The sequence below is a fragment of the Rhizobium mulingense genome (assembly GCF_029194105.1).
GTDB classification, from domain to species: Bacteria; Pseudomonadota; Alphaproteobacteria; order Rhizobiales; family Rhizobiaceae; genus Rhizobium; species Rhizobium mulingense.
The window spans coordinates 901,349-990,880 of record NZ_JARFVE010000002.1; the positions used below are offsets into that span (position 1 = coordinate 901,349).

81 protein-coding genes, 1 tRNA gene and 1 other RNA gene (1 of these 83 running past the window's edge) are annotated in these 89,532 nt (G+C 61.8%); 42 read left to right on the forward strand and 41 right to left on the reverse strand.

From position 1 onward, the window contains the following. The 4 genes from PYR71_RS04580 to PYR71_RS04595 all read left to right on the forward strand — a co-directional run. Positions 1-1,519, forward strand: the 3' portion of a protein-coding gene (locus PYR71_RS04580; RefSeq protein WP_275618391.1) for a transglycosylase domain-containing protein. It extends 809 nt beyond the left edge of the window; 1,519 of the gene's 2,328 nt are visible here — the last part of the coding sequence; the start codon falls outside the window, past its left edge; it ends in the stop codon at positions 1,517-1,519. A 338-nt stretch (positions 1,520-1,857) separates the two neighbouring features. Then, the gene (gene dnaK, locus PYR71_RS04585; protein WP_097581291.1) at positions 1,858-3,774 is read left to right on the forward strand and encodes a molecular chaperone DnaK; all 1,917 of its coding nucleotides are present in this window, start codon (positions 1,858-1,860) and stop codon (positions 3,772-3,774) included. Between the two features lie 85 nt (positions 3,775-3,859). Continuing rightward, complete coding sequence (dnaJ, locus tag PYR71_RS04590) at positions 3,860-4,987, forward strand: molecular chaperone DnaJ (RefSeq protein ID WP_004672627.1); 1,128 nt, start codon at positions 3,860-3,862, stop codon at positions 4,985-4,987. Positions 4,988-5,317: 330 nt separating this feature from the next. Beyond that, positions 5,318-5,518 carry a hypothetical protein gene (locus PYR71_RS04595; protein WP_183919172.1) on the forward strand — a complete coding sequence of 67 codons (201 nt, stop codon included), beginning with the start codon at positions 5,318-5,320 and terminating at the stop codon, positions 5,516-5,518. A gap of 117 nt (positions 5,519-5,635) precedes the next feature. On the opposite strand, the gene PYR71_RS04600 is transcribed toward PYR71_RS04595, so the two are convergent. Beyond that, positions 5,636-6,004 (reverse strand): helix-turn-helix domain-containing protein, encoded by a 369-nt coding sequence (locus tag PYR71_RS04600; protein ID WP_097608092.1) that lies wholly within the window; start codon positions 6,002-6,004, stop codon positions 5,636-5,638. Positions 6,005-6,403: 399 nt separating this feature from the next. Between PYR71_RS04600 and recF the strand changes: the two genes are divergently transcribed. From recF to PYR71_RS04615, 3 genes are read left to right on the forward strand one after another with little or no spacing between them, the layout of a single operon-like run. Beyond that, on the forward strand, positions 6,404-7,528 hold the full coding sequence (gene recF, locus PYR71_RS04605; protein ID WP_183919171.1) for a DNA replication/repair protein RecF: 1,125 nt from the start codon (positions 6,404-6,406) through the stop codon (positions 7,526-7,528). After that, positions 7,525-8,343, forward strand: coding sequence for a molybdopterin-synthase adenylyltransferase MoeB (locus PYR71_RS04610; RefSeq protein ID WP_183919170.1), 819 nt, complete (start codon positions 7,525-7,527; stop codon positions 8,341-8,343). The genes recF and PYR71_RS04610 overlap by 4 nt, the downstream gene beginning before the upstream one ends. Further along, positions 8,340-8,828, forward strand: a complete 489-nt coding sequence (locus PYR71_RS04615) for a GNAT family N-acetyltransferase (RefSeq protein WP_275618392.1) — start codon at positions 8,340-8,342, stop codon at positions 8,826-8,828. The genes PYR71_RS04610 and PYR71_RS04615 overlap by 4 nt, the downstream gene beginning before the upstream one ends. Positions 8,829-8,849: 21 nt before the next feature. Here PYR71_RS04615 and PYR71_RS04620 read toward each other — a convergent pair whose 3' ends face one another. Further along, positions 8,850-9,851 (reverse strand): 2-hydroxyacid dehydrogenase, encoded by a 1,002-nt coding sequence (locus tag PYR71_RS04620; protein WP_275618393.1) that lies wholly within the window; start codon positions 9,849-9,851, stop codon positions 8,850-8,852. Positions 9,852-10,035: 184 nt separating this feature from the next. On the opposite strand from PYR71_RS04620, the gene PYR71_RS04625 reads away from it, so the two are divergent. Continuing rightward, positions 10,036-10,575 carry an SH3 domain-containing protein gene (locus PYR71_RS04625; protein ID WP_183919167.1) on the forward strand — a complete coding sequence of 180 codons (540 nt, stop codon included), beginning with the start codon at positions 10,036-10,038 and terminating at the stop codon, positions 10,573-10,575. Here the strand turns inward: PYR71_RS04625 and PYR71_RS04630 are convergent. After that, the gene (locus PYR71_RS04630; RefSeq protein WP_183919166.1) at positions 10,568-11,560 is read right to left on the reverse strand and encodes an adenosine kinase; all 993 of its coding nucleotides are present in this window, start codon (positions 11,558-11,560) and stop codon (positions 10,568-10,570) included. The two genes, PYR71_RS04625 and PYR71_RS04630, sit on opposite strands and share 8 nt — an antisense overlap. A 418-nt stretch (positions 11,561-11,978) precedes the next feature. Here PYR71_RS04630 and PYR71_RS04635 point away from each other — a divergent pair, with 418 nt between their 5' ends. Beyond that, complete coding sequence (locus PYR71_RS04635) at positions 11,979-12,926, forward strand: AEC family transporter (protein ID WP_183919165.1); 948 nt, start codon at positions 11,979-11,981, stop codon at positions 12,924-12,926. A 69-nt stretch (positions 12,927-12,995) separates the two neighbouring features. On the opposite strand, the gene PYR71_RS04640 is transcribed toward PYR71_RS04635, so the two are convergent. Beyond that, positions 12,996-13,559 (reverse strand): c-type cytochrome, encoded by a 564-nt coding sequence (locus PYR71_RS04640; RefSeq protein ID WP_183919164.1) that lies wholly within the window; start codon positions 13,557-13,559, stop codon positions 12,996-12,998. 153 nt (positions 13,560-13,712) lie between these two features. On the opposite strand from PYR71_RS04640, the gene PYR71_RS04645 reads away from it, so the two are divergent. Beyond that, positions 13,713-14,468, forward strand: a complete 756-nt coding sequence (locus PYR71_RS04645) for a 3-deoxy-manno-octulosonate cytidylyltransferase (protein ID WP_275618394.1) — start codon at positions 13,713-13,715, stop codon at positions 14,466-14,468. Between the two features lie 10 nt (positions 14,469-14,478). After that, positions 14,479-15,333 carry a prephenate dehydratase gene (locus PYR71_RS04650; protein WP_183919162.1) on the forward strand — a complete coding sequence of 285 codons (855 nt, stop codon included), beginning with the start codon at positions 14,479-14,481 and terminating at the stop codon, positions 15,331-15,333. 67 nt (positions 15,334-15,400) lie between these two features. Here PYR71_RS04650 and PYR71_RS04655 read toward each other — a convergent pair whose 3' ends face one another. The 5 genes from PYR71_RS04655 to PYR71_RS04675 form a co-directional block, all read right to left on the reverse strand. Then, on the reverse strand, positions 15,401-15,769 hold the full coding sequence (locus PYR71_RS04655; protein WP_183919161.1) for a VOC family protein: 369 nt from the start codon (positions 15,767-15,769) through the stop codon (positions 15,401-15,403). A gap of 124 nt (positions 15,770-15,893) precedes the next feature. Further along, a complete protein-coding gene (locus PYR71_RS04660) occupies positions 15,894-16,154 on the reverse strand; it encodes a hypothetical protein (protein ID WP_275618395.1) in 261 nt (86 codons plus the stop codon). Positions 16,155-16,226: 72 nt separating this feature from the next. Continuing rightward, complete coding sequence (locus tag PYR71_RS04665; RefSeq protein WP_183919159.1) at positions 16,227-16,922, reverse strand: helix-turn-helix transcriptional regulator; 696 nt, start codon at positions 16,920-16,922, stop codon at positions 16,227-16,229. A 4-nt stretch (positions 16,923-16,926) separates the two neighbouring features. Continuing rightward, entirely contained in the window at positions 16,927-17,886 is a 960-nt protein-coding gene (gene nudC / locus PYR71_RS04670; RefSeq protein ID WP_275618396.1) for an NAD(+) diphosphatase, read from the reverse strand. Continuing rightward, positions 17,883-18,293, reverse strand: coding sequence for an HIT domain-containing protein (locus PYR71_RS04675; protein WP_183919157.1), 411 nt, complete (start codon positions 18,291-18,293; stop codon positions 17,883-17,885). The genes nudC and PYR71_RS04675 overlap by 4 nt, the downstream gene beginning before the upstream one ends. Before the next feature lie 88 nt (positions 18,294-18,381). Here PYR71_RS04675 and ffs point away from each other — a divergent pair. The 3 genes from ffs (at position 18,382) to PYR71_RS04690 (ending at position 20,740) form a co-directional block, all read left to right on the forward strand. After that, positions 18,382-18,478: signal recognition particle sRNA small type (ffs, locus tag PYR71_RS04680), an RNA gene on the forward strand. Between the two features lie 44 nt (positions 18,479-18,522). Further along, positions 18,523-20,394, forward strand: a complete 1,872-nt coding sequence (locus PYR71_RS04685) for a DNA polymerase III subunit gamma/tau (protein WP_275618397.1) — start codon at positions 18,523-18,525, stop codon at positions 20,392-20,394. A 22-nt stretch (positions 20,395-20,416) separates the two neighbouring features. Further along, positions 20,417-20,740 (forward strand): YbaB/EbfC family nucleoid-associated protein, encoded by a 324-nt coding sequence (locus tag PYR71_RS04690; protein WP_183919155.1) that lies wholly within the window; start codon positions 20,417-20,419, stop codon positions 20,738-20,740. Positions 20,741-20,824: 84 nt separating this feature from the next. Here PYR71_RS04690 and PYR71_RS04695 read toward each other — a convergent pair whose 3' ends face one another. After that, on the reverse strand, positions 20,825-21,442 hold the full coding sequence (locus PYR71_RS04695) for an MOSC domain-containing protein (protein ID WP_183919154.1): 618 nt from the start codon (positions 21,440-21,442) through the stop codon (positions 20,825-20,827). 57 nt (positions 21,443-21,499) lie between these two features. Between PYR71_RS04695 and recR the strand changes: the two genes are divergently transcribed. Both recR and PYR71_RS04705 read left to right on the forward strand, forming a co-directional pair. Next, positions 21,500-22,105, forward strand: coding sequence for a recombination mediator RecR (gene recR, locus PYR71_RS04700; RefSeq protein WP_183919153.1), 606 nt, complete (start codon positions 21,500-21,502; stop codon positions 22,103-22,105). A 185-nt stretch (positions 22,106-22,290) separates the two neighbouring features. Next, positions 22,291-23,562, forward strand: a complete 1,272-nt coding sequence (locus PYR71_RS04705; protein ID WP_275618398.1) for a lytic murein transglycosylase — start codon at positions 22,291-22,293, stop codon at positions 23,560-23,562. 4 nt (positions 23,563-23,566) lie between these two features. On the opposite strand, the gene PYR71_RS04710 is transcribed toward PYR71_RS04705, so the two are convergent. Together PYR71_RS04710 and PYR71_RS04715 are read right to left on the reverse strand one after the other, a co-directional pair. Continuing rightward, positions 23,567-24,022: a GNAT family N-acetyltransferase gene (locus PYR71_RS04710; protein WP_275618399.1), complete on the reverse strand. Its 456-nt coding sequence runs from the start codon at positions 24,020-24,022 to the stop codon at positions 23,567-23,569. Between the two features lie 8 nt (positions 24,023-24,030). Further along, entirely contained in the window at positions 24,031-25,662 is a 1,632-nt protein-coding gene (locus PYR71_RS04715) for an MFS transporter (RefSeq protein WP_275618400.1), read from the reverse strand. Positions 25,663-25,906: 244 nt separating this feature from the next. On the opposite strand from PYR71_RS04715, the gene rimP reads away from it, so the two are divergent. The 10 genes from rimP to PYR71_RS04765 all read left to right on the forward strand — a co-directional run bounded on the left by rimP (position 25,907) and on the right by PYR71_RS04765 (position 38,209). After that, the gene (rimP, locus tag PYR71_RS04720; protein ID WP_275618401.1) at positions 25,907-26,512 is read left to right on the forward strand and encodes a ribosome maturation factor RimP; all 606 of its coding nucleotides are present in this window, start codon (positions 25,907-25,909) and stop codon (positions 26,510-26,512) included. Between the two features lie 60 nt (positions 26,513-26,572). Next, entirely contained in the window at positions 26,573-28,174 is a 1,602-nt protein-coding gene (nusA, locus tag PYR71_RS04725; RefSeq protein WP_183919148.1) for a transcription termination factor NusA, read from the forward strand. Beyond that, positions 28,171-28,863 (forward strand): RNA-binding protein, encoded by a 693-nt coding sequence (locus tag PYR71_RS04730; RefSeq protein ID WP_275618402.1) that lies wholly within the window; start codon positions 28,171-28,173, stop codon positions 28,861-28,863. The genes nusA and PYR71_RS04730 overlap by 4 nt, the downstream gene beginning before the upstream one ends. A gap of 102 nt (positions 28,864-28,965) precedes the next feature. Continuing rightward, positions 28,966-31,719 (forward strand): translation initiation factor IF-2, encoded by a 2,754-nt coding sequence (infB, locus tag PYR71_RS04735; protein ID WP_275618403.1) that lies wholly within the window; start codon positions 28,966-28,968, stop codon positions 31,717-31,719. Positions 31,720-31,877: 158 nt separating this feature from the next. After that, a complete protein-coding gene (gene rbfA / locus PYR71_RS04740) occupies positions 31,878-32,282 on the forward strand; it encodes a 30S ribosome-binding factor RbfA (protein WP_183919144.1) in 405 nt (134 codons plus the stop codon). A 12-nt stretch (positions 32,283-32,294) separates the two neighbouring features. Beyond that, positions 32,295-33,227 carry a tRNA pseudouridine(55) synthase TruB gene (gene truB / locus PYR71_RS04745; protein ID WP_275618404.1) on the forward strand — a complete coding sequence of 311 codons (933 nt, stop codon included), beginning with the start codon at positions 32,295-32,297 and terminating at the stop codon, positions 33,225-33,227. A gap of 78 nt (positions 33,228-33,305) precedes the next feature. Then, positions 33,306-34,157, forward strand: a complete 852-nt coding sequence (locus PYR71_RS04750) for an alpha/beta fold hydrolase (protein WP_275618405.1) — start codon at positions 33,306-33,308, stop codon at positions 34,155-34,157. A gap of 150 nt (positions 34,158-34,307) precedes the next feature. Beyond that, positions 34,308-34,577, forward strand: coding sequence for a 30S ribosomal protein S15 (gene rpsO, locus PYR71_RS04755; protein ID WP_009997779.1), 270 nt, complete (start codon positions 34,308-34,310; stop codon positions 34,575-34,577). A 348-nt stretch (positions 34,578-34,925) separates the two neighbouring features. After that, complete coding sequence (gene pnp, locus PYR71_RS04760; protein WP_064681602.1) at positions 34,926-37,064, forward strand: polyribonucleotide nucleotidyltransferase; 2,139 nt, start codon at positions 34,926-34,928, stop codon at positions 37,062-37,064. Positions 37,065-37,192: 128 nt separating this feature from the next. After that, the gene (locus tag PYR71_RS04765) at positions 37,193-38,209 is read left to right on the forward strand and encodes a class I SAM-dependent methyltransferase (protein WP_275618406.1); all 1,017 of its coding nucleotides are present in this window, start codon (positions 37,193-37,195) and stop codon (positions 38,207-38,209) included. 95 nt (positions 38,210-38,304) lie between these two features. Here the strand turns inward: PYR71_RS04765 and fabI are convergent, their stop codons facing one another. From fabI to fabA, 3 genes are read right to left on the reverse strand one after another with little or no spacing between them, the layout of a single operon-like run. Further along, positions 38,305-39,111 carry an enoyl-ACP reductase FabI gene (gene fabI / locus PYR71_RS04770; RefSeq protein ID WP_183919140.1) on the reverse strand — a complete coding sequence of 269 codons (807 nt, stop codon included), beginning with the start codon at positions 39,109-39,111 and terminating at the stop codon, positions 38,305-38,307. A 4-nt stretch (positions 39,112-39,115) separates the two neighbouring features. Next, positions 39,116-40,348 carry a beta-ketoacyl-ACP synthase I gene (fabB, locus tag PYR71_RS04775; RefSeq protein ID WP_275618407.1) on the reverse strand — a complete coding sequence of 411 codons (1,233 nt, stop codon included), beginning with the start codon at positions 40,346-40,348 and terminating at the stop codon, positions 39,116-39,118. 45 nt (positions 40,349-40,393) lie between these two features. Beyond that, complete coding sequence (gene fabA / locus PYR71_RS04780) at positions 40,394-40,909, reverse strand: 3-hydroxyacyl-[acyl-carrier-protein] dehydratase FabA (protein WP_183919138.1); 516 nt, start codon at positions 40,907-40,909, stop codon at positions 40,394-40,396. A 300-nt stretch (positions 40,910-41,209) separates the two neighbouring features. On the opposite strand from fabA, the gene irrA reads away from it, so the two are divergent. Continuing rightward, entirely contained in the window at positions 41,210-41,629 is a 420-nt protein-coding gene (gene irrA / locus PYR71_RS04785; RefSeq protein WP_275618408.1) for an iron response transcriptional regulator IrrA, read from the forward strand. A 121-nt stretch (positions 41,630-41,750) separates the two neighbouring features. Here irrA and PYR71_RS04790 read toward each other — a convergent pair whose 3' ends face one another. Next, positions 41,751-42,386 (reverse strand): trimeric intracellular cation channel family protein, encoded by a 636-nt coding sequence (locus PYR71_RS04790; RefSeq protein WP_275618409.1) that lies wholly within the window; start codon positions 42,384-42,386, stop codon positions 41,751-41,753. A gap of 114 nt (positions 42,387-42,500) precedes the next feature. Here PYR71_RS04790 and PYR71_RS04795 point away from each other — a divergent pair, with 114 nt between their 5' ends. Continuing rightward, complete coding sequence (locus PYR71_RS04795) at positions 42,501-42,974, forward strand: hypothetical protein (RefSeq protein WP_275618410.1); 474 nt, start codon at positions 42,501-42,503, stop codon at positions 42,972-42,974. Between the two features lies 1 nt (position 42,975). On the opposite strand, the gene PYR71_RS04800 is transcribed toward PYR71_RS04795, so the two are convergent. The 5 genes from PYR71_RS04800 to PYR71_RS04820 form a co-directional block, all read right to left on the reverse strand. Beyond that, positions 42,976-43,764 (reverse strand): YdcF family protein, encoded by a 789-nt coding sequence (locus PYR71_RS04800; RefSeq protein ID WP_275618411.1) that lies wholly within the window; start codon positions 43,762-43,764, stop codon positions 42,976-42,978. A gap of 68 nt (positions 43,765-43,832) precedes the next feature. Next, the gene (locus PYR71_RS04805) at positions 43,833-44,555 is read right to left on the reverse strand and encodes a YoaK family protein (RefSeq protein ID WP_275618412.1); all 723 of its coding nucleotides are present in this window, start codon (positions 44,553-44,555) and stop codon (positions 43,833-43,835) included. A 203-nt stretch (positions 44,556-44,758) separates the two neighbouring features. Continuing rightward, positions 44,759-45,028: a GIY-YIG nuclease family protein gene (locus PYR71_RS04810; RefSeq protein WP_275618413.1), complete on the reverse strand. Its 270-nt coding sequence runs from the start codon at positions 45,026-45,028 to the stop codon at positions 44,759-44,761. 101 nt (positions 45,029-45,129) lie between these two features. After that, positions 45,130-45,205: transfer RNA gene (locus tag PYR71_RS04815), tRNA-Ala, on the reverse strand. A 149-nt stretch (positions 45,206-45,354) separates the two neighbouring features. After that, positions 45,355-45,738, reverse strand: coding sequence for a TIGR02300 family protein (locus tag PYR71_RS04820; protein ID WP_085776500.1), 384 nt, complete (start codon positions 45,736-45,738; stop codon positions 45,355-45,357). A gap of 329 nt (positions 45,739-46,067) precedes the next feature. On the opposite strand from PYR71_RS04820, the gene cmk reads away from it, so the two are divergent. Together cmk and rpsA are read left to right on the forward strand one after the other, a co-directional pair. Continuing rightward, on the forward strand, positions 46,068-46,715 hold the full coding sequence (gene cmk, locus PYR71_RS04825; RefSeq protein WP_275618414.1) for a (d)CMP kinase: 648 nt from the start codon (positions 46,068-46,070) through the stop codon (positions 46,713-46,715). A 172-nt stretch (positions 46,716-46,887) separates the two neighbouring features. Continuing rightward, the gene (gene rpsA / locus PYR71_RS04830) at positions 46,888-48,591 is read left to right on the forward strand and encodes a 30S ribosomal protein S1 (protein WP_183919122.1); all 1,704 of its coding nucleotides are present in this window, start codon (positions 46,888-46,890) and stop codon (positions 48,589-48,591) included. A 79-nt stretch (positions 48,592-48,670) separates the two neighbouring features. On the opposite strand, the gene PYR71_RS04835 is transcribed toward rpsA, so the two are convergent. From PYR71_RS04835 to PYR71_RS04845, 3 genes are all read right to left on the reverse strand, one after another. Further along, positions 48,671-50,209 (reverse strand): hypothetical protein, encoded by a 1,539-nt coding sequence (locus PYR71_RS04835; protein WP_275618415.1) that lies wholly within the window; start codon positions 50,207-50,209, stop codon positions 48,671-48,673. A 351-nt stretch (positions 50,210-50,560) separates the two neighbouring features. Continuing rightward, on the reverse strand, positions 50,561-51,187 hold the full coding sequence (locus PYR71_RS04840; protein WP_010027227.1) for a ribonuclease D: 627 nt from the start codon (positions 51,185-51,187) through the stop codon (positions 50,561-50,563). Positions 51,188-51,355: 168 nt separating this feature from the next. Further along, a complete protein-coding gene (locus tag PYR71_RS04845) occupies positions 51,356-52,162 on the reverse strand; it encodes a MerR family transcriptional regulator (protein ID WP_183919120.1) in 807 nt (268 codons plus the stop codon). 166 nt (positions 52,163-52,328) lie between these two features. Between PYR71_RS04845 and PYR71_RS04850 the strand changes: the two genes are divergently transcribed. Beyond that, positions 52,329-53,609, forward strand: a complete 1,281-nt coding sequence (locus PYR71_RS04850) for a 4-aminobutyrate--2-oxoglutarate transaminase (RefSeq protein WP_275618416.1) — start codon at positions 52,329-52,331, stop codon at positions 53,607-53,609. 58 nt (positions 53,610-53,667) lie between these two features. Continuing rightward, complete coding sequence (locus tag PYR71_RS04855) at positions 53,668-55,149, forward strand: NAD-dependent succinate-semialdehyde dehydrogenase (RefSeq protein ID WP_275618417.1); 1,482 nt, start codon at positions 53,668-53,670, stop codon at positions 55,147-55,149. A 46-nt stretch (positions 55,150-55,195) separates the two neighbouring features. On the opposite strand, the gene PYR71_RS04860 is transcribed toward PYR71_RS04855, so the two are convergent. Continuing rightward, positions 55,196-55,405: a SlyX family protein gene (locus tag PYR71_RS04860; protein WP_275618418.1), complete on the reverse strand. Its 210-nt coding sequence runs from the start codon at positions 55,403-55,405 to the stop codon at positions 55,196-55,198. Between the two features lie 179 nt (positions 55,406-55,584). Between PYR71_RS04860 and uxaC the strand changes: the two genes are divergently transcribed. Then, entirely contained in the window at positions 55,585-57,000 is a 1,416-nt protein-coding gene (gene uxaC / locus PYR71_RS04865) for a glucuronate isomerase (RefSeq protein WP_275618419.1), read from the forward strand. After that, positions 56,997-58,454, forward strand: a complete 1,458-nt coding sequence (locus tag PYR71_RS04870) for a mannitol dehydrogenase family protein (RefSeq protein ID WP_275618420.1) — start codon at positions 56,997-56,999, stop codon at positions 58,452-58,454. The genes uxaC and PYR71_RS04870 overlap by 4 nt, the downstream gene beginning before the upstream one ends. A 277-nt stretch (positions 58,455-58,731) precedes the next feature. Here PYR71_RS04870 and PYR71_RS04875 read toward each other — a convergent pair whose 3' ends face one another. The 7 genes from PYR71_RS04875 to PYR71_RS04905 form a co-directional block, all read right to left on the reverse strand. Next, positions 58,732-61,182 (reverse strand): GcvT family protein, encoded by a 2,451-nt coding sequence (locus PYR71_RS04875; RefSeq protein ID WP_275618421.1) that lies wholly within the window; start codon positions 61,180-61,182, stop codon positions 58,732-58,734. Beyond that, positions 61,183-62,058 carry a phosphotransferase gene (locus PYR71_RS04880; protein ID WP_275618422.1) on the reverse strand — a complete coding sequence of 292 codons (876 nt, stop codon included), beginning with the start codon at positions 62,056-62,058 and terminating at the stop codon, positions 61,183-61,185. It abuts the gene before it with no gap. A gap of 99 nt (positions 62,059-62,157) precedes the next feature. Continuing rightward, positions 62,158-63,234: an ABC transporter ATP-binding protein gene (locus tag PYR71_RS04885; protein WP_275618423.1), complete on the reverse strand. Its 1,077-nt coding sequence runs from the start codon at positions 63,232-63,234 to the stop codon at positions 62,158-62,160. Between the two features lie 30 nt (positions 63,235-63,264). Beyond that, positions 63,265-64,362 (reverse strand): Gfo/Idh/MocA family protein, encoded by a 1,098-nt coding sequence (locus PYR71_RS04890; protein ID WP_275618424.1) that lies wholly within the window; start codon positions 64,360-64,362, stop codon positions 63,265-63,267. Beyond that, on the reverse strand, positions 64,362-65,249 hold the full coding sequence (locus PYR71_RS04895; protein WP_275618425.1) for a carbohydrate ABC transporter permease: 888 nt from the start codon (positions 65,247-65,249) through the stop codon (positions 64,362-64,364). The genes PYR71_RS04890 and PYR71_RS04895 overlap by 1 nt, the downstream gene beginning before the upstream one ends. Further along, the gene (locus PYR71_RS04900; RefSeq protein ID WP_275618426.1) at positions 65,242-66,201 is read right to left on the reverse strand and encodes a carbohydrate ABC transporter permease; all 960 of its coding nucleotides are present in this window, start codon (positions 66,199-66,201) and stop codon (positions 65,242-65,244) included. Before PYR71_RS04900 ends, PYR71_RS04895 begins: the two co-directional genes overlap by 8 nt. Before the next feature lie 6 nt (positions 66,202-66,207). Then, on the reverse strand, positions 66,208-67,494 hold the full coding sequence (locus PYR71_RS04905; RefSeq protein ID WP_275618427.1) for an ABC transporter substrate-binding protein: 1,287 nt from the start codon (positions 67,492-67,494) through the stop codon (positions 66,208-66,210). Positions 67,495-67,759: 265 nt separating this feature from the next. On the opposite strand from PYR71_RS04905, the gene PYR71_RS04910 reads away from it, so the two are divergent. The 5 genes from PYR71_RS04910 to PYR71_RS04930 all read left to right on the forward strand — a co-directional run bounded on the left by PYR71_RS04910 (position 67,760) and on the right by PYR71_RS04930 (position 73,061). After that, positions 67,760-68,437: a TetR/AcrR family transcriptional regulator gene (locus PYR71_RS04910; RefSeq protein ID WP_275618463.1), complete on the forward strand. Its 678-nt coding sequence runs from the start codon at positions 67,760-67,762 to the stop codon at positions 68,435-68,437. A 131-nt stretch (positions 68,438-68,568) separates the two neighbouring features. Further along, positions 68,569-69,717 (forward strand): Gfo/Idh/MocA family protein, encoded by a 1,149-nt coding sequence (locus PYR71_RS04915; RefSeq protein WP_183919095.1) that lies wholly within the window; start codon positions 68,569-68,571, stop codon positions 69,715-69,717. Positions 69,718-69,720: 3 nt separating this feature from the next. Further along, the gene (locus PYR71_RS04920) at positions 69,721-70,884 is read left to right on the forward strand and encodes a dihydrodipicolinate synthase family protein (RefSeq protein ID WP_183919094.1); all 1,164 of its coding nucleotides are present in this window, start codon (positions 69,721-69,723) and stop codon (positions 70,882-70,884) included. 27 nt (positions 70,885-70,911) lie between these two features. Further along, a complete protein-coding gene (locus tag PYR71_RS04925; RefSeq protein ID WP_275618428.1) occupies positions 70,912-71,742 on the forward strand; it encodes a sugar phosphate isomerase/epimerase family protein in 831 nt (276 codons plus the stop codon). Positions 71,743-71,783: 41 nt separating this feature from the next. After that, on the forward strand, positions 71,784-73,061 hold the full coding sequence (locus PYR71_RS04930) for a Gfo/Idh/MocA family protein (RefSeq protein WP_275618429.1): 1,278 nt from the start codon (positions 71,784-71,786) through the stop codon (positions 73,059-73,061). Positions 73,062-73,071: 10 nt separating this feature from the next. Here PYR71_RS04930 and PYR71_RS04935 read toward each other — a convergent pair whose 3' ends face one another. Genes PYR71_RS04935 through PYR71_RS04945 form a run of 3 tightly spaced genes read right to left on the reverse strand, consistent with a single transcriptional unit; the run spans position 73,072 to position 76,971 of the window. Next, entirely contained in the window at positions 73,072-74,082 is a 1,011-nt protein-coding gene (locus tag PYR71_RS04935; protein WP_275618430.1) for a hydroxyacid dehydrogenase, read from the reverse strand. Continuing rightward, positions 74,079-75,935 carry a DUF2264 domain-containing protein gene (locus PYR71_RS04940; protein WP_275618431.1) on the reverse strand — a complete coding sequence of 619 codons (1,857 nt, stop codon included), beginning with the start codon at positions 75,933-75,935 and terminating at the stop codon, positions 74,079-74,081. The genes PYR71_RS04935 and PYR71_RS04940 overlap by 4 nt, the downstream gene beginning before the upstream one ends. After that, a complete protein-coding gene (locus PYR71_RS04945; protein ID WP_275618432.1) occupies positions 75,925-76,971 on the reverse strand; it encodes a LacI family DNA-binding transcriptional regulator in 1,047 nt (348 codons plus the stop codon). The genes PYR71_RS04940 and PYR71_RS04945 overlap by 11 nt, the downstream gene beginning before the upstream one ends. A 143-nt stretch (positions 76,972-77,114) precedes the next feature. Between PYR71_RS04945 and PYR71_RS04950 the strand changes: the two genes are divergently transcribed. Beyond that, complete coding sequence (locus tag PYR71_RS04950) at positions 77,115-78,401, forward strand: ABC transporter substrate-binding protein (protein WP_275618433.1); 1,287 nt, start codon at positions 77,115-77,117, stop codon at positions 78,399-78,401. Positions 78,402-78,507: 106 nt separating this feature from the next. Here PYR71_RS04950 and PYR71_RS04955 read toward each other — a convergent pair whose 3' ends face one another. Genes PYR71_RS04955 through PYR71_RS04975 form a run of 5 tightly spaced genes read right to left on the reverse strand, consistent with a single transcriptional unit; the run spans position 78,508 to position 83,911 of the window. Beyond that, positions 78,508-79,479: a glycoside hydrolase family 26 protein gene (locus tag PYR71_RS04955; RefSeq protein WP_275618434.1), complete on the reverse strand. Its 972-nt coding sequence runs from the start codon at positions 79,477-79,479 to the stop codon at positions 78,508-78,510. A gap of 3 nt (positions 79,480-79,482) precedes the next feature. Continuing rightward, positions 79,483-80,004, reverse strand: a complete 522-nt coding sequence (locus tag PYR71_RS04960) for a DUF995 domain-containing protein (protein ID WP_275618435.1) — start codon at positions 80,002-80,004, stop codon at positions 79,483-79,485. Between the two features lie 37 nt (positions 80,005-80,041). Then, positions 80,042-81,907, reverse strand: coding sequence for a glycosyltransferase family 2 protein (locus PYR71_RS04965; protein WP_275618436.1), 1,866 nt, complete (start codon positions 81,905-81,907; stop codon positions 80,042-80,044). Beyond that, a complete protein-coding gene (gene galE, locus PYR71_RS04970; protein WP_275618437.1) occupies positions 81,904-82,887 on the reverse strand; it encodes a UDP-glucose 4-epimerase GalE in 984 nt (327 codons plus the stop codon). The genes PYR71_RS04965 and galE overlap by 4 nt, the downstream gene beginning before the upstream one ends. A 1-nt stretch (position 82,888) precedes the next feature. Then, a complete protein-coding gene (locus PYR71_RS04975; RefSeq protein WP_275618438.1) occupies positions 82,889-83,911 on the reverse strand; it encodes a UDP-glucuronic acid decarboxylase family protein in 1,023 nt (340 codons plus the stop codon). Positions 83,912-84,297: 386 nt separating this feature from the next. Between PYR71_RS04975 and PYR71_RS04980 the strand changes: the two genes are divergently transcribed. Next, positions 84,298-84,621 (forward strand): hypothetical protein, encoded by a 324-nt coding sequence (locus PYR71_RS04980; protein ID WP_275618439.1) that lies wholly within the window; start codon positions 84,298-84,300, stop codon positions 84,619-84,621. 99 nt (positions 84,622-84,720) lie between these two features. Here the strand turns inward: PYR71_RS04980 and PYR71_RS04985 are convergent, their stop codons facing one another. After that, entirely contained in the window at positions 84,721-85,503 is a 783-nt protein-coding gene (locus PYR71_RS04985) for a helix-turn-helix transcriptional regulator (protein ID WP_183919079.1), read from the reverse strand. A 514-nt stretch (positions 85,504-86,017) separates the two neighbouring features. Here PYR71_RS04985 and PYR71_RS04990 point away from each other — a divergent pair. Continuing rightward, positions 86,018-89,428: a DEAD/DEAH box helicase gene (locus PYR71_RS04990; RefSeq protein WP_275618440.1), complete on the forward strand. Its 3,411-nt coding sequence runs from the start codon at positions 86,018-86,020 to the stop codon at positions 89,426-89,428. The last annotated feature ends 104 nt before the right edge of the window (positions 89,429-89,532 follow it).

Below are 89,532 nucleotides of genomic sequence, written 5' to 3' on the forward strand. Positions count from 1 at the left end.
GCTCAAGGCGCCGTCGCGGCTTTCGCCGGCCCGCGACGCCGAAGCCGCGAACGCACGCGCCCAGCTCGTGCTCGCGGCGATGCGCGAACAGGGTTTCATCACCGATTCCGAGGTCAAGACCGCGATGTCGCAGACCCCGGCTTCGGCCAAGAGTTACTGGTCGGGCGCCGGACATTATGTTGCCGACATGGTGATGGATGAACTGCCGGGCCTGATCGGCTACGTCAAGGAAGACGTCATCGTCGATACGACCATCGACAAGTCATTGGAAAAAAAGGCCGAGCAATCGCTGGTCGATGTGCTCGACAAGGAAGGCGGCAAGCTCGACGCCTCGCAGGCAGCACTCGTCTCGATCGACGGCACCGGCGCAATCCGGGCGCTGGTCGGCGGCCGGGACTATGCAACGAGCCAGTTCAACCGCGCCGTCAAGGCCAAACGCCAGCCTGGATCCTCGTTCAAGCCTTTCGTCTATGCTGCAGCGCTGGAAAAGGGGCTGACGCCCTTTTCGGTGTTCAACGACGCGCCGATCCGCATCGGCGACTGGACGCCGGAGAATTACGAGAAGAAATACAATGGCGAAGTGACGCTTGCCACCGCGCTTTCCAAGTCGCTGAACACGGTTGCCGCGCAGCTGGTGATGTATGATGGACCCGACCAGGTGATCAAGCTTGCCCATCGGCTCGGCATCGAAAGCGAGCTGCAGCCGAACGCCTCGATTGCGCTCGGCACGTCGGAAGTTTCGCTGATGGAGCTCACCGCCTCCTATGCCGCCTTCATGAACGGCGGCTACAAGGCGACGCCGCACGTCATCCGCCGGGTGACGACCGCAGACGGCAAGGTTCTCTACGAAAATACCTATGACAGCCCGCCGCGTGTGCTGTCCGAGCAGATCGCCGCCGAGATGGACGCGATGATGATGGGCGTCATCGACAACGGCACCGGCAAGAGCGCCAAGATCCCCGGCTGGCAGGCGGCGGGGAAGACAGGCACGACGCAGAATTCACGCGACGCGCTCTTCGTCGGCTTCACCAGCAACCTCACGACAGGCGTCTGGTTCGGCAATGACGACGGCAAGCCGATGAAGAAGGTGACCGGCGGCGGCCTGCCGGCCAAGGCCTGGAAGGAATTCATGATCGCCGCCCACAAGGGTCTTTCGCCGGCGCCGCTCTTCGGCAACGGCCAGCTGATTGGCGATCAGAACGGCGGCCAGCCGATGGCGCAGACGGCACCGGACGGCGGGCAGCCGGTCACGGCCGAAGCGCCGCCATCCACCACGATCGGCGGCATCATTTCCGGTGTCTTCGGTGGTAACGAGAATGCCAACCGCTATCCGCAGGCGCCCGTCCGGCAGCAAACCGCGCGGTCAGGAAACGGTCCGGTTCCGCCTGCCGACATTGCCGAAGGCGACGGAGGCGGGTACGGAAACGTTGTGCCGCCCGGCGATGTCGGGGCGCCGCAGACGACCTCTTCCGTGCAGCCGCGAGGCACCACCCTGCTCGATCTGATCATGGGCCAGTGAGAACCTTGCGGTATACCCGGCGCAAGCCTGATCCCTTAAAATGGAGCGCGTTCTTCCAGTCGCAAAACCGCTGTACATTCTGCGGGACGTACTCAGAAATCAGCCGCTTTCCTGATATGGACGGACCTCTTTCCCGGCGACCGGCAAAATTGGAGACAACACATTCGTTTTGCTGGATTCCTGGCGATTTCCCGCCTTGCAGTCCAGAAAACCGCTCCTTATATACGCCGCATCACCGCAATCACGATTGCGTAATCTTAAGTAGACCCATCCCGTAAGGGGCTGTCAGGGAAATGCCTTCTGGGGGTTCCGACAGCTTGCTTCAAGGAGAGAATGACATGGCAAAAGTAATTGGTATCGACCTCGGAACGACGAATTCCTGCGTCGCAGTCATGGACGGCAAGGACGCAAAGGTCATCGAGAATGCGGAAGGTGCGCGCACGACCCCTTCCATGGTGGCTTTTTCCGATGATGGCGAACGCCTCGTCGGCCAGCCGGCCAAGCGCCAGGCGGTCACCAACCCGACGAACACGCTCTTTGCAGTGAAGCGCCTGATCGGCCGCCGCTACGAAGATCCGACCGTCGAGAAGGACAAGCATCTCGTTCCTTTCAGCATCGTCAAGGGCGACAATGGTGACGCCTGGGTCGAAGCCAATGGCAAGGGCTACTCGCCCGCACAGATTTCCGCGATGATCCTTCAGAAGATGAAGGAAACCGCCGAATCCTATCTCGGCGAAAAGGTCGAGAAGGCGGTCATCACCGTTCCGGCCTATTTCAACGACGCGCAGCGCCAGGCAACCAAGGATGCCGGCAAGATCGCCGGCCTTGAAGTGCTGCGCATCATCAACGAGCCGACCGCTGCCGCTCTCGCCTACGGCCTCGACAAAAAAGAAGGCAAGACGATAGCCGTCTACGACCTTGGCGGCGGCACCTTCGATATTTCGATCCTCGAGATCGGCGACGGCGTCTTCGAAGTGAAGTCCACCAACGGCGATACCTTCCTCGGCGGTGAAGACTTCGACATGCGTCTCGTCGAATATCTCGTTGCCGAGTTCAAGAAGGACAACGGCATTGACCTGAAGAACGACAAGCTTGCCCTGCAGCGCCTCAAGGAAGCCGCGGAAAAGGCAAAGATCGAGCTGTCGTCCTCGCAGCAGACCGAAATCAATCTGCCGTTCATCACCGCTGACGCCTCCGGCCCGAAACACCTGACGCTGAAGCTGACCCGCGCCAAGCTCGAAAGCCTGGTCGACGATCTCGTCCAGCGCACGATCGCGCCGTGCAAGGCCGCTCTCAAGGATGCCGGCGTCACCGCTGCCGAAATCGACGAAGTCGTTCTCGTCGGCGGCATGAGCCGCATGCCGAAGGTGCAGGAAGTCGTCAAGCAGCTGTTCGGCAAGGAGCCGCACAAGGGCGTCAACCCGGATGAAGTCGTCGCTCTCGGCGCCGCCATCCAGGCCGGCGTTCTCCAGGGAGACGTCAAGGACGTTCTGCTCCTCGACGTGACGCCGCTGTCGCTCGGCATCGAAACGCTCGGCGGCGTCTTCACCCGCCTGATCGAGCGCAACACGACGATCCCGACGAAGAAGAGCCAGACCTTCTCGACCGCCGAAGACAACCAGCAGGCCGTCACCATCCGCGTCTCGCAGGGCGAGCGCGAAATGGCTGCCGACAACAAGCTGCTCGGCCAGTTCGACCTTGTCGGCCTGCCGCCGTCGCCGCGCGGCGTGCCGCAGATCGAAGTGACCTTCGACATCGACGCCAACGGCATCGTCCAGGTTTCGGCCAAGGACAAGGGCACGGGCAAGGAACAGCAGATCCGCATCCAGGCCTCCGGCGGCCTCTCCGACGCCGACATCGAGAAGATGGTCAAGGATGCCGAGTCGCACGCGGCCGAAGACAAGAAGCGCCGCGAGGCCGTGGAAGCCAAGAACCAGGCCGAAAGCCTGATCCACTCGACGGAAAAGTCGCTGAAGGATTACGGCGACAAGGTCTCGGAAACCGACCGCACCGCGATTTCGGATGCGATCGCCGCGCTGAAGACGGCATCGGAAGCATCCGAACCGGATGCCGACGACATCAAGGCCAAGACCCAGACGCTGATGGAAGTGTCGATGAAGCTCGGCCAGGCGATTTATGAAGCACAGCAGGCCGAAGGCGGCGCTGCTGCCGATGCCTCCGCGGAAGGCGGCGACAATGTCGTCGACGCCGACTACGAGGAAATCAAGGACGACGACCGCAAGAAGTCCGCGTAATTCGCGGCGGCGTGGTAATGCTTCAACACTTGATCCGGCTGCTCACCATGGCAGCCGGAAATCCATTTCCGGGGTTTAATCCTTAATGGCAAAAGCGGACTTTTACGAAACTCTGGGTGTAGCCAAGTCGGCGGACGAGAAAGAGCTGAAGAGCGCCTTCCGAAAGCTGGCGATGAAATACCATCCGGACAAGAACCCGGATGACAAGGACGCCGAGCGGAAGTTCAAGGAAATCAACGAAGCCTACGAGATGCTCAAGGACCCGCAGAAGCGGGCAGCCTATGATCGCTACGGCCATGCGGCCTTCGAGCACGGCGGCATGGGCGGCGGTGGCGGCGGTTTTGCTGGCGGCGGCTTCTCCGACATTTTCGAGGATATTTTCGGCGAGATGATGGGTGGCGGACGGGCGCGCCAGCGCTCATCGGGCGGGCGCGAGCGCGGCGCCGATCTTCGCTACAATATGGAAATAACGCTGGAAGAGGCCTTTTCTGGAAAGACGGCGCAGATCCGCGTTCCCACCTCGATCACCTGCGATGTCTGTTCGGGATCGGGCGCCAAGCCCGGCACGCAGCCGAAGAATTGCGGCACCTGCCAGGGGTCGGGTCGCGTGCGCGCCGCTCAGGGCTTCTTCTCGATCGAGCGGACCTGCCCGACCTGCCACGGCCGCGGTCAGATCATTCCCGATCCCTGCCCGAAGTGCCATGGCCAGGGCCGGGTGACGGAGGAGCGTTCGCTTTCGGTCAACATTCCCGCCGGCATCGAAGATGGTACGCGCATCCGCCTGCAGGGCGAGGGCGAAGCCGGCGCTCGCGGCGGACCAGCGGGCGATCTCTATATTTTCCTGTCGGTAAAGCCGCATGAATTCTACCAGCGCGACGGAGCCGATCTCTATTGCGCCGTCCCCATCTCGATGACGACGGCGGCTCTCGGCGGGACCTTCGACGTGGCGACGCTTGACGGCACCAAATCGCGGGTGACCGTGCCTGAGGGCACGCAGGCGGGCAAACAATTTCGCCTCAAGAGCAAGGGCATGCCGGTGCTGCGTTCGGCGCAGACGGGCGACCTCTACATCCAGATCCAGATCGAGACACCGCAAAAGCTGACCAAACGCCAGCGCGAGCTGCTGCAGGAATTCGAGCAGATTTCCTCCAAGGAGAACAATCCGGAATCGACGGGCTTCTTTGCCCGGATGAAGGAATTCTTCGAAGGCTAAGCCGCGATCCGGATTGCCGTTTCAAAAGCCGGGGCACGCGTCCCCGGCTTTTCTCGTCACAGCGACGACCCGTTTTGGCACATTCACCGGATATGTCGGGCGAATTGTGCCGCATTGAGACGGCGACGAAACGTAAGTCGACTTGCGTTAACGCAGCCGGATAATGGCGCTTGCAAGTTTTCCAAATGAATTCAGTCTCTGTCGCCAGCGAATAATCCGAGGACCGGAATCGGCCTATGGATCAGGCGCAGATAGATTGATGGAGCGTCCTTAGCCCTCCTGCGGGCGGCGGCGTTCCGTCGGGGAATAACCAGAGCAAGAGTAACTACCATGGCGCCAGCCTTCTCCTCTCAGCACGACGATGTCGACGTTCTCGCCGGCGCCATTTACACATGGTGCGCCGAGCGCAACATCAAGCTTCGCAGCCAGCAGGGCCTTTCGATCGCCAGTATCGCGATCGACCTGTATCACGCCGGCCACCAGACGCAGGACGAGCTGCTGACGGCATTGCACGAGCGTGAATTTCACTGAAAAGTCTAACGAACGCGAACGGCTGTGCGGCGCCCCCAGTGTTCATGCAGTGGCTTGCCCAAGCGCGAAGCTTAAGCAGATCGTATTGGTTGCGATAAAGGTGATTTCCTGGCGGAATCACGCGGCGGTTTCGGCAGCCTGCCCACTGCTTATGAGCGTGAGAATGGTTTTGACTGCTTCCTTGCCTGCCGGTGAATTCAGCTTGTCGTAACTCAGGGCAAGCGCATAGGCGTCAGGGCTGAGCTCAATGCGGCTGCCGAATTGCGGCATGTCGGCGCCCTCGAAAAGAACCGAGATTTCGACATCGAGAAAAACCGCGATCTGGTGCAATTTGCTGGCGGAAACGCGGTTCGTCCCCTTTTCGTATTTCTGAATCTGCTGGAAGGTCAGTCCAAGGGCTTCACCAAGTTCGAGCTGGGAAACCCGGCGAAGGGCGCGAAGCTGTCTTATGTTGCGACCAACGATAATATCAACCGGATCTGGCACTTCGTCATTCTCTCATACGCAAACGGTTTGTTTACCATAACGTTTCGGCCGCATAACTCAACCGTCTAGTTGCAAAATTCAACCGTCTTTTTTCTGGGCATTACGTTACGTCAGCGGCCTCGAAACAATGAGGCAAAGCCCTTAGTATCCAGGCGGTGTGAGCAATATCGATGGCTGTCGGCGGCTGAGGACGCGATGGCGGGTCGCTTCGACGCGGTTGTATTTTTGGGGAAATGTCAGAAAAAGTACCGCACGGTTCCGGAATCAGAGCCTCATTGACGCGACCATGCGGAAATACCGCCCAGGTATTTTACGCGTGATCCGTGGCAGCCGAGCCGCAAGACTTGCTATCGACGCCGCTTCGGCATAGCTGTCAGGCTTCACAAGCCCGGACATGCGATGCCGCACAAGGTTTCTCTTTCCCGTCTAAAGCTGACAGACTTCCGTAACTATGCTGCGGTGAGCCTCATCCTCGACGGCCGGCATGCGGTACTGACGGGAAACAACGGTGCGGGCAAGACCAATCTCATGGAGGCGGTCTCGCTGCTTTCGCCGGGCCGGGGGCTTCGCCGCGCCGCCTATAGCGATATTACCCGCGTCGGCGCGGCCGGCGGTTTTTCGATCTTTGCCGCGCTTGACGGCATGGAGGGCGAAGTCGAGATCGGCACCGGCATTGACGCGGGGGAGGAGACCACCACCCGCAGGCTGCGGATAAACGGTACCGCGGCAAAAACTGCCGACGAACTGACAGACCATCTGCGCCTTCTCTGGCTGACACCGGCGATGGACGGGCTCTTTACCGGCGCCTCCTCTGACCGCCGACGCTTTCTCGACCGGCTGGTGCTGTCGCTCGATCCCGCCCATGGCCGCCGCGCCAGCGATTTCGAGCGCGCCATGCGCAGCCGCAACAAATTGCTTGATGAAGGCCGTTTCGACCCTTCCTGGCTTGCCGGCATCGAGGAGCAAATGGCAAGCCTCGGCATTGCCATGGCGCTCGCCCGACAGGAAATGCTCGGCCTGCTCACCCGGCTGATCGAGGAAAGGCCGGAGAACTCGCCCTTCCCTTCGGCATCGCTGCAGCTTTCAGGCTTCATGGACGGCCAGTTCTCTCGCCCCTCGGTCGATCTCGAGGACGAATATGCGGCGATGCTGGCGGAGAGCCGGTATCGGGATGCCGGCGCGGGGCGCACGCTGGACGGGCCGCACCGGGCCGATCTCATCGTCCACCACCGCGAAAAGGCGATGGAGGCGGAGCGTTGCTCGACCGGTGAGCAGAAAGCGCTGCTCGTCGGCCTGGTGCTTGCCCATGCCCGGCTGGTCGGCAATCTCACCGGCCACGCGCCGATCCTGCTGCTCGACGAGATTGCGGCGCATCTCGACGAGGGTCGCCGCGCCGCACTGTTTGACCTCATCGACGGCCTGGGCGGCCAGGCTTTCATGACGGGCACGGATCGCGCGATGTTCTCGGCGCTGGGCGACAGGGCGCAGGTCTTCACCGTGGCCGATGGCCGGGTGTTCGAATGACGGAGGCGGCTTTTCCCGGCGTCGGGCGCTATGATAAGGTCACCACCATGGAACCGCTCAGCCCTGATGAAATCGCACGCTATCACCGCCACATCCTGCTCCCTGAAATCGGCGGCGCGGGCCAGCAGAAGCTGAAGGCCGCCCGCGTGCTGGTAATCGGCGCCGGCGGCCTCGGTGCGCCGATCCTGCAATATCTGGCCGCGGCCGGCGTCGGCACGCTCGGCATCGTCGACGACGACCGGGTTTCCCTCTCGAACCTGCAGCGCCAAGTGATCCATGATTCCGGCACGATCGGCGAGCTGAAGACGGAGAGCGCCGCCTTGGCGATCGCGAGACTCAACCCGCATATCCGGCTCGTCCGCTTCGAGGAGCGCTTCTCTCAGGACACCGCCCGCCGTCAATTGTCCGGCTTCGACCTCCTGATCGACGGCTCCGACAATTTCGATACACGTTATGCTGCCGCCGACGCGGCGGAAGAGGCGCGTATCCCGCTCGTCACCGGCGCCGTCGGTCGTTTCGACGGTTCGCTGACGGTAATGAAACCCTATGAGACGGCCGAGGACGGGATGCTCAACCCGGGCTACCGCGACCTGTTTCCCGAGGCCCCTCCGGCTGGACTGATCCCTTCCTGCGCCGAAGCCGGCATTATCGGCGCGCTCACCGGCGTCATCGGCACGATGATGGCAATGGAGGCAATCAAGCTCGTCACCGGAGCCGGCGAACCGCTGGTCGGGCGGCTTCTGCTTTACGACGCTCTGTCGGCGCGCTTCGAAACGGTGCGTTATAAGCGCCGCCGCGCGAGGCAGGCGGGATGACGATCATCCGCCTCGACGCGAGCTTCACGCGCTGGGACGAGCTGCTCACTCTCATCCTGACCGCCTTCGCCTCGATGAATGGCAAGATCGACCCGCCATCGTCGGCACTCAATCTGACAGCGCGAGCGCTGGCAGCAAAGGCCGAAGCCGAGATCGGCCATGTCGCGATCGACGATGGCCGCCTGATCGGTTGCATTTTCCTGCGACCGGAGGCCGATTGCCTCTATGTCGGCAAGCTTGCCGTTCTGCCGGCGGCGCAAGGCCAGGGCCTCGGCCGGCGGTTGTTAGCGATCGCGGAGGACACGGCTTCAGCGCTCGGCCTTGCCGCCTTGCGGCTGGAGACACGGATCGAGCTTACCGACAATCACGCCGTCTTTGCCGCCTGGGGATTTTCGAAAACCGCCGATAAGGCCCATCCCGGTTTTGCCAGGACGACCTTTATCGAGATGCGGAAGGTCCTTGCGCCAGCGATTCGCGCCGTCTGAAGCGGCCCGACGCGGCGGCCTTCAACGCCCGGGCAGCACCCGGTTCGGCGGCCTGTGGCCGTCGATGAAGGTGCGGATATTGATGATCACCTTATCGCCCATATCGATGCGGCCTTCGATCGTCGCCGAGCTCATATGCGGCAGCAGCACGACCTTGCCCTCATTGGCGAGCTTGACGAGCTTCGGGTTGACGGCCGGTTCGTTTTCGAAGACGTCGAGGCCGGCGCCGGCGATCTTGCCCTCCCTCAGGCTTTTGATCAGCGCGCTTTCGTCGACCACGTCGCCGCGGGCGGTGTTGACGAGATAGGCGGTCGGCTGCAGCAGCGCGAGGCGACGTGCCGAGATCAGATGAAAGGTTGCCGGCGTCGACGGGCAATTGACCGAGACGATGTCGACGCGGGCGAGCATCTGGTCGAGGCTTTCCCAATAGGTCGCCTCCAACTCGTCCTCGACGGCCGGATTAACACGCTTTCGGTTGTGGTAATGGATCGAAAGGCCGAAAGACTTGGCGCGGCGTGCGACCGCCGTGCCGATGCGACCCATGCCGACGATGCCGATGCGCTTGCCGTGAATGCGCCGGCCGAGCATCCAGGTTGGAGACCAGCCGGCCCACTCGCCCGGCTTGTCGGTCAGCACCCGCGCCCCTTCGCCGAGCCGTCTCGGCACCGCGAGAATGAGCGCCATCGTCATGTCGGCGGTGTCCTCGGTCAGGACGTTCGGCGTGTTGGTGACGGTGATGCCCTTGCGCGCCGCCGCCTCGACATCGATATGGTCGGTGCCGTTGGAGAAGCTCGCAATCAGCTTCATCTGCGGGCCGGCCGCATCGATCAACGCCGCGTCGATGCGATCGGTGACCGTCGGCACCAGCACGTCGGCGGTGCGGACCGCGGCGACAAGTTCGGGCACGGAGCGCGGCGCGTCATCGATGTTCAGCTCGGCGTCGAAGAGCTCGCGCATGCGGGTTTCGACGGCATCGGGCAGCTTGCGGGTGATGTAGACCTTCGGTTTTTTCTTCGCTGTCATGGCTGCCTGCGGTGCCTTGTTCAGAGGTCTTTAACCAAGAGGGGTGATAATTTTCTCATTCCGGGCAATTTCTACCAGACCCGCACGCGAAGACAAACAAAACTCGTGGTGCAGCCGGCGAATATCACAACCCGGACAGCGTGCAGGCGAGCCTGCCCGTGAATTCGAGCAAACGGAAGCTTCCATGCGCAGCAAAGTCCTGAAGTCCTGTCTCGCCTTCGCGATCGCTCTGGCCGCATCGCTCGGCCCCGTCGAATTTGCCCATGCTCAGGCGGCCAAGGGACCGAGCGGCCTGCCATTACCGCGCTTCGTCACGCTGAAATCCAAGCGCGTCAACCTGCGCATCGGCCCGGGAACGGATTACGCGGTTTCATGGATGTATCTGAAATCCGGCCTGCCGGTGGAAATCATCCAGGAATACGACAACTGGCGCCGCATCCGTGATGCCGACGGCACCGAAGGCTGGGTCAACCAGTCGCTGCTCTCCGGCCAGCGCGCGGCGATCGCCGCGCCCTGGATGAAGACGAAGGGCAAGGGCGTCTTCGTCAACCTGCGTCGCGAGGCGCAGCCCTCCGCCTCGATCATCGCCAAGCTGGAACCCGGCGTGATGCTGACGATCGGCGAATGCAACGGCGACTGGTGCCGCGCCGAAACCGACGGCGCCACCGGTTGGGTGGCACAATCAGAAATCTGGGGCGCCTATCCCGGCGAAGCCTTCAAATAAGCCCTGCCTGCTTGGCGGCTTCGTTGAGCGAGGTCATCGGACGCGGGCCGATCTGCTGGATGACAATGCCGGCAGCGAGGCAGCCGAGCTTGCCGCAATCTTCCAGGGACCGTCCCTGCGTATAGCCGTAGAGGAAGCCGGAGGCAAAAAGGTCGCCGGCGCCGGTGGTGTCCACAACTTCCCTGATCCGGATCGCATCGACGTAATAACGCTCGCGGCCCTTCAGGATGACGGCGCCATGCTCGCTCATCGTCACGGCGGCGATCTTGCAGTCGGCGGCAATCCTGTTCAGCGCCTCTTCGAAGTCTTCGGTCTCGTAAAGCGACAGCGCTTCCTGGCGATTGGCGAAGACGATATCGACCGTGCCGGAGCGCATCAGATCGAGGAACTCGCCGCGATAACGGTCGACGCAGAAACTGTCGGACAGCGTCATCGACATTTCGCGGCCGTTTTCATGGGCGATGCGGGCGCAGTCGCGAATAGCCTCCTTGGCCCGCGGCGGATCCCAGAGATAACCTTCGAAATAGGTGACCTTGGCGTCGGCAACGACATCGGCCTCGACGTCCTCAGGGCCGAGTTCGACGCAGGCGCCGAGATAGGTATTCATCGAACGTTCGCCGTCTTCGGTGACGAAGATCATCGAACGCGCCGTCGGCGGGAAGGCGCCCTTGGGACGGGTCTGATAGTGGACGCCCTGGGCGCGAATGTCGTGGGTGAAAATGTCGCCGAGCTGATCTGCGGCGACATTACCGAAATAGGCAGCCTTGCCGCCGAGATTCGCGACGCCGGCCGCCGTATTGCCGGCGCTGCCGCCGGAGGCTTCGAGTGCCGGCCCCATGCGCGAATACAGAAGTTCGGCGCGCTCGGCATCGATGAGGTTCATCGCCGCCTTGGTGATCTTGTTATCAATGAGGAACTGGTCGTCGCAGCGGGCAATGATATCCACGATCGCGTTGCCGACTGTCAGAACATCGAATCTAGTCATGAAATGGGGAGTCCCGGATTTGTGATATCAGGGGTTCGGTCTTAGCGAAATTTCCGCCGTTTGGAAGGATAAATGGTGAAAGGCGTCTCTATTCTTCGCAAAAGTGCCGCTTATTCGTCATGCCCCTGTCATTTTCGAAACCTACAAATGCTCGCCAGAAGACCGGTATGAGCAGCTTTCGGTTGTAGCCGGGCGACGAGGGATGATCCCTTCGATCTTACCGGCGCGGTGCTGACCACGGATGAACTGGCAGCTTCGCGATCCGGATATCCGGCAAGGCCGGAGCGGAAAAGCGGGCCATGCCCGCTTTTTTTGCGTGTGGATACACTCCATCCGCGGCTTGATACTGATTGCGTTTTCAACGCCACCTTTTGCTGCTAGACCTCGGATACTCCCTCCCCGCAGAGCATCCTCCCTCATGTCAGCCATCATTCTCGACGTCCTTCCCATCTTCATCCTGATCCTCATCGGCTGGGTAATCGTTCGCAGCGGCTTGATGGCATCAAATGTCGGCGATGCGCTCAGCGAATTCGTCTTCAAGATTGCCGTGCCGCTATTGCTCTTCCGCACCATCGCCGAGGCGGATTTCCATGGCGCTTCACCCTTCCGGCTCTGGATCGTCTATTTCTCCGGCGTCGCCATCACCTGGACGGCCGGCCATGTCGCCGCCACCCGCCTGTTTAACCGCGACGAACGGATCGGCGTGCTGGCCGGCGTTTCCTCGGCCTTCGCCAACAATGTTTTCATCGGACTGCCGCTCGTCCAGCGGACCATTGGTGACGAAGGGCTGGTGGCGTTGTCGATCCTGCTTGCCGTGCATTTGCCCGTGATGATGGTCGCCGGCACGGTTTTGATGGAGCACGCCGAACGAAAGATCGCCGGCAAAAGCGACCGCAGCATGGTCTTCGTGCTGCGCCAGATCGCCATCAATCTCATTCGCAATCCGCTGGTGATCGGCCTTGCGGCCGGCATGGCCATGCATCTTTCCGGCCTCACCATGCCGACTGCGGTGGCATCGGTCGTCGGCCAGATCGCGGGCATAGCCGGTCCGGCGGCGCTGATTTCGCTCGGCATGGCGCTGGAGAGATACGGCGTCTCCGGCAATCTCGGCATCGCCAGCGTCACCTCAAGTCTCAAGCTGCTGCTGCTGCCCGGCTGCGTCTGGACGGCGAGTCGTCTCCTCGGTCTCAGCCCAGAATGGACGGCGGCGATCGTGCTGACCTCCTCCGTGCCGACAGGCGTCAATGCCTGGCTGATCGCCAATCGTTTCGGCGTCGGGCACAGCCTCGCCGCCTCGACGATCTCAGTGACGACGGCGCTCGGCGCCATCACCGTTTCGCTCTGGGCTTATTTCCTCGGCGCCTGAACCTGCGCCATCAACAACAAAAGCCCGGCTTTTGGCCGGGCTTCGATGGTCATGCAATGGCGCTTCGCTTTACTGCGTCGCGGTTTTCGGATCCGGCAGCGGCACCGGCGAATCGGAAAGCGTGTGCAGGTAGAGGATGACGTTGGCGCGGTCCTGATCCTTCGCCAGGCCTGCGAAGCCCATCGCAGTGCCCGGCACATCCTTCTTCGGCGCCAGCAGGAACTTGTTGAGGTTCTCGAAGGTCCACTTCTCGCTGCTGCCCTTGGAAAAATCCTTCATGGCAGCGGAATAGGCGAAGCCTTCATGCGAGGCGATCGGGCGATCTACGACACCAAAGAGGTTAGGACCGACCTTGTTCGGCCCCCCTTTGGTGCCGTCATGACAGGCCTGACACTTCTTGAAGACCGCTTCACCGGCCTTGGCATCTGCAGAAGCGAGCAATTGCGCGATCGGAACGGCAGCGGCAGGCGCAGCTTCGCCGCCGGCGGCGGGCGCCTCTTCGGCAACGATCGCGAAACCTTCCTTTTCCGGCGCTTCGGAATGGAAGATCCCCTCGGACGCGATGGAGACCGACATCAGAACGAAAATCGTTCCGAGCAGCGCTCCCACGGCCGTATTGACGTATGAATTCATCTGCAATGCTCCCCTTGCAGCCGGCAGACCAGAACCGGACCATCTTGAAATCGCGCGGAACCTATGTCTTTTGACTGATCGTTGCAACTGTCTAAATGGTCTTATGCGTGAGACTTTTTGACACTTTTCAGCCCGGAATAGAAGGCCCGAACCATGAGTGATTCAAATTTAGACGAGGTGCTGGTATTGATCCCGGCACGCATGGCCTCCACCCGGCTTCCGGGCAAGCCGCTCGCCGATATTTGCGGACTGCCGATGATCGTGCAGGTGGCGATGCGCGCCAAAGAGGCAGCCATCGGCCGCGTGGTCGTCGCCGTCGACGATCAACAGGTGTTCGATGCCGTTTCTGCCGCCGGCTTCGACGTCGTCATGACCAGCAGTGACCATCAATCGGGTTCCGACCGCATCTTCGAAGCGCTGACCAACGTCGATCCGGACGGGAAAGCGAAAATCATCGTCAACGTCCAGGGCGACCTGCCGACGATCGATGCGGAAACCGTGCGCGCGGCTCTTCGCCCGCTCGAGAACGAGGCGGTCGATATCGGCACGCTGACGACCGAAATCGACGATGAGGACGACAAGACCGCGTCGCATATCGTCAAGATCGTCGGTTCGCCCGTCTCCGACACCCGTCTGCACGCCCTCTACTTCACGCGCGCGACAGCACCTTACGGCAAGGGGCCGCTCTATCACCATATCGGCCTATATGCCTATCGGCGTGCGGCGCTGGAGCGATTTGTCTCGCTCGGCCCATCGACGCTCGAGAGGCGCGAATCGCTGGAGCAGCTGCGGGCGCTGGAGGCCGGTATGCGCATCGACGTGGAGATCGTTGACACGGTTCCGCTCGGTGTCGATACTCCCGCCGACCTTGAAAAGGCGCGGCGCATCCTCTCCGCAAAGTCGAACTGACGGAACCATCATGAACATCAAGACCAACAGGATCGCCTTCCAAGGCGAGTTCGGCGCGAATTCCGACATGGCCAGCCGCGACATGTTTCCGACCATGGAACCGCTGCCGTGCCAGACGTTCGAGGATGCGTTCACCGCCGTCGACAACGGCGACGCCGATATCGCCATGATCCCGATCGAAAACACCATTGCCGGCCGCGTTGCCGATATCCATCACTTGCTGCCGGAATCGCGGCTGCACATCATCGGCGAATATTTTATGCCGATCCGCTTCCAGCTGATGGTGCTGCCCGGAGTGACCAAGGACGAAATCCGCACAGTGCACAGTCATATCCATGCGCTCGGCCAGTGCCGCAAGATCGTGCGCGCCCATGGCTGGAAGCCCGTCATCGCCGGCGATACGGCCGGGGCGGCCAAGCTCGTGAAGGAAACCGGCGACCGGACGATGGCCGCGCTCGCGCCGCGCCTTGCCGCCGATCTCTACGGGCTCGAGATCGTCGCCGAAAATGTCGAGGATACGGAAAACAACGTCACCCGCTTCGTCGTGCTCTCGCGTGACGAGGAATGGGCGCAGCGCAATTCGGCGGAAGAAAAGGTCGTCACCACCTTCGTGTTCAACGTCCGCAATATTCCGGCCGCGCTCTACAAGGCGCTCGGCGGCTTTGCCACCAACAACATCAACATGACGAAACTGGAAAGCTACCAGCTCGGCGGAAAATTCGTGGCGACGCAGTTCTACGCCGATATCGAAGGCCATCCGAACGATCCGAACGTTCGCCGAGCCTTGGAGGAACTGCGATTCTTCTCCGAGAAGGTCCGGATCCTCGGCGTCTACAAGGGGCATGCGATGCGAGGCCTGCTTTAGCTCTTTGTTGTGCACGTCGCCGGGAGCTGATACTTCCGGCGACGTGCATGAACAGACCTCGCACGTATTATTTATCCGGCTCACAAACCCGCAACCGATGGCCATCGGGATCAAGCACGACGAAGGTCGGGCCAAAATCCAGCTCGGTCAGCTCCTGGGCGATCGGCAGGCCCCGCTGGCGCCAGTCCTCGTATTGCTTGGCGACGGCATTTTCCCCCGCCACCATGAAGGCCACTTCGCCGCGATTGCCGATGGCGGAGGGTTGCGGCTCGACCTTGCTGCGCCGCCAAAGGCCGAGGGTGAAACCGCCATCCAGCGGAAAGGCGACGAAATTCGGCGCCTCCACAGCCGGTTCGCGGTTCAGGAGGTTTCGGTAAAAGCCGGCGCTCTCGCCGGGATCCTTGACGTAAAGGATAATCAGATTGGGGCTGGTCATTTCGGCTCTCCCTTGGTGTGACATGCTGATGAGCCCCTGCTGCCAATATAAGACAGGAGGATGCGGCGGGCGTTGCCGAGGCAACGCCCGGTTTTGTCGGGCGGAATGTCGATGATGAAGCGGCTTAGAGCGGGAAACGGTCTTCATGGCGCGGGTTGCGCCCGTCCATGAAGCCGAGGTCGCGCTTCATGTAGTCAGGTGTCGCCTGAACGTCGAGTTTGGGGCGGCTTCCCCCGCAGATCTGGAAAAGGCCGATGGCGAACTGCAGCAGGCCGAAGCGGACCGACTGCCGGCCATCAGCGAAAGTTTCGGCCGAAATAATGTCGGCAAAGCTATTGGTGGCGAAGCGGTCGCCGGCCTGCTGAATGATTGGAGGCGTTACCATGATCAGTACTCCTTCCGTAATGGATTGAGACTGATCATAACGCCAACTGCTGACAGTTTATGGCAGCAGCGATCACCTTTCGATCGGCACGTCCTGCGTCTCGCGCCACTCCTTGAGAAGCACCGTGCGGCGGCGCGGATAACGCACCTCATGCAGTGCCATGTCGATGATGCGATCGGTGCGGAAATGGCGAAAATCCTGGCGCAACTCGCACCAGGCCATGAGGACGCGCACGTGCTCGAAATAGCCGAGCGCGAAAGGCCAGACGCGGCGGCGCGAGATCCGGCCCTGCTCGTCGCCGTAATGCAGTTCGAGAATACGCTCCAGCCGGATCGCCCTGCGGATAGCCGAAACATCTGCGCTATCCTCATCGCGGCGTTTGGGGCCGACGAAAAGAGCGGCCGAATCGATCATCTCACGCAAATCGGCCGGCAGTACGGCAGCGATCTTGGCCAGTGCATCGGCACCGGCGCCGGCAAGGCGCGGCTCGGCGGCGCGGGCGACCCAGCGCGAGCCGAGCACCAGAGCTTCCAGTTCTTCCTCGGAAAACATCATCGGCGGCAGCATGAAACCGGGCTTCAGCACATAGCCAAGGCCGGCTTCGCCTTCGATCATCGCGCCCTGGGCCTGCAGGCTGGCGATATCGCGATAGAGGGTCCGCAGGCTGACGCCGGTCTCCTGAGCGAGCACAGTGCCGGTCACCGGCCTGCGATAACGCCGAAGCGTTTGGAGCAGCGTCAGGAGCCGTTCCGAACGGGCGACCGGCATGGCACTAGCGCTTCCACTCCACCCAGTCGCGCATCAGGCGGTGGGCGATCGCGCCTTTCGGCGGCGAGGCCTTGCCGTTGGCGCCTGGGCGCTCCAGCATCTCGAGCGTTTCCTCGCGGGTGAACCAGCGGCAATCCTCGAGCTCCGTCTCATCGCGCTTGATCTCGGTGGATTTCGCCTCCGCGTAACAGCCGATCATCAGCGAATGCGGCATCGGCCAGGGCTGCGAGGCGTGATAGCGGATACGGCCGGTGCGGATGCCTGACTCTTCCAGCGTTTCGCGGCGCACAGCGTTCTCGATGGTCTCTCCGGGTTCGACAAAGCCAGCAAGACAGGAATACATGCCCGGCGCAAAATGCGGACTGCGGCCGAGCAGGCAGAGGTCGCGGCTCTCATCAACCGTCAGCATGATGACGACGGGATCGGTGCGGGGAAAGATCATGTGCTCGCAGGCGGCACAGACACGCTTGTAACCGCCGATATGAATTTCCATCGCCGCGCCGCAGCGGCCGCAGAAGCGATTATCGCCGTTCCAGCGAATGAGGCTTGCAGCCTGGGCGAATTCGCCGAGCAACACCTCATCGATCAGCATCTCGCGAAACAGCGTGCGGCCGTCGGCGGGCTTGTACTGGCTGGCGAGATCCTCGACGTCGATGCCGACGGGAACGGCGAGGCGGGGCTCGCCGGTCTTTCGATAGCCGAGAAGCACCGTCTCGTCCCAATTCGGCCGAAGCTCCTGCAGCTCGTAGCGGGCAAAAAGCGGATCGAGCACCTGGCCGTCATGCTTCAGCACCAGCTTGTCGTTGGCGAAGGCGAAAATATGCGTACCTTCCCTCGCCAGCGCCTTTTCGACGGAGTGTTCGTCGCGATGTTCGGAATCGCGATTGAGGTCGTTGCCGGCAAAGGCCGTGAGATTGCTGGGTTCCGGATGCGGCACATCCGAATCAAAAAGCGAATGGCTCATGATGAAAGGGTTTCCCGCAGCTTCGCTGTCAATTCGTCTCTCCTTCCGTCCTCGTAGGGCTCTGCCCGCCCGAAACCCCAGACGGGACCCGGCCAGTTGGCATCGCCTTCGAAGCGGGCAATGACATGAACATGAAGCTGGCGGACGATGTTGCCAAGAGCCCCGATATTGATTTTTGTCGCGCCGGTGATCTCTTTGAGCGCCTTGGCGGTGAGCTCCGTCTCGAAAGCGAGCAGCACCTGGTCGAGCGGCGTCAGCTCGAAGATTTCGGTGATATCGGCTCGGCGCGGCACGAGAATGAGCCAGGGCCAGCGGGCATCTCTCGACAATCTCAGATCACAGAGGCCCGTGACCATGACGCTGGTGCTGTCGTTTTCCAGCCGGGGGTCGAGCATAAAGCCGTTCAAGGGCATTCCTCCTGTCTTTTCCAAGGACTAGCAGTTTTTTATCATGTTGGCTTGCTTTTGATGACGATATTGCCGATATGTGCATCTGGGAGGTTGGTGGTGGACGAGCCACTCGCCAACCGGGTCAGGTCCGGAAGGAAGCAGCCCTAACGAGCCCGGCACGGGTCATCGTGCCAGCCTCCCACCTTCTCTTTACGAAGTGCCCGGCATCCGGGCGACAAGCAGGGCGATGAGCGACACCGAGCGACAATCAAAAGATGCCGCCTCGACGGGCACCGGATACCGGGTGCTGGCTCGCAAATACCGCCCCAAGGATTTCACGGACCTGATGGTCGGCCAGGAGCCGATGGTCCGCACGCTGACCAACGCCTTCGAGACTGGCCGCATCGCGCAGGCCTATATGCTGACCGGCGTACGCGGTGTCGGCAAGACGACGACGGCGCGCATCCTGGCGCGGGCGCTGAATTACAAGACGGCAGAGATCGACAAGCCGACGATCGACCTGCACGTACCCGGCGAACATTGCCAGGCGATCATGGAAGGCCGCCATGTCGACGTGATCGAAATGGATGCCGCCTCCCATACCGGCATCGACGATATAAGAGAGATCATCGAGCAGGTGCGCTACCGGCCGGTTTCGGCGCGCTACAAGGTCTATATCATCGACGAAGTGCACATGCTGTCGACGCAGGCCTTCAACGGTTTGTTGAAGACGTTGGAAGAGCCGCCGGAACATGTGAAATTCATCTTCGCCACCACCGAAATCCGCAAGGTGCCGATCACCGTGCTGTCGCGCTGCCAGCGCTTCGACCTGCGCCGCATCAGCGCCTCGGACCTCGTCGGGCTGTTTACGACGATTGCTGCCAAGGAAGGTATCGAGGCGGAAGCGGACGCGCTGGCGATGATCGCACGCGCTGCCGAAGGCTCGGCGCGCGATGGCCTGTCGCTGCTCGATCAGGCGATCGCCCATGGCGCCGGCGCCGTTCAGGCCGAAGCCGTGCGCGGCATGCTCGGCCTTGCCGATCGCGCCCGGATCGTCGATCTCTTCCAGCATATCGTCAAAGGCGATGTCGCCGGCGCCCTCGGAGAATTCCAGAGCCAGTACGAGGCCGGCGCCAATCCGGTGGTCGTGCTAACCGATCTTGCCGATTTCACCCATCTGGTGACGCGGCTGAAATATGTGCCGGATGCGGCAAACGACCCCTCCCTCAGCGAAATTGAACGCACCAAGGCGGCGGAGTTCGCCAAGGGTGTGGCGGTGACGACGCTGTCGCGCATCTGGCAGATGCTGCTGAAGGGGATTCCGGAAACGGAAGGCTCGTCGCGCACGGCAGGGGCGGCCGAAATGGTGCTGATCCGGCTGGCGCATGCCGCGCATCTGCCGGCGCCCGAGGATGCGGCGCGGCGGCTTGCCGAATTTTCCGGCGACGGTGCCGGCGCGCGCCCCTCCTCCCCGCCTTCCGGCGGCGGTAGCGGCAACGGAACACGGGTTCCCTATCAGAGCAGCGGCGCGGCGCGGGCGCCGGAGCCGACACCGCGGTTGCCGCCCTCAGGGCCGACCGCGATGCTGCGCGCCGTCCCCAATCCGGAACCGCAGACAATCGGCCGCGTCGAGACGAAGCCGGTTGAAGCGCCGAAACCGCTGGTCCCAGTCAATTCGATCGGCGATATCGTCGACCTCGCGGCCGAAAAGCGGGACGTCAAGCTGAAGGCGCTGGTGCGCAACTTCGTGCGGCCCGTGCGCATCGAGCCCGGGCGGCTGGACGTGAACCTCACCGAGGGCGCGCCAGGCACGCTGCTGAACGAGCTTGCCGTCAAACTGAAGGAATGGACAGGCATCCACTGGATCGTCAGCACCAGCCGCGAAGAAGGCGGGCCGACGATGGTGGAGGCGGAAGCCAAGGCGCAGCAACAGCGGGTCAGCGATGCGCGCCAGGACCCCGATGTCGCGGCTATTCTTGCGCAGTTTCCGGGCGCCAAGATTATCGACGTGCGCATCAGGGCGCCGACGCCGGAGGAGGAAGCGGAAGAGGCGACACCGCCTGCCGCCGCCGAATCCGAAGAAGGCGACATCCTGCCGGGCGACGACATAGAATTCTAGAGTTTCAAGAAGGAGCGAGACGATGCGCGACATCATGGGCATGATGGGCAAAGTCAAGGAAATGCAGGCCAAGATGGAGCAGATGCAGGCGGAGATCGCCGAGCTCTCGGCCGAAGGCAAGGCCGGCGGCGGCCTCGTCACCGTCGTCATCTCAGGCAAGGGCGACCTGAAGAGCCTGAAGATCGATCCGTCGCTGTTCAAGGAAGACGATGTTGAGATCCTCGAGGACCTGATCGTCGCCGCCCACAAGGACGCCAAGGACAAGGCCGAAGCGCTCGCCGCCGAAAAGACCAAGGCGCTGACCGCCGGCCTGCCGATCCCGCCCGGCTTCAAGCTGCCGTTTTAATCCAGGCAATCGCTCTTCCATTTCACCGCTGTTGCGATGGGCGATGTGACAATCGCGTTCGCGATGCACAGGTGAAACTGGCGCCTAACGCTGCGCTTCCAACATCGCTCGCAGCTTGTAGTGAATAGGGGCAGCGAGATATCGCGCCCGGTCGGCCTCCGAAAGCCTTCGACCGAAATTTTCCATCAGCTCCGGCATTGTGACTTTGTCGCCGCCAAAAGACTGATGCTCCACCGGCATTCCGGCTTCGGCGATGCCGCTGCGGATGACGCGACAATAGATGCCGGGGCGGGCGGCATCGGTATAGCGCTTGACGAATTTCGGATCGGCCATCCTGGCTGCGAAGGTGGCGCAGGGGATGCGGCATGCTGTGACTTCGAGGACGAGATCGCCTGATATGAAGCGGTCACCGACGGCAACATCGCGGTTGTCCAGATCCGAAATCAGCATGTTTTCGCCGAAGGCGCCGGGCTCATAGGGCCGGCCGATCTCGTTTGCCCACCAGTCAAGCGTCAGCGAGCCCTCGATATAGACAGCCTGATCGACGCCGCCATGGTGTTTGCGGTTGCAGATCGCGTCGCCGACCAGTCCCTCGGCATCGATCATCACGGCGCCGTTGACGGCGTGTTTGAAGATGCCGGTCTTGTAGCTCTTGCCGGGCAGCCGCTCCGGAGTGGCGGTGCAGAGCGCCAGTATTTTCATGGGACGGCCGATCCTTCCGCGATTCCGTTTTCGTTGCATATCAGCTAAGAACGGCGCATGGCAAAACGAGTCACCGGCCCCGAAATCGAAAAACTCATCCAGCTTCTGGCGAAGGTGCCGGGCCTCGGGCCGCGCTCGGCCCGCCGGGCGGCGCTGCATCTGATCAAGAAGAAGGACCAGTTGCTCGGGCCGCTCTCGAACGCGATGGGCGAAGCCTATGACAAGGTGAAGATCTGCTCGCGCTGCGGCAATGTCGATACGGTCGACCCCTGCACCGTCTGCACCGACACGCAGCGTGATCAATCCGTCATCATCGTCGTCGAAGACGTGTCGGACCTCTGGGCGTTGGAGCGGGCGGGCGCGATGAACGCCGCCTACCACGTGCTCGGCGGCACGCTGTCGCCACTCGACGGGATCGGACCTGATGACCTCAACATTCGCGGGCTAATCGATCGGATCGGCGACGGCGGCATCCGCGAACTGATCATCGCCGTCAACGCCACCGTCGAGGGGCAGACAACGGCGCATTACATCACCGATCAGTTGCAGGGGCTCGATGTGAAGATCACGCGGCTGGCGCATGGCGTACCGGTCGGCGGTGAGCTCGACTATCTCGATGAGGGCACGCTGGCGGCGGCCCTTCGGGCGCGGACGGTAATATGAGGGGTTTGTATATGCGGCGCCACACCCCCCTCTGCCTTGCCGGGCATCTCCGCCAAAAGGGGGGAGATCGGCAAGATGCACCGGCCCTGCGAAATCTTGATCGTGAGCCAAGCAGCTCCGGTCCCCTGCCGCGTTTGATTGGGGTAACAGCGTGCCCCCAGCCGATCTCCTCCCCTGTGGGGGAGATGTCCGGCAGGACAGAGGGGGGAGTTCCACGAGGGCTGCGGATACTCGCACTCGCGATGATGACTGCCCTACTTCCTCTCCCCTCCCACGCAGCCCCATCGAAAGCCGATGTCGAGGCCCAGTTCGAAAGCTGGGTGCAGAAGGACCTCTGGCCGCAGGCCAAGGCGGGCGGCATTTCCGAGAAGACTTTCAAGGCCGCCTTCTCAGGCGTCACGCTGAACTGGAACCTGCCGGATCTCGCTCCGCCGGGATTCCCGCCGCCCAAGGAGCAGAAACAGACACAGGCGGAGTTTTCCTCGCCTGGCCCCTATTTCAACGAGGACCGGCTGAAGAAGCTCGCCGCAACCGGGCGCGGCTTTGCCGCGCAATATGGCTCGACGCTGAAGCGGATCGAGAAGACTTACGGCGTGCCGGGGTCGATCGTGCTTGCCATTTGGGGCCGGGAGACGGGTTTCGGCGCGGCGAAGATACCGAATTCGGCGGTCGAGGTGCTGGCAACCAAGGCCTTCATGTCGACGCGCAAGGAAATGTTCCGCACCGAGCTGGTGGCGGCGCTGCATATTCTCGACGGCGGCGACGTGACGCCCGCCGAATTCAAGAGCTCGTGGGCCGGGGCGCTCGGCCAGCCACAATTCATGCCGACGAGCTATCTGAAATATGCGGTGGATTTCGATGGCGACGGTCACCGCAATATCTGGACCTCCGTGCCGGATACGCTTGCCTCGATCGCCAATTACCTAGTCAAGAAAGGCTGGCAGCGCGATCGCGACTGGGGCTTCGAGGTCTCGATACCGGAGGCGGTTTCCTGCGCGCAAGAGGGTCCAGACCTCGCGAAGCCGCTATCGCATTGGGCCTCGCTCGGCATCGACCGCATCTCCGGCAAGAACTTCCCTTCGGGCGAGATGAACGCGCAAAGCATGATGCTGGTTCCGGCCGGACGCGACGGGCCGGAATTCATCGTCACGCCGAATTTCTACATCATCAAGGAATATAATAATTCCGATCTCTACGCGCTCTATATCGGCAATCTCGCCGACCGGATCGGCTATAACGGCGGCGCCTTTGAGGGCCGATGGGGCGATGTCGGCAAGATGCTGCGTTCGGATGTCGCCGCCATGCAGAAGGCGCTCGAACGGCAGGGTTACGATGTCGGCGGTTCCGACGGTCTGCCGGGCTACAAGACACGCCGATCGATCGGCCAATGGCAGGCAAAGAACGGCATGAAGCCGACATGCTTTCCCGAAGCCACGATGAAGGGCAGCCTGAAGTAAGGCTTCAGAGACTGCGCTTCAGCCCTTCATGACTCGCGACGAAGCCGAGCTTTTCATAGAAGCGGATCGAATCCCCTCGCGTCTTGTCCGTTGTCAGCTGCACGAGGCCGCAGCCCCGCTCGGCGCACTGGGCGATCGCCCATTCGATGAATTCGGAGCCGAGGCCGGAGCCACGCAAACCCCGGGCGATTCGCACGCTTTCGATCTGGCCGCGCCACATGCCCGTTCTCGACAGGCCGGGAATGAAGCTCAGCTGCAGACAGCCGACAACCTGATTGTCCGCATCGCTTGCCACGGCGAGCATCTGGTTGGCATCCGCCTCGATCGCGGCGAAAGCCGAGAGATAACGCGCATCGATAGGGTCGGAAACGATCTCCCTGGCGCTGCCGAGATCATCATCGGCCAAAAGCCGGACGATGGCGGCAAGATCGGATTGGCGGGCGAGCCTGAAATTATACATGCCTGTCCTCAATGATGCAGATCGATCGGCGCCTTATGGAAGACGTCATCGCCGGGCGGGATGGCCTGACGCTCGATCATCCGGTGAACATGCGGCGGACCTTCGCCGCGGTGAAGGGCGCGTAGCCTGTCGATATTTTCGGCATCGGCCTGCGTGCGCCGCTGGTTGTGCCTGATATATTCGACCCAGGTCGGCGTATGGTAGGTTTCGGTCCAAAGCCCGGGATTTTCGAGATTGCGCATCAGCGCCCAGTGCCGCGCGCCATCGCGGATGCGGATACGCCGCCGCTCGCCCATCAACGTCATGAATTCCGCAAGATCGTCGTCGCCGATCTCGTAGTCGACCTGGATGACGATCGGACCGCTGCGCGGCGTGATGTCGAGGCTGAGCGCCGGCGCGGTGAAGCGGTTCAGCGGATCGAGATTGAGCGAGGCGAAGGCCGGCATCGAAAAGCGCAGGCCGATCGCAATGCCGAGCAGCATGACGACGGATGACGTCAGCAGCGCGTTGGCGACGCCGTAGCGATCGGCAGCAACGCCCCACAGCCAGCTGCCGCCGGCAATGCCGCCGAAGGTGACGGTCTGGTAGAGCGACAGCGCGCGGCCCACCACCCAGCGCGGAGTCGAGAGCTGGACGATGGTATTGAAAAGCGACAACGCCGAAACCCAGCAGGCGCCGGCGACGAGCAGTCCGGCTGAGGTGAGGACGGCGCTCGGGCTGACGGCCGCAATGACGGCGCTGAGCGCAAAGCCGGCAAAGGCCAGGCGGATGATCGTCTCGCCGGAAAACGCCTGACGAATTCTCGCACTCAGCACGGCGCCGCCGATCGCGCCAATGCCGAAAGCGCCGAGCATGAAGCCATAGGTCAGCGGTCCGCCGGCCACCAGATCAAGCGCGACAACCGGCAGAAGCGCCAGGATCGAGCTGGCGCCGATGCCGAAGATAAGCCCCCTGACGAGAACCTTTTCGAGATTGGGCGACATGGAGACATATCGCAGGCCGGCGAAGATGGCGCTGGCGAGCGCCTCCCGCGGCAGGGTCGAAACCGGCGCGCTCGGCCGCCAACGCGACAAAGCGTAGATCAGTGGCAGATAACTCAGCGTGTTGACGGCAAAGGCCGCGGCGGCGCCGGCGGCCGCCACGATGGCGCCGCCGATCGCCGGGCCGACGCTGCGGGTTATGTTGAAGCCCATGCTGTTCAGGGTGACGGCGCCCGGCAGATCGGCGCGCGGCACCATGTCGCCGACCGAGGCCTGCCAGGAGGGATTGTTGAGCGCCGTGCCGCACCCGATGAGGAAGGTGAAGAAGAGCAGCAGCCAAGGCGTGATCCAGCCGAGAAGCGCCGCGGCCGTCAGCAGGCCTGAGACCGTCAGCATCATGCATTGCGCCGTCAGCATCACCCGGCGGCGGTCGTAATTGTCGGCGAGCGCGCCCGATATCAGGGAAAACAGCATGATCGGCAGTGCCGTCGAGGTCTGCACCAGCGCGACCATATCCTCCGAAGCGGTGATCGTCGTCATCATCCAGGCAGCACCCACCGCCTGGATCAGGCCGCCGAAATTCGAGGAAAGGCTCGCAAACCATATGGCGCGATAAGTCTCGTGCCGTAAAGGCGCCAATGTCGACGGAGTGTACGCCACGATTTCTCCCGCTTTTGTCATTGCCCCGCCGGGCAATATATGCGCATGACCGGCGCTGGCCATAGGCGCGTTCGCCTTGTCGGAGGCGAATTGGCGGAATCGGTCGTAGACCTTGCAATTTCGTAAAAACCCGACTATATGGCTCTCAAATTCTTGATCGCTTGATGAAGAGTGGGCCGCAAGGACCCGCTCTTTTTTATTAGCTCGATCGCCTGAACAGCAGAAATTGCGAGGAGCGCACCGCTTGTCGGACATGACGAACGCAGACAACGAACTTGAGCCGCGGCTGATTACCGAAACCGGGCTTGACCAGCGTCTTGCCGATATCATCGAACCCGTTCTCATCGGGATGGGCTTCCGGCTGATCCGCGTGCGCATGCTGAACCAGAACGGCATGACGATGCAGGTGATGGCCGAGCGCAACGACGGCACGATGACGGTCCAGGACTGCGAAGAAGTCTCGATGGCGATTTCTCCCGTCCTCGATGTGGAAGAGCCGATCGATAAAGAGTATCATCTCGAAGTGTCTTCGCCCGGCATCGACCGTCCGATGGTGCGGAAATCCGATTTCGTTCGCTGGCAAGGTCACCTGGTGAAATGCGAGACGTCGATCATGATCGGCAACCGCAAGCGCTTCCGCGGCAAGATCGTCGAAGCCGACGCAGATGGTTTCACGCTCGAGCGTGACCAGGTTGCCTACGGAGAAGAGCTGAACGTCACCATTCCTTTCACCGCGCTCAGCGATGCGAAACTCATCCTGACCGACGACCTGATCCGCGATGCATTGCGCGCCGACAAGCTGGCGAAAGCGCAGGCCGCCAACCAGAACGAAGCGGACGAGCAGGAATAACCGATTAACAGACCGCTCCCAGGGACGGGAACCCCGGAGTAAAGACGGAGAAACAAGACAATGGCAGTCAGTGCGAACCGGCTCGAACTTCTGCAGATCGCAGATGCAGTGGCGCGCGAAAAGGTCATCGACCGCGAGATCGTGCTTGCCGCAATGGCCGATGCCATTCAGAAGGCGGCACGCTCGCGTTACGGCACCGAATCCAACATCCGTGCCGACATCAATCCGAAGACCGGCGAAATCCGGCTGCAGCGTCTGCTCGAAGTCGTCGACAAGGCCGAGGATTATTCGACGCAAATCCCGCTGGAGCTCGCCCGCGACCGCAACCCGGACGCCGCACTCGGCGATTTCATTGCCGATCCGCTGCCGCCGATGGATTTCGGCCGTATCGCCGCTCAGTCCGCCAAGCAGGTGATCGTCCAGAAGGTGCGTGAAGCCGAGCGCGACCGCCAGTTCGATGAATTCAAGGACCGCGTCGGCGAAATCGTCAACGGCACCGTCAAGCGGGTCGAATACGGCAACGTCATCGTCGATCTCGGCCGTGGCGAAGGCATCATCCGCCGCGACGAAATGATCCCGCGCGAAAACGTGCGCTATGGCGATCGCGTCCGTGCCTATGTCTATGACGTCCGCCGCGAACAGCGCGGCCCACAGATCTTCCTGTCGCGCACGCATCCGCAGTTCATGGTGAAGCTCTTCACCATGGAAGTGCCTGAAATCTATGACGGCATCATTCAGGTGAAGTCGGTTGCCCGCGATCCGGGCTCGCGCGCCAAGATCGCCGTGATCTCGAACGACAGTTCGATCGATCCGGTCGGCGCCTGCGTCGGTATGCGCGGCTCGCGCGTCCAGGCCGTCGTCGGCGAGCTCCAGGGTGAGAAGATCGATATCATCCCGTGGTCGCAGGATCCGGCAACCTTCGTCGTCAACGCCCTGCAGCCGGCCGAAGTCGCCAAGGTCGTTCTCGACGAGGATGCCGAGCGCATCGAAGTGGTGGTTCCCGACGAGCAGCTGTCGCTTGCGATCGGCCGCCGCGGCCAGAACGTCCGCTTGGCGTCGCAGCTGACCGGCTGGGATATCGACATCATGACGGAGGCCGAGGAATCGGAGCGCCGTCAGAAGGAATTCAACGAGCGCACCAACCTGTTCATGGATTCGCTCGACGTCGACGAAATGGTCGGCCAGGTCCTGGCATCGGAAGGTTTTGCCGCCGTCGAGGAACTTGCCTATGTCGATCTCGACGAAATCGCCTCGATCGATGGTTTCGATGAAGATACCGCGCAGGAAATCCAGACCCGCGCCCGTGAATATCTGGAGAAGCTCGAAGCCGAGATGGATGAGAAGCGTAAGGCGCTCGGCGTTGAGGACGAGTTGCGCCAGATCGACGGCATGACCGCCCAGATGATGGTGGCGCTCGGCGAAGACGGCATCAAGACGATCGAGGATTTTGCCGGCTGCGCCGCCGACGATCTCGTCGGCTGGACGGAGCGAAAGAACGGCGAAACGAAGAAGTTCGAGGGCCTGTTCTCGAAGTTCGACGTCTCGCGCGTCGAGGCCGAACAAATGATCGTCCAGGCTCGGCTTGCGGCCGGCTGGATTACCGAAGAGGACCTGGCGAAGGGGACCGAAGAAGAGGTCACCGAAGCCGAACAGGAAGCATGATGACCGCGCATGAGCCGGACGCTCTCCCTCAGGACGACGATCTTGCAGGTTATGACGTGAACGGACGCATGTGCATCGTGACGCGCGAAAGCGGATCGCCGGATGAGCTGATCCGCTTCGTCGCGGCTCCCGACGGAACCGTCGTCGCCGACCTGAAGCGCGAGCTTCCGGGACGCGGTTGTTGGGTGAAAGCCGACCGGTCGCTGGTCGACAGAGCGGTGGCGAAGAAGCTCTTCGCCCGCGCGCTGAAAAGCGACGTGAAGGCAGCAGACGATCTCGGCGCGAGTGTCGACCGGCTGCTCGCGGCGCAATTGATGCAGATGATGAACATGGCCCGCAAAGCCGGCCAGTTCATCAGCGGCTCCTCGAAAGTGGACGCCGCGGTTAGAAGCGGAGCAGCCATTGCGGTGTTCCACGCAACTGACGCGGCGGACGACGGTGTGAGGAAAATCGACCAGGCCCGCAAGGCCTGGCACCTCGGAATGGAGACCGAGGAGGAGATACCTTCCTACCGCTTCTTCTCGGAGAGCGAAATGGAAGGCCTGATGGGCCAGAATGCTTTTATCCATGCCGCAGTGCTTGCAGGGCAGGCGGGTGAGGGTGTAGTGAAGCGCGCAAAGATGCTCGAACAGTACCGTATTGGCGGTCAGTCCCGGGCAGCGGGCGGCGCTGGCCGGCAAAAACAATGAGACGGTCACCGGCATCGGCCGGTCTCATTCTCATTGATCGACAGTATTTGAACGACAGGGTCTGATCTAGTCATCGCTCCCTGTCCGAAGGAACGGGAACGAATGACCGATAGTAACGACGACAAGACACTCAGCGTAACGGGCAAGAAGACGCTTACCCTCAAACCATCGGGGATAAGCCAGGGCACCGTTCGCCAAGATATGGGTCGGGGTCGCACCAAGGCGGTCGTGGTCGAGACCCGCAAGCGGCGCCCGATGCGCCCGGAAGACGAAAAGCCAATCACGCCCGCTGCCCCGGCAGCCCCGGTCCGCGCCGCCGAACCTGCGCCGGCGCCCGTTCAGGCGCGTCCGCAGCAGCCGACGCCGGCACCGCGGGTTCACCAGCCGGGCAACAACCAGACCAATCAGCGTCCGCAGCAGTCCTATCAGCCGCAGCGCTCGAACGACCGTCCGCGCCCTGTCGTGCTGAACCATCTGTCGCCTGAGGAGATGGATGCCCGCCGCCGCGCGCTGGCCGAATCCCAGGCGCGTGACGCCCAGGACGCGATCCGCCGCGCCGAGGAAGAAAAGCGCCGTGCCGCCGAAGAGGCGATCCGCAAGGTCGCCGAAGCCGAAGAGGCCGCCCGCAGGGCCGCCGAAGAGGCTGCCCGCCAAGCCGAAGCGCCCGCTGCCGCCGAACCCGCCGCTGTTGCGGCGCCGGCTCCGGTTGTGGCCGAAGCGCGCCCGAGCGCTCCGCGGCCGGCATCGCCGGCACCGGCTGCGCGCCGTCCCGATGGCGCCGGAGCACCTGCTGCCGCCCGGCTCGCGCCGGGTGCTGCCGCACCGGCAGGAGTCCGTGGCCGTCGTGATGACGAGGGCGACGATGATCGGGGTGCTGCACGCGGCGGCCCGGCTCGTGGCCGCGTTGTCCGCCCGGAACCGGCGAAGCCGGTCACCACGCGTCCGAAAACGGATGAGGAGCGCCGCCGCGGCAAGCTGACGATCACCACGGCCGACGTCGACGGCGACGACAATGCCCGCGGGCGCTCACTTTCGGCGATGCGCCGCCGGCAGGAAAAGTTCCGCCGCAGCCAGATGCAGGAAACCCGCGAGAAGATCTCCCGCGAAGTGGTTCTGCCCGAGACCATCACCATTCAGGAACTGTCGCAGCGCATGTCCGAACGCGCCGTCGACGTCATCAAGTACCTGATGAAGGAAGGCCAGATGATGAAGCCTGGCGACGTCATCGACGCCGACCTTGCCGAACTCATCGCCAGTGAATTCGGCCACACGGTTCGTCGCGTGTCGGAATCCGATGTCGAGCTCGGCATCTTCAACGTCTCCGACGAAGAAGGCGAACTGGTTTCGCGCCCGCCCGTCGTCACCATCATGGGCCACGTCGACCACGGCAAGACCTCGCTGCTCGACGCCATCCGCCATGCCAACGTGGTCGCCGGCGAAGCCGGTGGCATCACCCAGCATATCGGCGCCTATCAGGTGGAACAGAACGGCCAGAAGATCACCTTCATCGACACCCCCGGCCACGCCGCCTTCACGGCGATGCGTGCCCGCGGCGCGCAGGCGACCGACATCGCGATCCTGGTGGTCGCGGCCGATGACAGCGTCATGCCGCAGACGATCGAATCGATCAACCACGCCAAGGCGGCCAATGTGCCGATCATCGTGGCGATCAACAAGGTCGACAAGCACGAGGCCGACCCGCAGAAGGTTCGCAACCAGCTGCTGCAGCACGAAGTCTTCGTGGAATCCATGGGCGGTGAAGTGCTCGATGTCGAAGTCTCGGCCAAGACAGGCAAGAATCTCGACAAGCTGCTCGAGGCGATCCTGCTGCAGGCCGAAATTCTCGATCTGAAGGCCAATCCTAACCGGACGGCGGAAGGCACTGTCATCGAAGCCCAGCTCGACCGCGGCCGCGGTTCGGTCGCCACCGTGCTCGTCCAGAAGGGCACACTGCGTCCGGGCCAGATCATCGTCGCCGGCGACGTCTGGGGCCGCGTGCGCGCCCTCGTCACCGACAAGGGCGACCATGTGAAGGAAGCCGGTCCCGCGACCCCGGTCGAGGTGCTCGGTCTTTCCGGCACGCCGCAGGCAGGCGACAAGTTCGCCGTGGTCGAAAGCGAAAGCCGCGCCCGCGAGATCTCTGAATATCGTCAGCGTCTTGCCCGCGACAAGGCGGCTGCCCGCCAGTCGGGCCAGCGCGGTTCGCTGGAACAGATGATGACGCAGCTCCAGAGCACCGGCGTCAAGGAGTTCCCGCTCGTCATCAAGGGCGACGTGCAGGGCTCGATCGAAGCGATTGCCGGCGCGCTGGAAAAGCTCGGCACCGACGAAGTCCGTGCCCGCATCGTCCATTCAGGCGCAGGCGGCATCACCGAGTCGGATATTTCGCTCGCCGAAGCTTCGAACGCCGCCATCATCGGCTTCAACGTTCGCGCCAATGCGCAGGCACGCCAGTTCGCCGAACGCCAGGGTATCGAAATCCGCTACTACAACATCATCTACGATCTGGTGGATGACGTGAAGGCAGCGATGTCGGGCCTGCTGTCGCCGGAACGGCGCGAAACCTTCATCGGCAATGCCGAGATCCTTGAGGTGTTCAACATCACCAAGGTCGGCAAGGTCGCAGGCTGCCGCGTCGTCGAAGGCAAGGTCGAGCGCGGGGCGGGCGTCCGCCTCATCCGCAACGACGTCGTCGTTCACGAAGGCAAGCTCAAGACTCTCAAGCGCTTCAAGGACGAGGTCTCCGAAGTGCCGATGGGCCAGGAGTGCGGCATGGCCTTCGAAAACTACGAGGACATGCGCGTCGGCGATGTCATCGAGTGCTTCCGCGTCGAGCACATTACGCGCACGCTCTAACCGTCAGGCGCCTTGCGCAAGAAGCTTTCCAGAAGCCATCCGCCAGCCGGCGGATGGCTTCTGGTATCTGGCGGCCTTGACCTTTGCAGCCAAAAGAGTCATGGACGCTCTCCTTTGACGGGTTCGATTCCCAGCCGCATCGGCAAACAGAGATAACAATGACCAGACCAACATCCTCCGCGCCTTCGCAGCGCATGCTGCGCGTTGGCGAACAGGTCCGCGCCGCGATCACCCAGGTGCTGCAGCGCGGCGAAGTGCGTGACGACGTCATCGAGGCGACCGTGATCTCGATTTCGGAAGTGCGCATGTCGCCGGACCTGAAGATCGCCACGGCTTACGTGACGCCGCTCGGCGTCTCCGACCACAGCGTCGTCATCGAGGCGCTGAACCGCCATGCGAAGTTCATCCGCGGCCGGCTCGGGCCGCAGCTTCGGCAGATGAAATACATGCCGGAAGTGCGCTTCCGCGACGATACCAGCTTCGACAATTACAAGAAGATCGACGAGCTCTTGCGTTCGCCCGAGGTGAGCCGCGATCTCGACGGCGACAACGACGAAAAATAGCAGAAGAGACGCATGTCCAAACCACGCAAACCCAAGGGCCGGCCGATTTCCGGCTGGCTGATCCTCGACAAGCCGGTGGATTTCGGCTCGACGGAAGCCGTTTCCAAGCTTAAATGGCTCTACAAGGCGCAGAAGGCCGGCCATGCCGGCACGCTCGATCCGCTCGCCTCCGGCATGCTGCCGATCGCGCTGGGCGATGCGACCAAAACCGTTCCTTATGTGATGGACGGCCGGAAAATCTATGAGTTCACCGTCAGCTGGGGCGAGGAGCGGGCCACCGACGATCTCGAAGGCGATGTGACGCAGAGCTCGGAAAGGCGCCCGACCGAGCAGGAGATCCGCGAGATCCTGCCCCGCTATATCGGCACGATCAGCCAGGTGCCGCCGCAGTTTTCCGCCATCAAGATCGCGGGTGAACGCGCCTATGATTTGGCGCGCGACGGCGAAGCAGTCGAGATTCCCTCGCGCGAAGTCGAGATCTTCCGGCTGACGCTGCTTGCCTGCCCAGATGCGAATACCGCGCATTTCGAAGTGGAATGCGGCAAGGGCACGTATGTCAGGGCGCTTGCCCGCGATTTCGGCCGCGAGCTCGGCTGCTACGGCCATATATCAGGGCTGCGACGCACCTTCGTCGCGCCTTTCCAGGAAGATGCCATGGTGCCGCTTGCCAGCCTCGTGGCGCTCGAGGCGATCGAAGACATGGACGAGCGGCTCGCCGCCCTCGATGCATTGCTGATCGACACGTGCGAGGCGCTTTCCGCCCTGCCTCATCTCGTCATCAACGACGACCAGGCGCACCGACTGAAGATGGGCAATCCGATCCTGGTGCGCGGCCGCGATGCGCCGATTGCCGAAAGCGAAGCCTATGCGACGGCTCGCGGCAGGCTGATCGCGATCGGCGAGATCGGCCAGGGTGAGTTTCGCCCAAAGCGGGTTTTCGCCTGAGTCGCTACAGCTGGCGATTGTCTTGCGGTGGCGATGCGATATCTTCCTTTCGGGCCATGGCGGCCCGAGGGGAAAATTATGCGCGCAATCGCAGTTGGAATGCTGACGTTCTTTTCGCTGTTCCTGACCGCCGCCGGCGCTCAATCCGCCGAGCGCTGGGCCGAGCTTCCGGCCTTTCCTGCCATGCCGGCGCCGAAGACAAGCGGCATGGCCGATGTGAACGACATTAAGATGTATTATGCCGAATATGGTGAAGGCGATCCGATCCTCTTCATCCACGGCGGCCTTGGCAATACCGGCGTCTGGGGTCACCAGATCGCCGAATTCGCCAGAGATCATCTGGTCATCGTCGCCGACAGCCGCGGTCACGGCCGCTCAACGCGCAGCCAGCAGCCTTTCGGCTACGATCTGATGACATCGGACTATGTCGCCCTTCTCGATTATCTGAAGGTCGACAAGGTGACGCTCGTCGGGTGGTCGGACGGCGGCATCATCGGCATCGACATGGCGATGAGATATCCGGAAAAGCTGACGCGGGTCATTGCCCAGGCGGCCAATGTCACCACGGACGGCGTCAAGCCCGACGTCTTGAGCAACAAGACCTTCAACGACTACATCACCGTCGCCGGCGAACAATACCGGAAGCTGTCGCCGACACCGAACGAATACAAGGCCTTCGTTGACCAGATTTCGCGGATGTGGAAGACGCAACCGAACTGGACGGCGACGGAGCTTGGCAAAATCATGCTGCCGGTCACGCTTGCCATCGGTGATCATGATGAGGCCGTAAAGCTCGACCATACCGAGATGATGGCGAAAGAAATTCCCGGCGCAAAGCTCGTCATCCTGAAAAACGCCAGCCATTTCGCCATGCTGCAGGATCCTGCAGGCTATAATGCGATGATTCGGGACGCCATGACGGGCCGCTGAAAGCTGCTGCGGGGCTCCCTCTTTCCATCGCTGCTTATTTGGTTTATAGGCAGCGCCAGCATCGGGTCCGCTCGATTGCATTCGCGGCCAAAGCTGGACGGCATCCCGGCTTTTGGCGACTTCTTCTCCTCTCATAGAAAGGACCATCCGATGTCGATCACTGCTGAGCGCAAGGCTGCGCTGATCAAGGAATACGCAACCGCCGAAGGCGATACCGGTTCGCCGGAAGTTCAGGTCGCGATCCTGACCGAGCGCATCAACAACCTGACCGAACACTTCAAGGACCACAAGAAGGATAACCATTCCCGCCGTGGCCTGCTGACGATGGTTTCGAGCCGCCGCTCGCTTCTTGATTATCTCAAGAAGAAGGATGAAGGCCGCTATTCCAAGCTGATCAACAGCCTGGGTATCCGCCGCTAAGATTGTCCGGCGGGCGCTTACGAGCGTCCGCCGGATCTGTTTCGGGACGGTGTTCCGATGAAATGTTCCGGCCGCGCCCTATCTCAAGCGGAGGAACGACCGGCGGACCCGGATGGGCCGGTTCTGCCAAACCAACCGCTGACCTGTCATGGGGCAGGATTGCCGGATGCTTTCGGCCAGAGCTTCTCGAAGCTTTGGCCCGATTTCCCGGGGACAAGGGTTCCTGAGGAAGCTGAGACGAAAAGCCTCCCGTTGTCTTGCCCGTGATACGTCGCATTGATTGCGGTCGACTGTGCGCTGCGCCCTGATATCGGCGATGGCGCGTGCTCCCGCATTGAAGGACAAGATATGTTTGATACACACACCGTGGAAATCGAGTGGGCCGGCCGCCCGCTGAAGCTTGAAACCGGCAAGATCGCCCGTCAGGCCGATGGCGCCGTTCTCGCCACCTACGGCGAAACCGTCGTTCTCGCCACCGTCGTTTCGGCCAAGGCGCCGAAGCCCGGCCAGGACTTCTTCCCGCTGACCGTCAACTACCAGGAAAAGACCTACGCAGCCGGCAAGATCCCCGGCGGCTATTTCAAGCGCGAGGGACGCCCGAGCGAAAACGAGACCCTCGTTTCCCGCCTGATCGACCGTCCGATCCGCCCGCTCTTCCCGGAAGGCTACAAGAACGACACGCAGGTCGTCGTAACCGTCATCCAGCACGACCTTGAAAACAACCCCGACATCCTGTCGATGGTCGCGACTTCGGCAGCGCTGACGCTCTCCGGCGTTCCCTTCATGGGCCCGGTCGGCGGTGCGCGCGTCGGCTACATCAACGGGGAATATGTTCTCAACCCGCATCTCGACGAGATGGACGAGTCGAGCCTCGACCTCGTCGTCGCCGGCACCTATGACGCCGTGCTGATGGTCGAATCCGAAGCCAAGGAACTGCCCGAGGACGTCATGCTCGGCGCCGTCATGTTCGGCCACAGGGGTTTCCAACCGGTTCTCGACGCGATCATCAAGCTCGCCGAAGTTGCCGCCAAGGAGCCGCGCGACTTCCAACCGGAGGACTATTCCGCGCTCGAAAGCGAAATGCTCGGCCTTGCCGAAGCCGAACTGCGTGAAGCCTACAAGATCACCCAGAAGGCCGACCGCTACGCCGCCGTCGACGCCGTCAAGGCGAAGGTGAAGGCGCACTTCCTTCCCGAGGAAGGCGAAGCCAGGTACACGGCCGAGGAAGTCGGCGCGATCTTCAAGCACCTGCAGGCCAAGATCGTCCGCTGGAACATCCTCGACACCAAGAGCCGTATCGACGGCCGCGATCTCGAAACCGTCCGTCCGATCGTTTCGGAAGTCGGGCTTCTGCCGCGCACCCATGGTTCGGCGCTGTTCACCCGCGGCGAAACCCAGGCGATCGTCGTTGCCACGCTCGGCACCGGCGAAGACGAACAATATGTCGACAGCCTGACGGGCATGTACAAGGAGCGCTTCCTGCTCCATTACAACTTCCCGCCCTACTCCGTCGGCGAGACCGGCCGCATGGGCTCCCCGGGCCGCCGCGAAATCGGCCACGGCAAGCTCGCATGGCGCGCGATCCGTCCGATGCTGCCGTCGGCCGAGCAGTTCCCCTACACGCTGCGCGTCGTCTCCGAGATCACCGAGTCGAACGGCTCGTCCTCGATGGCGACCGTCTGCGGCACCTCGCTCGCCCTGATGGATGCCGGCGTTCCGCTTGCCAAGCCGGTTGCCGGTATCGCCATGGGCCTGATCCTCGAAGGCGATCGCTTCGCTGTTCTCTCCGATATCCTCGGTGACGAAGACCACCTCGGCGATATGGACTTCAAGGTTGCAGGTACAGCCGACGGCATCACCTCGCTGCAGATGGACATCAAGATCGCCGGCATCACCGAAGAGATCATGAAGGTCGCGCTCAGCCAGGCCCAGGGCGGTCGCACCCACATTCTCGGTGAAATGTCCAAAGCGATCACCGAAAGCCGCGGCCAGCTCGGCGAATTCGCTCCGCGCATCGAAGTCATGAACATTCCGGTCGACAAGATCCGCGAAGTCATCGGCTCCGGCGGCAAGGTCATCCGCGAAATCGTCGAAAAAACCGGTGCGAAGATCAACATCGAGGACGACGGCACCGTCAAGATCGCCTCCTCTTCCGGCAAGGAAATTGAAGCGGCCCGCAAGTGGATCCACTCGATCGTTGCCGAGCCTGAAATCGGCCAGATCTATGAAGGCACCGTTGTCAAGACCGCCGACTTCGGCGCCTTCGTCAACTTCTTCGGCGCCCGCGACGGCCTCGTCCATATCTCGCAGCTCGCTTCCGAACGCGTTGCCAAGACGCAGGACGTCGTCAAGGAAGGCGACAAGGTCTGGGTCAAGCTGCTCGGCTTCGACGAACGCGGCAAGGTTCGCCTGTCGATGAAGGTCGTCGACCAGGCCACCGGCCAGGAGATCGCGAACGAGAAGAAGAAGGAAGAAGCGGCCGAGTAAGCCGCGTCTCCAGATTGAATTCCGGGCGCGGGAATCTTCCGCGCCCTTTTTGTATCCCGGATTGCGCATGTCGTGGTCGCAAAACCGCTGCACATTTTTGCGCGACACGCTTAAACGAGACGAGACCCATGAGCCGCGAGACGCTGAAGACCCTGTTCCATCCCTTTGCCAGCGGCACAATCGAGCCGCCCGGCGAGGGCGAGCGCGTGCTCTTTCTCGGCGCCGAGGCAGGCTTTCAGCTGCCCGAAGGCTTTGCCGCCTCGCTCAGCGCCGTCCAGGGCTTCCGGCCGCTCTACCGGCAGCTTCTGGCGCAGCGGATCGACGTGAAGCCGGAGATCGACGGCGAGGATTATGACGCCGCACTCGTGCTGTGCACCAAGCACAAGGGCGAGAACGAGGCCAATCTGGCCGCCGCGATCACCCGCACGCGGCCAGGCGGCCTGATCGTCGTTGCCGGGGCCAAGGAAGACGGCATCCAGCCGCTGCGCAAGCGCCTGGAAGGGTTCGGCCTCGCCATCGATCATATGCCGAAATATCACGGCGTCGCCTTCTGGTTCGGCCGCCCGGCCGATGCCGGCGAGATTGTCACCAAACTGGCGAAAGCGCCGGTGCGCGTCGACGACCGCTTTCATGCGACAGCCGGCATGTTCTCGCATGACCGCGTCGATGCCGGATCGGAGCTGCTCGCCTCACGACTGCCGCAGGATTTTACCGGCGACGTTGCCGATTTCGGCGCCGGATGGGGTTATCTCTCTATCGAGATGGCGCAGAGATCGCGTGGACTGGCGCGCCTTGACCTCTACGAGGCCAATCACGCGGCCCTGGAGGCTGCGCGGGGCAATATGGCAGAGAACTGCCCGAACGCGCCTGCGCGCTTCTTCTGGCACGATCTGGCGGGTGAGCCGGTCAAGGATAAGTACGATCTCGTCATCATGAACCCGCCCTTCCATGAAGGCCACGCCGCCGAGCCCTCCCTCGGCCAGGCGATGATCAAGACTGCCGCATCCTCGCTTCGCGGCGGCGGCCGACTGATGCTCGTCGCCAATCGCGGTCTACCCTACGAGCCGGTTCTTGCCGCGGAATTCAGGGAAAGCGGTGAAACCTGCCGCAATGCCCGCTTCAAGGTGTTGTGGGCGAAGAAGTAAGGCTCAGGCCTCGAACCGTTCTTTCATCGATCGCAAGAAAAAAGGCCGTGCGCATCATCTGCGCACGGCCTTTGAGCTTCCTATCGGGGTGCCGTTTACTCGACATCTGCCCTGCGCAGCGTATCCAGCGTCGGCATCGAGGTGATGTTGAAGCCGGCGTCGACGAAGTGAATTTCGCCGGTGACGCCGGCTGAAAGGTCCGAGAGCAGGTAGAGCGCCGAGCTGCCGACCTGATCGATGGTCACGGTCTTGCGCAGCGGCGCATTGCGCTGGTTCCACGAGAGGATCGCGCGCGCATCGGAGATACCGGCGCCGGCGAGCGTGCGGATCGGCCCGGCGGAGATGGCGTTGACGCGGATGCCGCGCGGGCCGTAGTCGGCGGCGAGATAGCGCACCGAAGCCTCGAGCGCAGCCTTGGCGACGCCCATGACGTTGTAGTTCGGGATGACGCGTGTCGAGCCATTATAGGTCAAGGTCAGCATCGCGCCGCCGTCTTCCATCAACGGCGCGCAGCGCTTGGCGATCTCGGTGAAGGAGAAGCAGGAAATGACCATGGTGCGGCTGAAATTCTCGCGCGTCGTATCGGCGTAGAGACCCTTCAGCTCGTTCTTGTCGGAAAAGCCGATGGCATGAACGATGAAATCGAGCTTACCCCAGCGCTGTTCGATCGCATCGACCAGGCTATCGACCGAGGCGATGTCCTCGACGTCGCAGGGCAGCACGAAATCCGAGCCGACCTCGGCGGCAAGCGGCTTGACACGCTTGCCGAGCGCATCGCCCTGATAGGTGAAGGCGAGGTCCGCGCCCTCAGCGGCCAGAGCCTTCGAAATTCCCCAGGCGATCGAGTGGTTGTTGGCGACGCCCATGACGAGGCCGCGCTTACCCTGCATGATTCCAGTCATATTATTATCCGTTATGGCGCTGGAAGACGAGCGTGGCGTTCGTCCCGCCGAAGCCGAAGGAGTTGGAGAGGGCGATATCGATTTTCGCATTGTCGATGCGCTTGCGCACGATCGGCACGCCTTCGAATTCGGGATCGAGCTCGCTGATATGGGCGCTCTCGCCGATGAAGCCCTGCTGCATCATCAGCAGGGAATAGATCGATTCCTGCACGCCGGCCGCACCCAGCGAATGGCCCGTCAGCGACTTGGTCGATTGGATATGCGGGATCTTGGCGCCGAAGACCTCGCGGATGGCCCCGATTTCCTTGCTGTCACCGACCGGCGTCGAGGTGCCGTGGGTGTTGATATAGTCGACGTCACCTTTGACGGTGGAAAGAGCTTGGCGCATGCAGCGGATTGCGCCCTCGCCCGAAGGCGCGACCATGTCGTAACCATCAGAGGTGGCGCCGTATCCGACGATTTCGGCGTAGATTTTGGCGCCGCGGGCCTTGGCGCGCTCAAGTTCCTCGAGCACCAGCACGCCGGCGCCGCCGGCGATGACGAAGCCGTCGCGATTGACGTCATAGGCGCGCGAGGCAGTGTCGGGCGTGTCGTTATATTTGGAGGACATGGCGCCCATGGCGTCGAACAGATTGGACATCGTCCAATCGAGATCCTCATGGCCGCCGGCAAACATCACGTCCTGTTTGCCCCACTGGATCATCTCGGCGGCATTGCCGATGCAGTGCGCCGAGGTCGAGCAGGCCGACGAGATCGAGTAATTGACGCCGTGAATCTTGAACCAGGTGGCAAGCGTGGCGGAGGCGGTCGAAGACATCGCCTTCGGCACGGCGAAGGGGCCGATGCGCTTCGGGCTGTTGTTCTTGACGGTGATGTCGGCCGCTTCGATCAGCGTGCGGGTGGACGGGCCGCCGGATCCCATGATGATGCCGGCGCGTTCGTTCTGCGCGTAGTCCGTCTCTTCAAGACCGGAATCGGCGATCGCCTGCTTCATGGCGACATGGTTCCAGGCGCCGCCCTGCGACAGGAAGCGCATGGCGCGGCGATCGACCAGCTCGGCAAGTTCCGCCGGGCCGAGCTTCGGGCTGCCCCAGACCTGGCACTTGAAGCCGTGTTCGGCGAAATCGTTGGAAAAGGAAATGCCCGACTTTGCCTGGCGCAAGGATTCGGTGACTTCGGCCGCGTCGCTTCCGATCGAGGAAACGATACCCAGACCCGTGACAACTACCCGTCTCATCTGATCAAACCTTTGTTGTTTTCGTCAGCCGCTCGAGAAGCGGTTTCAGGCGGTCTTGTCTTTCGATAGACCGACGCGAAGATCGGCTGCCTGGTATATGGTCTCGCCGTCTGCCTTCAGCCAGCCGTCGGCAGTGCCGAGCACAAGGCGGCCGCGCATGACGCGCTTGAAATCGATGCCGTATTCGATCAGTTTCGTGTGCGGCCGCACCATGCCCTTGAATTTCACTTCGCCTGTCGAAAGGGCCATGCCGCGGCCTTCCTCGCCGAGCCAGCCGAGGAAGAAGCCGGTCAGCTGCCACATGCCGTCGAGGCCGAGGCAGCCAGGCATGATAGGATTGCCTTCGAAATGGCAGGGAAAATACCAGTCGTCGGGGCGTACGTCGTATTCGGCCCTGAGATAGCCCTTATCGAAGGCACCGCCGGTTTCGGAAATGTCCGTGATGCGGTGAACCATCAACATCGGGGGCAGCGGCAGCTGCGCATTGCCGGGGCCGAACAGCTTGCCATGAGCGCAAGCGATGAGTTCTTCATACGAGAAGCTGGACTGTCTGGTTGTCATAAATTTTCTTTTCCCCCCGCGTGAAGCCGATGGATGTGAACGTGTAGTCCAAGTTCTTCAGAAAATGAAGCACAAGCAAGGCAGCTTCATTCATCGCCCCGGACCAGGCCTACGCCATTATTTGGTGGTCGCATACAGGAAGGCCAGGGCCGCGACCAGACCTATTTGCGTCAAAAGCCCGTTTTTGCCGCCTTTATCAGGCCCTTGTCCCCATTGAACTATTGAAAGGCTCCAATGCAAAAGTTATACCGCTTTAAGAAACATGATTGCTTTATGCAGGAATAACCGGAGTTGGTATTGATGACGGGTGCACTCCCGATCGCAATAGAGGTAAGGCTGCGCGGCGCTGGCCTGCGCCCCACCCGCCAGCGCGTCGCGCTCGGCGACCTCCTGTTTGCCAAGGGCGACCGGCATCTGACCGTCGAGGAACTGCATGAGGAGGCGGTTGCCGCCGGCGTACCGGTTTCGCTGGCAACCGTGTACAACACGCTGCACCAGTTCACCGAGGCCGGTCTCATCCGCGTTCTCGCCGTCGAGAGCGCCAAAACCTATTTCGACACCAATGTGTCCGACCACCATCATTTCTTCGTCGAAGGCGAAAACGAGGTGCTCGACATTCCTGTCAGCATCCTGACGATAGCCAATCTGCCTGAGCCGCCAGAGGGCATGGAGATCGCCCATGTCGACGTGGTGATCCGCCTGCGGGCCAAGCGGGGCTGACGGCGCCTTAGAACAGGATGATTTTAGGTCGGTCGACCTAAAATCATCCTGTTCAAGTTTAATAGCTAGAGCATGATGTCGTCCGAAAACCGCTTATACTTTTCGGCATCATGCTCGGTCTCTACATGACATCGTCGGGATGCCGGCCGGGCTTGTGCTTGTAAATCGGGAAGGTCCAGCCGAACCACAGCGCTCCGCCGCGAACGGCAAAGGCGGCTGCGACGCCGCAGCCTGAGGCAAGATAAAGCGGCATCCCAAGCGCATTGGCAAGCGTGAACACGCCGGCGCCGACAAGGGCTGCCGTCACATAGATTTCCGGCCTGAGCAGCACCGAAGGCTCGTTTGCCAGCAGATCGCGCAGGATGCCGCCGAAGGTTGCCGTCAACGTGCCGGTGACGATGGCGATGGTCGGCGAGCCGGTGGCGGCAAGTCCCTTGGCGGCGCCGAGCACGCAATAGGCGGCCAGACCGATCGCATCCAGCCAGATCAGCAGGCGATAGCGCGATTCCAGCAGATGAGCGGTGAAGAAAACGATGACGCCCATGATGCAGCAGACGAGAATATAGCCGGGGTTCAGCACCCAGAAAACCGGCACGCGGCCGAGGACGATATCGCGCACGGTGCCGCCGCCGGTTCCCGTCACCATGGCGAAAAACAGAAAGCCGATCAGATCGAGCTGCTTGCGCGAGGCAGCGAGCGCGCCTGTCGCCGCAAACAGGGCAATGCCGGCATAATCGAGATAGACGAGCAAGGACATACGGACCCCGGAGCCGGCGAACAGTTTCCGGAAAGAACCACGGCGGCAAGGGCGGCGCAAGGCGGGACGGCCATAAAGCGAGCTGATAGAGCTTTATCCAAAAGAGGAAAGCCCGTGAAACCGCTGGTGCTCGCCGTTCTGAATATCGTCCTGCTGCTCGCCATGCCGGCTGCGGCCCTCGGCCAGCAATCGCTGATCTCCGACCCGGAGATCTACGAGAAGAAGCATTTCCAGGAGCAGTGCAAGGCGGTCGAATTCGCCGACGGCTTCGTCACCCGGCAGGACATCAACAATGACGGGCTGATCGACGCGGTGGTCAACGAAGGCCTGCTCACCTGCGACGGGCAGAAGGGGCCGCGATGCAATGACGACGGCTGCACCTATAATTTCTATCTGCAGGTCGCCGAAGGCGGTTATTTCATGATCGCGACGGCGCAGATCTACGGCTACGATTTCGTCCAGCGCTTCGGCAACATGGTGCTGGCAATGAAGATGCATCCGCGGTTCTGCGACCGCACCGAAGGTGACCCCTGCATCGTGACGGCGCGCGTGCGCGGCACGAAATTCGTCACCATCTCGAAGAAGTGACTCAGCGGGGATAGAGCTCCGATGTCCGGCCGGCGAGATAATAGCCGACTAGTCCGTACCATTCGCGGATCGCCGTCGCCATATTCTGGGCATTAAGGTTCGGCTGGGTGAAATCCAGGCCCGGCCTCACCTGCCCGTCGGTGCGATAATCGGTCGGCCAGGGCACAATATCGATGCCGAGCTTGCGGAAGATGCCGACGGAACGCGGCATATGAAAACCCGAGGTGATCAGCAGGCAATTGGAAAGGCCCTGGCTTGCCAGGAATGCCTTGGTATTGACGGCGTTTTCGAAGGTGGTGCGCGATTGCCGCTCCTCGATCAGCCGCTCCCTGCCGATGCCGAAGAGCGGGAAGAAACGCTCGGATGCCGCCGCATCGCCTTCATAGATGCCCGAGAGCGAGCCGTCGCCGCCCGAAACCAGAATGCGCGACTGCGGAAATTTCTGCGCCAGCCGCAGGGCTTCGACGAAGCGGTCGGCGCCGCCGTTGAATTCGATGCCGTGGCGCGCCGTGTTCACCTCGTTTTCGAAGGCACCGCCGAGCACGATCATGCATTGCAGGTTCTCCGGATCGGCGGCAGGCTTGGCGAAACGCTGCTCGAGACCCTGCATCATGAGGTTGCCGGTCGTGGTGTAGAGCGTGACGCAGAGGATGAGGGCGCCAGCGGCTGTCGCAAAAAGACTTAAGGCACGCCAGCGCAGAAGCCCGGCGAGGAGGGCGAAGAAGACAAGAAGGAATGCCAGCGACAGCGGCTGACCCAAAATCCAGACAAGCTTCGAAATCAGAAACAAGATCTACTCCTCGAGGGCGGACGGCGATCCTTCCTATCCGATTCGACGGTAACAGGAATGCGACGCTTCTATTTGCCGCGGGCAACGCCCGAGTGGTGCGGCGCGAGCTTCTGGTTGAAGCGCCGCTGAAGCGGCCGGGGAATGTACATGGCGGCAAGCGCCAGCGCCATGGCAAAGATCGAGACCAGCCACAAGGCATGCGCGCCGGTCAGCCGCGTCAGGACGGCACCGGCGATCGCGCCAGCCACCATGCCGCCCCAGGGTACGATCTGGATGGTCCATTCGACACGGTGATCGCCGATGATCCAGCGGCCGATGCCGCGGCCGAAACGCGACAAGGCGCCGGTGACATAAGTCAGCCCGATCGGCAGGCCTTCGATGTGTTCGACGGCGGCATTCACCATGCCCATGGAAAAGACGATCAGGTAGAATCTCGGAAGCAACATGCTTTGCGTGCTTATTATCGATGCAAGCGCCAGAACGAGGCCGACGCAGCCGAGCACCACGAAAATCCGGCGCTCGGAGACATGGGCGATGACGATGCCGGCCGCGTTGCCGAGCACGAAGACGAGAATGGCCGAGATCAGCACCGCCGCGTGAAAAAGGTTGCCGTCACTTAGGGCGAGGGCCGCCCGTGTCGTGTTGCCGGTCATGAAGGAAACGAAATCGCCGGTCAGCAGCAGGCCGGTCGCATCGGTCATGCCGGCCAGAAACGAAATCAAGCCGACGAGCGCAAGTCCGGTCAGGGTGCGTCGGGTGCGGATGATACGGCGGCGTCTTGCTCTGGTCATTGCTCAAGGGTCCTGAAGTGGAATCACTGAGTTCCGGCAGCAGGATAAATCCTCTTCATTGAGGAATTGGCAAAGAGGATTGGCAAGGATGGGGCGGAGCCAAGCTTTGCCGATCAAAGGGATCGTCAGACGTTGGAGGGTGCGCCGGTCTCCACAGACGCCGCTGGAGGCCTTTTCTGGCTATTCGGAATCGGTCTGCTGTTTCATGAGATGATCCGTAGTCTGATTCGGCTGGACCAATCTCTTGCGGCAAAAGCTCTACCGGAATGCGATTTCAGGTAGGTTTTGAATTCAAGCGCTTTGTACTTGTCGGGAAAGGCGCAATACCAGAGCAAATTCCAAGGCGCGAATTTGGCGGTGTGGGTGGATTTGCCGGCATTGTGCGCCGCAAGGCGCTGCTTCAGATCTGCGGTGGAGCCGGTATATTCCTGATCGGAAAAATCGACACTGCGGAGAATATGGACGTACCACATCAGCGTTTCAGCCCGTCGTCTCCCTTCGGGCTATGCCGGGCACTGCCTCGGCCTAACGGTTTCTCGCGGCTGCGCCACGCGAAGCCCGTAAGGGCGAAGCGTGGTGGAGCTAAGCGGGATCGAACCGCTGACCTCTTGCATGCCATGCAAGCGCTCTCCCAGCTGAGCTATAGCCCCATCAAAGGTGGTCCGGCGTGGCCGGTCCTGGGATACTCCAGAGGGCGTTCCCTCTGGGGTGGCGGCTTCTTACTTGCGGTTTTCGCAGATGGCAAGCCTAAAAAATCCGACCCGAAATTTTTTTGCAATCCGGGTCGGTATTTGTCCGATCAGACTTCGTCTTCGTCGCCGGTCACGCCGATGATGTCGCTCATGTCGTCATCGTCATCGTCTTCGTCGGGTGTGAGGAAGGTATCGTCGTCGTCGTCGCCTTCAATTTCGACATCGTCGTCGCCGATATCGGGAATGTCGTCGCCGCCGGCGGCGTCATCGGCATCCTCGAGCGAAACCAGTTCGACTTCGGTGTTTTCGGTATCGACTTCCGCAACCTCGTCTTCCTCGGCAACGTCTGCTATCGCCGAGGTTTCCTCGAAGAAGGACAGGGGATAGGACTTGCCGGTATAAGGGGAAACGATCGGATCCCGGTTCAGATCGTAGAACTTCTTGCCGGTTTCCGGATCAGTGCGCTTGGTTCCAAGTTCCGCTTTCGCCACTATAAGCCTCGTGAGAATGGCCGAATCCGCGATTCGGCAAAATGCCGTTCAAGCCGGCGTTCCATCGGAAATTATAAGCCGGTCCCCTTAATCGCTGCGGCTTCGCATGTCAAAGCCAAACTTTATGATCGCAGTGCCGGTTATTTCCGGCGCCGGCGGATGCCCGGCCGGCGCCTCTGTCGCAACGAGACGCGGGGGCTGCGGAAGCGGGCGGAGACGGCCGCCGGAAAGGGCGGACTTGCGAAGGAAATGCTGCGCCTTTACAAAGCATTATGCCGCGTGTGGCGCCGCGTCGAGGCCGGTAAGCGCCCTGCTCCAGGATTGATCCCATGACGACCAAGACTTTCACCATCGCCATCGACGGCCCGGCGGCGGCCGGTAAGGGCACGCTTTCGCGCCGCATCGCCGAGCAATATGGCTTCCACCATCTCGACACCGGCCTGACCTACCGCGCCACCGCCAAGGCGCTGCTTGACGCCGGTCTGCCGCTTGACGACGAGGCGGTGGCGGAAAAGATGGCGCGGGAGGTTGAACTTGGCGGGCTCGATCGCGATATACTTTCGCGACACGAGATCGGCGAAGCCGCCTCGAAGATCGCCGTCATGCCGGCGGTGCGACGGGCGCTCGTCGAGGCGCAGCGGCGGTTCTCGGAAAAAGCGCCGGGCACGGTGCTCGACGGGCGCGATATCGGCACGGTCGTCTGCCCGGATGCGCCGGTCAAGCTCTATGTGACGGCAACGCCGCAGGTGCGCGCGAGACGCCGTTACGACGAGATTGTCGGCAAGGGTGCGAAGGCGGATTTCGATGCGATTTTCGAGGACGTCAAGCGGCGCGACGAACGCGACATGGGACGGGCCGACAGCCCTTTGAAACCAGCGGTCGATGCGCACTTGCTTGATACGTCGGAAATGAGTATAGAGGCCGCGTTTCAAGCTGCGCAATCGATCATCGATGCAGTCTTGAGCCGAAATGCCTAAATTCAAGCGATTTTGCATGCTGAGACGCATGGATCGCTTTTATGCAGCCTGAAATTCCGTCCAAGCGCCGGATTGCCTTCGTGAGAGAGGGCGGACTGGGTTCAGGCCCGTTCAACGCAAACCAACCGGCGCGCACGTGTCCGATTTCATTTCGGGCCACGCAGGAGATTTTATGTCAGTAGCAACTCCCTCTCGTGAGGATTTCGCGGCCCTTCTCGAAGAGTCCTTTGCCAAGAACGATCTGGCTGAAGGCTATGTCACCAAGGGCATCGTCACGGGCATCGAAAAGGATGTCGCCGTTGTCGACGTCGGCCTCAAGGTCGAAGGCCGCATCGCGCTTAAGGAATTCGGCGCCCGCGCCAAGGATGGCCAGCTCAAGGTTGGCGATGAAGTCGAAGTTTACGTCGAGCGTATCGAAAACGCGCTCGGCGAAGCCGTTCTGTCGCGCGAGAAGGCTCGCCGCGAAGAGAGCTGGGTCAAGCTCGAAGCCAAGTTCGAAGCCGGCGAGCGCGTCGAAGGCGTGATCTTCAACCAGGTCAAAGGCGGCTTCACGGTCGACCTCGACGGTGCGATCGCCTTCCTGCCGCGTTCGCAGGTCGATATCCGACCGATCCGCGACGTCACGCCCCTCATGCACAACCCGCAGCCCTTCGAAATCCTCAAGATGGACAAGCGCCGCGGCAACATCGTTGTATCGCGCCGTACGGTTCTGGAAGAATCCCGTGCCGAGCAGCGTTCTGAAATCGTTCAGAACCTCGAAGAAGGTCAGGTTGTCGACGGCGTCGTCAAGAACATCACCGATTACGGTGCGTTCGTCGACCTCGGCGGCATCGACGGCCTGCTGCACGTCACCGACATGGCATGGCGCCGTGTGAACCATCCGTCGGAAATCCTGAACATCGGCCAGCAGGTCAAGGTTCAGATCATCCGCATCAACCAGGAAACCCACCGCATCTCGCTCGGCATGAAGCAGCTCGAGTCCGATCCGTGGGATGGCATCCAGGCCAAATATCCGGAAGGCAAGAAGATTTCCGGTACCGTCACGAACATCACCGACTACGGTGCGTTCGTCGAGCTGGAGCCGGGCATCGAAGGCCTGATCCACATCTCGGAAATGTCCTGGACCAAGAAGAACGTTCACCCCGGCAAGATCCTGTCGACCAGCCAGGAAGTCGAGGTCGTCGTTCTCGAAGTCGATCCGTCCAAGCGCCGTATCTCGCTTGGCCTCAAGCAGACGCTGGAAAATCCGTGGGCAGCATTCGCCCGCAGCCACCCGGCCGGCACTGAAGTCGAAGGCGAAGTCAAGAACAAGACCGAATTCGGCCTGTTCATCGGCCTCGACGGCGATGTCGACGGCATGGTGCACCTCTCCGACCTCGACTGGAACCGTCCGGGCGAACAGGTCATCGAGGAGTTCAACAAGGGTGACGTCGTCAAGGCCGTCGTTCTTGACGTCGATGTCGAGAAGGAACGCATCTCGCTCGGCATCAAGCAGCTCGGCAAGGATGCAGTCGGCGACGCCGCTGCCTCGGGCGATCTGCGCAAGAACGCCGTCGTTTCCTGCGAAGTCATCGCGATCAACGATGGCGGCGTCGAAGTGAAGCTCGTCAACCACGAAGACATCACGTCCTTCATCCGTCGCGCCGATCTCGCCCGCGACCGCGACGAGCAGCGTCCTGAGCGCTTCTCGGTCGGCCAGGTCGTCGACGCCCGCGTCACCAACTTCTCCAAGAAGGACCGCAAGATCATGCTGTCCATCAAGGCTCTGGAGATTGCGGAAGAGAAGGAAGCCGTCGCTCAGTTCGGTTCGTCCGACTCGGGCGCTTCGCTCGGCGACATCCTGGGCGCAGCCCTGAAGAACCGCGGCGGCGAATAAGCCCCGCATCCTTCGCTAAAATTGAAGAACCCGCCGGAGCGATCCGGCGGGTTCTGCATTTTCAGGTGATGAGACCGTATCATTCCCAGCCGACCATGCGCTGGTAGAGCGCATAAACCGGGTCGGCGACAGCGCCGGCCGGCTGGGGCACCGGATCGGCGTCGATCATTCGCGGCGTCCTTCGCACAGGTGCTGTGTCGGTCGCTGCGGGATCGGGATCGGCCTCCTCGCCTGCCTGCGCCTGCTCATCTCCCTGCGGCTGATCCTCGGAAGCGTCGTCGCGCTGGTGCTGATGCTGGTGGTGCGTCTCCCCCGCCGTCTCGTTCGGCGGCAAATCCTTGGCGAACTGATAGGGCAGCTGGGCATAGGCAAAACCATCCGGCATTCTTGCCGCAAGCGGCACATGGGAGGATTCAACCGCTTCAGGGGCCGGCACTATTTGCGGCTGCGCGGCAATCTCCCTCGGTTGACGGTCAGCCGCCGCGGCGACCTTGCTCTCCGTCGGCGCGGGATGGAGTGCCGTGGCTTGGCGCAGGTCGGATGCCGGAATTTCCGCCGGCTGCCTGGCCAAAGTCTTGGCCGCATCGCTGATAACGGCGTCATCGAGGATGGCATCGATCTCCACTGCCGCCTCGACGGGACCATCCTCCAGTCCAGTGTCGACGTCCTGCTCGCGAATGATGGTGGCGATCATCTCGGAGGCTTCTTCCGTCATTGAGGCGACAATACCCGTCCAGTTTCTGGGAATGACGGGATCAGCCTTTTCCGAATTTGCGCGCGGCTGGACGGCAGGCGGCTCCGCCGTCTCCCTGCTATCGCCGGTATCCATGGATTGCCGGGCTTCGGTCTCGGGGGCCACCGGATTTTCCGGCGCGAGGTCTTCTGACGTCGCCGGAGCGGAGCGGGCGTTGTCTTCAAGCTGCGGCGTTTTCGGCTCGGCTGTTTCGACAGTCTCGGCGGCGATCGTCTTCTCGTCCGTCATAAGCGCTGGGGGCCTGGCATGGGCATCGGCCGGCGCGGGCGCCGCTTTTGCCGGCTGGCGCATGGCGGTTGCAAGGCCGCCCTCATGCAGCTGGATTTCAGGGCGGACGTCGGTGCGCATCGGCGAAGCGTCGTTCTGGCCATAGGAACGCACCACGGCGCGGGCGGCGAGATCGCGGTCCTTGTAGCGGACGATTTCGAGATAAGCGACGATCCGGGCTGCTTCTGGACCTGTCGGATTTTTCAAGGCCTCGGCGACCATCCTGAGCGGGAGGTTATGGCCTTCTCCTGCGAGCTGGCGTTCGATCTCATCGATCTTGGCAGCCGGCAGCTGCAGGATGGTGTCGGCGAGCCGCGAGGCGAAAGCAAGATTGGTCTCGTCCTCGTCGCGGTCCAGGGAGGTCGAGCGGCCTGCCGCATTGATAATATCGAGTAGGGCTTCAACCATGCGCTGGCGCGCGGCAAGAAGCAGAATGTTCAGCTTGCCGGCAATGGCGGAATTGAGATCTGCAGCTTCGACCGCATTGACCGGTGCCGGGGCAATCACCGAACGATCGAGGCCGCCGGCGACTATCGCCGCAGTCTGGCCTTGAGACGAAAAGCTTGCATTGGACGCGGCACGAACGGGAGTCAACATGGCATGCTCCTTTCGCAAAGTGACGATGAAAGCAGGCTCTATAAAAGGACCGTGCTCATCCGATCCCTCTGCATCCCAGCAGATCCTCCCGTCCGCATGACGCCATTTCAGCGTCATCGAATGCATAAAAATTAACTGGAATTTTAATAAAGAGACCTTAACGAAATGCTAATGCATGTCGCCCGGAAGGCTGCAGCGGTTCCGGGACAACGACATGCATAAAAACAACGAGCTGAAGCGCATCCTGATCTCTTGGATTAGCCTCGCGCCCTTCAGGTGTTCGCTCTCGGGACCGCGGAGGCCAGGCACGGGCCTTCGCGTGCTGGTCGGCAATGCCGTCAGGCGGTTGGCTCAGCTATGGGCGAAGATATCGGCCTCTTCCCAGCCGAGCAGATCGAGCTTGGCGCGGGTCGGCAGGAATTCGAAGCAGGCGGTGGCATGATCGAAGCGGCCGTCGCGGATCAGACGCGCGGTCAGCTTGTCGCGCAAAGCATGCAGGTAAAGCACGTCGGAAGCGGCATATTCGAGCTGGGCCGGAGACAGCGTTTCGGCCGCCCAGTCGGACGATTGCTGCGTCTTGGAGATGTCGATGTCGAGCATCTCCTTGAGATTGTCCTTCAAGCCATGGCGATCGGTGTAGGTGCGGATCAGGCGCGAGGCGATCTTCGTGCAGAAGACCGGGGTCGTCGTGACGCCGAAGGTGTGGAAGAGCACGGCAATATCGAAGCGGCCATAGTGAAAGATCTTCTGATGGGTCGGATCTTCGAGCAGGGCGACCAGGTTGGGCGCCTCTTTCTGGCCGGCGGCGATACGGATGACGTCGGCGGTGCCATCACCCGGCGAAAGCTGGACGACGCAGAGCCGGTCGCGGCGCGGCACCAGGCCGAGCGTTTCGGTGTCGATCGCTACCGCGCCGGTGTAGCGGGCCGCATCGGCCGTGGAAATATCGCCTTCGTGATAACGTATGGTGGCGGCCATGAGACTATCTTTCGTTCGAAACAGCCGCGCCTCTTTTCAGACGCGCAAAGGACGCTGCAGCGCTTTGAATTGCTGCATGATTTTATCCTTATATCGATTTTCGACCTAAGGAATTGCGTAGCTAGCGCTATAGCGCAAAGGCGCAAAGTGCGAAACCGCTTCTTCGCATCAGAATGTCGGCGGCGTGTTGATCCAGAGAAGCACGGTTTCGCCGTCGTGGCGGTTGCGCCAGGAATGGTAGCGGCGGCTTTCGAAATACAGCGAATCGCCCGGACCGAGTTCGAAGAACTGATCGCCGTCGAGCACCAACTCGAGCCGGCCGGACAGGACATGCATGAATTCCTCGCCCTCGTGGCGATAGGCGCCCTCGCTGGCCGCGCCGGGCGCCAGCACGAAACGATGGCAATCCATCATCCTGCGGCCTTCGGCCAGCAGTTGCACGGTGACCCCGGGCGTCGTTTCCGGCCAGCTGCGCCATTCGCCGGCACGCACCAGGACCGGCACTTCCCCGCTTTCCTCGCCGGAGAGGCGGGAGACGGTGGTGCCGTAATAATCGGCGAGATCGTGCAGCGTCTTGAAGCCGACGCCCTGCGAGGTGCGCTCGAGCGTCGAGAGGGTCGAAGCGGTGATGCCGTTATCGCCAGCCACCTGTTCCAGCGTCTTGCCGGCGGCATGGCGCAGGCTGCGCAGCCTGCGGCCGAGGCCGGAATCCTGGCTTGCCTCCCCCTCGGAGGAGGGATCTTCACCTTCCAGCGCCTCGCGGATGGCCGCAGGATTGAGCCCGCGCTCGACCCGATACCAGGAGATGCGCTTCAGGCGCGCCACGTCGTCGGCGCTATATTGCCGATGACCGGTTTCGGAGCGGCCGGGAACCACCAGACCCTGGCTTTCCCAGAGACGCAGCGTCGAGGCGGAAACGCCCGCCAGCCGCGCGGCCTCCGCCACCTTGTAGCGCACAGGCCCGTTATCGTTCATCCGCCGCTTTCCCCGATTCTCGTCGCGCGAGCATTCATCAAAACGCGTGATGTTTGAAGCAAAAAATGCCGCTTGTTTTCTTGCAGAAAAAATGTAGGAATTTCGTGAAGCCTTGCAGGACTTATGCAAGATAATTTTCTCGCCCTTTCGCTACAGGAGTAGACCGATGACCGCGACAAGCCTTACGGACCGGAAGAACGCCGCAATTTCGCGCGGCGTCGGCATGACGACCCAGATCTATGCGGACCGCGCCGAGAATGCCGAAATCTGGGACAAGGAGGGGCGCCGTTACATCGATTTCGCTGCCGGCATCGCCGTTCTCAACACCGGCCACCGCCATCCCAAAGTCATTGCGGCGGTCAAAGACCAGCTCGACCGCTTCACCCATACCTGCCATCAGGTGGTGCCCTACGAGAGCTATGTGCACCTTGCCGAGCGGCTGAACGCGCTGGTTCCGGGTGCCTTCGAGAAGAAGACGATCTTCGTCACGACCGGCGCCGAGGCGGTGGAAAATGCCGTAAAGATCGCCCGTGCAGCAACCGGCCGTTCGGCCGTCATCGCCTTTGGTGGCGGCTTTCACGGCCGCACCTTCATGGGCATGGCGCTGACCGGCAAGGTGGTGCCTTACAAGGTCGGCTTCGGCGCCATGCCGGGCGACGTCTTCCATGTCCCCTTCCCGGTCGAACTGCATGGCGTCACGGCCGACCAGTCGCTGGCGGCGTTGAAGAAGCTCTTTGCCGCCGATGTCGATCCGCAGCGGGTCGCCGCCATCGTCATCGAGCCGGTGCAGGGCGAAGGCGGCTTTTATTCCGCACCCGCAGCCTTCATGAAGGCGCTGCGCGAACTCTGCGACCAGCACGGCATGCTGCTGATCGCCGACGAAGTGCAGACCGGTTTTGCCCGCACCGGCAGGATGTTCGCGATGGATCATCACGAGGTGGCGCCTGACCTGACGACAATGGCAAAGAGCCTTGCCGGCGGCTTTCCACTCGCCGCCGTCACCGGCCGCGCCGAAATCATGGACGCACCGGGACCGGGCGGGCTCGGCGGCACATATGGCGGCAATCCGCTCGGCATCGCCGCCGCCCATGCCGTCCTCGACGTCATCGCCGAAGAGGATCTCTGCGACCGTGCGAACCTGCTCGGCGGCCGGCTGAAGCAGCGGCTGGAAGCGCTGCGCGACAGCGTGCCCGAAATTGCCGATATCCGCGGCCCTGGCTTCATGAACGCCGTCGAATTCAACGACCGGACGACCGGATTGCCGAGCGCCGAATTCGCCAACCGGGTGCGGCTGATCGCACTCGACAAGGGTCTGATCCTGCTCACCTGCGGCGTCCACGGCAACGTCATCCGCTTCCTCGCGCCGATCACCATCCAGGACGAGGTTCTCGGCGAGGCGCTCGACATTCTCGAGGCCTCGATGCTGGAAGCCAGCGCGGCCAAGTAACCGAACCGGATTTCAATAGCTGCCTGTGACCGGCAGCCTCTCCCAAAGGAGATATGACATGGCTTTCACCACCGCCCTGACGAAGCACGTTCCCTTCTCTTCGCCGTTCCTGCGCGACGCCGGCTATATCAACGGCGTCTGGACATCGGGCGACGCCGTCAAGACCTTCGACGTGCTCAATCCGGCAACGGGCGAGCTGCTTGCCTCGCTGCCCGATATGGGAGCCGGCGAGACGCGGGCGGCAATCGATGCGGCCTATGCCGCCCAGCCGGCCTGGGCTGCCCGCCCGGCCAAGGAGCGCAGCGCCACCTTGCGCAAATGGTTCGACCTGATGGTCGCCAATGCCGACGCACTCGCCGCGATCCTGACCGCCGAAATGGGCAAGCCTTTCCCGGAAGCGCGCGGCGAGATCCTGTATGCCGCGTCCTATGTCGAATGGTACGCCGAAGAGGCCAAGCGGATCTATGGCGAGACGATCCCGGCGCCGTCCCAAGACAAGCGCATGATCGTCATCAAGCAGCCGGTCGGCGTCGTCGGCACGATCACGCCGTGGAATTTCCCGGCGGCGATGATCGCCCGCAAGATCGCGCCGGCGCTGGCCGTCGGCTGCACCGTCGTGTCGAAGCCCGCCGAACAGACGCCGCTGACGGCGATCGCCCTTGCCGTGCTCGCCGAACAGGCCGGCATCCCCGCCGGCGTCTTCAATCTCATCGTCGGCATCGACGGCCCGGCGATCGGCCGCGAGCTCTGCGGCAATGACAAGGTGCGCAAGATCAGCTTCACCGGTTCGACCGAGGTCGGCCGCATCCTGATGCGGCAGTGCGCCGACCAGATCAAGAAGGTGAGCTTGGAACTCGGCGGCAATGCGCCCTTCATCGTGTTCGACGATGCCGATCTCGACGCCGCCGTCGAAGGCGCGATCGCCTCCAAATACCGCAATGCCGGCCAGACCTGCGTTTGCGCCAACCGCCTCTACATCCAGTCGGGCGTCTATGACGCCTTTGCGACAAAGCTTGCCGCCAGGGTCGCCGAGATGTCGGTCGGCGACGGCTTCCAGGCGGGCGTCGAGATCGGGCCGCTGATCGACGAGCATGGTCTTGCCAAGGTGGAAGATCATGTCGGCGACGCGCTTTCCAAGGGCGCCAAGGTGCTGACCGGCGGCAAGCGCATCGATGGCGCCGGCACCTTCTTCGCCCCAACGGTGCTGACCGGGGTGGCGCGCGGCATGAAGGTGGCACGCGAAGAAACCTTTGGACCGGTGGCGCCGCTCTTCCGCTTCGAGACGGCCGAGGATGTCATCGCTCAAGCCAATGATACGGAATTCGGCCTTGCCGCCTACTTCTATGCCGGCGACCTGAAGAAGGTCTGGCGAGTGGCGGAAGCGCTGGAATACGGCATGATCGGCATCAATACCGGCATCATGTCTTCCGAGACCGCGCCTTTCGGCGGCATCAAGCAATCCGGCCTCGGCCGCGAGGGTTCACGCCATGGCGCCGACGATTATCTCGAGATGAAATATCTCTGCATCGGCGGCGTCTAATCCGCCAGCCAGGATAACCGGGCACGCGGCCTCTCGCCGCGTGCCGTCAATAATGCGGCGGGCGGGTGATACCAGGCGCTTCCAGCGACTGCTCCTCGAGCGACAGGAAACGTTCGGTCAGCCGATCGAGCTTGGTGCGCATCTGCTCGACGATCTTCCATTGGTCGGCAAGCTGATCGGAAAGCTCCTCGATCGTCTTTGCCTGATAGGCCAGCATTTCCTCCAGCCGGGTGATGCGGTTCGTCTCGTCGGACATCGATCCTCCTATGCCGAAAGCGGCAGTACAGATGGTTTCCCAAAGCGGAAATAGGCCAAGTCGTCAATGTTTTCGATGGGTGGCGCCGCCGCGCGCAAAACTGAACCGTTTGGTTACTAAAAGACCTTGCCGCGCCTGATGTTGTGGGGTAGGCCCTTATCCATCAGGGAGGAATACTGATGGATGCAGGAAACGGCTTTCTTCATCCGGACCGGCTCTTTCCGGCCGACCCGGCAACACGGACCATTGCGCGAGACCTCTATGAGACGGTGCGCAATCTTCCGATCGTCAGCCCGCACGGGCATACCGAACCGTCCTGGTTCGCCGACGACAAGCCCTTCGAAGACGCGGCCTCGCTGCTCGTCATCCCCGATCATTATCTCTTCCGCATGCTGCACAGCGTCGGTGTTCCCTTGGACCAACTCGGCGTGCCGCGCCTCGACGGCAAGCCGGTGGCTGCAGGCCGCGCGATCTGGCGGAGCTTTGCCAAGCATTATCATCTCTTCCGCGGAACGCCGTCGAGCCTCTGGGTCGATCACGCCATGTCGGCCGTACTTGGCTGCACCGAGCCGCTGACACCTGACAATGCCGATGCGCTCTACGACCACATCAATGCCCAGCTCGCCCTGCCGGAATTCCGGCCGCGGGCGCTGCATCAGCGATTCGGCATCGAAACGATCGCGACGACCGAGGGCGCGCTCGACCCGCTAGCACATCACCAGAAGATGGCCGCGGACGGCTGGATCGGCAGAGTGCGCACCACCTACCGGCCGGACAGCGTCACCGATCCCGACGCCGTCGGTTTCCGCGACAATCTCGTCAAGTTCGGAGAGATCACCGGCACTGACGTGACACGCTGGGACGGCCTGATCGAGGCGCACCGGCGCCGCCGCGCCTATTTCCGCCAGTTCGGCGCCACCGCGACCGATCACGGCGTGCCGACCGCCTTCACCGCCGATCTGCCGCTTGCCGAAAAGCAGGCGCTGCTCGACAAGGCGCTGAAGGGTCCGCTTTTGCCTCAGGATGCCGAGCTCTTCCGCGGCCAGATGATGACCGAGATGGCCGGGCTTTCGGCCGAAGACGGCATGGTGATGCAGATCCACGCCGGCTCGCGGCGCAACACCGACAGCGGGCTGTTTGCGACCCGCGGCCCGAATATGGGCGCCGATATTCCGACGCGGACGGACTGGGTCGGCGGCCTCAATGCGCTGCTGTCGAAATACGGCCATGCGCCCGGCCTGCGCGTGCTGCTCTTCACCCTCGACGAGACGACCTATGCGCGCGAGCTGGCGCCGATGGCCGGCCATTGGCCCTGCCTGATGATCGGCCCGCCCTGGTGGTTCCACGACAGCCCGCTCGGCATCCGGCGCTATCTCGACCAGGTGGTGGAAACGGCCGGTTTTGCCAACATGGCCGGCTTCAACGACGATACGCGCGCGCTGCTTTCGATCCCGGCGCGGCACGATGTCTGGCGCCGCGAAGTCTGCCGCTTCCTCGCTGGACTTGTCGCCGAGCACCGGCTTTCCAAGACGGACGCGGAGATCGTGGCAAGCGAACTTTCCTATGGCAATGCGAAGAAGGCCTATAAGCTGTGAGCAAACGACTGCAGACCCTTTCCGGCCTCGCCCCGACGGCGAAGCTTCCCGCCTATGACCGCAGCCGGCTGAAAAGCGGCATTCTGCATCTGGGACCCGGCGCCTTCTTCCGCGCGCATTTCGCGCCGTTTACCGATGGCGCGCTCGCCGCCGCAGGCGGCGACTGGGGCATCGAGGTGGCAAGCCTGCGCACACCCGATGTCGCCGACAATCTGACTGCCCAGAACGGGCTCTATACGACGCTGATCCGCGATACCTCGGGCACGACGGCTGAGGTGATCGGCTCGATCCTGAAAGCGCATGTGGCGCCGCGCGATCCGGCCGGCCTGCTGGCGCGGCTCGAAGATCCGGCGATCCGTATTGTCAGCATGACGGTGACGGAAAAGGCCTATGGTTTCGATCCGGCAACCGGCGGCCTCGACCTCAAACATCCCGATATCGTCGCCGACCTCGCCAACCGGCATGCGCCGCGCGGTGTCATCGGCTATCTCGTCGAAGGTCTTGCACGCCGCCGGCAAAAGGGGATCGCAGCCTTTACGCCGCTCAGCTGCGACAACCTTCCGAGCAACGGCGCGGTGCTGAAACGCCTGGTGCTCGAATTCACCTCCCGCATCGATGCCGATCTGCATCGCTGGATCGAAGCCAACGTGCCGTTCCCGTCGACGATGGTCGACCGGATCACGCCGGCCAGCACCGAGGCGACCTATGCCGATGCCGAGCGGCTGACGGGCCACACCGATATGGCGGCAGTCGAGACGGAACCCTTTACCCAATGGGTAATCGAGGATCATTTCGCCAACGGTCGGCCGGCCTGGGAAAAGGTGCGCGGCGCGCTGATGGTCGAAGACGTCTCGGCCTATGAGAAGATGAAGCTCCGGATGTTGAACGGCGCCCATTCGCTGCTCGCCTATCTCGGTTATATCGGCGGCTATGAATTCATCCGCGACGTGATGGACGACGCAGCCCTTGCCGCGCTTGCCTATCGCCATATGCACGCGGCGGCGAGAACGCTCGATCCGGTCCCCGGCATCGATCTCGATGACTACGCCAATGAATTGATAGCGCGCTTTGCAAACAAGGCGATCGCGCACCGCACCTACCAGATCGCCATGGACGGTACCCAGAAACTGCCGCAGCGGCTGCTGGAACCGGCATACGAAGCGCTGGCGCACGGCGACAGGGCAGAGACCTATGCGATCGCCGTTGCGGCATGGATGCGCTATGCGATCGGCGAACGCGGCAATGGCGAGCGCTACGAATTGCGTGATCCCCGGGCCGCAGAGATCGCGGCGTTGATCGCCGATGTCCCGCGCACCGGTCCGGCGATTTCGGCGGCGCTGTTCACCCTGCCCGGACTTTTCCCGACCGCTTTGACCGGCCACCGTGCCTGGGCACAGGATGTGTCGGACAAGCTGGAGATCCTGATTCAGGACGATCGGCTGCCGCTGTTTTGAGATTTTCTCTCTTCCTCCGACACGCCGTGCTCTTACTTGGGGAGGATGGCAAGGCGCGTGCTACAGGTCCCTTCTCCCCATTGGGGAGAAGATGCCGGCAGGCAGATGAGGGGGTGAGCGGCGAAGCCGCGAATGCGCTGAGCGCCAGCGAAGGGTAGTGAATGGTGCGCCGTGTGGCCCCCTCATCCGACCCTTCGGCCACCTTCCCCCTAGGGAGAAGAGGGAGCCAAGCCGCGACGGTCCCTTTGACGCGGAGGCGTAAACCCACACTGCATGGTCAACCCTTCACGCGCACCATATCAGGATCGTAGAGCGGCGCCAGCGACACCCGGCAGGGGATGCGTTCCCTGGCGACATCCAGCTCATAGCTGCCGGACAGGACGAAATCCTCCGTGACGCCGTCGGGATTGCGGACATAGCCGTAGCCGATCGGTTTTCCCAGCGTGTAGCCAAAGCCGCCGCTCGACAGCCAGCCGACGCGGTTGCCGTTGCGATAGATGGTTTCGCGGCCGAGCAGCACGATATCGGGCTCGTCGGGAACGAAGCAGGCGAGGCGCTTCTTGACGCCGTCGGCAAGCTGCCGCTCGATCGCCTCGCGGCCGCGGAAGGGAATGTTCTTCCTGATCTTCACCGCCCAGCCGAGGCCGGCTTCAACCGGCGTGTGGTCGGGGCCAATATCGGAGCCCCAGGCGCGATAGCCCTTTTCCAGGCGGCAGCTCTCGATGGCGCGGTAGCCGGCATTGACAAGGCCGAGCTCGCCGCCAGCAGCCATCAATACGTCATAGACCGTGGTCGCATATTCAATGGGAACATGCAGTTCGTAGCCGAGTTCGCCGACATAGGTGATGCGCAAGGCCCGCACGGGGCAGCCCGATATGCCGATGGTTCTGACCTGGCCGAAGGGGAAGGCGGCATTCGAGACGTCGCTGCCGGTCACCTTTTCCAGCACGGCGCGTGCATTCGGTCCCATCAGCGACAGCACGGAATACGCCGAGGTGACGTCGACCAGTTCGGCATGCATCTCCGCCGGAATATTGCGTGCGATCCAGTTGAAGTCGTGGGTGGCGAAACCGGTGCCGGTGACGATGTAATATTCGTTCTCGGCGATGCGGGCGACGGTCAGGTCGCATTCGATGCCGCCCTTGTCGTTCAGCATCTGGGTATAGATGAGCGATCCCATGGGCCTTGCGACATCATTGGCGGCGATCCAGGAGAGTGCCGCCTCGGCATCCCTGCCCTTCAGCACGAATTTGGCGAAGGAGGTCTGATCGAAGATGACGGCCGCCTCGCGCACCGCCTTGTGCTCGCGGCCGACGGCGTCGAACCAGTTCTGCCTGTTATAACTGTAGACGTCCTTCGGCTCCTCATTGGCGAAGAGATCGGCAAACCAGTTCGGCCGCTCCCAGCCGAGCTTTTCGCCGAAACAGGCGCCCTGCGCCTTCAGCCGGTCATAGAGCGGCGATTTGCGGCAAGGGCGGCCGCTCGAATGCTCCTCGAAAGGCCAGGCCATGGTGTAGTGTTTGCCATAGGCTTCCAGCGTGCGGGTGCGCACCCAGTCGGTATCGAAATGCGGGCGGCCGAAACGGCGGATATCGACCGGCCAGAGATCGTAGGGCGGCTCGCCCTTCGTCACCCATTCGGCGAGCGCCATGCCGGCGCCGCCGGCCGAGGCGATGCCGAAGGCGTTGAAACCAGCGCCGACGAAGAAATTCTTCAGCTCCGGTGCTTCGCCGAGAATGAAATTGCCATCCGGCGTAAAACTTTCCGGGCCGTTCAGCAGCTGTTTGACGCCAACATTCTCCAGCGCCGGAACGCGGCCGAGCGCCTGTTCCATGATCTGCTCGAAATGCTCGAAATTGCTGTCCAGCAGCGTGTAGTGGAATCCTTCGGGGATGCCTTTCTCCGCCCAGGCAATGGGGTTCGGCTCATAGCCGCCCATGACGATGCCGCCGACCTCCTCCTTGTAATAGGTCAGGCGATCGGGATCGCGCAGCGTCGGCAGGTTGGAGGGCACACCGAAGGATTCGGTGATGATATATTGATGCTCGACCGAGACCAGCGGCACGTTGACGCCGAAGCGGGCTGCGAAGGCGCGCGTCCATTGGCCGGCGCAGACGACGACGCGCTCGCATTCGATGCGGCCTTCAGCCGTGACGACGGCGCGGATCTTGCCCTTGTCGATTTCGAGGTCGAGAACCTCGGCATCTTCGAAGATCGAAACGCCCGCTATGCGGGCGCCCTTCGCCAGCGCCTGGGTGATGTCGGAGGGATTGGCCTGGCCGTCAGTCGGCAGAAAGGCGGCGCCGATGAGATCGTCTGTTGTCATCAGCGGCCAGAGGTCGAAGGCCTCCTGCGGCGTCAGCAACTGCATTTCGAGGCCGAAGGACTGGGCCGTGGTCGCCTGGCGGCGAACCTCGGTCCAGCGCTCCTCGTTACAGGCAAGACGCAGGCCGCCATTCATCTTCCAGCCGGTGCCGAGGCCGGTTTCCTCTTCCAGCCGCTTGTAGAGATCGACGGAGTAGCCGAGCAGTTGGGTGATGTTGGCGCTGCTGCGCAGCTGGCCGACGAGGCCGGCGGCATGGAAGGTGGTGCCGGAGGTCAGCTTCTTGCGTTCGAGCAAAACCGTATCGGTCCAGCCGAGCTTGCCGAGATGATAGGCCGTCGAGCAGCCGATAATGCCGCCGCCGATGACCACGGCTTTTGCCGTCTTCGGTAATTGTTTCGTCATTTATCGTTCCTGTTCAAAGGCTTGATAGGCGCGCTCGAAACGCCCGAGATTTTCGGCGGTATAGGCGGCATAATCGAACTGGATGGTGGAATGGATTTCCGAAATCATGCTCCACAGCGTCTCGCGCAGCAGCGAGGCGCATTTCATCGCGCCGTAGCGGCGGCTGAGCTCATCGGTCAGCGACCGGTCGAAATAGGTCTCGAGCATCATCTGCTCGGCGGCTTGCGAGAACTCGTTGTTGGAGGCCAATCCGCCGAGGTCAAACAGCGGCGTGTTGAAGCCGGCATAGTCCCAGTCGATCAGCCAGAGCCGCTTGCCGTCATCGAGAAAGTTTGCGGCCAGCAGATCGTTATGGCCGAAGGCGATCTCGAAAGGCGCTGCCGCCTCTTCCAGCGTCTCGGCCTTGGCGATCAACGCCGGCAGCAGTGGGAGGTGGAGGCTGCCCGACTCCTTCAGGCTGGCGGCGTAGTCGCGGATGACATGGAAGACCCAGAAGATCATCGCCGGGCCGCGGAAATGCCGTGCGATTTCATGGTGGCAGGCGCGCACCAGCGGCACGATCCGGGCCAGCATTTCCGGCGTCCTGACATCCTCGGGCGACAGCGCCCGCGCCTCGATATAGTCGAGCACCAGCACGCCGGGCGAATGGTGGATGACGGCCGGCGACAGGCCGGCAGCGTGCGCCGCAAGGCTTGCGGCAAGCTCGTTCTGCCTGAGGATGTGTTGGATCGGAATATCGGTGCCGAGTCTCACCACGCAGCGCGCGACGGCATCGCTGACCAGATAGTTCCTGTTGGTGATGCCGCCAGGTATCGGCGAAATTTCAATCGGACCCTGCCAGATGCCAAGCGCATGAATCCGATCTTCAGGCGTCATGCTATCCCCCTTGCGGCGCTGGCAAAATGATGGGGCAGAGCAGGATAGGCTGTCAAGCAGTCGCGCGCGTCCTTCCGGACGCGCAAAGGGCGCTTTAGGTCAGATCGTTTTGCCGGCGGCGTCGAAGACGTGGCAGCGGGCCGGATCGAAGAGAGCCTTCACATTTGCGCCGGGCTCGACCTTCTGCTGACCGTCGAGCGCGACCGTCAGCAACTGGCCATCCGGCGTCGTGGTGTAGAGCATGGTGGCGCCGCCGAGATTTTCGACGAGATCGACATTAACGGTCGAGAGCGTGATGGCGCCCTGCGTGAGGGATAGGTGCTCGGGGCGGATGCCGAAGGTGACGGTCTCACCGACCTCGCCTTTCAGCCGACGCGGCAAGCGGACGGAATTGCCGCAGACATGAATGCTGGTTTCGGCTTCACCGACCTCTTCGATGCGGGCCTGCAGAAAGTTCATCTTCGGGCTGCCGATAAAGCCGGCGACGAAGCGGTTGGCCGGGTTGTTGTAGAGATCGAGCGGCGCACCGACCTGCTCGATGCGGCCGGAGTTCAAGACGACGATCTTGTCGGCCATCGTCATGGCTTCGACCTGGTCATGGGTGACGTAGATCATGGTGTTGCCGAGCTGTCGGTGCAGGCGGGAGATCTCGACCCGCATCTGGACGCGCAGTTCGGCATCGAGATTCGACAGCGGCTCGTCGAACAGGAAGATGCGTGGCTCGCGGACGATGGCGCGACCGATGGCGACGCGCTGGCGCTGGCCGCCGGAGAGCGCCTTCGGCTTACGCTCCAGGAGCTTTTCGATCTGCAGGATCTCGGCGGCGCGTTTGACCTTCGGCTGGATATCGGCCTTCTTGTAACCCGCCGTCTCCAGGCCGAAGGCTAGGTTCTTGTAGACCGACATATGCGGATAGAGGGCATAGGACTGGAAGACCATGGCGATGCCGCGCTTGGCCGGCGCCACCTCGTTCATGCGCTCGCTGTCGAGCAGCAGCGCGCCGCCTGATATCTCTTCGAGACCGGCGATCATGCGCAGTAAGGTGGATTTTCCGCAGCCGGAGGGACCGACAAAAACGACGAATTCGCCGGGATCGATCGTGAGGTCGATGCCGTGGATCACATCCATCGCGCCGTAGCGCTTCTCGACCTTCTGAAGAACGACACTGGTTGCCATCTTCTCAAAACCCTCTCGTTTATTTGTCGGTTACTTCGTTCTTGCGCGCCAGTCGGCGTATTTCGGACTGTCGGGACCGACCGGCAGCGGCACTTCAGCACCGCTGTCGGAAGATTGGTAGATGGCGGTGACAAGTTCGAGGGCGCGGCGCGCATCCTGAGTTGTCACCGGCAGCGGCCCATTGCCGCTTAGGAAGGCGTAGAACTGGCCCATCTGGGTGGTGAACCGCGGTGCGACCGGCTGCCAGTCGCCGACCACACGGTCGATCTTTTCCTTGACATCATCATTGGCGGCGATGATTTTCCAGGGATCCTTGCCCGGCGTGTAGGGTTCGTGCGTGCTTTCGAAGGTGACGTTCTCGAAATGCAGCCTCAGCCGGCTGATCTGCTCCTGCGAGCCGAGCGTGCAGGAGAGCGAGACGAAGGCGCCGCTTTCCATCAGCAGGCTGGCGGAGGCGCAATCTTCAACCTCAATATCGTTGACGCGGGTCGCGACGCGGCCGAAAACCCTTGCCGCCGGGCCCATCAGATGCATCATCATGTCGTGCAGATGCAGCGCATGGGTAACGAGCACGCCGCCGAGTTCCGTCGCCCATTTGCCGCGCCAGGGCACGGCGTAATATTCCGGTTTGCGCAGCCAGAAGGTTTCGACCGAAGCCGTATAGGCTTTGCCGGCAATGCCGGCGTCGATGATCCGTTTGGCCTTCTGGATACCGTCGCCGTATCGATACTGGAAGATCGGCATCAGCACGCCTTTGGCACTCTTTTCCGCCTCCATGATCGTATCGACGGCGGCAAGCGAGCCGGTCAGCGGCTTTTCGCAAACGACATGCTTGCCGGCGGCGAGTGCCGCGACCACCTGTTCCAGATGGATGCCGGGCGGGGTGCAGATATCGATGATGTCGATGGTGTCATCGGCGAGCAGCTCCTCGAAAGAGGTGGTGCGGCGCTCGATGCCGAACTCGTCGCCGACCGCTGCCAGGCGTTCTTCGTTCAGATCACAGATCGCTGCCACCTTGAACTTGTCGGAATGCGGCAGATAGCCCTCGACGATATGCGAGCGGCCGATGCCGCAGCCGACGATCGCGACGGTCTTGATGCTCATGTCACTCTTTTCCACTACCGCCATCAGCGTTTCATGCCCGTCGTGGCGATGCCCTCGATCAGCAGGCGCTGGAAGAACAGGAAGAAGAAGAACACCGGCACCAGCGTCAGGGTCGACATGGCGAAGAGACCGCCCCAATCCGAGGCGCTGGTGGAATCGACGAAGGTGCGCAGGCCGAGCTGGATCGTATAGGTGTTCATGTCGTTCAGGTAGATCAGCGGTCCGAAGAAATCGTCCCAGGTCCAGATGAAGGAGAAGATGGCTGCTGTCGCCAAGACCGGCAGCGACAGCGGCAGCATGATCTTCCAGTAGATGCGCCAGGCGCTGCAGCCATCCATCATCGCAGCTTCGTCGAGTTCGCGCGGGATGCCGCGGAAGAACTGCACCATCAGGAAGATGAAGAAGGCGTCGCTTGCCAGGAACTTGGGCACCACAAGCGGCAGGATCGTGTTGACCCAGCCGAGGTCGAGGAACAGCACATATTGCGGGATCAGCGTCACGTGATAGGGGATCATCAGCGTGCCGAGCATGATCGAAAACCAGAAATTCCGGCCGGCAAAACGCAGCCGCGCAAAGGCGTAGGCCGTCAGCGAACAGGCGATGACATTGCCGGTCACAACAAGCAGGGAAATGACGAGCGAATTCCAGAAGAATCGGCCGAAGCTGATATCGAGCCCGGTCCAGCCGCGGACATAAGCGGAGAAATCGATTGACGACGGGATGAGCGAAGTCGACGAGAAGATTTCGTTTTCGGGCCGGACCGATGCCGAGACCATCCACAACAGCGGATAGAGCATCAGAAGCGAAGCGGCGATCAGCAGGGCGTGGATGATGAGCGACGCTTGCGGGCTGCGTTTGGTGATATCCGATGGCGGCCTGGCCGCAGTGACGGAAGCGGTCATCTCAGTCATCGTAGTGCACCCAATAACGCGAGGTCAGGAAGGAGAAGGCGGTGAAGATCGCGATGATCACCACCAGGATCCAGGCGAGCGCCGAGGCGTAGCCCATGCGGAAATTGCCGAAGGCTTCCTGATAGAGATAGAGCGTGTAGAACAGCGTCGAATTGATCGGCCCGCCGGTGCCGCCCGAGATGATGAAGGCCGGCGTGAAGGCCTTGAACGCTTCGATCGTCTGCACGACCGCATTGAAGAAGATCACCGGCGTCAGCAGCGGCAGGGTGATCTTGTGGAATTGCCGGAATTTCGAGGCGCCGTCGAGGCTCGCCGCCTCGTACATGTCCTGCGGGATCTGGCGCAGGCCGGCGAGGAAAATGATCATCGGCGAGCCGAACTGCCAGACCGACAGCGCCACCAGCGTATAGATCGAATAGTTCGGATGCGAGATCCAGCTCGGACCTTCGATTCCGAAATGCAAGAGCGCGGCATTGACGAGACCGTCGCTGGCGAAAAGCTGACGCCACAGCACGGCGATCGCCACACTGCCGCCCAGCAATGACGGCAGATAGAAGATGGCGCGATAAATCGGCAGCCCGCGCAGGCCGCGGTTCAGCGCCATGGCGACCAGCAGGGCGAAGGTCAGCTTGAACGGCACCGAGAAGACGACATAGGTCAGGGTGACGTTCATGGCGGCCGAGAATTTCGGATCCGCTGTGGCGATGCGCACGTAGTTCGCAGTCCCCACCCAACTCGGCGACCGTAGCATGTCGTAGTCGGTGAAGGAGAGATAGAGCGAAATCAGGGCCGGCCCGAGCGTCAGCCCGAAAAAGCCGATGAGCCATGGGAGGAGGAAGAGATAGCCGGGGGCATTGGCATTCCAAAGACGCCGGAAGCGTCCCTCGGCCACGGCCCCCTGATATCTTTCCACTGGTAGGGCCCCTGCGGGCGTGCGCATCGCATTGCTCATACGGGATCAGCCTCGTGCGAGAATCTGCGTGATGCCGTCGACAAGCTGTTTGCCGCCGTCGGACGGAGAGATCTGTCCAAAGGCGACCTGCTCGGCGATGTTGCGCAGAACGAGCGTGCTTTCTCCCGCGCCGGTCGGCGGCGGAGGCGGCAGCGGGCCGGCCAGATCACCGAGGCCTGCGACATAGTCGAGCGGAACCTTGCCTGTTTCGTCGAGCTTGGTTGCGACGACATCGCGCATCGCCCTTGACTCGGGAATGCCGCGCTCGACGTCGAGGATCATCGCGGCATCGGGGTTCTTGACGAAGAAGTTGATGTAGTCGACCGCCTGATCCATCACTTTCGACTGAGCCGAGACGGAGAAGAACATCGACGGTTTGCGGTAATGGCCGCCCTTCGAATCCGGTGTGATGCGCATGTAGTTGGTCAAGGCCAGCTTGTCCTTGACCATGGCCTGATAGCCGACGAACTGGTTGCTGTGCGCGTAATCGCAAGCAGCCTTGCCTAGGGTGAGAGGGCTGGTATCGATCGTATCCTTGTAAAGAGCCTGGATATCAGGCGTCACGCAAGCGCCAGCTTCGCGGAACTTGGCCCACATATCGAACCATTCAGTCGCTTCCTCTACACCGAAAGCAATCTTGGCGTCCGCAGTATAGAGCGCCTTGCCGCGTTGGCGGAGGTAGTTTTCAAGGGCCGGCTCGACAGCGCTGCCATCGGCAAAGCCGAAATAGCCCTTGCGCTTGCCGGCCTTGGTCATCTCGGCACCGATCTTGCCGAATTCCTCCCAGGTGGTCTTCTGCGTCGGCATATCGATGCCAGCTTCCTTGAAGGCCACGGTGTTCAATACGGTTGCGGCCGAGTTGGCCCCAAGGCTGACACCATAGAAATGGCCATCAACCTTACCACCTTCGATCTGCGCAGGATCGAAATCATCGAGCTGCAGCTTCGACGGCATGTAGGATTCGAGAGGGGCGAGAGCACCGCGCCGCGCATATTCAACGATGTAGCGGTAGTCCATCTGGATGATATCGGGGGCATTGCGGCCGGCGACCTGGGTCGCAAGGCGCGGCCAGTAATCGGCCCAGCCGAGAAATTCACCGGTGATGGTGGTGCCGGCATTCTTCGTCTTGTAAAGCTCCGACACCTTGTTGGTGCGGTCGGCGCGCGGCTGCGAGCCCCACCACAGGAGACGCAGGCGCTTTTCCTGGGCCAAGGCGCTGGTGCCGAGCGCCGAGAGCGACAGAAGTGCTGCGCCTCCGGCCACGAAATTACGTCTGTTTACACGCAGGGTCATTTTTTCCTCCTCCAAAGGGAAGCGCCTCCACACGCTTCCAAACCAGTTTTGCTTGCGCAAATAACTAATTGGTTACAAGCTACGAGCAAAGCGGCAAGCCTGTCAAGCGGTGTCGGTCAGAGCATGATGGCGAAAAGCGTCGACGGTTTCAGGCGACGTCATGCTCCGACCCTTCTGTTCCGGGTGGGCCGCCCTTCCAAATTCGCTTTTTACAATTTCACATCGAAGGGTTATGAGCGCAACACGTGAGGACAGGGGTGGAGCGATGAACGACAGCGGGGGAAACATGGGAAAGAAGCAGGCCCGGCGACCGTCGCCGGAGCGGACGGCCCAGCGCGATCCGGAGCGGACACGTGGCGCGATCCTTGAAGCGGCAACCCGGGAATTCGCCGATAACGGCATGGGCGGCGCCCGCGTCGACGCCATCGCCGAGCGGGCCGGCACCAACAAACGCATGCTCTATCATTATTTCGGCGACAAGGAGCAGCTCTACCTCAAGGTGCTGGAAGAGGCCTATGTCGGCATCCGGACCGCCGAGCGCGCGCTGCATATCGGCGACCGCAGCCCGGAGGATGGCATCAGCGAATTGGCGCTCTTCACCTGGCGCTATTTCCTCCAGCACCCGGAATTCCTGAGCCTGCTCGGCACGGAAAACCTGCATCGCGCCCGGTGGCTGCGCCAGTCCGTGCGGCTCAAGGAACTGCATTCGCACCTGATCGGCGAGCTATCCCAAGTGCTCGAACAAGGGAAGAAACAGGGCGTCTTCATCGAGACGGCCGATCCGCTGCATGTTTACCTGACGATCGCTTCGCTCGGCTATTTCTACCTTTCCAACCAGTACACGCTTTCGACGATCTTCGGCCGCGACCTGATCGAGCCGGCCAATCTCAATGCCTGGGAAAAGCATATCGTCCACGTCACGCTCGCCTCGATCAAGCGCTGAATAGCGAAAGCAGGATTTGACTCTTGACAGGCTCGCCGCTCTTCTGTCATCAAGTAACCGTTTAGTTACCGGCTTGGGAGGGCCGGGCCGACATGCCCGCTCCCGCCGAAAAAGATTGCAGGGAGGAAAAAATGGCACGCTTGGGCATCATCTTGCACGGCGTCACCGGCCGCATGGGTTACAACCAGCATCTGGTGCGCTCGATTCTGGCCTTCCGCGACCAAGGCGGCATCACGCTGAAATCGGGCGAAAAACTTGAGATCGACCCGATCATCGTCGGCCGCAACGGCGCCAAGATGGAAGAGCTGGCGAAGAAGCATAACATCAAACGCTGGTCGACCGATCTCGATGCCGCGCTCGCCAATTCCGACGACACGATTTTCTTTGACGCCGGCACGACGCTGATGCGCGCCGAGCTTCTGTCGAGGGCGCTCGACGCCGGCAAGCACGTCTATTGCGAAAAGCCGATTTCTGACGATCTGCAGGTGGCGATCGACCTCGCCCGCAAGGCGCGGCGCTCCGGCCTCAAGCATGGCGTCGTCCAGGACAAGCTCTTCCTGCCCGGCCTGCGCAAACTGGCGCTGCTCAGGGATTCCGGCTTCTTCGGCAAGATCCTCTCGGTGCGCGGCGAATTCGGTTACTGGGTGTTCGAAGGCGATTGGGGCGTGCCGGCGCAGCGCCCCTCCTGGAACTACCGCAAGGGCGACGGCGGCGGCATCATCCTCGACATGCTCTGCCACTGGCGCTACGTGCTCGACAATCTGTTCGGCGAGGTCAAGGCCGTCTCCTGCCTCGGCGCCACGCATATTCCGCGCCGCATCGACGAGCAGGGCAAGCCTTATGATTGCGACACCGACGATGCCGCCTATGCGACCTTCGAACTTGAAGGCGGCGTGATCGCGCAGGTCAATTCCTCCTGGGCGGTGCGCGTGCGCCGCGACGATCTCGTCACCTTCCAGGTCGACGGCACCCATGGTTCGGCCGTCGCCGGGCTGACGAAATGCTGGAGCCAGCACCGCGTCAACACGCCGAAGCCGGTCTGGAACCCCGACCAGCCGCAGACGATCGATTTCTACAAGACCTGGGACGAGGTTCCGGACACGCAGGCCTTCGACAATGGCTTCAAGGCGCAATGGGAAATGTTCATCCGCCATGTCGTCGAAGATGCGCCGTGGCCCTACGGGCTCGAAGCCGGCGCCAAGGGCGTGCAACTGGCCGAACTTGGCCTGAAATCCTGGGCCGAGCGCCGCTGGCTCGACGTTCCCGCACTGGAGTTCTGAGGCGTGACGACAATCAATCTCCCCCTCGACGGCAAGATCGTCGCCTATACGCTGACAGGCACGCCGATCGAACTGAAGAAGCGTGATGCCACAGCCTTTCCGCGCATCGCCTATGCCGCCGCCCATGTCGTCGCCGATCCGCTCGCCGACAATGACCCCTGGCTGACGCCGGCGATTGACTGGGAGCGGACGCTCGCCTTCCGTCATCGGCTCTGGGATCTCGGCCTCGGGGTCGCTGAAGCCATGGATACGGCGCAGCGCGGCATGGGGCTCGGCTGGCCGGAAGCGCGTGACCTCATCCGCCGGGCGCTTGGCGAAGCCGCCGGGCGCAAGGATGCATTGATTGCCTGCGGCGCCGGCACCGACCACCTGATCCCCGGCCCCGAGGTCACGATCGACACGATCCTCAAGGCCTATGAGGAACAGCTCGAAACGGTCGAGGCGGCTGGCGGCCGCATCATCCTGATGGCAAGCCGAGCACTTGCCGTCGTCGCCAGGAGCCCGGACGATTACGTCAGGGTCTATGATCGCATCCTGCGCCAGGTCAAGGAGCCGGTCATCATCCACTGGCTCGGCGAAATGTTCGATCCGGCGCTTCAGGGTTACTGGGGCAATGACGACCATCTGAAAGCGATGGAAACCTGTCTCGAGGTGATCGAGGCCAATGCCGGAAAGGTCGACGGCATCAAGATCTCGCTGCTGTCGAAGGAGAAGGAAGTGGCGATGCGCCGCCGGCTGCCGAAAGGCGTGCGCATGTATACCGGAGACGATTTCAACTATGCCGAACTGATTGCCGGCGACGAAGAGGGCCATTCCGACGCGCTGCTCGGCATTTTCGATGCGATCGCGCCGGCAGCGTCGGCTGCGCTCGACGCGCTTGGCCGCAAGAGCAATCACGAATTCTTCGATCTGCTCGAGCCGACCGTGCCGCTGTCGCGCCACATCTTCAAGGCGCCGACCCGCTTCTACAAGACCGGCGTCGTTTTCCTCGCCTATCTCAACGGTTTGCAGGATCATTTTGTCATGGTCGGCGGCCAGCAGAGCACGCGCTCGCTCACACATCTGGCCGAACTCTTCCGCCTGGCCGACAAGGCGCGGGTGCTGGCCGATCCCGAACTCGCAACAGCGCGCATGCGCCAGGTGCTGGCCGTCCACGGCGTTCACTGATCTCAGGCATGGCAGGGGAGGAATGAGATGCAGGTCGAAGGACTTTCGATCAACCTGGCGACGATCCGCGAGCAATGCGGCTTCGCGGAAGCCGTCGATATTTGCCTGAAGCACGGCATTACCTCGATCGCGCCCTGGCGCGACCAGGTCGCCAAGACCGGTCTCGACGAGGCCGTGCGCATCGTCAAGTCGAACGGCATCAAGCTGACCGGCCTTTGCCGCGGCGGCTTCTTTCCGGCGGCGAACGAGGTCGACTGGCAAAAGAACCTCGACGACAACAGGCGCGCGATCGACGAGGCGGCGGCTTTTTCCGCCGACTGCCTCGTGCTCGTCGTCGGCGGCCTACCCGGCAGCTCGAAGGATATTGTCGCTGCCCGCCAGATGGTGCTCGACGGCATCGCTGCCGTTCTGCCGCATGCCAAGGCATCCGGTGTGAAGCTCGCGATCGAACCGCTGCATCCGATGTATGCCGCCGACCGCTCCTGCGTGAACACACTCGGCCAGGCGCTCGATATGTGCGAACCCCTCGGCGAGGATGTCGGCGTGGCCATCGATGTCTACCATGTCTGGTGGGACCCCGATCTCGCCAATCAGATCGCCCGCGCCGGCCGCATGAAACGCATCTTCGCCCATCACATCTGCGATTGGCTGGTGCCGACCAAGGACATGCTGCTCGACCGCGGCATGATGGGCGATGGCGTCATCGACCTCAAAGGCATAAGACGGATGATCGAGGCGGCCGGTTTCGTCGGGGCGCAGGAGGTGGAGATTTTTTCGGCCGAGACCTGGTGGAAACGCCCGGCCGAAGAGGTGATCGCCACCTGTATCGAGCGCTTCCGGAGCTGCTGCCAGATCTGATTTCAATATTTGTTTCATCACGCATGCAGGAGGATCATTCGATGGAGAAACGCCGTTTTGCCCTGATCGGCACCGGAAACCGCGGCACCACCATGTGGGGCAAGGACCTGCTTGCCGGCTGGCGCGAACATGTCGATCTGACCGCCATCGTCGAGAAGAACTCGCTGCGCGGCGAGCGGGCCCGCAACATGATCGGCAGCAACGCGCCGCTTTACGAAAACATCGATTCCATGCTCGCCGAGCAGAGGCCGGATCTGGTCATCGTCTGCACGCCCGACCAGACGCATGACGATATCATCGTGCGGGCGCTGGAGTCCGGCATCGACGTCATCACCGAAAAGCCGATGACCACCTCGATCGAGAAAATTCGCCGGATTCTCGACGCCGAGAAGCGCACCGGTCGCCGGGTCGACGTGTCCTTCAACTATCGCTATGCGCCGACGGCGGCCCGCATCAAGGAACTGCTCAATGCCGGCGAGATCGGCCGGGTGACCTCCGTCGACTTCCACTGGTATTTGAACACCAAACACGGCGCTGACTACTTCCGCCGCTGGCATGCCTATACGGAAAATTCCGGCAGCCTGTTCGTTCACAAGGCGACCCACCATTTCGATCTCCTGAACTGGTATCTCGACAGTGATCCAGAAGCCGTCACGTCCTTTGCCGATCTGCAGAACTACGGCCGCAAGGGGCCGTTCCGCGGATCCCGCTGCAAACTCTGTCCGCACGCACATGAATGCGACTACTATCTCGATCTCGAGGCCGATCCTTTCCTGGATCAGCTTTACGAGGATCCCTCGAAGATCGACGGCTATTTCCGCGACGGCTGCGTTTTCCGCGAGGATATCGACATTCCCGATACGATGGTGGTCAGCCTGCGCTACCGCAACAACGTTCATGTCTCCTATTCGCTGAACACGTTCCAGCCGATCGAAGGTCATCACCTTGCCTTCAACGGAACCAAGGGCCGTATTGAGATCCGCCAGTACGAGGCGCAGCCTTGGGAACAGCCGAAAGAGGACACCATTCTTCTCATCCGCAATTTTCCGAACGGCCAGGAAGCCGTCGAGCGCATCGTCGTTCCGCATTTCACCGGCGGCCATTACGGGGGCGACGACCGCATGCGCAACATGATCTTCAAGCCCGAGATGGAAGACAGGCTCGGCCAGCGCGCCGGCACCCGGGCGGGCGCCATGTCGGTGCTCTGCGGCATTGCCGCGCTGACGAGTTCGCGGACCGGCAAGGTGGTCGAAATCGCCGAGCTGATGCCCGAGCTTGCCAATGACGGCTCACCCAATTCGCTGAGGACACCGCGCTGACGCTAAAGCGTCAGGCGATGTTTTCGAGATCCTGCCGGCGGATCTGGTAGCGCAGCGGCCGACCGGTCGCAAAACGCTCGACCTCGTCCGCCGCCATCTCGCCGAGACGCGCCCGTTCCAGACCGATGGCGCCGGCAATGTGCGGGGTCAGGAAAACGTTCGGCAGATCATAGAAGAGCGAACCCGCCTCCGGAATTTCCGGGTCGGTGACATCGATGACGGCGTCGATGCGGCCGGTCTTCAGCTCCGACAGCAGGGCCACCTCATCGATGAGGATGCCACGCGCGGTGTTGATGAGCGTCGCGCCGTCCTTCATTAGCGATAGTCTTGATGCATCGATCATATGCTGCGTCGAGGGCAGCGACGGCGCGTGCAGGGAAACGATATCGGCGCGCCGCATCAATGCGTCGAGCTCGACTTTTTCAGCTCCCAGTGCGGCTGCCTCGGCGGCATCGACCATGGGATCGAACAGCAGCAGCCTGTATTCGAAGGGTTTCAACAGCTCGATCACCCGCCGGCCGATGCGCGAGGCGCCGATAATGCCGAGGGTGCGGCCATAGTTGCCGATCGCTTCGCGTTGCATCGGATAGGTGCGATCGCGGTTGCGGTCGGCAACGTAGAGATCGCGGAACCGGAAGGCGCGCTTGCCTGCGAAGAGGATCGCAGCAAGAGTGAATTCGGCGACCGGCACGGCGTTGGCCTCTGCCGAATGGCTTACTGTTATGCCGGCTTCGAAGATGGCTTCGTCGATGATGCCCTTCACCGTGCCCGCCGCATGGACGATGAGGCGAAGCCGCGGCGAAGCAGCGGGAATCTCCGGCCCGACATAGGGTGCGCCCCAGCCGGTCACCAGGATTTCGGCTTCGGAAAGCAGTCGTCCTGCCCGTGCATCGTCGAGGCGCTGCAGCGGCTCGGGATCCAGCAGGCGGCCGATGGTATCGAGCCGGCGCAGGATCCCGTCGGGCAGGACATGCTCCGTACGCGACGGCTCCATGGCAAGGACGATTGCCGGGCGGCTCATGGCATCTGACCCGGCGCGTCGATGGCGCTGACGATCACACCCCTTTCCCGCACCAGCGCCTCCAGCGCCGCAAGATCAGGCGCCTTCGGCGGCCGCGTCCAGGCGGACGCGGCGGCGGCGGGATCGCCGAGCGCCAGCACCGCCGTTACCAGGATGGTCTCACCGGACGCAATCTGGCCGCGCAGCTGCGGCACGATGGTCTTGGCGACGATCACATTGGTATTGGGCTGGGCCTTCTGCGCGAGGCCGGCGCGATCGACCGACGATCCCAAATCGAGAATACCGCTGAAATCGGCTTCGCCGATGGCATAGGCAGCCCCATCCGAAGCCGACAGCGTGTCCAGCTCGAAATCCCGGCGGGCGATGGCGAAGCCGCCTTCGGCGACCCTCAGCGGCCGGGCCGCCCTGATCCGGTGGAGGCGGATATGCCAGGGGGCCGCGGGCGCCAGCCAGCTTTCGACGCTGACATCCGGGAAAGGCGACCATTTCGCATAAAGCACATCGCCCGCGAGCTTGGCTTCCTCATTGGTTTCGCGCACGCGGTAGTGCAGGCCGTCATCGCTGAAGGCCAGCATCGAATCGAAAGCGGCGAGCGCAAAGCCGCGCTCATCGGATTCGACGCTGAAGCCGTAACGGGTGGAATAGGCGAATTTGGCGTATTTTTCCGTGCCGAAACGCATCTGCAGATTTTCCTGGCCTGATGACAGTGCCACGACATCGCCGCCCGCCCGCATCATCACCATGCCGGGATGGCGCTGCGGAACGATCTCGGGCGCCGGCTCCGGCGCCTTTTCCTCGGAGGTCCAGAACGGATGGTCGTCGGCGACCGCCAGCGGCAGAAAGGCCTTCAACGCCCAATAGGGCGAGCCGGCGGAATTGTAGCTCTCCGACATCAGCAGGTTCGGATAGCCGAAGCCGATCGACAACACGCCGTCGCGATCGGCAATCGGCTTGTCCCTCCACCAGCGCAGATGCTGCAGGCAGAGGTGCTTGACCTCACCCCAGGGCAGAGCTTCAACGCCGGCAAAGGCAAGCGCCGACCAGAAGCCGGCACAGGCAAAGCGATAGGTCAGGCTGCGGCCGAAGGGGATGGTCGCCCCATCGGCGGCAAACCAGTGGCGGAAATCGCGGGCGAAGAGGATCGCCCGTTCGCGGTAGCGCTTGGCGTAATCGTCGTCGACGAGCTTCGAATAGATCAGCCCATAAAAATGCATGGCGAAGGGAATGTAGTGGTCGATGCGGCGGACGTTTCCGTCGCGATACCAGCCGTCGACGATATAGAAGCCTTCGAGCTCCTCCAGATATTGCCGCGTCAGGCTGCGGTCGAAATCGGCGCCGAGACGATCGAGGGCAATGTCGACGAAAATCCGGAAAAATTTCCAGTTGTTGTCGGCATAGTCGAACTGTCTAGCATGCTTGAGATAGGCGATGACATTGCTGCGGGCGCGCGCATCAAGCGGCTCCCACATTTTTTCCGGCACCAGCGCCAGGGCAAAACCGAGGGCAGCAAACTCGACCATCCGCTGATCGCGGCCATTGACCGTTCCCCAATATTCGGGATGCGCGGGGTCGGTGCCGTTTGCGAGGCCTTCGGCAAAACGATGCCAGTGGGCGAAGTCTCCGCCGCCGGCGCCGAGCGGCGCCAAACCCCAGAGCGGGCGGGCAAAACCTTCGAGATCGGCCGCCGCCCGGTCGAAATGGGCGGCGGCACCGCTCAGCCTGACGCGGGCATTGCCTTTCGAAAAACAAGCAACCAGCGGATCGAAGAGACCAAGCAGGGCTCGGCCCATATCGGCGCGGGTTTCGAGGGGATTGCCAGCGAGCGGATTGGCGCTGGCGGGATCATAGGTCATCGGATCGCTCACGGGTTTGGACGTTCACAACGGTCCCTCCCGCAACGGGAACGACGGCCTGGCAGATGTGGCGCGCCGGCGCCGTCCTGTTGCGGAAACGGGACAGCATCAGCGAAACGGCTTCGCGCCCGAGGGCGACACGGTCGACGCGCATGGTGGAAAGCTGCGGATTTGTCATCAGCGCACAGGGCAGATCATCGAAGCCGACGATCGCGAAGTCCTCCGGCACCCGCCGACCGGCTTCGGTGACGGCCTCCAGTACGCCGACGGCGATGAAATCATTCATGCAGAAGGCGGCGGTGAAACCAGCATTTTCAGCAAGGATCGCCGCCGTGCGTTCATGGGCCTCGCCGCTGGCGCTGCCCTGCAGTGCGAGGGCCACGAAACGGCCCTCGGCACCAGGAGCGGCGGCGATCGCCGCCTCGAATCCGCGGATGCGCTCCCGGATCGTATGGCGGTGCGAGCCGCTCAGATGCAGGACGCGGCGATGGCCGGCCTTTAGCAATCGGCTGGTCGCCTGATAGGCGCCGAAGAAATTAGCCGGCGAAACGCCGTCGAATTGCGTTCCGGGGTCCGTGCCGTTGACGAGAACGGTGGGCGTCATGGTGTCCCGCAGCCAGCCGCGCAGCATTTCGTTCGGATCGATGCCGACGAGGAAGAGCCCTTCGGCGCCTGCTGCCTGCATATAGTCGCGCACGGCGTCCGGCGTCGTGCGATCCTCGCGGACCATCCGGATTTCGAAGGACATGCCTGCTTCGGCGGCGCCGGCGCGCAGCCCCTCGACAATCGCTTCATAAAAGACGCTGAGGCCGCCGGTGACGCCGTCGCTGGCGATCAGCGCCAGCCCGCCGGCAACGGCTTCAGTCGCGGATTTGACCGGATAACCATGCTCGGCCGCTACCTTCAAAATCTGACGGCGCACGGTTTCACTGATGCCGGGTTCATTGGCAAGAACCCGCGACACCGTGGAGACGGAGACGCCGGCCAATGTAGCTATATCGGCCTGACGCGGCCGTCTGATTTTCTCTTCGTTCATAGGCAAAGCTTATGCAACTTACGCAAATTTGCAAGATAATCGTTACTTCTTGCAATAATTATTTTTTTGCGTACTCTCGGTGAGGAAATGTCTGCAAATGCCGTTGGAGGATGGCAGCGGGCATATTGGGCAAGGAGGATATCATGCAGGTCAACCGCCGTTCATTCCTGATGGGTTCAGCCGGAGCAGCCGCCGGCCTCGCTTTTGGCGCGGGACGCGCCATTCCGGCTTTTGCCGAAGACGCGTCGCTGCGCGCCATGTGGTGGGGGTCCAACGACCGCGCCAAACGCACGCTCGACGTCGCCAAACTCTACCAGTCGAAGACATCCGGCGTCACGATCGTCGGTGAATCGCTCTCCGGCGACGGCTACTGGACGAAGCTCGCCACCCAGATGGCGGGGCGCTCGATCGCCGACATCTTCCAGCTCGAGCCGGGGACGATCTCCGACTATTCCAAGCGCGGCGCATGCATGCCGCTTGACGAGTTCGTCCCATCGGCATTGAAGGTTCAGTCCTTCGGCCCCGACATGCTGAAATTGACCACCATCGATGGGAAACTCTATGGCGTCGGCCTCGGCCTCAACTCTTTCTCGATGTTCTTCGACACGGTCGAATTCGAAAGGGCCGGCATCCCGATGCCGACACCCGATCTCACCTGGGATGAATATGCCAAGCTCGCCGTGGAACTCGCCAAGTCCTCCGGCAAGGGCGGAGGCCCCTATGCCGCCCGCTACGCCTATGTGTTCGACGCCTGGCTGCGCCAGCGCGGCAAGAGCCTCTTCGCCAAGGAGGGAGTCGGGCTCGGCTTCACGGCCGACGATGCGACGGAATGGTTCGACTACTGGGAGAAGCTGCGCAAGGCGGGGGGCACGGTTGCTGCCGACGTCCAGACGCTCGACCAGAACACCATCGACACCAATAGCCTCGGTCTCGGCAAATCGGTGATCGGCATGGCCTATTCCAACCAAATGATCGGCTATCAGCTGATCATCAAGAACAAGCTCGGCATCACCATGCTGCCGCGGGAAAAGAAGGGCGGGCCGTCAGGCCACTACTACCGCCCGGCGCTGATCTGGAGTGTCGGCGCCACGACGAAGAACGGCGAAGCGGCCGCAAAATTCATCGATTTCTTCGTCAACGACATCGAGGCCGGCAAGATTCTCGGCGTCGAGCGCGGCGTGCCGATGTCGCCCATCGTGCGTGACGCCATTCTGCCGCAGCTGAACCCGACGGAGCAGGAAACGGTCAAATACGTCAACATGCTCAAGGATCAGGTCGGCGAATATCCGCCGCCGGTGCCGATGGGAGCAACCCAATTCGACCAGCGCGTGCTGCGCCCGATCTGCGACGAACTCGCCTTCGAACGGACCTCACCCGCCGATGCGGCGGCCCGGCTCGTCGAAGAGGGTAAGGCAACGCTCAAGGGATGATCGGCTGCCGGATATCAGAGGTGAGGCACGCAAAACCCCGGCGGGCCTTTCTGTTTTCCTGATTGAAGCGTGTTGCGACCGAATCGATTTGCGCCTCAGATGCTTTTCAGTTGGCTGCCAGGCTTTCGACCACGCGCCAGTCCGGCCGGCCAAGATTGAAGGGCCAGGCGTGTACGTCGCGGTCATTGAAATAGACGACTTCCTGAAGGTTCGGGAAGGCGCTCTGTTTCAGTGTCGCAGTCTCGATCCAGGGTCTCATATAGGCGTCGCCGCCTTCGTAGCCGAGTTCTGCAACCCAGATGGGCTTTCCATAGCCGGAGACGAGATCATAGCCTTGCTTCAACGCTTCCGAAAAGGTCCGGTGCTTGTTGTAGGCAAGCTCGTCGTAGCGCTGCAGCCCGAACACCGACAGGCCGACGAGATCGACGTAATCATCGCCGGGATAATAGGCATCAAGGCCGGGCTCCCCCTTCGGCGACCACATCAGCTCGGTGCCGGGCGCCTCGTCGCGAACAATATCCATCATCCGCTTGTAGGCCGCGATGTAATCCGCCGGATTCCAGCCGGACCATGAAAACCGGCCCGACCTGTCCTCCATCTCCTGGCCCCAGCGGACGATTACGGGGCTCCTCAACTGAGAGATCATCTGCGCGATCGCCCGCATGTTGACGTCGTAATCGCCCCGCAGCACCTTGCGGCGAAGCTGATCGGAGGTCAGCCGCCAGTCGACGTCCCAGGACCACGGCTCGACCGTGATCAGCAGGTTACGGCCTCTGGCCTGCGCATAGGCATCGGCAACACGCAGCGTCTCCAGATCAACATCTTCCCATGGCAGGAACAGGGCTTCGGTCGTGACATTCGTCTGAGCGCCGAAATCCCCATGCGGGTCATAGGCGCCGAACTTGATGCCATCGGCATGAACCACTGGGCGCTTGTCGATGACCGTTCGCATGCTGGATGCCTGGTACGGGGCAATGCCGGCATATTGCACCTCGCTTCGGCCCGGCAGATCCGCGACGCACAATAGCAGCAGTGCGAGCGAGGCGGTCGAGAGATGGTTTTTCATCAGCTTCTTCATGGCTCACCCTCCTTTTCGGGCCAGTTGCTGGTCCAACAGAAGCTGCTTCAGATCGCGTGCCTTGGCGCTAACGGTATCCGCGGCAACCAGCTTGCGGAATTCGTCATCCTCCCGCACCGATGCATGCCGAAAGACGTACCAGTTGCCGTTCGGCTGGCGCCGCTGATAGATCGTGTTGCCGATCTTGCGGTGACCGAAACAGGTGCTGGCGCGCGCTGCACCCTCGGCATTCGTCCAGGTGGCGCGCATGCAGAGCTGGCCGAGGTCGTCGACAACCCATTTGCCTTCGGCGAAGGATTGTTTGCCCTTGTCGTTCACCCAGGCGACAAACCGCCGGCCATCCTCGATGAAGCGCCCGCCGCCGGTATCCCAAGTCCAGGTCCTGTCGCTGTAGATCCGGTAGAGCTCATAAGCGCTGAGCGGCGTCGGCTCATTCTTCTTTGCGGTCTCGGCGCCCTGCACCGCCAATGGCAGGCACAGGCTGAGAGCTAGGGCCACCCCATATAGTCTCGATCCGATACGCATTACATTCTCCTCCTCGACCCTCGCCAGTTCGCCCGGCTCATACACCTTGTTCGTCCCGTCCCGTGCTCCCGAATCCATTCCACCTAATGCGGAACTTGATGATCCGGGTTTTGCCACCGAGGCCGGCACCGGCCACGGCAAATTGCGATTGGCTGAAGCTGATGAACGACTGACCGTGCGAAAGCGCCTCGAGACTGCGCAAACCATGGCCGCCGGCCTGCATGCCGCCGGTGATGCAGATCGCAAGCCCCGTCGCCGTCGCCAGCCACTGGCCGCGTGACTGCGGCAGCAACGGCAGACCGTTCTCGATCGCATGGCGAAGGACGATCAGCACCGTCAACAGCAGATAGATCATGAGATTCATCGCGGCGAAAATATAAAATCCCTGGGGGGCGTCGTCGGTGGCAAACACCATGGCTACGGCGCAAAGGCCGGCGAGGCCGATGTAGGGCGCGACGATGCGCAACGGCAAAGATAGCTGCTCCTGCCGGCCTTTCGGCGTGATGCGAAAGTCGACGAAAGAGCCGCAGAGATGGTCGCGAACAGCTGCGAGGCTGCCGGCAAGGGACCACGGCCAACGCAGGAAGATGAAGGCAAGTCCCTCCCAGCCGAACAGTTTCGCGTCGTGCGGCCTGAAGGTTGCCGTTGCTCGCCAGAAGAAGGCAAACAGCGTCAGCGCGATCGATGTCGGCGCGAAGTGCAGCAGGAAATCCGGATAGGTTACGTTGACGAAGACATGGCCCGTCAGCAAAGCGGCGACCGGCAGCAGGAACATCACGGCCATGACGGCGGAGAAAAGCGGGTACCACAGCTGCGAAAACACGAACTGGAATTTCAGATGCCAGGGCAGATGGGTGACGTAGCGGCGGGAATGCTGCAGCAGGATGGTGACGAGGCTGCGCGACCATTGAAATTCCTGGACGGCGAGATCGACGAAATTCGCTGGACCATCGCCGTGGGCGATCGCATCGACGGCATGGACACCGCGCCAACCGGCGGCATTCATCATCAGCGTCGTCGAGTGATCTTCGGCAAGTTCGGGGCCGAGGCCGCCGATCTGACGAAGCGCCGATGTGCGAACCGCGTAATGGGAGCCGATGCAAAGCGGCGCCCAGCCATTGTTGTAACCGGTCTGCAGCGATCCGTGCAGACTTGCCTCCGCGTAAAGCCTTCCGCGCGCCGCCCAGCTTGCCGCCGCATTTGCATCGCAGATGCTGGGCGCGGAGACGTAGCCAATGCCGGGATCGGCAAAGGGGCGCAGAACTTCCCGCAAATAAGTCGGCGTCGGCACATGATCGGCGTCGAACTGGGCGACAAAATCGTAACGTGCATAGCCGAAATGGTCGTAGAAATAAGCAAGATTGCCTTCCTTGCACCGGGTCCGGCGCGGCCAGGTCGTGCGGTGATACGCCGCCACACCCTTTCGGGTGGAGATCAGCACGCCGTGCTCGGCGCACCAGCGTCTGGTTTCCTCGGAAGGATCCTCGTCGGCCAGCCAGACGTCGAACTCGACGCCGATCTGATCGAGCATCGCCTGCAGCGTGGCGCGGACGACGGCAAAAGGCTCGGACGGTGCCTTGGTGACCACCATCGCCACGCGCCCTTCCGGCAGCCGTGCACGCGAACTGATCGTCCTGGCATCGAGGAAGATCAGGATGAAATAGGCCGGGACGAGCGTGATCCAGGCGAGGACGGCGGTGATGAGCCCGAATGCAGTCCAGGAAATGATATGGGCGGACTGGCACCACCAGATCCAGAAATACCCGAGCGCGGCCAGCCAGCAGAGGATACCGAAACCATAGGCGACGCGTTTGTGGCCGGTGAAAACTGGATCGAATGCTTCGGTGCTGGTGGCGGCTTTCGCAGGCGCGAGGCCGTAGCCGGTGTGCGAAGCGTCGGTCATGCCATCACCTCCAGCCCGAAGGTGGGACCGGCGGTGCGGATGATCGTATCGATATCCGATAGTGCCGGCGAGAAGCCGAGTTCCGCCTTCGCCCTTGCCGTGTTGGCAAAAAGGATCGGCGGATCGCCCGCGCGGCGGGAGCGATACCGGACCGGCACCTCGCGGCCGGTCGTGCGATGGATGGCCGCAAGAATCTCGCGCACCGAGGTCCCCCGCCCGGAGCCGAGATTGACGCTGAGCGAACCGCCGTCCGCCATCAGGTGCTTGACGGCCGCCAAATGCGCCTGCGCGAGATCGCTGACATGGATATAGTCGCGAACGCAGGTTCCATCCGCGGTCGAATAGTCGGTGCCGAAGATATCGAGCCGCTCCAGCCTGCCGGCGGCAGCGAGAAGGGCGCGAGGGATGAGGTGAGTCTCGGGATCGTGGCGCTCGGCAAGCTCGCCATCCGGATCGGCGCCAGCGGCGTTGAAATAACGCAAGGCGGCGAAGCGGATGCCATAGGCGGCGGCAAAGTCCTCCAGCGCCATCTCGAAGATCAGCTTGGTGCGGCCATAGGGATTGACCGGCTGCTGCGGGCTTTCCTCCCGTATCGGCAACGAGGCGGGAACGCCATAGGTGGCGCAACTGCTCGAAAAGACGATCCGCTCGATTTCCTGATCGAGGCAGGCTTCGAGCAGCGTGAGGCTGCCGACGACGTTGTTGCGGTAATACTTTCTCGGCATCTCGACGGATTCGCCGACATAGGCGTTTGCGCCGCAATGGATAACGCAATCGGGCGAAAATTCGACCATTGTCCGACGCAGCGCCACCGCATCGCCGATTTCACCCCGGATGAGCGGACCCCAGCGGACGCTGTCGGCATGTCCGGTCGACAGGTTGTCGTAGGTAACCGGGATCATGCCGGCGCGCGACAGCGCTTTGCAGATATGACTGCCTATGAAACCGGCGCCGCCGGTAACGAGAATGTAGCGGGGCATCTCATATGGCCTCCACCTTCTCTGTCCGGGCAAGCAGGCCGTCGAAATAATCGACGGTGCGCGCCAAGCCGGCTTCGAGCTCGATGTGAGGCTGCCATCCCAGCTCGATCATCGCCCGGGAAATATCCGGCCGCCGCTGGCGCGGATCGTCGACGACTGCAGGCAGGTGAACGATGCGGGAACGCGAATTCGTGAGGTCCCGGATGATCTCCGCCAGGCGCCGAACGGTGAATTCACCGGGGTTGCCCAGATTGATCGGGCCGTGGCAGGCGCTGCCGGCTGCCGAGAAACGCAGGAAACCTTCGACGAGATCGTCGACATAGCAGAAAGAGCGGGTCTGCTGGCCGTCGCCGTAAATCGTCAGGTCGGCGTTGCGCAGAGCCTGCACGATGAAATTGGAGATGACCCGGCCGTCATCCAGGCGCATACGCGGCCCATAGGTATTGAAGATGCGGCCGACCTTGATGTCGACACCATAGGTCCTGTGGTAGTCGAAAAACAGGGTTTCGGCGCTGCGCTTGCCTTCGTCGTAACAGGCGCGCGGCCCGATCGGGTTGACGTTGCCGCAATAGGTTTCGCGCTGCGGGCTCTGGTTCGGATCGCCATAAACCTCCGAGGTCGACGATTGAACGACGATCGCGCCGGTCTTTCGCGCACAGTCCAGGGTGTTGACGGCACCGAGCACATTAGTGAGCAATGTACCGACCGGATCCCGCTGATAATCGGGCGGAGACGCGGGCGAGGCAAAATTGAAGATGAGCGACGCTTCGATATCGAAGGGCTGCCGGACATCGTGCTCGATGATGCGAAAACGGGGGTTCGACAGGAGATGATCGACATTCACACGACGGCCGGTCGAAAAATTATCAAGGCATATGACGCTGTGGCCGCGTAGCAGAAGCCTTTCGCAGAGATGCGAGCCAAGAAAGCCGGCCCCGCCATTGACAAGGGCAGTGCCCAGATTCTTGAGCACCGGCACGCCTTCTACTTCAGAATAGCCTTCGCCGGGAACGAAACTACGCATTACAAACTCCTTCCCATGTTTTTAGTCTTTTGTTTTATTCAGGCGCTGCATGCCTCCAATATCCGGTCGGATATTCATCTCATTGAGTATCTCAACTTGAATAACCTTATAGTTATTCTTCGGATAACTGACTCACTATTCGAATGATAAGACGATTGTTAGCTAGGTCAACTTTAAAAACGTCCTCAGCCCGAAATAACTACCCAATTGTTCTTTGGTGTAACAAATAATTAATCATTTTTCCATTTTTTTTCACGTAGAACGAGTATCAAGGCATAACTCATGCTTCGGTTAATCAAGAACAGGTACAAAGAATTGAGGGCTGGCCGCGCGGAACTGCACGACCGGTCTTGCATCATGGAGAGCCATATGCGAGGGGATTGGCCATGTCGAAAAAACACGCTGCAGCGCAGTCGAAAGGCTGGCGTCTATTTCATTTTGCGATGCTTGCCTGGGGGACGACGGTTCTTGCGGTCGGACCGACGGCCTGTGCGGTCGTTAACGACGACATAGCCGCCGTCGCGAAAAAGAATGTCGTCGTCGTCGAGACGCCACATGCCTCGAAGGCTTACGCCTACCCGGAAGACCGGGCCGTGCGGCCGGCCGCGGCACCTGCTCGCGTCGTCGCCTATCACGGGTCCGCCCCGTATATCTGCTCTCCAAGCGGCTTCGGACAGAAGTCGCGCTGCTTTGCGCGTCCGTCGATCTGAAACATATCCTTTCGACATCGATGCAAGGGTAAAATTATCAGGCAGTCCAACGTGCTGCGGCGTCCCTTGGGCGCCAGAACAGACGCGGCGCGCTTCAGATCAGTTGCGCCAACGGCTCGACATCTCGTCATCGCCGACCGGATGGTCGTTGAAGAAGCGGGACGCTGCCTCGGTGCGGTTTCGGACGTTCATCTTCTTGTAGATGTTGCGGACGTGAACCTTCACCGTGTTTTCGGAAAGATGCAGCTTGTCAGCGATGATCTTATTCTGCGTCCCCTTGCAGATGAGATCCAGGATCTGAACCTCGCGGGTCGTTAAAGCGGAGATGCTGTCGCGTCTCAGCTTGAGCGCATTATTGCGCGCGGCATCGACCGATTTCGTCTGATAGAGTGAAGGCTCCAGCTGGGGGCTCTTGTTGGCGAGACGGTTAAGAAGTGCCGAGGGAAAATGCTCCCCGCCCTTCATCAGCAGATCCACCGCGGCCATGAAGACATCAAGCCGAAGATTGAGCGGCAGGACGCCGTCGATGATCCTTGCCTCCACCAAACGGCTGACATAGGGTTCCAGCATGTCGATGGCCTCGACAACGAGTCCGATCGAGGTTTCCGGGTGATTTTCCCGTACCGCCTTCAATGCGTCCTGAAGCTCAGGCTGAGGTATATGATAGAATAAAACGAGCTTTATATCGCTAGTATCCTTTTCCAGCATCGGCTTCGTATTTGCTAAGCTTGGCACATCACAGTTCGGGAATTTCTTCGCCAGTGCCTCCACCATGCATTCTGAAAACAGATCCGCCTTGGCAACTACAAGGATAGTATCTCCGGAAGCGCTAGACTTTCTTGCCTGGTCGGTATTCTCCATTCCTGAGCCTGTCATGAACATATACGCCTCCCCTAGCGTTACACTTTACTCAAACGTGAAGCGATGGCGGGTAGAAGATAGTATGAAATGCCGCCCCCTTGATGTCACCGCCCTCTTCTTTAGACATTTCTTAATTATGTTAATACGGATTGAGAAGGAAGGAAATGGCCCAAAGTGATTAGTTTTCGGGGGCGAAAAACGATACGCTACTTCGCTTCGGTTGTATTTTTGTTAAAACATATACTACAGGGTTATATTTGCTTTCACTATAGATAATCAGATGAATGTAATATTCCAGTACAAATTGTCATATTTTTATCATTCTTTGCCAGCGGAGGCGGTCCTCGAACGATCCGGCCGCCCTCAGTTATGCCGCCAAGGCCAGCGCTGCCCTTCAAGCCTCCGGGCTGCGTCTACGCACCTTGCGCGCCCTGACGCGTTCGGCCGGGCGCCCAATCACCATGGTCTTTGATTTTGAGCTGCAATCGTTGCTAAAAGAGGCGAGAGCCACTTAGCAACTCCTCAGTGAGAAGTCATGCAGACCGATGCAGACAGAGCGGAACGGGAACGGCTTCTGGCTATTCTCGATTTCTGGCACAAAATCGAGTTTTTCATACCTTACGATCTCTCAAGTCGGCTCGTCTCAGCGGAAGGACGGACCGTTTTCTGGCTGCATGCAAAAACGCTGTTGCAGGATGGCGCAGCACTCAGCCGTCCTGTCATACCCGAGGAGAAGCAGATTACCGGCTTTACGTTGTTCCTCAGCGTTTTCAGCAAATCCGAAATTGCCGATATCCGCCGGCGCTTCGACCGCGTTGCAGCCGATATTGCCGAGTACGAGGATGCCGAACGCAGCGATCTCGATGGCGATACCTGCTTTGCCAGCCTGCAGCTCACGCCGCTGGGACAGCCGATGTTCGAAACCTTTGCGGTTTCCACGCTTCCATGGGCTCTCGGCCGCGTGCAGAAATTCGGGCTTGCTTCACTAAGCCATGAGGCGTTTGCCGACAGCAAACGGCAGCTGTCGGAATTGCTTCAAAACTTTCGGGCGCAGCGACAGCTGACATCTTCAACCTTCGAGGCCGGCTCCGATCAGCCGATCGATGCCGCCGAAATCCTGGCGCTGCATGAATTGCTCTGCGATTGGGCGAGCTTTGTCTCGCGCCAGGAAAGGCCCATCGCCGCCGTCGAAATACGCTACCGTGACAAGGCGGAGCGATCCGATCTCATCTCCCTACAACCCCAACCGGAGGACCATGCCCCCAATGCCGACGATGAGGAAGACGAGAGTGCAGATGGTGAAGAAGACATTTGCATCCTGAACAGCTTCTTCGTCGAGGACATCGAACGGGCTTTGATTTGCGTCAAGCAGGGCAATGTCCCAGAGCCGCTCAGGCGATATCTCACCCCGCTGGCCAATGAAAAGCGGGTCGACCTCTATTCGCGAGATGGGCACCGCGCCATCGTTCGGGCGCTGCATCCGGCCAATCTCAACCGCGGACGCTGGCTGAGCGAACCTCACCTCGCCATGAGCCTCATGCAGCAGTTCGCGATCAATTCGGCCATTGGCGACCGCTCGGAAACCGGACTGTTCTCGGTCAACGGTCCGCCCGGCACCGGAAAGACGACCCTGCTGCGCGACATGTTCGCGGACAATATCGTTCGGCGGGCCCGGATCTTGGGCGGCCTCGAGATGGCAGGCGATGCCTTTGACGGTGCGCCGCGCCGCGTCACTTTTGCCGACCGCAGCACGGCCTCGATATCGGCGCTGATCCCGGCGCTCGCCGGATTCGAAATGATCGTCGCATCCTCCAACAATGCCGCCGTCGAGAATATCTCACGCGATCTTCCCAAGCAAAGCTCGATTTCGAAGACGTCGTCCTTCCACTATCTGCAGACGGTCGCTCATAAAATCGCCTGTCAGAAGGACAATGGGGGCGTGATCAAACTCGCCGATGGCGATCGCCCGTGGGGATTGATCGCCTGTGTGCTCGGCAATTCCAGGAACCGCCGAGCGTTCAAGGAACGTTTCGCCTTTATGGAAATCACCGACAGGCCGAAGCCCGGCTGGTCGGGCGCCCAGAAGCCGCAGACCATCTGGGAATGGCTGAAGAGTTATGAGGGACCGACCTTCGCCGAAGCATCGGCTGCCTTTCATGCCGCCGACGACATGGTTCGCGACAAGATCGGGCAGTATGCGCGCTATGCCGATCTCCGAGATGAAGTCGCGCTGGTTACGCGGGATGCATTCTGCCGCGAAACGCTTGAGAAGTTGGCCGCCGCCGCTGATGACCTTCGCCGTGCGCAGAACCGGTGCAATGAGATCGCGGCCGAGATGGGCCAGATCAAGGACAGTTTGTCTTCTTTGAAGGAGGAGGAACAGCTGCTCGACCGCAGCGCTCCGGCGCAATGGAAGAGAGTGCTCGCGACCAACCCCGCCCGGCAGCACCGGCAAGACGTCGTCGCCAATGCGCGCAAGCAGCTCGAACTGCGCAAGGCGTTGGCAGAATGCGAGGATCAGCTTGCGAAGACGGATAAACCCGCGCTGGAACGCGCTTTACGGGTGCATGACAAAGCCGAACGGGCACTGCGGTCACGACGGGAAAACTGGTTTGCGAAGACCGAAGAGCTGGAGCGGCTGGGAGAAATTCTCGATCATCCCGCCGCACCGGAGCGCCTTGCCGACCTCGACAGCGATCAGGTGCAGATTGACGGCCTCTGGCATCAGGACGAACTGGCGGCTCTACGTTCGGCATTGTTCGAAGCAGCGTTGACGCTGCATGAAGCGTGGCTGGCTGAGGTCGGCCGGAAGGGCGGAGGTTTCGGCGGCAATATCGTTGCCATCAGCAAGCTGCTGTCCAACAACAATCCCGTCGATGACAAACATACTGCATCGATCTGGCAAAGCCTCTTCATGGTCGTACCCATCGTCTCGACGACATTCGCCTCCTTCGCCCGGCAGTTCCGCGGTCTCGAAACCGGCTCGATCGGCTGGGTCTTCATCGATGAAGCCGGCCAAGCCGTGCCACAGGCGGCCGTCGGGGCTTTGTTGCGGGGGCGCCGCGTCATGGTGATCGGCGATCCCCAGCAGATCGAACCGGTCTTTACCCTTCCGAGCGCACTGATTGACGCCGCTTCGGCTCTCTCACCGCACACGGCGCAAGGCCAGTATTCGCCGAACAGGGTGTCGGTGCAGATGCTGGCCGATGCCGCCAATCGCTACGGAACAACGCTTCAAAACGAGGAAGCAGACGGGCTCTGGATCGGCAGCCCTCTCAGAGTGCATCGACGCTGCATCGATCCGATGTTCAGCCTCGCCAACCAAATCGCTTACCAGAACAAGATGATCTTCGGGCTGGCAGAGCGACGGCCGGCCGGCGACGCGCCGCCCTTCTATGGCGACAGCGCCTGGATCGACGTCAAGGGCAAGGTTTCGGGCAAGCAGGCCGTTGCGGAGCAGACAGACTTCATCGTCGATCTCCTCGCCGCGACCTACCGCCGGTCCGGTATATTGCCGAACCTCTATATCATCTCGCCGTTCAAGGAGGTGAAGAACAGTCTGAGACGGGCTTTGACCCATGCGCGATGGACCGACCAGGACGGATATACGGGCGCATCTCCACCGAAACTGCAGAAGTGGCTTCAGGAACGGATAGGCACCGTCCATACTTTCCAGGGCAAGGAAGAGGATATCGTTTTCATGGTGCTCGGCGCCGATGCCGATCATCGCGGAGCGGCCGGTTGGGCCGCCTCCAAGCCAAACCTCTTGAACGTGGCGCTGACGCGCGCCAAGCGGCGCTTCTACATTGTCGGCGATCGCGCGCTCTGGCAAACGCTGCCATATTTCAGGGAGGCGGCGAACGCTCTGGAGACGGTCCAGGCCACGGAATTCCTGGCACGGAATGCGCTGGAGGTGAGGGATCGGAACCCGCTCCTTTTGGGCTGAGTGCTCACTCCGATGTGTTTTGAATCAAAAAAGCCCGCCGGATTGGCGGGCTATTTTTGTATATGGTTGCGGGGGCAGGATTTGAACCTGCGGCCTTCAGGTTA

Bases quoted from the DNA above. Each gene is read 5' to 3' on its own strand.
- nudC (WP_275618396.1), bottom strand. From the start codon at position 17,886: ATGAGCCATTCGCTTTTTGATTCGGATGTGCCGCATCCGGAACCCAGC.
- uxaC (WP_275618419.1), top strand. From the start codon at position 55,585: ATGGATGCAGGAAACGGCTTTCTTCATCCGGACCGGCTCTTTCCGGCC.
- PYR71_RS04805 (WP_275618412.1), bottom strand. From the start codon at position 44,555: ATGACCAGAGCAAGACGCCGCCGTATCATCCGCACCCGACGCACCCTG.
- PYR71_RS04705 (WP_275618398.1), top strand. From the start codon at position 22,291: ATGTCCGGCAGGACAGAGGGGGGAGTTCCACGAGGGCTGCGGATACTC.
- PYR71_RS04990 (WP_275618440.1), top strand. From the start codon at position 86,018: ATGCAGACCGATGCAGACAGAGCGGAACGGGAACGGCTTCTGGCTATT.
- PYR71_RS04630 (WP_183919166.1), bottom strand. From the start codon at position 11,560: ATGACTAGATTCGATGTTCTGACAGTCGGCAACGCGATCGTGGATATC.
- PYR71_RS04980 (WP_275618439.1), top strand. From the start codon at position 84,298: ATGTCGAAAAAACACGCTGCAGCGCAGTCGAAAGGCTGGCGTCTATTT.
- PYR71_RS04685 (WP_275618397.1), top strand. From the start codon at position 18,523: ATGAGCGACACCGAGCGACAATCAAAAGATGCCGCCTCGACGGGCACC.
- PYR71_RS04855 (WP_275618417.1), top strand. From the start codon at position 53,668: ATGGCTTTCACCACCGCCCTGACGAAGCACGTTCCCTTCTCTTCGCCG.
- recR (WP_183919153.1), top strand. From the start codon at position 21,500: ATGGCAAAACGAGTCACCGGCCCCGAAATCGAAAAACTCATCCAGCTT.
- PYR71_RS04950 (WP_275618433.1), top strand. From the start codon at position 77,115: ATGCAGGTCAACCGCCGTTCATTCCTGATGGGTTCAGCCGGAGCAGCC.
- rpsO (WP_009997779.1), top strand. From the start codon at position 34,308: ATGTCGATCACTGCTGAGCGCAAGGCTGCGCTGATCAAGGAATACGCA.
- PYR71_RS04635 (WP_183919165.1), top strand. From the start codon at position 11,979: ATGTCAGCCATCATTCTCGACGTCCTTCCCATCTTCATCCTGATCCTC.
- PYR71_RS04710 (WP_275618399.1), bottom strand. From the start codon at position 24,022: ATGTATAATTTCAGGCTCGCCCGCCAATCCGATCTTGCCGCCATCGTC.
- PYR71_RS04730 (WP_275618402.1), top strand. From the start codon at position 28,171: ATGATGACCGCGCATGAGCCGGACGCTCTCCCTCAGGACGACGATCTT.
- PYR71_RS04915 (WP_183919095.1), top strand. From the start codon at position 68,569: ATGGCACGCTTGGGCATCATCTTGCACGGCGTCACCGGCCGCATGGGT.
- PYR71_RS04840 (WP_010027227.1), bottom strand. From the start codon at position 51,187: ATGGCCGCCACCATACGTTATCACGAAGGCGATATTTCCACGGCCGAT.
- PYR71_RS04765 (WP_275618406.1), top strand. From the start codon at position 37,193: ATGAGCCGCGAGACGCTGAAGACCCTGTTCCATCCCTTTGCCAGCGGC.
- PYR71_RS04595 (WP_183919172.1), top strand. From the start codon at position 5,318: ATGGCGCCAGCCTTCTCCTCTCAGCACGACGATGTCGACGTTCTCGCC.
- galE (WP_275618437.1), bottom strand. From the start codon at position 82,887: ATGCCCCGCTACATTCTCGTTACCGGCGGCGCCGGTTTCATAGGCAGT.
- PYR71_RS04955 (WP_275618434.1), bottom strand. From the start codon at position 79,479: ATGAAGAAGCTGATGAAAAACCATCTCTCGACCGCCTCGCTCGCACTG.
- pnp (WP_064681602.1), top strand. From the start codon at position 34,926: ATGTTTGATACACACACCGTGGAAATCGAGTGGGCCGGCCGCCCGCTG.
- PYR71_RS04975 (WP_275618438.1), bottom strand. From the start codon at position 83,911: ATGCGTAGTTTCGTTCCCGGCGAAGGCTATTCTGAAGTAGAAGGCGTG.
- PYR71_RS04925 (WP_275618428.1), top strand. From the start codon at position 70,912: ATGCAGGTCGAAGGACTTTCGATCAACCTGGCGACGATCCGCGAGCAA.
- PYR71_RS04860 (WP_275618418.1), bottom strand. From the start codon at position 55,405: ATGTCCGACGAGACGAACCGCATCACCCGGCTGGAGGAAATGCTGGCC.
- fabI (WP_183919140.1), bottom strand. From the start codon at position 39,111: ATGACTGGAATCATGCAGGGTAAGCGCGGCCTCGTCATGGGCGTCGCC.
- PYR71_RS04695 (WP_183919154.1), bottom strand. From the start codon at position 21,442: ATGAAAATACTGGCGCTCTGCACCGCCACTCCGGAGCGGCTGCCCGGC.
- PYR71_RS04905 (WP_275618427.1), bottom strand. From the start codon at position 67,494: ATGACCCTGCGTGTAAACAGACGTAATTTCGTGGCCGGAGGCGCAGCA.
- PYR71_RS04910 (WP_275618463.1), top strand. From the start codon at position 67,760: ATGAACGACAGCGGGGGAAACATGGGAAAGAAGCAGGCCCGGCGACCG.
- PYR71_RS04985 (WP_183919079.1), bottom strand. From the start codon at position 85,503: ATGTTCATGACAGGCTCAGGAATGGAGAATACCGACCAGGCAAGAAAG.
- dnaK (WP_097581291.1), top strand. From the start codon at position 1,858: ATGGCAAAAGTAATTGGTATCGACCTCGGAACGACGAATTCCTGCGTC.
- PYR71_RS04890 (WP_275618424.1), bottom strand. From the start codon at position 64,362: ATGGCGGTAGTGGAAAAGAGTGACATGAGCATCAAGACCGTCGCGATC.
- rpsA (WP_183919122.1), top strand. From the start codon at position 46,888: ATGTCAGTAGCAACTCCCTCTCGTGAGGATTTCGCGGCCCTTCTCGAA.
- PYR71_RS04835 (WP_275618415.1), bottom strand. From the start codon at position 50,209: ATGTTGACTCCCGTTCGTGCCGCGTCCAATGCAAGCTTTTCGTCTCAA.
- infB (WP_275618403.1), top strand. From the start codon at position 28,966: ATGACCGATAGTAACGACGACAAGACACTCAGCGTAACGGGCAAGAAG.
- PYR71_RS04965 (WP_275618436.1), bottom strand. From the start codon at position 81,907: ATGACCGACGCTTCGCACACCGGCTACGGCCTCGCGCCTGCGAAAGCC.
- PYR71_RS04845 (WP_183919120.1), bottom strand. From the start codon at position 52,162: ATGAACGATAACGGGCCTGTGCGCTACAAGGTGGCGGAGGCCGCGCGG.
- PYR71_RS04895 (WP_275618425.1), bottom strand. From the start codon at position 65,249: ATGACTGAGATGACCGCTTCCGTCACTGCGGCCAGGCCGCCATCGGAT.
- fabB (WP_275618407.1), bottom strand. From the start codon at position 40,348: ATGAGACGGGTAGTTGTCACGGGTCTGGGTATCGTTTCCTCGATCGGA.
- PYR71_RS04790 (WP_275618409.1), bottom strand. From the start codon at position 42,386: ATGTCCTTGCTCGTCTATCTCGATTATGCCGGCATTGCCCTGTTTGCG.
- PYR71_RS04750 (WP_275618405.1), top strand. From the start codon at position 33,306: ATGCGCGCAATCGCAGTTGGAATGCTGACGTTCTTTTCGCTGTTCCTG.
- PYR71_RS04940 (WP_275618431.1), bottom strand. From the start codon at position 75,935: ATGACCTATGATCCCGCCAGCGCCAATCCGCTCGCTGGCAATCCCCTC.
- rbfA (WP_183919144.1), top strand. From the start codon at position 31,878: ATGACCAGACCAACATCCTCCGCGCCTTCGCAGCGCATGCTGCGCGTT.
- PYR71_RS04945 (WP_275618432.1), bottom strand. From the start codon at position 76,971: ATGAACGAAGAGAAAATCAGACGGCCGCGTCAGGCCGATATAGCTACA.
- PYR71_RS04885 (WP_275618423.1), bottom strand. From the start codon at position 63,234: ATGGCAACCAGTGTCGTTCTTCAGAAGGTCGAGAAGCGCTACGGCGCG.
- PYR71_RS04690 (WP_183919155.1), top strand. From the start codon at position 20,417: ATGCGCGACATCATGGGCATGATGGGCAAAGTCAAGGAAATGCAGGCC.
- PYR71_RS04650 (WP_183919162.1), top strand. From the start codon at position 14,479: ATGAACATCAAGACCAACAGGATCGCCTTCCAAGGCGAGTTCGGCGCG.
- PYR71_RS04850 (WP_275618416.1), top strand. From the start codon at position 52,329: ATGACCGCGACAAGCCTTACGGACCGGAAGAACGCCGCAATTTCGCGC.
- dnaJ (WP_004672627.1), top strand. From the start codon at position 3,860: ATGGCAAAAGCGGACTTTTACGAAACTCTGGGTGTAGCCAAGTCGGCG.
- nusA (WP_183919148.1), top strand. From the start codon at position 26,573: ATGGCAGTCAGTGCGAACCGGCTCGAACTTCTGCAGATCGCAGATGCA.
- PYR71_RS04660 (WP_275618395.1), bottom strand. From the start codon at position 16,154: ATGGTAACGCCTCCAATCATTCAGCAGGCCGGCGACCGCTTCGCCACC.
- PYR71_RS04880 (WP_275618422.1), bottom strand. From the start codon at position 62,058: ATGACGCCTGAAGATCGGATTCATGCGCTTGGCATCTGGCAGGGTCCG.
- PYR71_RS04655 (WP_183919161.1), bottom strand. From the start codon at position 15,769: ATGACCAGCCCCAATCTGATTATCCTTTACGTCAAGGATCCCGGCGAG.
- truB (WP_275618404.1), top strand. From the start codon at position 32,295: ATGTCCAAACCACGCAAACCCAAGGGCCGGCCGATTTCCGGCTGGCTG.
- PYR71_RS04930 (WP_275618429.1), top strand. From the start codon at position 71,784: ATGGAGAAACGCCGTTTTGCCCTGATCGGCACCGGAAACCGCGGCACC.
- cmk (WP_275618414.1), top strand. From the start codon at position 46,068: ATGACGACCAAGACTTTCACCATCGCCATCGACGGCCCGGCGGCGGCC.
- recF (WP_183919171.1), top strand. From the start codon at position 6,404: ATGCCGCACAAGGTTTCTCTTTCCCGTCTAAAGCTGACAGACTTCCGT.
- PYR71_RS04640 (WP_183919164.1), bottom strand. From the start codon at position 13,559: ATGAATTCATACGTCAATACGGCCGTGGGAGCGCTGCTCGGAACGATT.
- PYR71_RS04810 (WP_275618413.1), bottom strand. From the start codon at position 45,028: ATGTGGTACGTCCATATTCTCCGCAGTGTCGATTTTTCCGATCAGGAA.
- fabA (WP_183919138.1), bottom strand. From the start codon at position 40,909: ATGACAACCAGACAGTCCAGCTTCTCGTATGAAGAACTCATCGCTTGC.
- PYR71_RS04620 (WP_275618393.1), bottom strand. From the start codon at position 9,851: ATGACAGCGAAGAAAAAACCGAAGGTCTACATCACCCGCAAGCTGCCC.
- PYR71_RS04645 (WP_275618394.1), top strand. From the start codon at position 13,713: ATGAGTGATTCAAATTTAGACGAGGTGCTGGTATTGATCCCGGCACGC.
- PYR71_RS04625 (WP_183919167.1), top strand. From the start codon at position 10,036: ATGCGCAGCAAAGTCCTGAAGTCCTGTCTCGCCTTCGCGATCGCTCTG.
- PYR71_RS04665 (WP_183919159.1), bottom strand. From the start codon at position 16,922: ATGCCGGTCGCCCGTTCGGAACGGCTCCTGACGCTGCTCCAAACGCTT.
- irrA (WP_275618408.1), top strand. From the start codon at position 41,210: ATGACGGGTGCACTCCCGATCGCAATAGAGGTAAGGCTGCGCGGCGCT.
- PYR71_RS04935 (WP_275618430.1), bottom strand. From the start codon at position 74,082: ATGAGCCGCCCGGCAATCGTCCTTGCCATGGAGCCGTCGCGTACGGAG.
- PYR71_RS04960 (WP_275618435.1), bottom strand. From the start codon at position 80,004: ATGCGTATCGGATCGAGACTATATGGGGTGGCCCTAGCTCTCAGCCTG.
- PYR71_RS04875 (WP_275618421.1), bottom strand. From the start codon at position 61,182: ATGACGAAACAATTACCGAAGACGGCAAAAGCCGTGGTCATCGGCGGC.
- PYR71_RS04615 (WP_275618392.1), top strand. From the start codon at position 8,340: ATGACGATCATCCGCCTCGACGCGAGCTTCACGCGCTGGGACGAGCTG.
- PYR71_RS04610 (WP_183919170.1), top strand. From the start codon at position 7,525: ATGACGGAGGCGGCTTTTCCCGGCGTCGGGCGCTATGATAAGGTCACC.
- PYR71_RS04900 (WP_275618426.1), bottom strand. From the start codon at position 66,201: ATGAGCAATGCGATGCGCACGCCCGCAGGGGCCCTACCAGTGGAAAGA.